Annotated in this window: 93 protein-coding genes and 2 pseudogenes (1 of these 95 only partly in view); 43 read left to right on the forward strand and 52 right to left on the reverse strand. The window is 62.5% G+C overall.

Features of this window, described 5'->3' with window-relative positions:
• Together ACIQ3Q_RS01095 and ACIQ3Q_RS01100 are read right to left on the reverse strand one after the other, a co-directional pair.
• Nucleotides 1-282 carry the 5' end (the start) of an ABC transporter ATP-binding protein gene (locus ACIQ3Q_RS01095; protein ID WP_396267103.1) on the reverse strand. The gene continues 660 nt to the left of window position 1, outside the view, so 282 of the gene's 942 nt are visible here — the first part of the coding sequence; it begins with the start codon at nt 280-282; its stop codon lies off the left edge, out of view.
• A 60-nt stretch (nt 283-342) separates the two neighbouring features.
• On the reverse strand, nt 343-927 hold the full coding sequence (locus ACIQ3Q_RS01100; RefSeq protein ID WP_396267104.1) for an outer membrane beta-barrel protein: 585 nt from the start codon (nt 925-927) through the stop codon (nt 343-345).
• 239 nt (nt 928-1166) lie between these two features.
• On the opposite strand from ACIQ3Q_RS01100, the gene ACIQ3Q_RS01105 reads away from it, so the two are divergent.
• The 4 genes from ACIQ3Q_RS01105 (at nt 1167) to ACIQ3Q_RS01120 (ending at nt 4701) form a co-directional block, all read left to right on the forward strand.
• Nucleotides 1167-1829, forward strand: coding sequence for a TetR/AcrR family transcriptional regulator (locus ACIQ3Q_RS01105; RefSeq protein ID WP_396267105.1), 663 nt, complete (start codon nt 1167-1169; stop codon nt 1827-1829).
• 54 nt (nt 1830-1883) lie between these two features.
• Complete coding sequence (locus ACIQ3Q_RS01110; RefSeq protein WP_396267106.1) at nt 1884-2657, forward strand: hypothetical protein; 774 nt, start codon at nt 1884-1886, stop codon at nt 2655-2657.
• Nucleotides 2657-2941, forward strand: coding sequence for a helix-hairpin-helix domain-containing protein (locus tag ACIQ3Q_RS01115; RefSeq protein ID WP_396267108.1), 285 nt, complete (start codon nt 2657-2659; stop codon nt 2939-2941). The genes ACIQ3Q_RS01110 and ACIQ3Q_RS01115 overlap by 1 nt, the downstream gene beginning before the upstream one ends.
• A gap of 584 nt (nt 2942-3525) precedes the next feature.
• Complete coding sequence (locus tag ACIQ3Q_RS01120) at nt 3526-4701, forward strand: ATP-binding protein (protein ID WP_396267109.1); 1176 nt, start codon at nt 3526-3528, stop codon at nt 4699-4701.
• Nucleotides 4702-4717: 16 nt separating this feature from the next.
• Here the strand turns inward: ACIQ3Q_RS01120 and ACIQ3Q_RS01125 are convergent, their stop codons facing one another.
• On the reverse strand, nt 4718-6721 hold the full coding sequence (locus tag ACIQ3Q_RS01125) for an SDR family oxidoreductase (protein ID WP_396267110.1): 2004 nt from the start codon (nt 6719-6721) through the stop codon (nt 4718-4720).
• 201 nt (nt 6722-6922) lie between these two features.
• Here ACIQ3Q_RS01125 and ACIQ3Q_RS01130 point away from each other — a divergent pair, with 201 nt between their 5' ends.
• Complete coding sequence (locus ACIQ3Q_RS01130; protein WP_396267111.1) at nt 6923-7564, forward strand: phasin family protein; 642 nt, start codon at nt 6923-6925, stop codon at nt 7562-7564.
• Nucleotides 7565-7635: 71 nt separating this feature from the next.
• Here the strand turns inward: ACIQ3Q_RS01130 and ACIQ3Q_RS01135 are convergent.
• Together ACIQ3Q_RS01135 and ACIQ3Q_RS01140 are read right to left on the reverse strand one after the other, a co-directional pair.
• Nucleotides 7636-9129 (reverse strand): annotated as a pseudogene (locus tag ACIQ3Q_RS01135) (carboxypeptidase M32).
• An 89-nt stretch (nt 9130-9218) separates the two neighbouring features.
• On the reverse strand, nt 9219-9719 hold the full coding sequence (locus ACIQ3Q_RS01140; protein ID WP_396267112.1) for a YqaA family protein: 501 nt from the start codon (nt 9717-9719) through the stop codon (nt 9219-9221).
• Nucleotides 9720-9813: 94 nt separating this feature from the next.
• Here ACIQ3Q_RS01140 and dusB point away from each other — a divergent pair, with 94 nt between their 5' ends.
• The 17 genes from dusB to ACIQ3Q_RS01225 all read left to right on the forward strand — a co-directional run bounded on the left by dusB (nt 9814) and on the right by ACIQ3Q_RS01225 (nt 27511).
• Nucleotides 9814-10851, forward strand: a complete 1038-nt coding sequence (gene dusB / locus ACIQ3Q_RS01145; RefSeq protein ID WP_396267113.1) for a tRNA dihydrouridine synthase DusB — start codon at nt 9814-9816, stop codon at nt 10849-10851.
• Nucleotides 10852-10894: 43 nt separating this feature from the next.
• Nucleotides 10895-11131, forward strand: coding sequence for a Fis family transcriptional regulator (locus ACIQ3Q_RS01150; RefSeq protein WP_396267114.1), 237 nt, complete (start codon nt 10895-10897; stop codon nt 11129-11131).
• A gap of 30 nt (nt 11132-11161) precedes the next feature.
• Entirely contained in the window at nt 11162-12742 is a 1581-nt protein-coding gene (gene purH, locus ACIQ3Q_RS01155; protein WP_396267115.1) for a bifunctional phosphoribosylaminoimidazolecarboxamide formyltransferase/IMP cyclohydrolase, read from the forward strand.
• A gap of 236 nt (nt 12743-12978) precedes the next feature.
• Nucleotides 12979-14820 carry an ATP-binding protein gene (locus ACIQ3Q_RS01160; RefSeq protein ID WP_396267117.1) on the forward strand — a complete coding sequence of 614 codons (1842 nt, stop codon included), beginning with the start codon at nt 12979-12981 and terminating at the stop codon, nt 14818-14820.
• Nucleotides 14817-15209, forward strand: coding sequence for a response regulator (locus ACIQ3Q_RS01165; RefSeq protein ID WP_396267118.1), 393 nt, complete (start codon nt 14817-14819; stop codon nt 15207-15209). The genes ACIQ3Q_RS01160 and ACIQ3Q_RS01165 overlap by 4 nt, the downstream gene beginning before the upstream one ends.
• A complete protein-coding gene (locus ACIQ3Q_RS01170) occupies nt 15202-16746 on the forward strand; it encodes an HD-GYP domain-containing protein (protein WP_396267119.1) in 1545 nt (514 codons plus the stop codon). Before ACIQ3Q_RS01165 ends, ACIQ3Q_RS01170 begins: the two co-directional genes overlap by 8 nt.
• Nucleotides 16739-18778, forward strand: coding sequence for an ATPase, T2SS/T4P/T4SS family (locus ACIQ3Q_RS01175; protein ID WP_396267120.1), 2040 nt, complete (start codon nt 16739-16741; stop codon nt 18776-18778). Before ACIQ3Q_RS01170 ends, ACIQ3Q_RS01175 begins: the two co-directional genes overlap by 8 nt.
• A 16-nt stretch (nt 18779-18794) precedes the next feature.
• Nucleotides 18795-19922, forward strand: coding sequence for a type II secretion system F family protein (locus tag ACIQ3Q_RS01180; RefSeq protein ID WP_396267122.1), 1128 nt, complete (start codon nt 18795-18797; stop codon nt 19920-19922).
• A 135-nt stretch (nt 19923-20057) separates the two neighbouring features.
• On the forward strand, nt 20058-20621 hold the full coding sequence (locus ACIQ3Q_RS01185) for a type II secretion system protein (RefSeq protein WP_396267123.1): 564 nt from the start codon (nt 20058-20060) through the stop codon (nt 20619-20621).
• 20 nt (nt 20622-20641) lie between these two features.
• A complete protein-coding gene (locus ACIQ3Q_RS01190; protein WP_396267124.1) occupies nt 20642-21178 on the forward strand; it encodes a Tfp pilus assembly protein FimT/FimU in 537 nt (178 codons plus the stop codon).
• On the forward strand, nt 21175-21594 hold the full coding sequence (locus ACIQ3Q_RS01195) for a hypothetical protein (protein ID WP_396267125.1): 420 nt from the start codon (nt 21175-21177) through the stop codon (nt 21592-21594). Before ACIQ3Q_RS01190 ends, ACIQ3Q_RS01195 begins: the two co-directional genes overlap by 4 nt.
• Complete coding sequence (locus ACIQ3Q_RS01200) at nt 21591-22097, forward strand: hypothetical protein (protein WP_396267126.1); 507 nt, start codon at nt 21591-21593, stop codon at nt 22095-22097. The genes ACIQ3Q_RS01195 and ACIQ3Q_RS01200 overlap by 4 nt, the downstream gene beginning before the upstream one ends.
• Nucleotides 22094-23566 carry a DNRLRE domain-containing protein gene (locus tag ACIQ3Q_RS01205; RefSeq protein WP_396267127.1) on the forward strand — a complete coding sequence of 491 codons (1473 nt, stop codon included), beginning with the start codon at nt 22094-22096 and terminating at the stop codon, nt 23564-23566. Before ACIQ3Q_RS01200 ends, ACIQ3Q_RS01205 begins: the two co-directional genes overlap by 4 nt.
• Before the next feature lie 97 nt (nt 23567-23663).
• Nucleotides 23664-24773, forward strand: a complete 1110-nt coding sequence (pilM, locus tag ACIQ3Q_RS01210; RefSeq protein ID WP_396267129.1) for a pilus assembly protein PilM — start codon at nt 23664-23666, stop codon at nt 24771-24773.
• Nucleotides 24766-25353, forward strand: a complete 588-nt coding sequence (locus ACIQ3Q_RS01215) for a hypothetical protein (protein WP_396267130.1) — start codon at nt 24766-24768, stop codon at nt 25351-25353. The genes pilM and ACIQ3Q_RS01215 overlap by 8 nt, the downstream gene beginning before the upstream one ends.
• Nucleotides 25350-26156, forward strand: a complete 807-nt coding sequence (locus ACIQ3Q_RS01220) for a hypothetical protein (protein ID WP_396267131.1) — start codon at nt 25350-25352, stop codon at nt 26154-26156. The genes ACIQ3Q_RS01215 and ACIQ3Q_RS01220 overlap by 4 nt, the downstream gene beginning before the upstream one ends.
• Entirely contained in the window at nt 26153-27511 is a 1359-nt protein-coding gene (locus tag ACIQ3Q_RS01225; RefSeq protein ID WP_396267132.1) for a type II secretion system protein GspD, read from the forward strand. The genes ACIQ3Q_RS01220 and ACIQ3Q_RS01225 overlap by 4 nt, the downstream gene beginning before the upstream one ends.
• Before the next feature lie 9 nt (nt 27512-27520).
• On the opposite strand, the gene ACIQ3Q_RS01230 is transcribed toward ACIQ3Q_RS01225, so the two are convergent.
• The 3 genes from ACIQ3Q_RS01230 to ACIQ3Q_RS01240 are packed head-to-tail and all read right to left on the reverse strand — an operon-like array spanning nt 27521 to nt 30370.
• On the reverse strand, nt 27521-28213 hold the full coding sequence (locus tag ACIQ3Q_RS01230; protein WP_396267133.1) for a dienelactone hydrolase family protein: 693 nt from the start codon (nt 28211-28213) through the stop codon (nt 27521-27523).
• Nucleotides 28214-28269: 56 nt separating this feature from the next.
• The gene (locus ACIQ3Q_RS01235; protein WP_396267134.1) at nt 28270-29445 is read right to left on the reverse strand and encodes a CaiB/BaiF CoA transferase family protein; all 1176 of its coding nucleotides are present in this window, start codon (nt 29443-29445) and stop codon (nt 28270-28272) included.
• On the reverse strand, nt 29438-30370 hold the full coding sequence (locus ACIQ3Q_RS01240) for a hydroxymethylglutaryl-CoA lyase (RefSeq protein WP_396267135.1): 933 nt from the start codon (nt 30368-30370) through the stop codon (nt 29438-29440). Before ACIQ3Q_RS01240 ends, ACIQ3Q_RS01235 begins: the two co-directional genes overlap by 8 nt.
• A 94-nt stretch (nt 30371-30464) precedes the next feature.
• On the opposite strand from ACIQ3Q_RS01240, the gene ACIQ3Q_RS01245 reads away from it, so the two are divergent.
• A complete protein-coding gene (locus ACIQ3Q_RS01245; RefSeq protein WP_396267136.1) occupies nt 30465-31196 on the forward strand; it encodes an IclR family transcriptional regulator in 732 nt (243 codons plus the stop codon).
• A gap of 5 nt (nt 31197-31201) precedes the next feature.
• Here the strand turns inward: ACIQ3Q_RS01245 and ACIQ3Q_RS01250 are convergent, their stop codons facing one another.
• Entirely contained in the window at nt 31202-32509 is a 1308-nt protein-coding gene (locus tag ACIQ3Q_RS01250) for a HipA domain-containing protein (RefSeq protein WP_396267137.1), read from the reverse strand.
• A 481-nt stretch (nt 32510-32990) separates the two neighbouring features.
• On the opposite strand from ACIQ3Q_RS01250, the gene ACIQ3Q_RS01255 reads away from it, so the two are divergent.
• Nucleotides 32991-33695: a hypothetical protein gene (locus ACIQ3Q_RS01255; protein ID WP_396267138.1), complete on the forward strand. Its 705-nt coding sequence runs from the start codon at nt 32991-32993 to the stop codon at nt 33693-33695.
• Nucleotides 33696-33702: 7 nt separating this feature from the next.
• Here ACIQ3Q_RS01255 and ACIQ3Q_RS01260 read toward each other — a convergent pair whose 3' ends face one another.
• From ACIQ3Q_RS01260 to ACIQ3Q_RS01275, 4 genes are all read right to left on the reverse strand, one after another.
• Nucleotides 33703-34419, reverse strand: a complete 717-nt coding sequence (locus ACIQ3Q_RS01260; RefSeq protein ID WP_396267139.1) for an ABC transporter ATP-binding protein — start codon at nt 34417-34419, stop codon at nt 33703-33705.
• Nucleotides 34412-35662 (reverse strand): ABC transporter permease, encoded by a 1251-nt coding sequence (locus ACIQ3Q_RS01265; protein WP_396267140.1) that lies wholly within the window; start codon nt 35660-35662, stop codon nt 34412-34414. Before ACIQ3Q_RS01265 ends, ACIQ3Q_RS01260 begins: the two co-directional genes overlap by 8 nt.
• Before the next feature lie 13 nt (nt 35663-35675).
• Entirely contained in the window at nt 35676-36935 is a 1260-nt protein-coding gene (locus tag ACIQ3Q_RS01270) for an efflux RND transporter periplasmic adaptor subunit (protein WP_396267141.1), read from the reverse strand.
• A gap of 87 nt (nt 36936-37022) precedes the next feature.
• Complete coding sequence (locus ACIQ3Q_RS01275) at nt 37023-38573, reverse strand: PLP-dependent aminotransferase family protein (protein WP_396267142.1); 1551 nt, start codon at nt 38571-38573, stop codon at nt 37023-37025.
• A gap of 117 nt (nt 38574-38690) precedes the next feature.
• On the opposite strand from ACIQ3Q_RS01275, the gene ACIQ3Q_RS01280 reads away from it, so the two are divergent.
• The 6 genes from ACIQ3Q_RS01280 to ACIQ3Q_RS01305 all read left to right on the forward strand — a co-directional run bounded on the left by ACIQ3Q_RS01280 (nt 38691) and on the right by ACIQ3Q_RS01305 (nt 43690).
• Nucleotides 38691-39287: a LysE family translocator gene (locus ACIQ3Q_RS01280; protein ID WP_396267203.1), complete on the forward strand. Its 597-nt coding sequence runs from the start codon at nt 38691-38693 to the stop codon at nt 39285-39287.
• The gene (locus ACIQ3Q_RS01285; protein WP_396267143.1) at nt 39284-40279 is read left to right on the forward strand and encodes a DMT family transporter; all 996 of its coding nucleotides are present in this window, start codon (nt 39284-39286) and stop codon (nt 40277-40279) included. The genes ACIQ3Q_RS01280 and ACIQ3Q_RS01285 overlap by 4 nt, the downstream gene beginning before the upstream one ends.
• On the forward strand, nt 40276-40983 hold the full coding sequence (locus ACIQ3Q_RS01290) for an aspartate/glutamate racemase family protein (RefSeq protein WP_396267144.1): 708 nt from the start codon (nt 40276-40278) through the stop codon (nt 40981-40983). The genes ACIQ3Q_RS01285 and ACIQ3Q_RS01290 overlap by 4 nt, the downstream gene beginning before the upstream one ends.
• Nucleotides 40980-42200 carry a PLP-dependent aminotransferase family protein gene (locus tag ACIQ3Q_RS01295; protein WP_396267145.1) on the forward strand — a complete coding sequence of 407 codons (1221 nt, stop codon included), beginning with the start codon at nt 40980-40982 and terminating at the stop codon, nt 42198-42200. Before ACIQ3Q_RS01290 ends, ACIQ3Q_RS01295 begins: the two co-directional genes overlap by 4 nt.
• An 18-nt stretch (nt 42201-42218) precedes the next feature.
• On the forward strand, nt 42219-43064 hold the full coding sequence (locus ACIQ3Q_RS01300) for a PhzF family phenazine biosynthesis protein (RefSeq protein WP_396267147.1): 846 nt from the start codon (nt 42219-42221) through the stop codon (nt 43062-43064).
• Between the two features lie 92 nt (nt 43065-43156).
• Nucleotides 43157-43690 carry a hypothetical protein gene (locus ACIQ3Q_RS01305; RefSeq protein WP_396267148.1) on the forward strand — a complete coding sequence of 178 codons (534 nt, stop codon included), beginning with the start codon at nt 43157-43159 and terminating at the stop codon, nt 43688-43690.
• Nucleotides 43691-43807: 117 nt separating this feature from the next.
• Here ACIQ3Q_RS01305 and ACIQ3Q_RS01310 read toward each other — a convergent pair whose 3' ends face one another.
• Nucleotides 43808-44260: a c-type cytochrome gene (locus tag ACIQ3Q_RS01310; RefSeq protein ID WP_396267149.1), complete on the reverse strand. Its 453-nt coding sequence runs from the start codon at nt 44258-44260 to the stop codon at nt 43808-43810.
• Between the two features lie 214 nt (nt 44261-44474).
• Between ACIQ3Q_RS01310 and ACIQ3Q_RS01315 the strand changes: the two genes are divergently transcribed.
• Together ACIQ3Q_RS01315 and ACIQ3Q_RS01320 are read left to right on the forward strand one after the other, a co-directional pair.
• Nucleotides 44475-45161: a cytochrome b/b6 domain-containing protein gene (locus tag ACIQ3Q_RS01315; protein WP_396267150.1), complete on the forward strand. Its 687-nt coding sequence runs from the start codon at nt 44475-44477 to the stop codon at nt 45159-45161.
• A 37-nt stretch (nt 45162-45198) separates the two neighbouring features.
• Nucleotides 45199-45690: a GNAT family N-acetyltransferase gene (locus ACIQ3Q_RS01320; RefSeq protein WP_396267151.1), complete on the forward strand. Its 492-nt coding sequence runs from the start codon at nt 45199-45201 to the stop codon at nt 45688-45690.
• On the opposite strand, the gene ACIQ3Q_RS01325 is transcribed toward ACIQ3Q_RS01320, so the two are convergent.
• The gene (locus tag ACIQ3Q_RS01325) at nt 45682-47115 is read right to left on the reverse strand and encodes a wax ester/triacylglycerol synthase family O-acyltransferase (RefSeq protein ID WP_396267152.1); all 1434 of its coding nucleotides are present in this window, start codon (nt 47113-47115) and stop codon (nt 45682-45684) included. The two genes, ACIQ3Q_RS01320 and ACIQ3Q_RS01325, sit on opposite strands and share 9 nt — an antisense overlap.
• A gap of 107 nt (nt 47116-47222) precedes the next feature.
• Between ACIQ3Q_RS01325 and ACIQ3Q_RS01330 the strand changes: the two genes are divergently transcribed.
• Nucleotides 47223-47477, forward strand: coding sequence for an acyl-CoA-binding protein (locus tag ACIQ3Q_RS01330; RefSeq protein WP_396267153.1), 255 nt, complete (start codon nt 47223-47225; stop codon nt 47475-47477).
• Between the two features lie 82 nt (nt 47478-47559).
• On the opposite strand, the gene ACIQ3Q_RS01335 is transcribed toward ACIQ3Q_RS01330, so the two are convergent.
• Genes ACIQ3Q_RS01335 through ACIQ3Q_RS01345 form a run of 3 tightly spaced genes read right to left on the reverse strand, consistent with a single transcriptional unit; the run spans nt 47560 to nt 51084 of the window.
• Nucleotides 47560-47874, reverse strand: coding sequence for a polyhydroxyalkanoic acid system family protein (locus tag ACIQ3Q_RS01335; RefSeq protein ID WP_396267154.1), 315 nt, complete (start codon nt 47872-47874; stop codon nt 47560-47562).
• A gap of 19 nt (nt 47875-47893) precedes the next feature.
• A complete protein-coding gene (locus ACIQ3Q_RS01340; protein WP_396267155.1) occupies nt 47894-49000 on the reverse strand; it encodes an aminopeptidase in 1107 nt (368 codons plus the stop codon).
• Between the two features lie 5 nt (nt 49001-49005).
• Nucleotides 49006-51084 carry a molybdopterin-dependent oxidoreductase gene (locus ACIQ3Q_RS01345; protein ID WP_396267156.1) on the reverse strand — a complete coding sequence of 693 codons (2079 nt, stop codon included), beginning with the start codon at nt 51082-51084 and terminating at the stop codon, nt 49006-49008.
• 170 nt (nt 51085-51254) lie between these two features.
• Between ACIQ3Q_RS01345 and ACIQ3Q_RS01350 the strand changes: the two genes are divergently transcribed.
• Nucleotides 51255-52397, forward strand: a complete 1143-nt coding sequence (locus ACIQ3Q_RS01350) for an ABC transporter substrate-binding protein (protein WP_396267159.1) — start codon at nt 51255-51257, stop codon at nt 52395-52397.
• Between the two features lie 107 nt (nt 52398-52504).
• Nucleotides 52505-53713, forward strand: coding sequence for a M20 aminoacylase family protein (locus tag ACIQ3Q_RS01355; protein ID WP_396267160.1), 1209 nt, complete (start codon nt 52505-52507; stop codon nt 53711-53713).
• 1331 nt (nt 53714-55044) lie between these two features.
• Here ACIQ3Q_RS01355 and ACIQ3Q_RS01360 read toward each other — a convergent pair.
• From ACIQ3Q_RS01360 to tal, 5 genes are all read right to left on the reverse strand, one after another.
• Nucleotides 55045-55206 carry a hypothetical protein gene (locus tag ACIQ3Q_RS01360; protein WP_396267161.1) on the reverse strand — a complete coding sequence of 54 codons (162 nt, stop codon included), beginning with the start codon at nt 55204-55206 and terminating at the stop codon, nt 55045-55047.
• Nucleotides 55207-55400: 194 nt separating this feature from the next.
• Nucleotides 55401-55829 carry an Hsp20/alpha crystallin family protein gene (locus ACIQ3Q_RS01365; protein ID WP_396267162.1) on the reverse strand — a complete coding sequence of 143 codons (429 nt, stop codon included), beginning with the start codon at nt 55827-55829 and terminating at the stop codon, nt 55401-55403.
• Between the two features lie 135 nt (nt 55830-55964).
• Complete coding sequence (locus ACIQ3Q_RS01370; RefSeq protein ID WP_396267163.1) at nt 55965-56624, reverse strand: HAD-IA family hydrolase; 660 nt, start codon at nt 56622-56624, stop codon at nt 55965-55967.
• Complete coding sequence (gene pgi, locus ACIQ3Q_RS01375; protein ID WP_396267164.1) at nt 56621-58330, reverse strand: glucose-6-phosphate isomerase; 1710 nt, start codon at nt 58328-58330, stop codon at nt 56621-56623. Before pgi ends, ACIQ3Q_RS01370 begins: the two co-directional genes overlap by 4 nt.
• Nucleotide 58331: 1 nt before the next feature.
• On the reverse strand, nt 58332-59282 hold the full coding sequence (tal, locus tag ACIQ3Q_RS01380; protein ID WP_396267165.1) for a transaldolase: 951 nt from the start codon (nt 59280-59282) through the stop codon (nt 58332-58334).
• 199 nt (nt 59283-59481) lie between these two features.
• On the opposite strand from tal, the gene zwf reads away from it, so the two are divergent.
• Nucleotides 59482-60927 (forward strand): glucose-6-phosphate dehydrogenase, encoded by a 1446-nt coding sequence (gene zwf / locus ACIQ3Q_RS01385; RefSeq protein WP_396267166.1) that lies wholly within the window; start codon nt 59482-59484, stop codon nt 60925-60927.
• Between the two features lie 47 nt (nt 60928-60974).
• Complete coding sequence (locus ACIQ3Q_RS01390) at nt 60975-61850, forward strand: MurR/RpiR family transcriptional regulator (RefSeq protein WP_396267167.1); 876 nt, start codon at nt 60975-60977, stop codon at nt 61848-61850.
• On the opposite strand, the gene ACIQ3Q_RS01395 is transcribed toward ACIQ3Q_RS01390, so the two are convergent.
• From ACIQ3Q_RS01395 to ACIQ3Q_RS01480, 18 genes are all read right to left on the reverse strand, one after another.
• On the reverse strand, nt 61844-62128 hold the full coding sequence (locus ACIQ3Q_RS01395; RefSeq protein WP_396267168.1) for a lipid asymmetry maintenance protein MlaB: 285 nt from the start codon (nt 62126-62128) through the stop codon (nt 61844-61846). The genes ACIQ3Q_RS01390 and ACIQ3Q_RS01395 overlap by 7 nt on opposite strands.
• A gap of 7 nt (nt 62129-62135) precedes the next feature.
• On the reverse strand, nt 62136-62771 hold the full coding sequence (locus tag ACIQ3Q_RS01400) for a phospholipid-binding protein MlaC (protein ID WP_396267169.1): 636 nt from the start codon (nt 62769-62771) through the stop codon (nt 62136-62138).
• A 126-nt stretch (nt 62772-62897) separates the two neighbouring features.
• The gene (locus ACIQ3Q_RS01405) at nt 62898-63638 is read right to left on the reverse strand and encodes a VacJ family lipoprotein (protein ID WP_396267170.1); all 741 of its coding nucleotides are present in this window, start codon (nt 63636-63638) and stop codon (nt 62898-62900) included.
• Nucleotides 63635-64117, reverse strand: coding sequence for an outer membrane lipid asymmetry maintenance protein MlaD (mlaD, locus tag ACIQ3Q_RS01410; RefSeq protein WP_396267171.1), 483 nt, complete (start codon nt 64115-64117; stop codon nt 63635-63637). Before mlaD ends, ACIQ3Q_RS01405 begins: the two co-directional genes overlap by 4 nt.
• A gap of 15 nt (nt 64118-64132) precedes the next feature.
• Nucleotides 64133-64924, reverse strand: a complete 792-nt coding sequence (mlaE, locus tag ACIQ3Q_RS01415) for a lipid asymmetry maintenance ABC transporter permease subunit MlaE (RefSeq protein WP_396267172.1) — start codon at nt 64922-64924, stop codon at nt 64133-64135.
• Entirely contained in the window at nt 64924-65730 is an 807-nt protein-coding gene (locus ACIQ3Q_RS01420; RefSeq protein ID WP_396267174.1) for an ABC transporter ATP-binding protein, read from the reverse strand. The genes mlaE and ACIQ3Q_RS01420 overlap by 1 nt, the downstream gene beginning before the upstream one ends.
• A gap of 161 nt (nt 65731-65891) precedes the next feature.
• Nucleotides 65892-67358: a glutamate synthase subunit beta gene (locus tag ACIQ3Q_RS01425; protein ID WP_396267175.1), complete on the reverse strand. Its 1467-nt coding sequence runs from the start codon at nt 67356-67358 to the stop codon at nt 65892-65894.
• A 29-nt stretch (nt 67359-67387) separates the two neighbouring features.
• Nucleotides 67388-72127, reverse strand: a complete 4740-nt coding sequence (locus tag ACIQ3Q_RS01430; protein WP_396267176.1) for a glutamate synthase-related protein — start codon at nt 72125-72127, stop codon at nt 67388-67390.
• A gap of 117 nt (nt 72128-72244) precedes the next feature.
• A complete protein-coding gene (locus ACIQ3Q_RS01435; protein ID WP_396267177.1) occupies nt 72245-72994 on the reverse strand; it encodes a transposase in 750 nt (249 codons plus the stop codon).
• A gap of 7 nt (nt 72995-73001) precedes the next feature.
• Nucleotides 73002-74171: a deoxyguanosinetriphosphate triphosphohydrolase gene (locus tag ACIQ3Q_RS01440; protein WP_396267178.1), complete on the reverse strand. Its 1170-nt coding sequence runs from the start codon at nt 74169-74171 to the stop codon at nt 73002-73004.
• Between the two features lie 13 nt (nt 74172-74184).
• Nucleotides 74185-75291 (reverse strand): 3-dehydroquinate synthase, encoded by a 1107-nt coding sequence (aroB, locus tag ACIQ3Q_RS01445; protein WP_396267179.1) that lies wholly within the window; start codon nt 75289-75291, stop codon nt 74185-74187.
• 37 nt (nt 75292-75328) lie between these two features.
• Complete coding sequence (locus tag ACIQ3Q_RS01450; RefSeq protein WP_396267180.1) at nt 75329-75904, reverse strand: shikimate kinase; 576 nt, start codon at nt 75902-75904, stop codon at nt 75329-75331.
• Complete coding sequence (locus tag ACIQ3Q_RS01455) at nt 75892-78921, reverse strand: Ig-like domain-containing protein (RefSeq protein ID WP_396267181.1); 3030 nt, start codon at nt 78919-78921, stop codon at nt 75892-75894. The genes ACIQ3Q_RS01450 and ACIQ3Q_RS01455 overlap by 13 nt, the downstream gene beginning before the upstream one ends.
• Before the next feature lie 25 nt (nt 78922-78946).
• The gene (pilQ, locus tag ACIQ3Q_RS01460; RefSeq protein WP_396267182.1) at nt 78947-81130 is read right to left on the reverse strand and encodes a type IV pilus secretin PilQ; all 2184 of its coding nucleotides are present in this window, start codon (nt 81128-81130) and stop codon (nt 78947-78949) included.
• The gene (locus tag ACIQ3Q_RS01465) at nt 81127-81657 is read right to left on the reverse strand and encodes a pilus assembly protein PilP (protein ID WP_396267183.1); all 531 of its coding nucleotides are present in this window, start codon (nt 81655-81657) and stop codon (nt 81127-81129) included. Before ACIQ3Q_RS01465 ends, pilQ begins: the two co-directional genes overlap by 4 nt.
• On the reverse strand, nt 81654-82337 hold the full coding sequence (locus ACIQ3Q_RS01470) for a type 4a pilus biogenesis protein PilO (RefSeq protein WP_396267184.1): 684 nt from the start codon (nt 82335-82337) through the stop codon (nt 81654-81656). The genes ACIQ3Q_RS01465 and ACIQ3Q_RS01470 overlap by 4 nt, the downstream gene beginning before the upstream one ends.
• 8 nt (nt 82338-82345) lie before the next feature.
• The gene (locus ACIQ3Q_RS01475; RefSeq protein ID WP_396267185.1) at nt 82346-82966 is read right to left on the reverse strand and encodes a PilN domain-containing protein; all 621 of its coding nucleotides are present in this window, start codon (nt 82964-82966) and stop codon (nt 82346-82348) included.
• Entirely contained in the window at nt 82963-84000 is a 1038-nt protein-coding gene (locus ACIQ3Q_RS01480; protein WP_396267186.1) for a pilus assembly protein PilM, read from the reverse strand. The genes ACIQ3Q_RS01475 and ACIQ3Q_RS01480 overlap by 4 nt, the downstream gene beginning before the upstream one ends.
• Nucleotides 84001-84314: 314 nt before the next feature.
• Between ACIQ3Q_RS01480 and ACIQ3Q_RS01485 the strand changes: the two genes are divergently transcribed.
• Entirely contained in the window at nt 84315-86684 is a 2370-nt protein-coding gene (locus ACIQ3Q_RS01485; RefSeq protein WP_396267187.1) for a penicillin-binding protein 1A, read from the forward strand.
• A 97-nt stretch (nt 86685-86781) separates the two neighbouring features.
• On the opposite strand, the gene cyaY is transcribed toward ACIQ3Q_RS01485, so the two are convergent.
• Entirely contained in the window at nt 86782-87129 is a 348-nt protein-coding gene (gene cyaY, locus ACIQ3Q_RS01490) for an iron donor protein CyaY (protein WP_396267188.1), read from the reverse strand.
• A 120-nt stretch (nt 87130-87249) separates the two neighbouring features.
• On the opposite strand from cyaY, the gene ACIQ3Q_RS01495 reads away from it, so the two are divergent.
• The gene (locus ACIQ3Q_RS01495) at nt 87250-87381 is read left to right on the forward strand and encodes a lipoprotein (RefSeq protein ID WP_396267204.1); all 132 of its coding nucleotides are present in this window, start codon (nt 87250-87252) and stop codon (nt 87379-87381) included.
• 93 nt (nt 87382-87474) lie between these two features.
• On the opposite strand, the gene ACIQ3Q_RS01500 is transcribed toward ACIQ3Q_RS01495, so the two are convergent.
• The 7 genes and pseudogenes from ACIQ3Q_RS01500 to ACIQ3Q_RS01530 form a co-directional block, all read right to left on the reverse strand.
• Nucleotides 87475-88467, reverse strand: coding sequence for an ABC transporter ATP-binding protein (locus tag ACIQ3Q_RS01500; protein WP_396267189.1), 993 nt, complete (start codon nt 88465-88467; stop codon nt 87475-87477).
• On the reverse strand, nt 88464-89444 hold the full coding sequence (locus tag ACIQ3Q_RS01505) for an ABC transporter ATP-binding protein (protein WP_396267190.1): 981 nt from the start codon (nt 89442-89444) through the stop codon (nt 88464-88466). The genes ACIQ3Q_RS01500 and ACIQ3Q_RS01505 overlap by 4 nt, the downstream gene beginning before the upstream one ends.
• A gap of 5 nt (nt 89445-89449) precedes the next feature.
• On the reverse strand, nt 89450-90391 hold the full coding sequence (locus ACIQ3Q_RS01510) for an ABC transporter permease (RefSeq protein WP_396267191.1): 942 nt from the start codon (nt 90389-90391) through the stop codon (nt 89450-89452).
• 66 nt (nt 90392-90457) lie between these two features.
• Nucleotides 90458-91444 (reverse strand): annotated as a pseudogene (locus ACIQ3Q_RS01515) (ABC transporter permease).
• A gap of 120 nt (nt 91445-91564) precedes the next feature.
• The gene (locus tag ACIQ3Q_RS01520; protein ID WP_396267192.1) at nt 91565-93139 is read right to left on the reverse strand and encodes an ABC transporter substrate-binding protein; all 1575 of its coding nucleotides are present in this window, start codon (nt 93137-93139) and stop codon (nt 91565-91567) included.
• Nucleotides 93140-93316: 177 nt separating this feature from the next.
• Complete coding sequence (locus tag ACIQ3Q_RS01525; RefSeq protein WP_396267193.1) at nt 93317-94057, reverse strand: DUF3047 domain-containing protein; 741 nt, start codon at nt 94055-94057, stop codon at nt 93317-93319.
• A 94-nt stretch (nt 94058-94151) separates the two neighbouring features.
• Entirely contained in the window at nt 94152-95096 is a 945-nt protein-coding gene (locus ACIQ3Q_RS01530; protein WP_396267194.1) for a porin, read from the reverse strand.
• Nucleotides 95097-95364: 268 nt separating this feature from the next.
• Here ACIQ3Q_RS01530 and coq7 point away from each other — a divergent pair, with 268 nt between their 5' ends.
• Nucleotides 95365-96003 (forward strand): 2-polyprenyl-3-methyl-6-methoxy-1,4-benzoquinone monooxygenase, encoded by a 639-nt coding sequence (gene coq7 / locus ACIQ3Q_RS01535; RefSeq protein WP_396267195.1) that lies wholly within the window; start codon nt 95365-95367, stop codon nt 96001-96003.
• A 39-nt stretch (nt 96004-96042) separates the two neighbouring features.
• Here the strand turns inward: coq7 and ACIQ3Q_RS01540 are convergent, their stop codons facing one another.
• Nucleotides 96043-96480, reverse strand: coding sequence for an OsmC family protein (locus ACIQ3Q_RS01540; protein ID WP_396267196.1), 438 nt, complete (start codon nt 96478-96480; stop codon nt 96043-96045).
• 329 nt (nt 96481-96809) lie between these two features.
• Here ACIQ3Q_RS01540 and ilvA point away from each other — a divergent pair, with 329 nt between their 5' ends.
• Together ilvA and pcaC are read left to right on the forward strand one after the other, a co-directional pair.
• Nucleotides 96810-98396, forward strand: coding sequence for a threonine ammonia-lyase, biosynthetic (gene ilvA, locus ACIQ3Q_RS01545; RefSeq protein WP_396267197.1), 1587 nt, complete (start codon nt 96810-96812; stop codon nt 98394-98396).
• A gap of 11 nt (nt 98397-98407) precedes the next feature.
• Entirely contained in the window at nt 98408-98788 is a 381-nt protein-coding gene (gene pcaC / locus ACIQ3Q_RS01550; protein ID WP_396267198.1) for a 4-carboxymuconolactone decarboxylase, read from the forward strand.
• 310 nt (nt 98789-99098) lie between these two features.
• Here pcaC and ACIQ3Q_RS01555 read toward each other — a convergent pair whose 3' ends face one another.
• The gene (locus ACIQ3Q_RS01555; protein WP_396267199.1) at nt 99099-102032 is read right to left on the reverse strand and encodes an adenosylcobalamin-dependent ribonucleoside-diphosphate reductase; all 2934 of its coding nucleotides are present in this window, start codon (nt 102030-102032) and stop codon (nt 99099-99101) included.
• Between the two features lie 256 nt (nt 102033-102288).
• Here ACIQ3Q_RS01555 and ACIQ3Q_RS01560 point away from each other — a divergent pair, with 256 nt between their 5' ends.
• Nucleotides 102289-102594 (forward strand): hypothetical protein, encoded by a 306-nt coding sequence (locus ACIQ3Q_RS01560; RefSeq protein ID WP_396267200.1) that lies wholly within the window; start codon nt 102289-102291, stop codon nt 102592-102594.
• Nucleotides 102595-102621: 27 nt separating this feature from the next.
• On the opposite strand, the gene ACIQ3Q_RS01565 is transcribed toward ACIQ3Q_RS01560, so the two are convergent.
• Nucleotides 102622-102893: YceI family protein (locus ACIQ3Q_RS01565; RefSeq protein WP_396267201.1), on the reverse strand; the 272-nt coding region annotated here is incomplete at its 5' end.

Raw genomic sequence — 102893 nt, forward strand, 5'->3', positions numbered from 1 at the left:
GAACGGGTCAAACACCAGTTCTTGCGGCACCAGCCCCAAGGCGCGGCGCGCGGCAGGGTAGTCGGCCACAACGTCATGGCCCATCACCGTGACACGGCCTTCGGTGGCCCGCCCCAAGCCAGCCAGCACGCTGATCAGTGTGGTCTTGCCTGCGCCATTGGGGCCTAGCAAACCAAAAAACTCGCCCTCGGCGATGTCAAACGACACCCCATCGAGCGCACGAAGCGTGCCGCGCGCGCCCTGGTAGGTCTTGGCGACGGCGTCGAACGAAACAGCAATCATCGGTAGATTGTAGGGAGGCAGGCGCCGCCATCGGCCCGCTGCCTCCGCAAGCTACGCTTCTCAGTTGAAGTAGTAGGTCCACATCACGCCAAAGTGGCTGCCATCCACCTCTTTGCCAGTCGACAGGGTGTAGCTGTCCTTGGCAACACGCGCCTTCAACCCACTGTTGGGGCTGAACAGATACTCCGCCTCCAACACCGGGCCTGTGCTGGCACCCAACTTCAGGTCGCGGCCACTCGCGACCCCACTGCCGTTGAGCTTGGCCTCAGAGATGCGGCGCACACCGCCGCCAATGCGCCATTGCGGGGTCAGCTTGTAATGGGCCAGCAGCTCCACTGGATAGCGCTCATACGACAAGCTACCGTTGGTGGCATTGGCTCGCTGAAAGTGGTACCCCACGTTGATTTGCGCCGTCATCAGCTCAAACCTGGCCTCAAAGCCCAGATAGATCTGAGCCAGACTGCCTGCCGTAATCTTGGCCGTGGTGCCGTCCGTGTAGCGGGCTTCGTCCACTTTATCGCCACCGACGGTCAGGCCCAAACCGATCAAGGGATGGTAGGTGACCTCTGATTGAGCGTGCGCCACACCGGTCATGCCCAACAACATCGCTGCCGCAGCAGCGCTTACAAGCTTTTTAGTCGACATAAAACAACGTCATCATGAAGTGCTAAGGGGGTCCCATTTTTGCAAACGCTTCGTCCGAAACGAGGAAGGGGACATGCGTCGGCAGACTCGCCTCCTTGGTTCATGGGAGGGACCGTGGTTGATTTCCGACACCGGCACCGTTGACGCTATGAGGGCAAGCCAGAACGACACCTAGGGAGTGCCACCCATCGACGACGCGAAAGATGGTGCTAGATTGCGTCTGAACACTGCGCCCCTCCATGACCACCAAAAAGCCCCGCCGTACCGCCGAGCGCATTCTTGAAGTGACGCTGGACCTGTTCAACCGCTTCGGTGAACCCAATGTCTCGACCACGCTGATCTCGGCGGAGTTGGGCATCAGCCCCGGCAACCTGTACTACCACTACCCCGCCAAAGACGAGCTGATCAACGCCCTGTTTGATCGCTACGAAAAGGGGCTCAACGAGCTGCTGCTGGCCGCAGAAGACGTGCGCAATGTGGAAGACGCTTGGCTCTTCTTCCACATGCTCTTTGAGCTGATCTGGGGTTACCGCTTCCTGTACCGCGACCTGAACGACCTGCTCAGTAAGAACCGGCGCCTAGAGACCCACTTCCAGTTCGTGCTCAAGCACAAGAGCCGCGCGGTGGAGAGCCTGCTCACAGGCCTGGCCCGCGGCAGCGCCATGCGGCTCGACAAGCTCGACGCCGCCGCCACCGCCACCGCCATGGTGGTGGTGCTCACCTATTGGCTGAGCTACGAATATGTGCGCGAGCCCCGCAAAGCCTTGGAGCCCGAACACGCCGCCGCCACCCTGGCGCGTGGTGCCGGCCATGTGTTGAGCCTGGTCAGCCCTTATCTGGAACCCGACGCCCGAGAGCACCTGCAAAAACTCAGCAACGCCTACCGACAACACACTGAGTAAGGCCCCCGCAGCACCACCCGCGTGCTGCCCTCAAATAAGAGATGGAGACACGACATGGCCAAATGGACCGCCTTCCCCTATGACGCCGCCGACTACACCTACAGTGCGGCCACCCTCAAGAAACACTGGGCACGCCTGCACATCGGTGATGCCGAGCCCTGGCCCAAAGACGAAGCCGTGCAGGCCGCCTGGGTGCTCTACCACTCCGGCCAATTCCAAAAGGCCGTTGAGGCGGGCTTAAAGGCAGGCGGTGCGGGCGTGAACGTCGCCAACCGCGCCCAAAGCATCTACGCCAACTATCTTGAGAAGAGCGAAAAGACCAAGCTCGCCCTGTTTGAAGAAGTCGCCGCCCGCGCCGAAGCCCAAGCCGCCGCCGAGCCCAAGAATGCCAATGCTTGGTACCAAATGGCCTATGCCCTGGGCCGCTACAGCCAAGGCATCAGCGTGGCCAAGGCCCTGGCCCAAGGCCTGGGCTCCAAGGTCAAGAACGCGCTGGAAACCACCATCAAGTTGGAGCCCAAGCATGCCGACGCCCACATCGGCCTGGGGGCCTTCCACGCCGAGGTGATCGACAAAGTCGGCAAGCTGCTGGGCAAAACCCAAGGCGCCGACGCCGCCACTGGCCTGAAGATGTACAAGCAGGCCCTCAAGCTCAACCCCGGCAGTGCCATCGCCATGGTCGAGTACGCCAATGGCTTGGTCATGCTCGAAGGCGACAAAAAAATGGCCGAAGCCGAGCAACTCTATGCCGATGCCGCCGCCTGCGAAGCCATGGACGCGATGGAGCGCCTGGACATTGAAATGGCCAAGGCAGAGTTGGAAGACTGATGCACCCAGGCAAGGTCGACCGAGCACGCCTGACGCGGCTCACCGACCTGCCCAACATCGGCCCGGCCGGTGCCAAGGATTTGCAGATCTTGGGTATTCAAGCTCCTGCCGATCTCATCGGGAAAGATGCCTTTGAGCTTCACCAGCGCCTCTGTGCGCTGACGGGTGTGCGGCATGACCCCTGCGTCATTGACGTCTTCCTGTCCGTCACCACGTTCATGGAGGGCGGCCCATCGCTGCCGTGGTGGGCTTTCACACAGCAACGCAAACGCACTTTGGCTTGACTAGATGAAGGTCTGCAAGTGCCACTGGCAGCCATTGAACCGCACTAGCCCTTGGAGATGTTTCGCTTTTATCTTCCTTCTATTCTGGATCTTCTATAACGATGCTCTTTAGGATCTGGATTTTGGGCGTCGCCTTGATTCTGACCAAGGATTTTTGGTCGTTCTTGGGCGTACCCAATTGGGCACTTATCGGAGTATTTCTATTCCTAGCTGCCCTTTTCCAAACAGGCGTCATCACAGAGTTCATGGAAGCGCGACAGGAAAGTGATCGAGACGAAGATTCCAGCCGAGCAGAGTCAACGTCTACCAAGAAGCCCGTTTGGAAGGCCTTTAGAAGGAAGTCTCCGAAGAGGCTGAAACATGCTGTCCCTGGGCGGAGATCAGCCAAGGCTGCCTCCACATCAACGCCGGGAGAGACGCTTGATCCCTCCTGAGCGCCACTTATCCTTTCTGCGAGTTCTTCGCTTCCCCTCAACTCTCACCATGGCACAGGCTTTGAGATCCTCAGTTTGCGCGCGCTGAAGCCTTGCCGATGCCATAATTTTAACCATGCAAAATAGGATTATGTTCCTTATAATGCATGGATGATTGATCGCCAATTGCTCTCCACTCTTGAGGTCGCGCTGGCAGACTACCCGGCTGTGGCCCTGCTAGGGGCGCGTCAAGTCGGCAAGACCACACTGGCCCGTCAAGTCGGGGATACGCGTTCAGCGGTGTATTTGGACATTGAGCGTCCCAGCGACCGCCAAAAGCTCACCGACCCAGAGGCCTATCTCACGCTGAATCGACAGCGGCTGGTGATACTGGATGAGGTGCAGCACATGCCAGAGCTGTTTCCCGTCCTGCGCAGCCTGATCGACGAAGGTCGCCGCCCTGGGCAGACTGGCGGCCGCTTTTTGCTGCTGGGCTCGGCCTCCGGTGAGTTGTTGCGGCAGTCTGGCGAAAGCTTGGCCGGGCGCGTGGCCTACTTGGAGTTGCCTCCTTTGCAGACGCTGGAATTGCCTCAGGCAGAACAAACAGCGCTATGGTTGCGCGGTGGCTTTCCGAACAGCCTGTTAGCCAGCAGCGACGCCAAAAGCCTGACCTGGCGACAGAACCTCATCAGCACTTACCTGGAACGCGAACTGCCCAGTTATGGAGCCCGCATACCGGCGCAAACCCTGCGCAGACTGTGGACCATGCTGGCCCATCTGCAGGGTGGCTTGCTGGACGCATCACAGCTCGCCAAGAGCCTGATGATCGACGCCAAAACCGTGCATCGATATCTGGACATGCTGACCGACTTAATGCTGATGCGCAAGCTGCCCCCCTGGCACAGCAACCTGGGCAAGCGCTTGGTCAAGTCGCCCAAAATCTATGTGCGCGACAGTGGCTTGCTGCACGCCTTGCTGGGGCTGCCAACACACGAAGCCTTGTTGGCCCACCCCGTGGTGGGCAACAGTTGGGAAGGCTTCGCCATCGAAACCTTGCTCAATGCCGCGCCACGCGAAGCGCAGTGCGGCTTCTATCGCAGCAGCAACGGTGCCGAAATCGACCTGCTGGTGGAGACCCCAAGCTTAGGTCTGATGGCCATTGAAGTGAAGCGCAGCACCCACGCCAAACCACGCAGAGGCTTTTACAGCGCCTGTGAAGACCTGCAACCAAGGCACCGATTTCTGGTTCACGGTGGCACTGACGACGAGCCCTACCCTGTGGGTGATGGTGTGACTGCAATCACTCTGCGAGGCCTGTCGCAGAGGCTGACACTAGGCAGTGCATAGTGCCAGCAACGCCGCATCAGAAGTGAATCCCCCGCATCATCTGCTGCAGCGCCATCGCTTCGGCAGACAGCTTGGGCTTCTCGCCCTTGGCCTTGTCGCCCTTGGCGGCGTCGGAGTCGGGGAACATGCGGAAGCTGGTGTTCATGACGATCTGGGCCACGCGGGGCACGGTCGCATGCAGCACTTGGCCAAAGATGCCCAAGCGGGTGGCAATGCGCACGGGCTTGTAGACACAGGCCTCGGCGATCATGTCGGCGGCTTCTTCGGGTGAGAGCGTGGGCACGTTGTTGTAGATCTTGGTCGGCGCAATCATGGGGGTGCGCACCAAGGGCATGTTGATGGTGGTGAAGCTGATGCCTTGGTCGGCAAACTCGCTGCTGGCGCAGCGGGTCCAGGCGTCTAGCGCCGACTTGGACGCCACATAGGCCGAGAAGCGCGGGGCGTTGGTCAGCACGCCGATGGAGCTGATGTTCACCACATGGCCTTTGCGCTTGGCCACCATGCCGGGCAGCAGGCCCATGGTGATGCGCAGGCAGCCAAAGTAATTGAGCTGCATGGTGCGCTCAAAGTCATGGAAGCGGTCGTAGCTGTTTTCAATCGCGCGGCGGATGGAGCGGCCAGCGTTGTTGATCAGGTAGTCCACCCCGCCATGCACTTCCTCCAGGGTCTTCACAAAGGCGGCGCAACCCACTTCGTCGGAGATGTCCACCGAGTAGCTGTGCACTTGGGCGTCCTTGCCCGCCTTGGCCTTGATCTCGGCCACGGCTTCGGCCAGTTTGTCCTCACCCCGTGCGCAAATGATGGTGATGGCACCGGCCTCGGCAAACTTGATGGCCGCCGCCAAGCCAATGCCGGATGAGCCGCCCGTCACCAACACCACTTTGCCGCCGACCGAGCCCTTGAGGCTGCGGTCGATGAAGAGGTCGGGGTCAAGGTTGCGCTCCCAGTAGTCCCACAGGCGCCACGCATAGTCGTTCAGCTTGGGGCACTCAATGCCGCTGCCCTTGAGCGCGGCGGCCGTCTGGCGGCAGTCAAAGCGCGTGGGGTAGTTGATGAAGGTGAACATGTCCTCGGGCAAGCCCAAGTCCTTCATCACGGCGTTATAGACGCGGCGTACCGGTGCCAACGCCATCAGGCCTTTCTTGACGCCCTTGGGAATGAAGCCCATCAGCGCCGCATTGACGAACACATTCATCTTGGGCGCATGGGCCGCCTTGGCAAAGATGTCCAGCACATCACCCACGCGGTAGCCCACCGGGTCCACCAAGTGGAAGCACTGGCTCTTCAGCTCATGCTTGCTGTGCGAGATGTGGTCCAGCGCATTGACCACAAAGTCCACTGGCACGATGTTGATGCGCCCGCCTTCCAGGCCCACGGTGGGCATCCAGGGCGGCAGCAGTTGGCGCATGCGCTGGATCAGCTTGAAGAAGTAGTAAGGGCCGTCGATCTTGTCGGCCTCGCCGGTGGTCGAATCGCCCACCACCAAGGCGGGGCGGTAGACCGTCCAGGGCAGCTTGCACTCGGTGCGCACGATCTTCTCGCTCTCGTGCTTGGTCATGAAGTACGGGTGGTCGAGGTTCTCGGCCTCGTTGAACATGTCCTCGCGGAACACGCCCTCATACAAGCCCGCCGCGGCAATGGAGGACACATGGTGCACATGGCCGGCGTCCACCGCCTTGGCAAACTCCACCAGGTTTCGGGTGCCTTCAATGTTGACCTGCACCTGGCTGTCTTCATCGGCGCCCAAGTCGTACACGGCGGCCAAGTGGTAGACCGCGTCGATCTGGCCCTTCAGGCTCTTGATCACGTCGGCGGCCACGCCCAGCTTGCGGCTGGTCAGGTCCCCCATCACCGGAATGGCGCGCTGCTTAGAGACACCCCAGAAGCTCAGCAGGTCGGGCACCTTGCCCTCGCTGCCCGGGCGCAGCAAGAAATGCACGGTCGCCCCTCTACGGGCCAGCAGCTTCTTCACCAAGCGCTTGCCAATGAAACCCGTTGCCCCAGTCACGAAATATTGCATGCCAGTCTCCAAACCCGTTGAATCAGTGGATGCAGCAGATTGTCAGCCTGCGCCCCGTGGCTTTTTGTGCGCGCTTACCCCAGATAGATGGCTCACTCTAGGGAATTAGGATGTAGTCCCCAGGCGCGCGCTCCTACACTGCATTCATTCGAGTTGCCATCAGGCATCTCCACCAGATCACCACTTGAGAGGAAAGTCATCATGGTCAAGAAGCTGAAGAAAATGGCTGAGCAAAAGGCTGCTGCCCCCGCAGGCATGTTGGATGGGCTGGACAGCCGTTTGGCAGGCGCCGTGAAGGCCTCGGCCCAGCAGATCTGGTTGGCCGGCATGGGCGCTTTTGCCAAGGCCCAGGAAGAAGGCGGCAAGGTCTTTGAAGCCCTGGTCAAAGAAGGTGTGAACCTGCAGCGCAAAACCCAGAGCGTGGCCGAAGACCGCTTGGGCGAAGTCACCGGCAAGATGAGCGCCATGGCCGGTGAAGTCACCCACAAGGCCGGTGCCTCTTGGGACAAGCTGGAAGGCATTTTTGAGAGCCGCACCGCTAAGGCCCTGGCCAAGTTGGGCGTGCCCAATGGCCAAGACCTGGCTGAGCTGCACGCCAAGGTCGACGCCCTGAGCGCGGCCGTGGCCAAGCTGGGTGGCAAGGTTGAAGCCCCCAAGAAGCCCGCCGCCAAGAAGGCTGCAGCGGCTAAGCCTGCTGCCAAGCCCGCTGCAAAGCCCGTGAAGGCCGCCGCCCCCGCCAAGAAGGCCGTGAAGCCTGCTGCTAAAGCAGCCGCAAAGCCTGTGGCCAAACGCGCACCGGCCAAGAAGGCGGCCGCTAGCGCCACTCCGGCTACTGCTGCCTGACGCTGAAGCGCAGCCACAAACACAAAAGGCCACCGCATGCGGTGGCCTTTTTGCTGGGCGGCTGGCGGAGATCAGCCCAGGTAGCGCGTCACCAAGTGGCGGCGGAAGTGGGCCGGGTTCAGCGTCTCACCGCTGGCGCGCAGGGCCAACTCATCGGTGGTCCAGCGGCTGCCCTGCAGCCAGATGTTCTGGCGCAACCAGTCAAACACCACGGTCAAATCGCCCGCCGCAATGCGGGTGTCAAGGTCGGGGTGGGCCTAGCGAATGGCGGCAAACCACTGAGCGGCGTACATGGCTCCCAGCGAATAGCAGGGGAAGTAGCCAAACATGCCCTCCGGCCAGTGCACGTCTTGCATGGGGCCGTTGCGGTAATCACCACGGGTGTCCAAGCCCAACAACTCTTGCATCAACGCATCCCACAGCGCGGGAATGTCTTCGGCCTCGGCCTCGCCGCTGATCAAGGCACGCTCGATCTCAAAGCGCAAGATCACATGGGCGGGATAAGTCACCTCGTCGGCATCCACCCGAATCAGGCCTGGCTGGACCCGCGTCATCAAACGATTCAAGTTGCCCGCCTCAAACGCGGGCTGGTCGCCAAAGGCCTGGGCCACCAAGGGCGCCAGCAAGCCGGCAAAGCCCGGATGGCTGCCCAACTGCATCTCAAACGACAAGCTTTGGCTCTCGTGCAAAGCCATAGAGCGCGCCCAAGACACCGGCTGGCCCAGCAGTTCACGCGGCAGGTTTTGCTCGTAGCGCCCATGGCCCGTCTCGTGGATGGTGGCCAGCAGGCTTTGCAGGAAGTCATCTTCCTTGAAGCGCGTGGTCATGCGCACGTCTTCCGGCACACCACCCGAGAAGGGGTGGGTGGAGACATCCAAGCGGCCGGCCTCAAAGTTGAACTGCAGCAAGCGCATCACCTGCTCACACAAGCCCTTTTGCGCTGCAATGGGGTAAGGGCCCTCAGGCTGAATCACCGTTTCCTGGGCTTGCCGGGCCATCACCTGCTGGATCAGCCCGGGCAGCCATTGGCGCACCTCGCCAAACACAGCCTCGACGGTGCTGGCGCGCATGCCAGGCTCGTACAGGTCCATCAGCGCGTCATAAGGGCCCAAGCCGCTGCGTTCAGACAACAGTTGCGCTTCTTCGCGGGCCACGGCCAGCACGGCCTTGAGGTTGGGCAAAAAGCCCGCCCAATCGTTGGCCGGACGCTGGCTGCGCCACGCATGTTCACATTTCGCTGTAGCCAGCGAGCGCTGCTCGACCAGGCGCTCAGGCAAGCTGTTGCTCATGGCCCAGTCGCGGCGGACCTCACGCAGGTTGGCGCGTTGAGTGTCGTCCAGCGCTTCTGCCTGGGCCTGCGCCAGGTGCTGCGCCAAGCTGGGGTCGGTGCGCAGCCTATGCAGCAAAGTGGCCATCTCGCTCATGGCTGCGGAACGGGCGCCATTGCCCTGGGGCGGCATGTTCACCGCCGTGTCCCAAGAGACGATGCTCTGCAAGTGCGAAAAGTGGTGAATCTGACGATAGGTGCGCGTCAGCGCGTCATAGGCGGGGGTGTGGGAAGACATCTACAACTTCTTCATGAGCTGACAAGTGGGCGCGACTATAGCGGCAATACACCCCAACGGCACGTACTTAAACAGTTAGCAAAAACATCTTAGGCCGCTGCGGACAAACCCGGAAACCACCACAAGAGCAGCGCCGTGTAAACCACAAAGCGAATGAACTTGCCAATGGCCATGTAGAGCACACAGGGCCAAAAATCCAGGCGCAGCCAACCGGCCACCGCGCACAAGGGGTCCCCCACAAGCGGCAGCCAGCTCAACAGGCAGGCTTTGGGGCCAAAGCGCTTCAGCCAAGCCATCGCACGCAGCTCATGGGGAGAGCGATGGCGCACTTTCTCATAAGCACGCTCGTACAACTGCTCGGCCCCACGGCCCATCCACCAACTGATGACCCCGCCCAAGGTGTTACCCACCGTGGCCACCGCAATAGTGGGCCAAAACAAGCTGGGGTCCAGTGTGACCATGGCCATCACCGCAGGCTCAGAGCCCATGGGCAAGAGCGTGGCCGACAGCAGCGAGATCACAAACACCGCCGGCAAGCCCACCGAGGGCAGTGCCAGGGTCTCCAACAAAGGCGTCAACCATGCGTCCATGGCCGACATTGTCGCCCCGATGACTCCAAGGCCAGCACCCCTGGGCGGCTATACTTCTGCCTCCTTTTTCAGCAGTTCTGCCCCCTACTCCACCATGCACATCGGCCCCTACGCACTGCCGAATCGGCTGTTCGTCGCCCCGATGGCCGGGGTCACGGACCGCCCGTTTCGGCAACTTTGTAAACGGCTGGGTGCGGGTTATGCGGTCAGCGAGATGGTGACCTCCCGCAAAGACCTGTGGAATTCGCTGAAAACCTCGCGCCGCGCCAACCATGAGGGCGAGCCTGGCCCCATTGCCGTGCAGATTGCCGGCACCGACGCCACCATGATGGCCGAGGCCGCCGCCTACAACATCGACCGCGGCGCGCAGATCATCGACATCAACATGGGCTGCCCCGCCAAAAAGGTGTGCAATAAATGGGCGGGCTCAGCCTTGATGCGCGACGAATTGGGCGCCCTGGCCATCATTGAAGCCGTGGTGGCGGCGTGCGCACCACGCCAAGTGCCTGTGACCCTGAAGATGCGCACCGGCTGGTGCGCGAGCGAGCGCAATGCCCTGCGCATTGCACTCGCGGCCGAGAGCGCCGGGGTGGCCATGGTCACCGTGCATGGCCGCACACGCGAGCAAGGCTACAAGGGGCACGCCGAGTACGACACCATCGCGGCCGTCAAAGCGGCGCTGCGCATCCCGGTGGTCGCCAATGGCGACATCGACTCGCCGCAGAAGGCCGCTCAGGTGCTTCAGTCCACCGGCGCGGATGCCGTGATGATCGGCCGCGCCGCCCAGGGCCAGCCTTGGATCTTTGGCGACATTGCGCACTATCTGGCCCATGGTGAGTTGCGCCCAGCGCCCCTGACCCGTGATGTGCATCACTGGCTGACCGAGCACTTGCTCGACCACTACAGCCTGTACGGTGAAGACGCTGGCGTGCGCAGTGCCCGTAAACACATCGGCTGGGCCGTCAAAGGCCTGCCGGGTGGCGAAGCCTTTCGGCAGACCATGAACCTTTTGGATGACAGCCAGCGTCAATGGCAGGCCGTCAGTGACTACTTTGCCCAACTGGCCGAGCAGCACACTCATCTTCCTGTCGCTGAAGCGGCCAATCACGATCTCCTTGAACAGCAGGCCTGAGTCGCATGCAGCCACTCACCCGCCGCCTGCCCCAAAGCACACCATGAGCAAGAAGAGCATTGAAGAATGCGTCCGCGAAACGCTGGACCAGTATTTCGCCGACCTGCACGGCTCCGAACCCCACTCCCTGCACGACATGGTGATCCTGACCGTGGAGAAGCCGCTGCTCGAAGTAGTGATGCGCCAAGCCGAAGGCAATCAAAGCAAGGCCGCTGAGTGGTTGGGCATCAACCGCAACACCCTGCGCCGCAAGCTGCTGGACCACAAGCTCATCAAGTAATTCGTTTTTCAATCCAACCCTAGGCCCCACATGGCTCAACTCACTGCCCTGATTTCGGTGTCAGACAAAACTGGCATCCTCGAATTCGCCCGCGAACTGCACAGCCTGAACGTTCGCCTTTTGTCCACCGGTGGCACCGCCAAGCTGCTGGCCGACGCGGGCCTGCCCGTCACCGAGGTGGCCGAGCACACCGGCTTCCCCGAGATGCTGGACGGCCGGGTCAAGACCCTGCACCCCACCATCCACGGCGGCCTGCTGGCCCGCCGCGACCTGCCCGAGCACATGGCCGCCATTGCCCAGCACGGCATTGCCACCATCGACATCCTGGCGGTCAACCTCTACCCCTTTGAAGCCACGGTGGCCAAGCCCGGCTGCACCTTGGAAGAGGCGATCGAGAACATCGACATCGGCGGCCCGGCCATGGTGCGCTCTGCCGCCAAGAACTGGAAAGACGTCACCGTGCTGACCGACGCCGGCCAATACGCCGGCGTGTTGGCCGAGCTGAAGGCCAGCGGCCACACCAGCACCGCCACCCGCTTTGCCTGCAGCGTGGCCGCGTTCAACCGCATTGCCCAGTACGACGCGGCCATCAGCAACTACCTGTCGGCCCGCCAAGACGACGGCGCCCTGGCCGAATATCCCGCCCAGATGAACAGCACCTTTGTGAAGGTGCAAGACCTGCGCTACGGCGAGAACAGCCACCAAACCGCCGCGCTCTACCGCGACCTCTTCCCCGCTCCCGGCGCGCTGGTCACCGGCAAGCAGCTGCAGGGCAAAGAGCTGTCCTACAACAACATCGCCGACGCCGACGCCGCCTGGGAATGCGTCAAGAGCTTTGAGGCCCCCGCCTGCGTCATCATCAAGCACGCCAACCCCTGCGGCGTGGCCGTGGGTGTGGACGCCGCCGAGGCCTACAGCAAGGCCTTCAAGACCGACCCGACCAGCGCCTTTGGCGGCATCATCGCCTTCAACCGCCCTGTGGACGCGGCCGCCGCCCAACTGGTGGCCAAGCAGTTCGTCGAAGTGCTGATGGCCCCCGCCTTCACCGACGAAGCCCGCGCCATCTTCGCGCCCAAGGCCAATGTGCGCCTGATGGAGATCGCCCTGCCCCCAGGCGGCGCCCGCCCCTGGGACCAAGGCCGCAATGCCCAAGATGTGAAGCGCGTGGGCTCAGGCATCCTGGTGCAAACCGCCGACAACCACTTCCTGAAGGCCAGCGACCTGAAGGTCGTCACCAAGCTGCAGCCCACGGCCCAGCAACTGCAAGACCTGATGTTCGCTTGGACGGTGGGCCAGTACGTCAAGAGCAATGCCATCGTCTTCTGCGCGGGCGGCATGACTTTGGGCGTGGGTGCGGGCCAGATGAGCCGCATCGACTCGGCCCGCATCGCCTCCATCAAGGCTGAGAACGCCGGCCTGACCCTGGTGAACTCGGCCGTCGCCAGCGACGCCTTCTTCCCCTTCCGCGACGGCCTGGACGTGGTGGTCGACGCCGGGGCGTCTTGCGTCATCCAGCCAGGTGGCTCCATGCGCGACGAAGAGGTGATTGCCGCCGCCGACGAGCGCGGCATTGCCATGGTCTTCACGGGCGTGCGGCACTTCCGCCACTGAATACCCTCGGCTCCTCAGGGGCATCCAGCATTCACGGCGCCTGCGGGCGCCGTTTTTCATGCGCTGAACTAGGCCAGCTTCGCCCCGCTTCACCCCCCACTGCGGCCCCCACTTTCCCTCTAGCCTAGAAGGGCTTCGTGCTGCGCGCTTCAAGCTTGGCGCGCACAAGCCGATGACGACACAGGGACTGGCGCCTCCATTCGGGGCCGCCAGACGGGTCAAGACTGGGCAAAGGGATGATGAAACTCGACCGTGCGGGCTTGTGGATGGTGGTGGCGACACTCTGCGCCATGGCCGCCGTTGGCCTGGGCTCAGCCCAGGCTGAGCTCCAAGAGCGCGCGCAAGCACAGCGCTCAGAAGGCCTGCTGCTGTCGCGCAGCCTGAGCGCCTTGACGCCTGACAAGCTCAGCGCCAGCCAAGGCCGCAATGCCTTTTTGGACGGCCTGCTCCGTGCCAACGCTGACGGCGACCTCGCCTATGTGCTGTGGGTCAGCCCGGAAGGGCAGCCCCAAGCCAGCGCCGCGCGGCCGGGCGTCACGCCGCCGCCGTCAGCGCTGGCCACCGAGCCCGCCCAATGGTTCTCTAGCCAGCGCCTCCAGGATGAACAGCATGGCAAAGAGTGGCTGGAGTTCCAGGCCCCGGTGCTGCGCCAAGAAGCCCTGGCGGGTTTTGTCCGCTTGGGCTATGCCCCCCCCACCTTGCGCTGGACGGCACTCACCTCCGGCACCCGCCTGGCCCTGACCCTGCCCATTGCGCTGCTGATGGGCGTGCTCTTGCTGCTGGCCCGGCGTGAGGCCAAGCCCCTGGTGCAGATGCAAACCGCCTTGCAGGCCTGGGCTGCGCGGCTGGATCTCAAAGGCCTGCCCATGCCCACGGGCTGGCAGGGCGCCCAGGCCTTTGCCCAACACTTTCAGCACAGCCTGCAAGTTTGCGAACAACACTTCAAAGGCCTGGAGGGCAAGAGCCTGGAAACCTTGGCCATGCACCGCTTGCTGGCCTACAAAAAGAACCGTGCCGAGGCGGTGATCCATCTCTTTCCCGATGGCGTGATCGTGCTGGATGGCGAAGGCCTGCCGGCCCTGGCCAATGCCAAGATCGAACCGCTGCTGGGCGTGAAGCCCAGCAACATCTACGGCCACGCCCCGCACGAATGGTGCGAGCAGCCTGAAGTGCTGGCCTTCATCCAAAGCCAGCGCTTGAGCCATAGCCGCCCGCAGATCCGCCCCGCCAAGGTAGAGATCGAGGTCACGGGCGACACCGCCCGCAGCCTGGAGTTGGCCGGCACACCCTTGGTGGCGCCTCACGATGCCAGCCAGGTCTATGGCACCTTGATCACCGTGCGCGACACCACCCGCCAGCGCATGGCCGTGGCGGCTGGCGCCGAGTTTGTGGCCAATGTCTCGCACGAGCTGAAGACACCGCTGAACAGCCTCAAGGCCTATAGCGAGCTGCTGCTGGACTCGGGCGGGGATGACGAGGCCCTGCGCATCGAAGCCGTGAACGTGATTGCAGCCGAGGTCGACCGCATGAGCAGCCTGATCAACAACCTGCTCAACATCTCCAAGCTGGAGACCGGTGCCATCAGCCTCAGCACGGCCCGCGTCAATGTGCATGACCTGCTGCACAGCTCTTTCGAGGCCCAACGCCAAAGCGCTATCGGCCAAGGCTTGGGCTTCACTATCGACGCGCCCCTGAACCTGGGCATGGCCTCGCTGGACAAAGACCTGCTGCGGATCGCGCTGAACAACTTGCTGTCCAACGCCATCAAGTACAACCGGCCCGGCGGTGAGGTGGTGCTCAGCGCAGTCGAGGTGGATGACGACAACTTGGAAATCCGCGTGCGCGACACCGGCGTGGGCATGTCGGCCGAACACCTGCCCCACATTTTTGACAAGCACTATCGCATCACCGGCGACAGCAGCCGCAGCGGCCATGGACTGGGCCTCTATCTGGCCCGCCAAATTGTGGAGCTACACCACGGCACGCTGCAGGTGCAAAGTCAGCCCGGCGTCGGGACGGAGTTCATCCTCCGCTTGCGCAAGATCCCAGCGCTCTACTTGGAAGGAGCGGCCGCATGAAGCATGTCCTCATCGTTGACGATGAGCCCTCGGTCGCGCGAGTCCTCAAGCTCACGCTGGAAAAGGCCGGCTGGCAAGTGACCTGGGCGCCCGATGGCCAGGTCGCCTTGGAGTGGCTGAGAAAGGCAACCGAGCCGCCCACTGCCGTGATCACCGACATCCAGATGCCACGCATGAATGGCCGAGAGCTGGTGGGGGCCATAGAAGCGGAATGGCCTGCCCGCGACTACCCCATCTACGTCATGACTTCCATGACCGAACGCGAAGAGCGCCACTGGGTGGGTGCCCTTCACCGGGTGCACTTTCTAGAGAAACCATTGAGCCCCCGCCTTTTGGTGGCCACCTTGGCACATGAAGCCGTGACTGGATTTGGAGACTTCCATGGCTGAACTCTTTTTGCGCGACCTCGACCTGCCGCGCTACCACCGTTGGTGGAAGCGGGCCAGCCCTTCGGCGCCATCGTTGGTGATCTGTGATGAGCACGGTATGCCCGTCTGGTCGGCAGACGACACGGTCTCTGCCCAGCTGGCGGCCGCCTTGCCCGAGCACCATGGCGGCACCCTGCGCTGGCGCTTTGACGGTGGCGGACTGGGGGTGGACACCCTGGCGGACGGGCAAGGCTTGGCCTACCGACCTGTGGATGCCTCAGGGCGCTTCATTAGGTGGCTGACCATTCCGTGGAGTCAGGACGACCATCCCAGTGACTTGGACGCCTTGGCCGAAGCATTGGACGACCTCTCCACGGCCATGGCCGATGAGCTGCAGCTCAAGACCGACCTCAATGGCATGACCGCCGAGCTGGCCGAACGCTATGACGAACTGCACCTGGTCTACGGCGTGGACGAGCAAGTGCGGCGCCATGGCTCGCAAGAGGTGGTGATCCAAAGCCTGCTGACCAGTTGCGCCAACCACCTGGATGTGGACGTGGTGGCCTTTGTGCGCCCCAACAAAAACCAGTGCATCTCGGCCATGGCCCTGAGCCAGCCCATCCACAACCTGGACCTGGTGCTGGTGGAGATGCGCGGCGACCTCTACCGCTTTGTGCAGGCCACGCGCGAGACCTTGGTGATGAATGACATGGCCGACGCACGCCGGGCCTACATCTTCACCGACATGCCCTACAAAATCCTCGCCTGTCCGGTGCGCTGCGAGAGCCATGTCGACGCCATGCTGGTGCTGTTGAACCACCGGCAGAAGCCCGACTTCAGCAACAGCGACCGGCGCCTGGCTGATGTGCTGGCCAGCCAACTCACCCGGCTGGTGCAAGCCATGTCCATGGTGCAGCAGCTCTCCGACTTCACCCGCCAAATGGCCGCCGCCTTGGTCGAGGCCGTGGAAGCCAAAGACCCCTACACCCGGGGTCACAGCGAGCGCGTGCACCACCTCTCCATGGAAATTGGCCGCGCCATGGACATCCGCGACAAAGACCTGGAGAACCTCTACTGGGGCTCGCTGCTGCACGACGTGGGCAAGATCGGCATCCCCGACGCCGTGTTGTGCAAGCCCGCGCGCCTGACCGCCGATGAGTACGCCTTCATCATGGTGCACCCCGAGCGCAGCTACGAGATTTTGCGCCACATCGACTACCTGGCCGATGCCGTACCCGGAGCCCGCCATCACCAAGAAAAGTGGGACGGCACGGGCTATCCGCATGGCTTGAAGGGCGAGCGGATTCCGCTGCATGCCCGCATCATTGCCGTGGCCGACACCTACGACTCCATCACCAGCTCGCGTGCCTATCGCGCCGGGCGCCCGCATGAAGACGCGATGCGCGAGATCGACCGTGTCACGGGCACCCAGCTCGACCCCACGGTGGTGGCCGTCTTTCGTCAGCTCTGTGAGACCGACCCGCCCCCCGAGTGGATGAGCCGCTTCAGCATCCGCCGCGCGCCCACCACGCCTGCCCCCACGACCACGAATGGATGACAGCATCGCCACGAGCCGCTTCGGCGCGATGACGTATCTGTCACCGCCGGGCTCGCTGATTCAAGATGCCGCGCTGCAAGCCCTGCAAGCAGCCTTGAGCGATTGCTTGGCTGCGCGCCACATCCAGCTCGTGCTGGACCTCTCTCGCACCCAGGCCCTGGGTGGCAGGGCCTTGGAGATCCTGCTGGACACCAGCGCGCAGGTCAGTGCCTTCGGCGGCAAGCTAGAGCTGGTGAATGCCCATGAGTTGGTCAAGCAAATCATCGTGCTCACGGGCTATGCCGAACAACTCTCCATGGCGGCGGCTGACAACCCCAGCGCGGCGCCACCGCAGGCTGAAACACCCTCCTCACTGGGCCGCCTTGGCGACATCCTGCTGCGCCGCCAACTCTTGACCCCCGAACGCATGGCCTTGGCCGTGCAGGCCCAGCAAGAAAGCGGGCGGCGGGTCGGCCAAATCTTGGTGGAGAAAGGCTGGATCAGTGAGCAAGACCTGCTCAGTGCCTTAGGTGAGCAACTGGGCTTGCCGACAGTGAGCCTGCGCACGGGTTTGTATGAGAAGTCTGCGGCAGGCCTGCTGTCTGAGGCCACCGCGCGTCGCCTGCAAGTGCTGCCGCTGTTCAAGGTGCACCAAACCTTGACCGTGGCCACGGCCGAGCCGCAGGCCATTCCAGTCTTCGACGAGATCACGGCCCTGACCGGCCTGACCGTGCGCGTGGTGCTGGCCCGACGCGAGGACATTGTTCGCCACCTGGCCGAGGCCTTTGACGGCACCGACTTCACGCCTGAATTGCTGGAAGCCCAGCAAGACGATCTGGAGCTGATCGAGAGCCAGATCCCCGACGACTACACCGAGATTGATCATCTGGCCGGCGGCAGCCCAGTGATCAACCTGGTGAACGGCCTGATCCAACGCGCCATTCGCGACAAGGCCAGTGACATCCACATCGAGATCACCCGCGGCCGCTCCCGCGTGCGCTTTCGGGTCGACGGTGTGCTCTACCAAGTGATGACGCCACGCGCCGAGTTGCACCCGGCCATTGTTTCGCGCCTGAAGGTGATGGCCAACCTCGACATTGCCGAGCGCCGCCTGCCCCAAGATGGCCGCATCCAAGTGGCCACCCAAGGCCGCACGGTCGACTTGCGTTTCTCGTCGCTGCCCGGCATTCACGGCGAGAAAGTCGTGCTGCGCGTGCTGGACAAAAACCAGTCCATCCTCGATGTCGGCAAGCTGGGCATGAGCGTGCACAACCTGGACACCTTCCGCCACTTGCTGACCCGCAGCCACGGCCTGATCTTGGCCACCGGCCCCACCGGCAGCGGCAAGACCACCACGCTCTACGCCGCCATCAACCACCTCAAGAGCATGGAGACGAACATCGTCACCATCGAAGACCCGGTGGAGTATCAGCTCGACATCATCAACCAGAACCAAGTCAACGAAGCCATTGGCCTGAACTTTGCCCGCATGCTCAAGCACGTGCTGCGGCAAGACCCAGACGTGGTGATGGTGGGTGAGATCCGCGACAAGCAAACCGCCGAGATCGCCGTGCAGGCCGCCTTGACCGGCCACTTGGTGCTCTCCACCCTGCACACCAATGATGCGCTGGGCGCCGTGTCCCGGCTCACCGACATGGGGGTGGAGCCCTACCTGCTGGCCTCGGCCCTGGTGGGCGTGGTTGGGCAGCGCTTGGTGCGCCAGGTGTGCCCCGCCTGCAAGACCTCATTCTTGGCCGCACCAGAGATCGTGGCGCGGCATGGTTGGAGCACCGAGCAGCCCATCCGCCTGGCCCGTGGCCGGGGCTGCGGCGAATGCTATGACTCCGGCTACAAAGGCCGCCTGGGTATTCACGAGTTGCTGGTGATGGACGAGGTGCTGCAAACCGAGGTCGCCAAGGGCGCCTCGCGCGAACGCCTGAGCCAGGTGGTCAAAGCCCAGGGCTTGAAGACGCTGTATGACGACGGCGTGCAGCGCGCCCTGGAAGGCCGCACCACGCTGGAAGAAGTGGCCCGGGTGATCCACGATGCCTGACGAAGTGCACTAAGCCATGGCCATCGACCTCCACAAGGGCACGCCCAGCACCCCACGGCCTGCGGTGGACAGCGCTCAGAAAGGGGCTGCTCAAGGCCTGCGCCTGCGCCGGCCGGGATTGGCCGAGCGCTTGCTATTCACCGAGCGACTCTTGCTTTTGCAAGACACGGGCGTCAGCCTGCACGAGGGCCTCAAAGAGCTGAGCGAGCAAGAGCGTGACCCCGAGATGGCCGAGATCTTGCAACGCTTGTTGACCGACGTACTGGAAGGGCAGCCGCTGTCCCAGGCCATGGCCCAGCATCCGAGCTTCTTCCCGGCCACCTATGTTGCTCTGGTCGCGGCGGGTGAGCGTGGTGGCTTCTTGCCCCAGGTCTTGCGGCAACTGTTGGACTTGGATGAAAAGAGCGAGCGGCTGCGCAGCTTGTTGACCTCGGCCCTGTCCTACCCGGCCTTTTTGACATTGTTCTCCGCTGGCACCATCGTGTTTGTGCTGGTGGGGGTGTTCCCAAAATTCGCGGTGTTGTTCGAGCAGATTCATGACCAACTGCCCTGGACGACACGCTTTTTGATGCAGCTCTCCGATCTGCTGCTGCACCGCTGGCCATGGTTGTTGCTTGGCCTCGCCACCTTGGGCTTGTTGGGGGCCTTGCTGTGGCGGCAAGACGAAACTCGGCTGCGCATCGACCGCTTGAAACTCAGCTTCCCTGGCCTGCGCCAAATCTATGTGCAGGTCTACCTGAGCCAAACCTTGCGGGTCTTGGGCATGTCGCTCAGCCACGGCGTACCGCTGGTGGAAGCACTCCGAGCCTGCCAGGACCTGGTGGGTAACCGCGTCTTTCGCGGCTTTCTGCTGGACTTGCGGCAACAAGTCACCGAAGGTTCAGGTCTGGCCCAGGGCTTTGAGCGCAGCGACTTGATGCCACCCATGGTGCAGCAGATGATCCACACGGGCGAGCGCACCGGCAACCTGGCCACGGTGATGACACGGATCGCCGAGCACTACGAGCGTGAACTGGCCAAGCGCCTGGCCCTGGTCTCACGCCTAGCGGAGCCGGTGATGCTGCTGGTGATGGGCGCCTTGATCGGCCTGATCGTGGCCTCGCTGATCCTGCCCATCTTCAAGCTCAGCCGAGCCATTCGCTAAGGAGACACCCATGCGGGCTTGTGCGACCTTTTCCCTACTCAGGCCGAGTTTTGACTCAAGCCTTGCGCCTTGTCCGCCGATAGCCCCTGTGAGGCATCTTGCGCCCCATGCCCCAAGAATTGCGGAGCCCTAGAAATGAAAAACACTGTCCTGCACGCACTGCGACGTGGTTTCACCTTGGTGGAACTGTTGATCGTGGTCATCATTTTGGCTGTCCTGGCGGCCATCGTGATCCCGCAGTTCAACAGCGCCACCACCGACACTCAAGAAGCCGCTTTGGATGCCAACTTGGCGGCCATGCGCAATGCAATCGAGTTGTACAAGGCGCAACATGCTAGCTACCCTGGCGACAAGGCCAGCACTGGCGCGACTTGTACGGCCGGAACGGCTGGCACTGGTGCTGCGGACACGGCTCAGGCCTTCGTCGATCAGCTCACGCTCTACACCAATGCTGCTGGCCAAGCCTGTACACAGGGTGGCGGCGCCTTCAAGTATGGCCCCTATGTACGCAGAGGCATCCCCAACGAGCCGATCAATCAGCGCGGCAGCACCGTTGCCCAAATCACGGTCACCTCGACCGGGGCAGTGATCGCACCCTCGTCAGCCACGGGCGGCTGGGCCTATGACTCTGTCTCCGGCCAGTTCGTGATGAACAGCAACGCCCTCGGCAGCGACGGTCGAGCTTATTCGACTCGCTGATGGCCCACTGAGCAACGCTCATGCGCACCCAGGGCTTTACCCTGGCCGAACTGCTGGTGGTGATCTTGCTGATGGCGGCACTGGCCGCCACGGCCATACCGCAGCTCTCCTCCACCGAGGCGGACCGACTCGACACAGCCACGGCAGAGGTCAAATCGGCCTTGCGCTTTGCCCGCAACGAAGCCTTGCAAAGAGCCACCCCGGTACTCGTAGACATGGAGACGCAGGCCCACACCCTGAAGATCATGCTGGGCACCTGCACGAGCCCGGGTAGCCCACTGGTTGACCCCCGCACTGGTCGCCCCTTTGTGCTGGACTTGACGCAACGGTCGCAAACGCAACAGGTGGGGCTCAATGCCCAAGTGCTGACCAGCAACGGCCGCAGCTACCAGGGCTTGGTCTTCGACGCCTCCGGCGCCATCAGTGAGGCTTGCGACGTGGCCGCCACCAAGGACAAAGGCGTTCCGCAGCGCGGTAGCCAAGTTGTACTGAACATGGGAGAGCAAGCGCAAAGCCTGACCCTCTGGCCCGTCACCGGCCGGGTGAGTGGCCCATGAGCGCGAACCGCAGCCACCGTGGTTTGGCTTACATAGAAGCCGTGCTGGCCACGGTGATGGTGGCCGTCTTGCTGGCGCCGTCCCTGCAAGCCCTCAGCAGCGGTCTGATGGGCCAACAGGTCGCCAACGATCAAAGCACCCAAGCGCTGTCCCTGCAAAGCAAACTGGACGAGGTGCTGGCCAAACCCTACAGTGTGCTGTTCGCCCAGACCCAGGCTTCAGGCGGCAACACGGCAAGCTCTATCAGTCTTGCCCTGTCCGATCCTCCGGGTTCATCCAGGAGGCTGGTCACCATCTACCGCACCAACGGCAGCGGCGCCATGGCCGCCGACACCGGACTGCTGCGCATCCGGGTAGCCTGGGAAGGCGCCCCCAGCGAAAGCGGACTGGTGGCCTTGCGGTCTAAATGGCTATGAGTCGTGACCACCGGCTGCGTCCACCAGCACACGGCTTCACGCTGATTGAGCTGTGCTTGGCGACCGCCATGGGGGCATTGCTACTGGCAGCCCTGGCCCATGTCGCCCGCTTGGCCACTGAGAGCAAGGTCGAACTCAGCGGCACCAACGAGCAAAGGATTCAGACCGAGTTTGTGATGCAGCGCCTGCAAGCGGCAGCGCGTGCCGCCACGGTGGGCAGCTTGCTGCCTGACGCCACGGGCGACACCGGTCTGTGGTTGGCGCCCAAGCGCTTCTGCATCAATGACGCCAAAGCCTTGGTAGAGACCACCACCAGCGCCAGCGGGTGCAGCGGCGGCGAGGTCATCGCCGACCGTGTCAGCCACCTGGGCATCAGCATCCCGGAAACGCAGTCTGCTTTGGACACCCCGATGGCCCAGCTCTCCGTGGCGCTCACCCTGGCCGATGGCTCGGAAGGCCCCATCCTGTCGCAATCCATCCGTCTCAAGGGGCTGTTGGAATGAAATCGCGGCAACACGGTTTCTTGCTGCTGCCGGTGTTGCTATTGCTGTCCATGGTGGCTGGCGCGGCTTATCTGACGCTCCGCGAAGGTCACCTCAACGTCGCGAGCGAAACGCGGCAAGGAGATGCGGACAAGGCCCGCGCCGCCGCTGAGGCCGGCCTGCACCGCGTGGTTCATGAGGCCCACCTCCGAGGCTGCGGTGGCGACTATCCGCACAAAAACAATCCTGTCGAAGACAGGGCCTTTGACGGCGCCAGCTACAGCGCCTATGCATCGGAAAAGAGCGGCAGCCCGATGGACATCAGCGCCCAAGGCCGCTTTGGCGAGGCCCGCGTGATGTTGACCCGCAGCAAGGTCGTGATGCATCGCGCCACCGCCCAAACCTTGGTGCTGCAACCCGGCCCGGCCGGGCAAGACACCAGCTTGAGGGCAGGCACATCCAGCCCCGAGCCCGACGCCACCACCTTGACGCTTCGACCCAACGGCACCGATGCGCTGATGGCCTTTGACCTGAGCAGCATTCCTGAGGGCAGCCACATCAGTGCCGCACAACTGAGCATGCGCATCACCGACCTGCAAGGTAGCGGCACGGTCAGCGCGCATCGCATTCAAAGTGACTGGCTCGAAAGCGCCACCGTGAGCAGCCGCAACGGCACAGCGCCCTGGGTACGCAGCCCGGGCGATGCGCACCCTAGCGCCATCGTCTCGACGGATACACAAGGGCAAGGGTGGATGAGTTGGAACCTCACCGACCTGGTGGACGGGTGGGTGAAGGGCCGCTGGCCCAACCAGGGGCTGTTGCTGCGGGCGGTCAAGCTGCAGTCCTTAAACCTGGCCAGCAGCGACTATCAGACGCCCGCGCTGCGGCCCCGCTTAACGGTGAGCTTTCACCCACCGTGCGGCTGGACCTTGCCGAAACAAAAGCTGACCCTGGTGCCGGTGGCTGATGCCACCTTGTCTGAAGCTTCCCCCAGTTTGAATGACGGTGTCTCCAACACCCTCAGGGTGCTCAACAGCGCCAGAGAGTTGCGCATGGTGATGTTGTTCGACACGGGCAGCATTGCCGCCGGAAAGACCATCAAGTCAGCCACGCTGCGCCTCACCTTTGCAGGCCTGGCGGGCGATGCCCCCACCCCACGGGCCGTTGATCTCTATGCCCGCCGCAACGAGAACGCCTGGGAGGAAAGCAGCGTCAGCTGGACGAGGCGGACGGCCTCGGAGAACTGGTTCATCCCTGGCGCTGGTGTATACACGGCCCTGCAGCCCCGCACGATCACCTTGCCCAAGGACTCCAAGGCCAACACGGTGGTGGAGTTCGAGGCCAAAGACTGGGTGGCAGCCTGGGTTGCCAACAGTGACAACAACTACGGTGTGTTGATACGCCTCCCCAATACCGAGGCCAACACGCTCGTGTTTGGCAGCCGCGAATCCCTGACGGCGCCCCCGGAGCTGACCATCGAGTATGAGTAGCGTCAAGTCTGCCGCCCAGCGGCCGAAATGACGGGGAGCGGCTTGGCAGCTTCGGTGTGGCCAGGCTGCCCGCCGCATCCACCCGCCACTCGCGCTCATGAACCTCCCCACTCTCACCCTCCCCGCCTGGGCACATGCCAAGCATTGGCGTGCCGCCCCCATGGGCCTGGAGCTGGGTCAAGATGGGGTGCGCTTGGTGCAGTTCGAGCAAGGCTTGAAAGGGCCGCGCCTGGTGGCGGCCGCCCACTTACCCTACCCTGGCCACCGTGACGAGCTGCTGAGCCGCAAGGCCGCGTGGCGTCAGTGGCTGCAAGCAGGCTTGCAGCAGCATGGCTTCTCCGGGCGGCAGGTGGTGAGTTGCTTGCCTGCCGATGAGGTGCGCATCTTTCCGGTGGCCGTTGGCCCCAGCCCCGAAGACATGGACGCCGCCGTCACCCAAGCCGTGCTCACACGGCTGCAGGGCGAGGCCCCGCAGATGGTGATGGACTATGTGCCCATCCGCAGCCACGCGGCCGACAGCCAGCGCGAAGCGCTGGTGGCCGTGGCTAAGCCGGCGGCTGTCGACGCCCACTTGGCCCACCTGGAGGCCGCCGGCCTAGAGCCTGTCGCGTTGGAAGTCGGCCCGGTGGCCCTGGCCCGCCTGACGGGTTACTCCAACCAAGGCGGCGGGCCTGACCGATATCCCCATGCGCTGCTGATCAACTTTGGCCGCCAGCGCAGCCATGTCAGCGTGGTCTGGGGCCGCCGCCTGGTGCTAGACCGAGAGATTGCTTTTGCCGAGTCCGTGCTGCTGGCCCGCCTGACCCGCGCGCTGGAACTGGACCCCGACACCGCCCAGCGGCTGCTGCTGAAGATGGGCTTGGTGGAAGACCATGCGAATGACGACGAGTTCACCCAAGCCTTGATCGAAGTGCTGCAACCCGAGTTGGGGCTCTTGGTCAGCGAGATCAACCGCACCTTGGTCTACACCGCTTCGCGCAGCCGCGGCCAGGGCATCGATCAGGTGTACTTATGCGGCAGCGTCAGCCGCTACCCAGGGGTCGATCAGTTGCTGCAAAAGCGCCTCTCGCTACCGGTCAAGGTGATGGACCCTTTCACCACCTTTGAGTCCGCCTTGAGCCCGCTGGAGCGCGAGGCTTTGGAGCCGATTGCCAGCGTGGCCGTGGCCACTGGTTTGGCCTTGCGGGGTTGGAGCAGCCATGCATGAGATGGACCTGATCCCAAACGCCTACCGGGCGCTTCGAGCGCAGCGCCGACGCCAGCGCAGCTGGGCCTTGGGGGTGGCGCTGTTGGTGCTGTCCGCTCTAGGCGCGCGGCTGTGGATAGAGCGCGGCCTGGCCCAAGAGCGTGCCTGGAAAGCCCAATGGCAGCCGCTGCAAGACAAGGCCCGAGCCGAGCGCACGGAACTGACCGAGCTGCAGGCCTCGATCGCGCAGGCGAGTGCACCCTCAGCGTCCTCACCGACGAGCGCCCCAGTCGCGCCCGTGGGCTTGCTGCCCTCTGTGCTGGCCGCCTTGCCAGCCACCGGCCTGCGCCTAACCGACGCGACGCTGGAGGCCACCTCGGGCGAGGCTGCAGGGTTGAACTTGCAAGGCCAAACCGTTGACGAAGCCACGCTGGGCCAAGCCGTGGCGTTGCTGCGGAGCCATCCACAGGTCACGCAGGTGCAACTCCTGGGCGTCAAGCCTGAAGGCGCACCTGGCGCCACCAGCCAGCGCTTTGAGCTGCTGGTGCGGGTGGTCACCCGCCCAGCAGCGCCTGCCGCTTCATCAGGAGAACGACCTTGATGGAGCAACTCAGCCAACGCTTTAGCAGCCTCGACCCCAAAGCCCGTTGGGCCTTGCTCACGGCCCTGCTGCTGTTTGCACTGCTAGAGGTTTGGCTGCTGGGACTGCGTGGCCCGTGGCAGCAGTGGCGCAAGGCCCAGGCAGAGCGCCTGACTCAAAGCCAGATGGTGGCACCGGACCTCAGCGCCGATATCGCAGAGGCCCGTCATGCCTTGGCCCTTCTGCAAGACAGCGAGCAGGCCATGAAGTCCGCCCACCAGCCCGAACGCTTGGGGGCATGGCGCAGCCAGTTGCAGCGCACGGCCGACCAACACCACGTCACCTTGGGCGCGCTCACGGCCACCGAGGTAGCGGACAGCCTGCCTCGCATCAGCTTGACCTTAAAGGGCCGCTACGCCGACGTACTGGCCGTGCAGCACAGCCTGGCCAGCCTGGACATGCCCTTGCAGCCGACACGCTGGGCAGCCCAGGTGGAGCCCGACAACAGCTTGAGCGTGCGCCTGGAGGCCGTGCCCAGCTCCAGCCCGCCCGCCAGTCTGCCGCTGCCCACTCGGCCCAGCCACGACCCCTTCGGCAGCGTTCGCGCGGCCACGCCAGCCGCCGACAGTGTGGCGGACACCCCACCGAAGCTGCGCGCTCTGGTGGCTGCAGGCCCGCGCTCCATGGTGGTGGGCGAGCAAGTGGTGGAAATAGGCGGTCTGGTCCAGGGATATCGACTGATAGCGGTGCATGAAGACCGGGCACTCTTCGTCAAGCAAGGCCGTCATGTCACGGCCGTGTTGGACACGCCCGCCGCACCATGATCTTCACGCGTATTTCTCAGCCCCCGCACCACCCCGCTTGGCGATGGGCGGTGGCCGCTGCACTGTGGCTGGCCCTGGCGGTGCAACAGGCTGAAGCCCGCAACAAGGCACGCAGCAAGGGCGCGGCCGAGAGCGCAGCCCCCGCAAAGACGGGCGTCGTGACGCTCAAGCTGCAAGACATGGCGCTGCGCGAAGTCTTTGACATGCTCTCGCGCCAAGAGCGGCTCAACATCGTGCTGAGCAAAGGCGTCGAAGGCCAGGTCTCCATCAACCTCTACGACATGGCCATTCCACAGGCCATTCAGTCGGTGGCCGAGGCGGCGGGCTATGCCGCCGAGTATCGCCACGGCACTTACTTCATCGTTGACCGCAAAGACCTGGGTGCGATCAGCGTGGCCGGAGGCACCGTGGTGCGGTCCTTCAAGGTGCAGTACTCCAACCCCAAGCAGGTGGCCGAGTTGCTGGCCAAGCACCTGTCGCGCAACGGCAAGATCACGCCGTTGATTGAGCGCAATCTCTTGCTGGTGGAGGATCAGCCCGAGTTCATGAGTCGCGTTGAGGCCTTGCTCAAAGAAGTCGACGCCGAGCCTAAGCAGATCCTGATTGAAGCGCGGATCTTGGAGATCACGCTGGACAAAAACGAGACCTTCGGCGTGGATTGGTCGCGCGTCTTTGGCAGCAGCGGCTTATCGAAGCTGGGCACGCAAGGCCTGGCCAACAAGGGTTCTGCAGGCTTGTTCTTCAACCTGGTCAATGACAACCTGAATGCCTACTTGTCGGCCTTGTCGGCGAACGGCCGGGTGCAGACTTTGTCCACGCCAAGGCTTTTGGCCCTAGAGAACCAGCAGGCCTCGGCCGTCATCGGCGACCGCATCGGCCACAAGGTCACCACCACCACCAACCAAGTCACCAGCGAGAGCATTCAGTTCTTGGACACGGGTGTGATCCTCAAGGTCACGCCTTCGGTGGACCAGCAAGGCCGTGTCTTGATGCAGATTCACCCCGAGGTCAGCTCGGCGACCATCACCCTGGGCATTCCTTCGAAGAAGAGCACCGAGGTGACGACCCAACTGCTGTGTGAAGACGGCCAGAGCATCTTCATTGGTGGCCTGATCAAGCGCAATGTGACCCGCCGCAACAGCGGTGTGCCGCTGCTGCGCGAGGTGCCTGGGGTGGGCAAGTTCTTCTCGTCCACCGAAGACGTGAGCAGTGTCACCGAGACGGTGGTCATCATCAGCCCCCGCATTGTGCGCAACGCCGCCGAAGCCTTGGCTGCAGCCCCGTCAGAAACGCTAGAGGCCGATGCACCCTTGATGCAGCCCGGCGGGCTGCGCATGGACTTAACGGCCAAGTAAGCGGTGTGGTCAGCCTAAGTGCTGACCCAAGAAGCGCAGCGTGCGGTCCCATGCCACTTGTGCCCAGGCCGCGTCGTATTGGGTTTGCGGCAAGCGCGTAGCCCCCGTCGCTGTCTCGTTGGCAAAGGCATGGTGAGCCAGGTAGTGATGGAACTCGTGCACCACACCCGCCTCCTTAAAGGCCTGGCCCAGTGCCGTCACCCCCTCGGGCGCAAAAAAGGCGTCTTGCTCGGCCCAGTGGGCCAGCACCGGCGCTTTGATGGCGCCCGCGTTCACGTATTCCAACGGCGGGTAGCCATACCAGACCACACCGGCATCGGCCTCGGGTGTGGCGCCCAGCGCCAGCACCGTCAGCGCGCCGCCCATGCAAAAGCCGGTGATGCCGACCTTGGCCGAAGCTTGCTTCAGGTACTGCACCGCACCGCGAATGTCTTGGCTGGCCGCGTCGCCAAAGTTCAGGCCGTTCATCAGGTGGTGGGCCTCTTCAGCCTCCACGGTGGCTTGGCCGCGGTAGAGGTCGGGCACCAGGGCACGGTAGCCCGCACGAGCCAGCCGATCAGCCACGCCCCGGATCTGGTCATTCAAGCCCCACCACTCTTGGATCACGACGATGGCGGGGGCGTTGGCCGCATTCGCCGGTTCGGCCAGATAGCCTTGCACGGTGTGGCCGTCGGGGCGGGTGAAGCTGATGGTCTGTCCCATGGGGTCTCCTGATGCGGTTGATGACTCGGCCAAGCATAGCGCCAGCGGCCAACTTGCTACCCCACCACCCCGGCGCGCTGCAGGTCTTGCAGCTCACCGTCGCTGTAGCCCAGGCTGTGCAGCAACTCAACCGTGTGTTCACCCAAGGCGGGCGGGTTCAAGCGCACGGGCGGACGCTGGCCGTCCAAGGTCAGGGGCAGCAGCGGTGTGCGGGTGGAGCGGCCGTCGGGCAAGCTCAGGGGGACCAAGCCGCCCGACGCCAACAGGTGCGGGTCGTCCAACAGCTCATGCGGCTTGGTGATGGGCGCATAGGGCAGGCCCTCGCGCTCAAAGACCTGGGCCAGCTCATCAGCAGGGGTGTCGCGCAGGCGCTCGCGCAGCAGGGGCATCAGCCAGTCGCGGGCTTGCACGCGCAGGTTGTTGCTGGCCAGGCGCGGGTCCGACCTCAGGTCGTCAAAGCCAAAGGCCTCGCAGAAGAGGGCCCATTGCTTGTCGCTGACCACGGCCAAGAAAATCTGCGCACCGTCCTTGACAGTGAACACGTCATACACCGCCCAGGCGCTGATGCGCGCGGGCATGGGGTTGGCGGCTTGGCCCGTCACCGCAAACTGCATCATGTGCTGGGCCACCAACAGCACATTGTTTTCAAACAGCGCGCTCTGCACCAGTTGACCTTGGCCCGTGGTTTCGCGGCTCTTGAGCGCCGCCATCGCGCCCATGGCGCCAAAAATGCCGCCCATGATGTCGTTGACGCTGCTGCCAGCCCTTACCGGCTGGCCCGGCGGGCCTGTCATATAGGCCAGGCCGCCCATCATCTGCACCACCTCGTCCAGCGCCGTGCGGTGCTCATAAGGCCCCGGCAAAAAGCCCTTGTGGGTGACGTAGATGAGGCGCGGGTTCAGCGCCTTGAGCGCCTCATACCCCAGGCCCAGCTTGTCCATGGTGCCGCTGCGAAAGTTCTCACTGAACACATCGGCGGTGGCGGCCAGCTTGCGCACCACGGCCAGCCCGCGCGGGTCTTTGACATTGATGGCCAGGCTCTTCTTGTTGCGGTTGAACATGGAGAAGAAACCCGCGCCTGAGCCCAGCAGCTCGCGCGTGCTGTCTCCCTCCAGCGGTTCCACCTTGATGACCTCGGCACCCAGGTCGCCCAACACCATGCCGCAGGCCGGGCCCATCACCATGTGGGTGAACTCCACCACCCGAATATCGCTGTAAGGCATGTCAGCCATGCAGGCCTCCTTGTGAACCTGTGAAGCCCTTGGGCAAGCCGGCATCGGCCACCATACCGTAGAGCGGCTCGCCCGGCAGGCCCGCCCGCAGGGCCTCGCGGGCCGCGAGCAAGCGCTTGATGTCAATACCTGTCGCCACCCCCATGGCCTCGAACATGAAGACCAAGTCTTCGGTGACCACATTGCCCGAGGCCCCCGGCGCATAGGGGCAGCCGCCCAGGCCACCCTGGCTCGCGTCAAAGGTGCGCACACCGGCCTCATACGCGGCCAAGCAATTGGCCAAGCCCAAGCCACGGGTGTTGTGCAAATGAGCAGCACCAGCACGCTCACCCAGGGCCGCGCGCAAGCGCGTGAACAAGCGCCGCACCTGCGCCGGGTTGGCCATGCCCGAGGTGTCCGACAAGCCCACCTCATCCACCCCGGCGGCCACCAGTTGCTCGGCCAGGATGATGACCTGGTCTTCACTCACCGAGCCCTGCAGCGTGCAGCCAAAAGCCGTGGACATGCCCACCTCCAAGCCCATGTGCGGCGCATGCTCGGCCCGCCACGCCGCCACGTTGCGCACCTCTTCCAGCATCTGAGCGCGGGTCTTGCGAACATTCGCCAAAGAATGCGCCTCGCTGGCCGAGACCGGCACACTGACCTTGTGCGCCCCGGCCTGGGCCGCTGCTTGCGCCCCACGCAGATTGGGCACGAGGGCCAACACCCGCAAGCCTTGGTGGCGGCAGGCGTGGGCCACCACCTCGACCACATCGGCCATTTGCGGCAGCAGACGCGCGGGCACAAAAGAGCCGACCTCGATCTCGCTGACGCCTGCCGCCACCAGCGCATCTACCCAAGCCAACTTGTGCGCGGTCGGCATGATGGCCTTCACGCTCTGCAAGCCATCGCGCGGCCCGACTTCACTGATTTGTACCTTGCTCATGCCCAGAATGCATCCATCAAATTGTTCTATCTATTAGAACAATGTTCTATCTTTTGATATTATCGCGCCAAGCTCCTCCTGCGGTCAAACCACCATGCCTCGCCTTGCCGCCACCCCGTCTTTGGCCGACCAGCACGCCGCCCCCGGCGGGGTCGCTGCTGTTGACCGTGCGCTCTCGCTGCTGCTGGCCTTTGAGCAGGGCGAGCCTGAGCTGAGCCTCAGCACCCTGGCCCAGCGCACGGGGCTGTACAAGAGCACCGCCCTGCGCCTCATCGCCTCACTGGAGCATGCCGGCCTGCTGCACAAAGGCGCTCAGGGCTATCGCCTGGGCGCCACCGTGGCGCGCCTGCACCGCCACTACACCGCCAGCTTCTCGCTGCAAGACCAGGTCATGCCGGTGCTGAACGACTTGGTCGCTCGCACCCAAGAGAGCGCCGCCTTCCATGTGCGCCAGGGCGACCAGCGCCTCTGCCTCTACCGTGTCGACTCGCCCCATCCGCTGCGCGACCACGTCCGCGCGGGCGACCTGCTGCCCCTGGACAAAGGCGCAGGCGGCCGCGTGCTGCTGGCCTTCAGCGGCCAGCGCGGCAAGCTCTATGCCGACATTCGTGCCGCAGGAATCGTCACCTTGCATGGGGACCGCAGCGAAGGGCTGACCGGCATCTCAGCGCCGGTGTTTGGGGCAGGCGCTGAGTTGCTGGGGGCGCTGACGCTGACCTTGCCGACCTCGCGGATGAAGGCCAGGTTGGACGAGGCGATCAAGTCTGCTGCAGCGACACTTTCCCAAACCTTGGGTGGCGCGCACAGGGGCCCAAGTGCCCTATGAGGCCATCAGCCTGCTCGTAACTGCTGCGCCATCTCCGCAGCCACTTGGCGTAAGCCAGGGCTCACGGCGGTCAGCGCAGCCAAGCGTTGCCAATAGTCTTGTGCCGGTGCCCGTGCGCCAGAGGCCAGGCTGGCGGGGTCCAGCTCGAAGGCCGCATAGTCGGGCGCACCGCCCAGCTCGGCCTGGGGCCGCCAGCGCATGGGCAGCATGTCATAGACCGGGGCCAGTTGAAAGCGACCTTTAGCCAGGTCTGGCAAGCCGACGATCAAAGACAGGTTGCCTGCGTGCATATCGCTGTTGCCGATGAGGCGGCCAAAGGCCAGCAGCGCAGCGGCACGCTGTGCGTCCAGTGCACTCAGGCGCCCCTGGCGGGCCAGCATTCGGGTGGTGGTGGCCCAGTTCACATAGCGGTCCGCCACAAAGGCGGTATGTACATCGCCCACCGCCACCATGTGGCGGCGACCATGCTCGCCCACCCGGTCAAAACGCTGACTGAGCAGGTAGCTGCGGTGGTCTGTGGCCACCAAGCGGGTCTGGGCGACTTCTACGCCATGCGCAGCCAAGACTTGATGAGCCAGGTGCTCGGCGTGCAGCAGGTCATGCCAGCGCTCACCGAATGGTGTGCCCCTGGGGGGACTGAACTTGACCAAGAGGTGTTGCCCTAGGTCGGTGCAGGCCAAGAACTTGGGCTGTTCGCCCCCGGCCGATGAGCCTGCAGGCAAGGTTTTGGCGACATCATCCGCCAGTGCATCCAAGGCGGGGGCCAGGCCAGCGCCGGTTGACGGCACACGCGGCAATGCTGTGGCGCTTGTAGGCCCGGCCCCCAAGGAGACGGCGCCAGGCACATCGTGCAGGTGCAAAGCCGCAAACAGCAGGTCTTGCAGGGGCCATCGGTCCGGGTCACCGCTCAGGCCTGCCAACTGCAGGCGCTGAGCATGCAAGCGGCCCAAAAACCCTTGAACCCGCAGCGGTGCCAAGTACCAAGGCAGTGCGCGAGATGCACCAGAGGGCGCGAAGGCTGACTCCACATGCACCTGATCGCTCCGCAAAAAACTGAGCGTGCCCAGGGCTTGAACGCTGCCGTCGGGGTGGGTCCACCATAGCTCTTGCTGGGCGGGCAGGCCACGAATGGCCTGTGGCAAGGCATAGCGCGTGGCGCGCGCACGCCCTAAGGTCAGCACCTGGCTGGACAGCTCGGCCAAGGCCCTGGAAGTAGTGGCCTGGCTCACGCCGAGGGCGGACTGAAGATCGTCAGATGAAACGATCCCACGACGGGTCAAGACACCCAGAATCTCCTCTTGAACGGATGCCAATGTGGACCTCCTTGGTGAATAGATTCTGAATAGATTTTAGGACTAGGGTCTGTTGACATATGAATCCTACCCGCGTGAGCCCTACAGGCCATGCCAGTCTAGGCGCGCTGCGCCGCCCGCACTTCTGTGCGGGCAAGCGGCGCAACAACGAATGGCGTGGCCTGTAGGACTCACCCTTAGGGCAGGGCGTCCAAGGGCGCTGGTGGGCGTTGCTCTCCTTGCCCGGGCACCAGCCCGGGCTGCGGATCGCGCCTACTCCAGCGCCCTTGGACACTCCTGCGCGGGCAGGATTTATATGTCAACAGACCCTAGACCATGATTGTCGGCGGAGTTCAAGCTCGGCTTTGTCTGCCCAAACCAGCTTAGACCCACCTCACCCGCCTATCCCCTTCAGCACCAAGGTGGTGGCAACGACGCTTCACGCTCCAGCAACCCGCCCGAAGCACAATAGACGCCTCCGACCGCCTTCTCAAATTTTTGTATGACCCCCTCCCGCTGGTGCTGGGCCCGACGTGCTGCGTGGCCGGTCCTCTTGCTGTCTTTGGCCGCGTGCACCACGCCGATGGTTGATGGGCTGCAGCCCATGGCGGTGAAGCGCGACTTCAAGGCGCTGCCCAAGCCAGGAGTGAGCTTTGGGGCGTACACCGTGCAAGGCCTGCGCTATGAGCCGGAGGTGACGCTGGGCGACAAGGTGGTCATCCGCCAGCAAGGGGGCCAGTTTGAGCTGCACTTAGGCGGAAAAGCCCAAGCCAAGGTGCACTTGCTGGGCCGCACGCAATACAGCATCAATGACCCGCTGCACTGGCTGGACGATGTGCCGGCGGCAGGCAGTCGCCGACTCAAGGTGTTTCGCAGTGTGTTCAGGCAGGTCTCTGAGCCCGAGTGGTTCTTCAGGGCCGAAGTCTTTCCGACCGACGGGTCAGGCCCCTGGAAGATGGTGTGGCGGCCTGCGGTGGAGAGCGATCCGAGCGAGCAGCTCTTGGGCATGATCACCGGTCCACAAGGCGAGCTGTGGCCCCTGAAGAAGCGCCGTGGCCAGTTCGAGGTGGCTGACACCGACCGTGTGGTGGCGAGCCTCTCGCCGCCGCCACAGCAAGAGGTATGGCTGGCCGATGGGCTGCCCGCCACTCAGCAGCATGTGCTGGCCGCTTGGGCGTCGGCGCTGATGCTGCCGCCTCTGCACTGAAAACGGCTCATGGCGGCGCAGGATGAGCCCCTGTGACCTGACCATCCACCACCTCAATGGTGCGGTCACAGCGCTGGGCCAGCGCGGCGTTGTGGGTCACAAAGAGCACAGTGGTGCCGTGCTCGGCGTTCATGCTGCGCAGCAGGCTGAACACGGCTTCGGCGCTTTGGGTGTCGAGGTTTCCGGTAGGTTCGTCGGCCAATAGCAGGGCCGGGTTCATGACCAAGGCACGGGCCACTGAGACGCGCTGCTGCTGGCCGCCACTGAGCTTGCCCGCCAGATGGTCTTGCCAAGGCGTGAGGCCCACACTGGCCATCAGCGCCTCCGCCCGGATGCGCATGCTGTCGTCGGCACGGCCAGCGGCACCCAGCAGGGGCATCATCACGTTCTCCAACGCGGTAAAAGCGGTGATGAGGTGGTGGTACTGAAAGACGAAACCAATGCTGTGGCCGCGCAGCCGGGTCAGTGCTGCGTCACCCAACAGCGTGGTGGGTTCACCGCAGACTTCCACGGTGCCGCTGGTGGGCCGGTCCAGCAGGCCCACGATATTGAGCAAGGTGCTTTTGCCGGAACCTGACGGGCCGACCACGGCGCAGAACTCACCGCGCCGCACGGTGAGGTCGATGCCGTGCAGCACCTCGGACTCAAAGTCGGTGCCCACGTTATAGGCCTTGCGGACGCCCTGCAGTTGCACCACAGCAGGGGCGAGATCGGACTCAGCCACGGATGGCCACCACGGGGTCGAGGCGCGCGGCGCTGCGTGCCGGGGCGAAGGCCGCCAGCAAGCCCGTCACCGTGGCCAGCAGCAGCGCGCTGGCAAACAGCATGGGGTCCATCACCAAGGGGAAGAGCGCGCTGCCATCTGCGTTTTTGGCCATGCGCTGCCATAAGGCCAGGCCCGCCGCGCCCAGGCCGCTGCCCAGCACAGCGCCGCCCAGCGCCAGCACGCCCCCTTGCAGCAAGAACAGCCGCAAGATCTGCCCGCGCGAGATGCCCATGGCCCGCAAGATGCCGATCTCGCGCGACTTTTGCACCACCACCACCGCCAGCACGCTGGCAATGCCAAAGGCCACCGACAAGCCCACAAAAAAGCGGATGGCGGTGTTGGCCGTGGTCTGGGCGCTGACAGCGGTGAAGAACTGCGCGTTGGTGGTGATCCAACTGTTGGCCTCGACGCCCGTGGCTGCGGTGATGGCCTGCGCCACGGTCTCGGCGGCATAGACATCGCGCACCGTCATCTCCAGGCTGCTGACGCCACCGGGCAGGCCCAGCAAGAACTGCGCGGTGCGCAACGCCACAAAGCCACCGCGCAGGTTGGCGCCCTTGTTGCCCAGGTCCACAATGCCGCAGATCGTCAAGGTGCTGGTGGCCACGCTGGCCCCCGTCCCAGCGGTGAGGCGCAGCTTGTCGCCCACGTCCACGCCCAGCTCGGCGGCCAGCTCGGTGCCTATCAAGATATCGCCACCGTTCAAGCGGGTGCTGCCGCGCACCAGCTTGTCGCTCAGGTTGACGATGCGAAAGTAGGACGCAGGCACGATGCCCGTGAGCGACAGCGCACGCGTGGCGCTGCCCCGCACCACCAGGGCCGAACCCGCCGCCACCGGCGCCACCACCAACACCTGGGGCATGGCCTGCACCTGGGCGGCCACGGCTTGCCATTGGTCGATGGATCTGACGCGCTGCATGGGCGCTTGCACGATGCTGGCCACCTGCACGCCTGAGGCGGCCTGCGCACCCGCTTGCAGCGGGCGGGAGACCTGCTGTGGCGGCAGCAGCTCGATGTGGGCCGAGGTGGACAGCACACGCTGGATGAAGTTGGACTGCAAGCCCGCCATCAGCGCCGACATGAAGACGATGACGGCCACGCCAATCGCCACGCCGGTGATGATGAACAGGGTTTGCAGCCGCCCTTCGCGCAAGAAGCGCAGGGCCACAATCCATTCAAAGGGGAGGCGCTGGGGGAACATGGTGCCGCCCTGCTCAGCCCGGCGCGGCCGGGGCTTCAGCGCGCACACGCACGCGCGCCCCAGGCGCCAAGGTGGCGGGGGCTGCGGCCACTTGGTCGCCCTCGGCCAGGCCCTCGGTTACCTCGGCCACGCCGCCACTGCGCAGGCCCAAGCGCACCGGCCTTCGCACTAGGTGCTGGCCGTCGACCCGCAAGACCCAGGGCGCGGCGCTGTCCGCATCACGCACAGCGGCCAGGGGCAGCGTTAGGATCTGGGGGCGCCTCGCCACTTCAAGGTCCACTGAGACGGTCATGTCTTGCAGCAATGTGGGCGGCGGCTTGGGCACAGTGAGCTTGACCTCGACCGCCCCCGTGCTGGGGTTGATGCCGGGGTTGATATAGACCAGCGTGGCCGCAAAGCGTTGGCTGGCATAGGCGTCTGCAGAGGCCAAGGCCAGCTGGCCCAGCACCAGCAGGGCGAGGTTCTTTTCGTCGACCTGCACCACCAATTGCGTCAGGCCCTGTGGCGACAGCGTCATCAGCGTCTTGCCGGGCTGCACCACATCGCCCACCTCCACGGCGCGCGCAATCAAGAGGCCTTGCACCGGCGCATGCAGCGCGGCATAGCCCACGCGCACCTGGGCGGCCTGGGCATTGGCCTGCGCACCCGCCACATCTGCCAGGGCCAGCGCCCGGGCACTGCCCGAGGGGCTGGTGGCCTCCAGTTGCTGGTGGCTGGCTTGCAGTTGCGCGTCAGCCAGCTCGCTGGCTTTGCGGGCGTCGTCCAGGGCCGCTTGGCCGATAAAGCCTTGCTGGAACAGGGCTTGGCTGCGCAGCAACGCCGCGCGGGCGGCGTCGCGCGTGGCTTGCGCCTGCCGCATCGCTTGGAGGGCCACCGGGCGCTGCACCTCTTGCAAGGCTCGAAGCCTCGCCTGCGCTTGGCCCAAGGCGGCTTGGCTTTGCTGGGCTGCAGCGCGCAACTCGGCAGACTCCAGCTCCACCAGCAGCGCGCCAGCCTCCACAGCCTGCCCCTCGCTGACCGGCACGCGCCGCACGGTGCCGGTCATCTGCGCCGCCACCGCCAAGCGGTGCGGCGCTTCCACATGCCCGCTGGCCACGATGGTCTGCACCAGATCGCGGCGCACAACCGTCTCAGTCAGCACCAGCGGGCCGCGCCACGCACTCAGGCCCCAGGCGCCCAGCGCAACCAGCACGGTCAGCACAAGCACCACGCCAATGCGGTGCGCATGCAAGCGAGCCCCCCACGGGCTCTCGCTGAGCGGCTTGGGCGCCATGGCGACCTCCTGAAAAGGTGCAGCCTAGCCGCTCGCCGCGCACGGGGCTGTGCGACAGCGAACACTCAGGTCACGGCTTGTTCGGCGTCAGGCCTTTCGGGCGGCACCCAAGCGCTGTCTAGCGGCCACAAAGGCCCGCCAAAAGCTGGCGTCTTGGCAGGTCGCAAAGTTGATGCGCATCAGCGTGCTGGGCTGGCGGCTGGACATGAAGAGATGGCCGGGCGCCAAGAGCCAGCCGTCGTCCACCATGAGTTGGGCCAGGGCGTCGGTGTCGCAGTGGGTGTCGAGCCAACCAAACAGGCCTTGCGGCGGGGTCACAAAGTCGCAGCCGTGGGCTTGGGCCAGGCGCACGGTACGCTGGCGGGCGGCGTCCAGGCGGGCGGTCACGCGCTCGGCATGGCGGCGCAGGCTGCCTTGGGTCAGGCACAGGGCAATGGCCTGCTCCAGCACGGCGGGGGTGGTGAGGGTCGACAGCAGCTTCACGTCCACCAGGCGCTCCACCAAGGCCATGGGTGCGGCCACAAAACCCACGCGCCAACTGGGCGTCAAGATCTTGGAAAAGCCCGACACGTAAAGCGTGCGCTGCAGGCCGTCCAGCGCCGCCATGCGCGGCAGGTGGGCCGGGGCCAGGTGGGCATAGGTGTCGTCTTCGACGATGTAGAAGTCGTGCTGCTGCGCCAGGGTCAAGATCTGGTGCGCGGCACGCGGCGTCAGCGAGTTGCCCGTGGGGTTGTGCAGCACCGGCACCGTCACATAAAAGCGCGGCTGGTGCTCGCGGGCCAAGGTGGCCATCACGTCCAGATCCGGCCCTTCAGCCCCGCGCGGCACGGGCAAGAGGCGCATTCCCAGTTGGGTGAGGCGCGCATATTCCACCGCCCAGGCGGGCTCGTCCACCAGCACCGCATCGCCGGGGCGCAGCAGGGTGCGCGAGATGATGTCCAGCGCATGGGTGGCGCCGGTGGCGGTGACGATCTGCTGCGGCGAGGCGCGCACGCCAAAGTCTTGCAGGCGCTGGGCCAGTGCTTCGCGCAGCCGGGTATCGCCCGAAGGGTGGCCGTATTGCAAGACGATGTCCGGGTCGCCCTGGGCCAGCACTTTGCGCAAGGCGCTGTTGAGCAGGGGCAGGTCCAGCCAATCGGGCGGCAAGGTGCCCAGGCCGGGCGCGGGCTTGCCACCTATGCCGTGGAACATGCCCCGGATCAGCGCGGTGGCGTCCAGCGGCGCGGCCATCGCCACGACGCTTGGGTGGCGGCCTTCGGCCCCCGCAGAGAAGGGGCGCACCTCACCTGTCGCGGAAAAGGGGCGGGCTGCGCCCGCGTGCATGCTGGGCTCGCGCACAAAAAAGCCGCGCTTCAGGCGCGCCTCGATCAAGCCTTGCGCCAAAAGTTGGTCGTAGGCGGCCACCACGGTGTGGGGGCTCACGCCATGGCGCTTGGCACATTCGCGCACCGAAGGCAGGCGCGTGCCCGGCGGCATCAAGCGCTGGCGGATGCGCTGGGTGAAGCGCTGGGCCAACTGCTCGGTCAGCGTGGCGGCGCTGCTGCGTGAGAGAGCCGGGGCGGCCTCCAGGGGCTCGACCCACAGGGCGCCGGGCGCGGCCAAGCCGCTCTGGGGGCTGTCAATCTCGCGTGCGACCATGAGGCAAGCCTTTCTTCTGTGCTGATGCGCCAAGCAATACAGATCCCGCATTTGCACGGTCAATCTGTATTGCCACTGTACCGGTTCTCTGCCTACACTGTCCAGATGTTCCCCTTCATGCCTTTGTCCGACCTGCTGGCGCTTTTGGCGCTGGCCACGGCCATGGCCTTCACCCCCGGGCCGAACACCACGCTGTCTGCCGCATTGGCGGCCAACCGGGGGCTGAAAGCGGCCCTGCCCTTTTGCTTGGCGGTGCCGGTGGGCTGGGTGATGCTGGTGTTGGCCTGCAGCGCGGGCGTGGGCACGCTGCTACAGGCCGCCCCGGCCTTGCGCACGGGGCTGACCCTGGCGGGCGTGGCCTATTTGCTGTGGATGGCCTGGAGGCTGAGTCAAACCGCCGCCTTGAGCGAAGTGCAGGCCGAGCGCTTGAAGGTCGGCTTTGCCCAAGGGGTGGCCCTGCAGTTTGTGAACATCAAGGCGTGGATGGCGGCCCTGCTGGTGGTGCAAGGCTGGGTCACGCCGGGGCCGGTGGCCGAGCGGCTGGCCGTGGTGCTACCGCTGATGGCGGCCTACGCCTTTGCCAGCAATTTCAGCTATGCGCTGCTGGGTGCGGCGCTGCGGCCTTGGTTGCAGCACGGCCAGCGGCTGGTGTGGTTCAACCGATGCATGGCGCTGGTCTTGGCGCTGACTGCGGTGTGGATGTTGCTGCGATGAATGAATCTCCGAAGAAAACGCCGGGCCGCCCCAAGTTTTCTGACGCCCCCTCGGGGGGCCGGGACGGGCAAAGCCCGACCCTTGGGGGCGCTGAGAATCAAACACGTGGCCTGTGGCTCGGCGCCTTGGGCGTGCTGATCTTTGCGCTGACCCTGCCCATGACACGGCTGGCGGTGGGGCCGCTGGAGGCACCGCAACTGCCGCCGCTGTTCGTCACCGCAGGCCGGGCGGCGGGCGCGGGGCTGTTAAGCCTGGCCTATCTCTGGCTCACCCATGCGCGCCGCCCGCAGCGGGCCGAGTGGCCGCTGTTTGGCATCAGCGCCCTGGGCACGGTGCTGGGCTTTCCGCTGTTCTTGGCGCTGGCCTTGCGTGAGGTGCCTTCCATGCACGCAGCCGTGGTCACCGGCATCTTGCCCTTGGGCACAGCGGCTGTGGCGGCTTGGGCCTTGGGCCAGCGCGCCAGCCTGGGCTTCTGGGCCTGCGCGGTGCTGGGCTGCGGCCTGGTGCTGGCTTTTGCGCTACACGAGGGCGGTGGGCAGATGGTGCGGGCCGATGGCTGGCTGCTGCTGGCCATCTTGAGTGCGTCCATCGGCTATGTGGCGGGCGCCAAGCTCTCGGCCACCTGGCCGGCTGAACATGTGATCTGCTGGGTGCTGGTACTGAGCCTGCCGCTGACCCTGCCGGCAGCGCTCTGGACTTGGCCAAGCGCCCCCGCGTCGGCCGCGGCCTGGGGCGGCTTTGCCTATGTCACGGTGTTCTCCATGTGGCTGGGCTTTTTTGCCTGGTACCGGGGCCTGGCCCTGGGCGGCACGCTGCGCGTCAGCCAGGTGCAGTTGATCCAACCTTTTGCGGCCTTGCTGCTGGCCGTGCCGGTGCTGGGCGAGCCCTTGCAGGCCAGCACGGTGGCGTTTTCGCTGGCCATCATTGGCGTGGTGCTGGTGGGCAAGCGCATGCCGGTGGGCACGCCGTCGACATCAAGGAATGCCTCATGAACATGCTGGGCTTGTTGGGTGGCATGAGCTGGGAATCCACCAGCGTCTACTACCGCCTGATCAACCAGGGCGTGGCACAGCGCCTGGGCGGCTTGGCCAGTGCGCCGCTGCTGCTGCACAGCGTCAATTTCGACACCGTGGCGCAACTTCAGCGTGAGGCCCGTTGGGACGACGCGGGCGCGCTGTTGGGCCACGCCGCCGCAGGCCTAGAGCGCGCTGGGGCCCAAGGCTTATTGATCGCCACGAACACCATGCACAAGGTGGCCCCGTTGATCCAGCAGCACAGCCGCTTGCCCTTGCTGCACATTGGCGACGCCACAGGCCGGGCTTTGCACGCTGCGGGGCGGCGACGGGTGGGCCTGCTCGGCACCCGCTTCACCATGGAAGACGCCTTCTTGCGCCAGCACCTGCAGCAGCACTTTGACCTGCGCTGCGAGGTGCCCGAAGCAGCGGACCGCGACGAGGTCCACCGCATCATTTTTGAAGAACTTTGCCAAGGCCGCTTGGTGGAGGGCTCGCGTCAGCGCTATCGTCAGGTCATCAGCCAACTGGCTGACCGTGGCTGTGATGCGGTGGTGCTGGCCTGCACCGAGATTTCTTTGCTCATTGACCCGGCTTCAGGCCCCTGGCCTGTGCCCTTGTTTGACACTACTGCCCTGCACGCTCAGGCTGCGGTGGACTGGATTACTGGAGACACCCGATGAAGACAACACCCCCCCTGTGGACCCAAGCGCACCGTGCGGCGCGCATGAACCCGTCCATCATCCGCGAGATCCTGAAGGTGACCGAACAGCCGGGCATCCGCTCGCTGGCCGGTGGCCTGCCCTCGCCCGACACCTTCCCCATCGACGCCATGCGCGAGGCCACCGCCAAGGTGCTCACCGACAGCCCGCGCGAGGCCCTGCAATACGCCGCCAGCGAGGGCTTTGGCCCGCTGCGCGAGTGGGTGGCCAATATGCTGCGTGGCCAAGGCCAGACGGTGGATGCCAACCAAGTGCTGATCACCACCGGCTCCCAACAAGGGCTCGATTTGGTGGGCAAGCTGCTGATTGACGCCAGCGCCCCCGTGGCCGTGGAGGCCCCCACCTACCTCGGTGCCCTGCAAGCCTTCGCACCCTATGAGCCGCATTTTGTGAGCGTGGACAGCGACGCCCATGGCCCACGCCCTGAGGCCATCGAGGCCCTGCCCCGCGTGGCCCCCGGCACCCGCTTTTTGTATGTGTTGCCCAACTTCCAAAACCCCAGCAGCCGGGTGATGCCCGAAGCCCGCCGCCAGGCCGTGGTGGCTGCGGCCCAAGCTGCCAACGTGCCGCTGCTGGAAGACAACCCTTATGGTGACCTGTGGTTTGACCAGCCGCCGCCCGCCTCGCTGGCCTCGCGCTGGCCCGAGGGCACCATCTACCTGGGCTCTTTCTCCAAGGTGCTGGCGCCGGGCTTGCGCCTGGGCTTTGTGGTGGCGCCGCCCGCGCTGTGCCCCAAGCTGCTGCAAGCCAAGCAGGCCGCCGATTTGCACACGCCGGGCTTCAACCAGCGCGTGGTCTATGAGGTCATCCGCAACGGCTTCTTGGACCAGCACGTGCCCACTGTGCGCGCCCGCTACAAGGCCCAGCGCGACGCCATGGCTGCAGCCCTGAAGGTGCACCTGCCCGAGGGCAGCGAGTGGGTGGCGCCTGAAGGCGGCATGTTCTTCTGGATCCGCCTGCCTGCGGGCTGCCACGCCTATCACCTGCTGCCCGAAGCCGTGAAGGCCGGTGTGGCCTATGTGCCGGGCGAGGCCTTTTATGCCGACCATGCGGACACCCGCACGCTGCGCCTGTCGTTTGTGACGCTGCCGCCCGCCGAGATCGAAATCGCCGTGGCGCTGTTGGGCGGCGTGCTCAAACGTCACCTGAACGAGTCGCCTTCTGCGACCACCCCCTGATCGGCCCAAGAGAGGTTTGTGATGCTGCGTCGTTTCAGCCAGTTGGATGTCTTCACCACCACCCCGACCTTGGGCAATGCCTTGGCGGTGGTGCATGACGCTGACGGCCTCAGTGAGGCCGAGATGGCCGCCTTCGCACGCTGGACCAACCTCAGCGAAACCACCTTTCTGCTGCAACCCACTGATGAGCAAGCGGACTACCGCGTGCGCATCTTTACCCCCGGTGGTGAACTGCCTTTTGCGGGTCACCCCACCCTGGGCAGCTGCTATGCCTGGTTGGCGGCGGGTGGCCTGGCCAAAAAGCCTGGGCAGGTGGTGCAGCAGTGCGGCGTGGGCTTGGTGCGGGTCAAACGAGACGGCGCGCGGCTGGCGTTTGCAGCCCCTCCGCTGCGGCGTAGCGGCCCAGCAGACGCCAGCTTGCGCCCGCAGGTCAGCACCGTGCTGGGCTTACCTGACGCGGACTTGTTGGCCCTGGAATGGGTGGACAACGGCCCCGGCTGGCTGGCGGTGCAGCTCGCTTCGGCACAGGCCGTGTTGCAGATCACGCCCAACTTCGCGGCCTTGCAAGGGCTCAACTTGGGCGTTGTGGGGGCTTACGCCGCAGGGTCTGAGTGCCAGTTTGAAGTGCGCGCTTTTGTGCCGGAATTGGGTGTGCCCGAAGACCCGGTGACGGGCAGCTTGAATGCCGGTTTAGCGCAATGGCTGATCGGCAGCGGCCAAGCGCCAGAACAGTACCTGGTATCGCAAGGCACCTGCATGGGCCGACAGGGCCGGGTCTATGTGCAAGCCGAGGGGCCAGACATCTGGATCGGCGGCCACATTGCTGCCTGCATCAGTGGCACCGTCATTCTGGGAAACCACTAGCGCATCTTTGCAACTTCTCGTTCACGAGAGACTCAAGCTGCCCTACACTTCCGCCCCGGGGAGAGATTCATCAAGCAGTATCGAGGAGTCTCATGAGATTCAGAGAGGTCGTGATTTTCAGCGGCCAGCGTTTTCAAGTGCCTCAGGGCATTCAACGCATAGACCACCGCAGTACCCATGGTTGGCAGTTGCGCTATGCAGGGACCAAGCTTTTTTCAGACCACACCACCGATGGCAGTGGCGCTGAAAAGGCCTTGAACCTGGCGATGGATGAGCTTCAAAAGCGCATCCGCAACACACCTCCCGCGTCGCGCTTGCAGCGTGCGCCCAGCAAACACAAACGCAACGACTTGCCCGTGGGTATCTCCGGGCCGGTGGTGCGCTTGCGCAAGGGCGGCACGGTGCGTGATTGCAGTTTGTCGGTGCTTTTGCCCCGCTTTGGCCAAGCCTCGCAGCGCAAGAGCGTCTACATCGCCACCGAAAACACCTACACGGTTGAGAAGTTCCAGCAGGCGCTGGACAAGGCCGTGGCCCTGCGCGAGAAGGCAGAGCGGGTGTACCAAAAGGCCGAGCTGGCAGCTGCCAAGGCCGGGGCCTTGGACCTGAAGCGTCAGCTCAAACGCTGAGTGTGAGTGCGGGGCGGCCAAAACTGCCCCATGAAAAAGCCCACTGCAGCGCAAGCTGAACAGTGGACTTTTGTGCGCCATGCGCAGGCTGAAACCTGCGCGCAAGTGCAGGCTGGCTTATTCCTTGCGGAAGTCGTCGTGGCAGGCCTTGCAAGTCTTGGCTGCGCCGCCAAAGGCCGCCTTGATCTGGTCGAGGTTACCGGTCTTGGCCGCTGCATTGAGCTTCGCGACTTCTTCTTGCATCTTCATGGCGCTGGCCTTGTATTCGTCAGGCTTGCTCCAGACTTCAGGCTTGGCGCGAGTGTCGCCGCTGGCGGTGCCGTCAATGAACCCAGCCCATGGCAGCGCGGCCATGTTGTTGACGATCTCGGCATTGATCTGAGCCGCGCGGGCGTCAAAAGCCGCCCGGCCGTTGGCCATCGCGCCAATGCGCGCAAAGTGGTTGGCCATCACGGTGAAAGCAGCCTTGCGATACTTGATCGCATCTTCAGGCTTTTGGAACTGGGCGGCTGCGGGGAACGCTGCGGCCAGAGTCAGCACCGCCGTGGCGGCCAAGGTAAAACGCTTCATAAACATCCTCCGAAAAATGAGGGCCAGGGGCCTCGGGTCCATCCGTGCACGCCGCATGCCCCAAGGAGCACCCGCGTGAGTGGAGTGTACGCATTTGAAAAGGCGCAGAGAGTCGCTCAAGTTCTGACAAGCAGGGCGCCCCCCTAAGCGACACCCGTGAGTACCGGCTGGCTGCGTTATCGTTGCAAGCTGAATCCTCTTTTTCTGCATCGCCATGTCCACACCCCAAGCTTCTCTGGTTCCTACCCGTGTGTGGGACTTGCCCACGCGGCTCTTTCATTGGTTGCTGGTGATCTGCGTGGTCGGCTTGGTCATCACCGGCAATGTCGGTGGCAATGCCATGGTCTGGCATGCCCGCCTGGGTGTGGGTGTGGGCTGTTTGCTGGTGTTTCGGCTGCTTTGGGGCGTGTTCGGTGGGCGCTGGTCGCGCTTTGCCAGCTTTGTGCGCAGCCCGGCTGCACTGCTGCGTTATCTGCGTGGAACCAGCACGCCCGATGAGCATGCGCATGTCGGCCACAACCCGCTGGGGGCGCTGTCAGTGCTAGCGGTGTTGACCGTGCTGATGGTGCAGGTGGCCAGCGGCTTGGTGTCGGACGACGAGATTGCCTTCGCCGGGCCCTTGGTGGCCTATGTCAGTGGCGCCACGTCCAGCCTTGCCACCACCTGGCACAAAGGGTGGGGCAAGATCATCTTGATCGCACTGGTGGTGCTGCACGTGGCGGCCATTGTTTGGTACAAGCGCAAAGGCAAGAACCTCATCACGCCCATGATCACGGGCGATGCTGAGCACCCGGCAGACACCCCCGCCAGCGCCGATGGCCTGGCCCAACGCGGCTTGGCCCTGGTGCTGTTCTTGGCCTGTGCAGCGGGTGGTGCCTGGGTGTTAGCGCAAGGCGGCTGAAGTAGACTTGGCCGCATTGCCGCTACGCCCCTAGGCCATGCCTGCTCCCTTGATAGAACTGCTGCCCGCTGAGTCGCCCGAGGCGATGGAGGCGGTTCGAGAGATTTTCCGAGAGTACGCCAGCAGCTTGGCTGTGGACCTGTGCTTCCAGAACTTCGAGCAAGAGCTGGCGGCCTTGCCGGGCGACTATGCCGCCCCCGGCGGGTGCTTGCTCTTGGCCTGGGTGGACGGCGCGCTGGCGGGTTGCGGGGCGTTCAGGCCCCTGCCGGAGGCCGACTACGCCAACGCTTGCGAGATGAAACGGCTGTTTGTGCGCCGCGCCTTCCGGCGTTTTGGCTTGGGGCGCGCGCTGGCCCAGGCACTGATAGACCGGGCCAGCCAAGAGGGCTACTCGTGCATGCTGCTCGACACCCTCGACGACATGGAAGCCGCGCGAGAGCTCTACACCTCGCTGGGCTTTGAGGAGGTGGCGCCGTATTACTTCAACCCGATTCCAGGCGCCCACTACCTCAAGGTCGAATTACTCTGAACTGCCCCAGGGCAGCATCAGCGCCAACGTCAAGAGCTTCTCAAACTCGGGCCGGAAGCCGGCGATGATGGCGTCGGGCTCAGGGCAGAGTACATCGTCGGTGATCAGGCCGAACTGCACGCCACCGGCATAGCTGAGGATGCTCACCCCCATGCCGATGTCGCCACTTTGCGGCACCCAGAACATCACTTGTTTGACGGTGCGGCCGCAAAACTGAAGTGGGTCTTTCGGCCCCGGCACATTGGTCATCACCGCCGTCGCCTTTTTGGCAAACATGTTCAGCAGCGAGGCCTGCACCGGCTTGATCAGCAAGCCCGCCACGGCCAGCAGCGCAAAGGCCAGCACGGGCTGATAGCCACCCTTCAGCTCGTTCATGCGAGCACGCACCGCTTCGAGGCGCGCAACAGGGTTGGCAATGCCCACGGGCAGCACCAGGGGCACCAAGCCAAAGCGGTTGCCGAGCTTCCAGGCCTGCTCCAGCGGGCGCAGGTTGACAGGCACCATCGCGCGAATCTCTTTGCCTGAAGGGTCTTCACCGCGAGCGCGCAGATATTCACCAATGGCACCAGCCACACAGGTCAGCAGCACGTCGTTGATGGACGCGCCCAAGGCCTGGCCAACGGCCTTGACCTCATCCAGCGGCAGCGGCTCGCCCCAGGCCACGCGTTTGCCCGGCGTGGCCTTGCCTTTGAGGCTGGTGGGGGAGTCGTCGGGCATCAAGGCCAGTGAGGCCGCATCGTTGATGACCTGCATCCCGACCCGCGCGGCCTCCAGGCCCTCGACCATGGGCTGGCCCGGGTTGGCCATCAGCTCGACCGACTTGGCCATGCCACCCCCCGTCAGGCCAATGGCCTTGATGGTGAGGTCGGCCATGGGCTTGATCAGGGCTTCGCCCAGCCAGTCGTGCTCGGCTCCGTCACGTTCGCGGCGCTTGCGTTTGGGTGGGGCCTTGCCGCCGTCGGTGATGGAAAGCATCACCGAAATGAGCGCAATGCCATCGGCGATGCAGTGGTGCACGCGCACCACCAAGGCACTGCGGCCGTCTTCGAGGTTCTCGACCAAGTGGATCTGCCACAGCGGCCGACGCATATCGAGCGGTGTGGCCGAGAGATCGGCCACTCTGTCTTTGAGGGCGTCTAGCGGCGTTTGGCCGGCCTCGGGCTGCAAGGTTTCAGGCACGACATGGGCGTCGATGTCGAAGTGGGTGTCCTCCACCCACTGTGCGCCCACTGCGTCTTCCACCACTTTTTGGCGGAAGCGGTCGTATTGCAGCAAGCGCTCGGCCACGCGTTGGCGCGCCTCGGCCACCGACAAGCTGGGCTCAATCAGCCAGACCCCCACGATCATCATGAGGTTGGCAGGGGTGTCCATGCGCAGCCACGCGGTATCCACCCGCGACATACGTTCAATCAAAGGGCCAGCCATGGTGGAGTCATTCCTCTAACGCAAGTTCTTGTGACGTGGACGATGCTGGTTAAGATCAGCAGCGTCAAGCCAGACTTTCACCCATCTCATTCGATCAGGAGACACCCATGGCCGACTTGAAAGCCCAGTTCGAAACCGCCGTCGCTGAAAGCAAGCAGTTGCCCGAAAAACCGGACAACATGACCTTGCTGCAGATCTATGCGCTCTACAAGCAAGCCACGGCTGGCGATGTGGAAGGCAAGCGCCCTGGTTTCACCGACATGGTGGGCCGCGCCAAATATGACGCTTGGGACGGCCTGAAGGGCAAGAGCAGCGACGACGCCATGCAGGAATACATCGATCTGATCGAGTCCCTGAAGTAAGCCCCGGCTGCCTTGGCAGCCTTCAGCGCAGCACCCGGCCCTCTGTCGAACAGGCGGCCGGGTTTTTCATGGGGGCTGCGCTTCAGGCCTTCTTGATCTTGGCCTCGGCCTTGGCCACGGCCTCTTCCAGCTGCTTGCGGGTCTCGGCCTCAAACTGGCCGGCAAAGGCCTTGAACAAGAAGCCCAGCTTGGCAGTGATCTCGAAGTGGTCGCCGGTCACAATCATTTGGCCCGTCACGCCCGAGCGCTTGAATTCCAGCGTGTCGCTGGTTTCGCCTTCGAGCATGGTGCATTCCATGTCGAGTTTCTCCTCAGCATGCTCGGCCCACTTCATGGCCACTTTGCGGGCCTTGGCCAAGCCCAGGCAATGCTCTTTGCGTACGTTGATGTCTGACATCAGCTTAGGTCTTTCTGTCTCAAAAAGTTCCGGCAGGGCTCAGGGCTTTCAAGGCCGCTTCGCGCTCTGTGGGGGGCAGAGCCCCCAAGCGCGCCACCGCCGCATGAAAGCGCGCAAAATCGCGCCCCTCTTGTGCAAACAAGGCCTCGAAGGCAGGCACCCACTGAAGATAGGCCGCCTGCATGCCCAGCGTGGCGTTGTTGGCACGTGCAAAGAACGCATCGTACCCGGCAAACCCACCCCATCGCTCGCGCTTAAGTTGTTCAAACTCAGCCCGCATCTCGGCCATCAGCGCAGCCTTGCGTTCCCGCTTGGCGGCGTCGCTGTCCGGCCCACTGTAAAGCGCCTGCAGGCCCGCCCGGGTTTTGGCCGTCAGCGCCCGCATTTCGGCGCGGCGGGTGTCTGAAGTGGCATAGCGTTGCACCGCATCGGCCTGACCTTGACTGCGTAACCAACGCTCGCCACCCAAGCGCTCGACTGCGGTGGCATAGGACTCATTGAAGGTTGTGTCACCCTTGATGAACACCACTTGGTGCGACAGCTCATGAAAGATCAGGCGCGCCAAGTCGGCCTCGGGCCACTGGATGAAGGTGTTGAGCAGCGGATCGCCCCCCAACCAGTCACTCATGCCCAGCGTTGAATAGGCCGGCACCGGGTAGACACTGGCCTCCAAGCCCTGCTCGCGCAAGGCCGCCGCCTCGGCCTGGGCCGCAGCTTCGTCAAAGTAGCCGCGATAGCCCACGCAACCCACCACCGGGAAGCACCAGGTTTTGAGCGTCAGAGACAGTTCCGGCGCCGCCACCACATTCCACACCGCCGCATTGCGCTCCAGGTCGGCATAGCGGCGGTAGCTGTCGTTGTCGGGCAGTTTCAGCTCACTCACCGCAAAGGCCCGCATCTGCTGGCTTTGGGCCAGGCGTTGCTTGAGTGGGGCCGGAGTTTGTTCATCGGCCAGCCATTCGGGCACGGGCTTGGCTGCTCCCACCAAGGCCAAGTGGCCCGTGGCCGATTGGGCCAGATAACCCACGCTGCTGCAGCCGCTGGTCAGGCACAACGTAGCGGCCGCCAGCAAGGCCAGCACCACCCCGCCCAGGGGCAGCGCCAAAAGCCAACGTCTCAAACGCATGTCCGTCAGGCCCGCGCCAGGGCCTGGGACTGAGCGGCCCCCAGCGGCGCCACGTCAACCAAGCAGTCATAGAAGCTGGGCGCCTGCCCCAGGTCGGTCAGTTGCTGGTGCGTCACTTCATTGACATTGGTGCGGTTCAAGCCCAGCTTGCGCCACCAAATGCCCAGGCCGTTGACCACGCCCGGGCGTGCCCGTTGGTTGATGCGGGCCACGCAGTGGTAGTCGCCGCGCTCGTTGAAGACGCGCACGGTGTCGCCATCGGCAATGCCGCGCTGCGCCGCATCGTCGGCATGCATCTCCAGCACCGGCTCGGCTTCGATGTCACGCAGGCTCTTGACGTTGACAAAGGTCGAGTTGAGGAAGTTGCGGGCCGGCGGCGAGATCATGGCCAGTGGGAAGCGCTGGGCCAAGGCCGGGGCCGACACCACGCTTTCGTAGTTGGGCACATGGTCGGGCAGCGGCACGCCGGGGCCAGTGGCCCAGGCCTTGCCATTGGGGGTGGGGAAGCCGCCTTGGGCAAAGGGCGCATCGGGCAGCGGCAGCTTGACCCAGCCCTCGCGGCGCAAGGTTTCGAACGGCACCGCGTCGGTGAAGGCCTGCGCCGCCAGGGTCTCATCGCTGTCGGCAAAGCAAGGCTCGGTGAAACCCATGCGCGCGGCCAGCTGCCTGAAGATCTCGCAGTTGGAGCGCGCCTCTCCGCGCGGCCGCACCGCCGGCTCATTCACCAGGGCATAGGTGTGGCCGTAGCTGGTGTGGGCGTCCCAGTGCTCAAGCTGCATGGTGGCGGGCAGCACGATGTCGGCATGGTCGGCCGTGTCGGTCAGGAAGTGCTCCAACACCACGGTGAACAGGTCGTCCCGCGCAAAGCCCGCCACCACTTGACGCGACTGCGGTGCCACGGCCACCGGGTTGCTGTTGTAGACCACCAAGGCCTCGACCTTGGGGCCAAAGTCGGGCGAGGACTCGCGCAGCAGGTCTTGCCCGACCGTGCTCATGTTCAAGGTGCGGGGTTGGCGCCCGGCCAGCAGGTCGGGCCGCTGCAACCAGGCGTCGTTGCGCACGGGCTTGAACCAGCCTGACGCACTCATCAACATGCCCCCAGCCTTGTGGCGCCACGCCCCCACCAAGCACGGCAGCAGGGCGATCAGCCGCGTGGCATTGCCGCCGCCACGCACCCGCTGCATGCCGTAATTGAGCCGAATAGCGACGGGCGCCGTGGTGCCGTAGTCGCGGGCTAGGCCCCGCACTTCATCGGCGGTGATGCCGCAAACCTCAGCCACCCGCTCGGGCGGCCACGTCAAGGCGCGCTCGCGCAGCGCCGGCCAGCCCTCGACATGCTGCGCCAAGTAGTCGTGATCCAGCCAGTCGTTAACGATCAGCTCATGCATCAGCCCCAGGGCCAGCGCGCCGTCAGTGCCGGGCAGCAAGGCAATGTGCTGGTGGCACTTCTGCGCGGTTTCGGTGTGGCGGGGGTCAATGGCGATCAGCTTGGCCCCTGCCCGCTTAGCCGCTTGGGCAAAGGTCCAAAAGTGCAGATTGGAGGCGATGGAGTTGCTGCCCCAAATCAGGATCAGGCGGCTCTCTGTGAAGTGCTCGACATGCATGCCGACCTTGCCGCCGTAGGTCTGCTGCAAGCCCTCACCCCCCGCGGAGGCACAAATGGTGCGGTTCAGCAAAGAAGCGCCGAGCTTGTGGAAGAAGCGCGCCGCCATGCTTTCGCCCTGCACCAAGCCCATGGTGCCGGCATAGCTATAAGGCAGGATGGCCTCGGGGTTGCGCTGGGCGATGGCACCCAGCCGGGTGGCCACTTCGTGCAAGGCCTGGTCCCAGGAGATGGGCTCAAACTGCCCGGCACCTTTGGGGCCGACGCGGCGCAGCGGCGTGAGCACCCGCTCGGGGTGGTTCACCCGCTCGGCGTAACGGGAGACTTTGGTGCACAGCGCACCATGAGTCGGCGGATGGTCGGCGTCGCCCTGGATGCGAATGATCTGCTCGCCTTCGACCGTGACCTTCATGGCACAGGTGTCGGGGCAGTCATGCGGGCAGGCGGCCCTTACAAGCCGTTGAGAGGGGCTGGATGTCATGCCCCTCATGATGTCATAGGCTTGATGCACGCCAACACACTGTTGAAAACACTCTTTCCCTGGGGGCAGGTTTTTTGCAAGAATCAGGGCCTAGGCGCAGTCGGTGTTGTACCGCCTGATGTTGGGGCCACTGTGGCTTCCGCTTGGCATGACAAGAAAATAGCAGGACCATGAGCTGTAACGTTCCTCGCCGCGCTGCCTTGCAGCGCTTGGCCGCCCTCAGTGCTGCGGCCACCACCTCCTTGCCCAGTTTTGCACAACGCGACGGGCGCCTCATCCTCGGCCAATCGGCCGCGTTTTCTGGCCCCGCCGCCCAATTGGGCTTGCAATTGAACCGAGGCGCTCGCCTTTGCTTTGACCAAGTCAACGCCAGTGGTGGGGTCAATGGCGCCACCATTGAGCTGCGGACGTTGGACGACGGCTATGAACCGGGGCGCTGCAAGGCCAATACCGAAAAGTTCATCAACGACAACGTGTTTGCGTTGTTTGGCTATGTGGGCACCCCCACCGGCATGGCCGCACTGCCTCTGATCAACGATGCCCGCATTCCCTTTTTCGGGCCCTTCACCGGGGCCATGGGTCTGCGCGAGCCGTTTTCACGCAATGTGTTTCATCTGCGGGCCTCGTACGACGACGAGACGGGCCTGATCGTCAAGCAACTGACCGCCCTGGGCCTGAACAAGATCGCGGTGTTCCGACAGAACGACAGCTATGGCCAAGCCGGTTTAGACGGCGTGACCAAAGCCTTGAAGGCACAGCGTCTGGAGCCCGTGGCCATCGGCACGGTAGAGCGCAACAGTACCGACGTGGCAGCCGCTGTCAAAACCATTGTCCCCGCCAGGCCCGACGCAGTGGTGCAGATCTCGGCCTACAAGAGCTGCGCCGCTTTTGTGCGCGAGGCGCGCAAGGCAGGCTACGGCGGTACCTTTTTCAATGTGTCGTTTGTGGGCACTCAGGCTTTGGCTGACGAACTCGGCCGGGAAGCCCGAGGGGTGCTGGTCAGCCAGGTGGTGCCCTACCCTTACACACAGAGCATGCAGATCACCCGCGACTATCTCGACGCGGTGAAGGCCGCCGGGGCCGACGCCAAGCCCAACTATTCCAGCATGGAAGGTTATTTGGCCGCACGGGTGTTTGTAGAGGGCCTGCGCCGCTCGCGCACCCTGAGCCGAGACGGCTTGATTAGTGGCTTGGAGTCCATGACCAACGTCAACTTCGGCGGCTTCCAAGTTAACTTCAGCCGCACCAACCATGTGGCCTCGCGCTTTGTCGAGGTATCCATGCTGACGGAAGACGGCGGCGTGCGCCGCTAAGGCCCGTCCAACGCGAGCCCCAGCCCCCGGGGCAACCCCAATCCCTGCGGCTGGCAGGGCCGCATGCGCCGCACTAAGATGCGGCGCATGTACTTTGGGACTGCCTGATGAAACTCATTGACAACATCGTCGCTGCGGCGGCCGACATCGCCGCCATCCGACGCGACATCCACGCCCATCCGGAGCTGTGCTTTCAAGAGGTGCGCACCGCCGACGTGGTGGCCCAGCAGTTGCAAAGCTGGGGCATCGAGATCCACCGCGGCCTAGGCACCACCGGTGTGGTCGGCATCATCAAGGCCGGCACCAGTGCTCGGGCCGTGGGCCTGCGCGCCGATATCGACGCCCTGCCCATGACCGAGTTCAACACCTTTGCCCATGCCAGCAAGCACCCGGGCAAGATGCACGCTTGCGGGCACGACGGCCACACCGCCATGTTGCTGGCCGCGGCCAAGCACTTGGCAAAACACCGCGACTTTGACGGCACCGTGTACCTCGTGTTCCAGCCCGCCGAAGAAGGCGGCGGCGGCGCACGCGAGATGATCAAGGACGGCCTGTTCGAGCGCTTCCCCATGGACGCCATCTTCGGCATGCACAACTGGCCCGGCATGGCCGCCGGTGACTTTGCCGTCTGCCGCGGCCCGGCCATGGCGTCGAGCAATGAGTTCAAGATCACCATCACCGGCAAGGGCTCGCACGCCGCCCTGCCCCACAACGGCATCGACCCGGTGCCCGTGGCCTGCCAAATGGTTCAGGCCTTCCAGACCGTGGTCACCCGCAACAAAAAGCCGACGGACGCGGCCGTGATCTCGGTGACCATGATCCACACCGGGGAGGCCACCAATGTGGTGCCCGACACCTGTGAGATCCAAGGCACGGTACGCACCTTCACCGTGGAGGTGCTGGACATGGTCGAGCAGCGCATGCGCGACATCGCCCAGCACACCGCCGCCGCCTTTGGCGCCACGGTGAACTTTGAGTTCCACCGCAACTACCCGCCCACCATCAACCACCACGCCGAGGCCGACTTTGTGCGCAGCGTGATGCAAGACCTGGTCGGCCCCGCCCACACCCACGAGTTTGAGCCCACCATGGGCGCCGAGGACTTCAGCTACTTCTTGCAAGCCAAACCCGGCGCCTACTTTGTGATTGGCAACGGCGACGGCGCCCACCGCGCCGCCTACAGCCTGGGCCACGACGCCGCCCACCTCGGCCCCTGCAACCTGCACAACCCGCACTACGATTTCAACGACGAGTTGATTCCGCTGGGGGGGTCGCTGTGGGTGAAGTTGGTGGAGAAGTTTTTGGCGAAGGGGTGAGGTTCACCCTGAGGGGTCCTGTTGTGGACGGTACCTGCCCGCCCTAAGGGCTTTGCGAGCCTGTCGTTTGCGACTACGTCAGCACGAGGCGGACGCAGAAGCAAGCGCTTGGCCTAGCAGAACGCAGCAGAACAGATGTGGGGGATCCATGAGCTTTCAAAACGATCAATGAGTAGGCTGCTCTGGGGCCTGATGCTGAGAACGCCCCGGGGCGTGGGCAGTCTTGGTCTTTTTCATCAGCTATCTGCGCCTTTCGCGATCTAGCTTCTAGTGCTGGGATTGCGCCGCTGCTGGTTTGATTGATAGGCCGCCTGCTTTAGGCCACGCTGCCTGTGTGTCCTCAGGGCTGATCTATGCACCTTGTTGATTTGGAGTGACTGCGATGCACCGAACAGCACACACTGTTGAAGTGAAGCGCCACACATGCCCAAAGTGCGAGACTTCGAATGCGGCTGATGTCAGAGCGTGCACGCGCTGTGGGACAGAGCTCTGGTGTGATTGGTCACCACTTTTTTACGGACATGTACTCACCTTGGCCTCCATTGGGCGTTCACCATCGGCAAGGCTACTGGGTCATGTGGCGCTGGCATCGAGTTTGGCCTTTTGGCTCGTATCAGTCGCACCGAAGCTTGCGTCAGGCTATCTTGGCCCCAACGTGTTTTTCGGAACAATCGGTTTAGCGCTAGGAACGTACAACATCTGGGCCTTCACCCATGGGCGTACGGTCTCCCTTAGCAAGGTGTTCGAGTACCCGCCGGACCCTGACAAGACAAATTCTCGACTCCTGTGTGTAGCAGCCAATGCGATAGTCTTCGTTCTGACCGGGGTCACAATGATCTCTAGAGGATAGTGATGCAGCCGAATAGTTGGAGAGGTGTTCCCGTTGACAAGGCTCTAGCTTGGCGAGAAGCATTCAGAGGGGCCGGGGGCTTGAATGTCGCGGCTCCTTGCCCTGTGTGCGGAAACCAGTCTCTGCGTCAGTACTACTTGCTCGACAAGCTGGCTCCTCGCGAGATGCGGGGCGTGAGGTTCTCTGGACCAGGAAGTTATTGGGCTTGGTGTGTGACCTGCGGGGCATATGAGCATGCATCAAGCTTCGTTCCCGAAAGCTGGAAGGGCCCTGTTCTGCCAGTTCGGCATGAACTTCTTACGCCCATGCCAGCAGAACTTGAGGCGGCAGCGCAGCAGCTAGCCGACTCGAGACTCTCATAGGGCGCTGATCTGATATCAACGAAGTCGGTGTCAGGCCTCAAATCTACAGCCCCCCTGACAATCACTATTGCTCCACCGAATCGCCCGCTTTGCGGCCTATACCTCTTTTCCTAGGGGCATCACAAACCCAATAGGCCGCTCGGGTTGGTTGAGATGATGCGCCGCAAGGCCTCGGTCGGCTCGATAGTGGCGATGCCCCGATGCGAGCCTATGGGCAGCAGGTGTTTGCCGTCGCCGGTGACGATCAAGGTGGCTCTGGCGGCCACTGCGGCGGCGATCACATGATCGTCGTCGGGGGCAGCGCTTCCCGCACGCGGGCAACTGGTTGGCACCCCCAGGTTAGCGATTGCCGTGTAGTGCGCTACGAGCGCCCCTCTGCATGCGCTCGGCCACGATTGCCTCAGCGCGCTGAGACTGCCCTGCGCTGCGAATGCGGCAAGAAAAAACCGGCCTGCCGCATTCCACCATCTTCTGCTCAATTGATGGTGATGCGCTTGGACGACGTATCCGGCCGCTTCTTGGGCAGCGTCAGGGTGAGCACCCCGTTGTCATAACGAGCCTGAGCAGCGTCACGGTCGATGTCCACCGGCAGTTGCAAGCTGCGCGAGACAGTCCCCACATAGCGCTCTGCGCGCAGCACACGCCCTGCCTCGGTCTGTCGGTCGACTTGCTTAATCTCAGCCTTGAGGCTAACCACGGGGCCGTCGATGTCGACGTGGATGTCTTGCTTGTTCACACCGGGCAGCTCGGCGTGCAGGGTGTAGCCCTCCGCGTCTTCGCTGACATCGATCTTGATGGGAGCGGGCGGGGCCTCGCCGTGCAGCGGGCGCACAAAGAAAGCGGGGCCTGCGATGTCACGCAGGAACTCGTCCAACAAACCAGTGCGGGAAGAAATGACGTTCATGGCAACTCCTTGAAGCTTGCAGTGGCGAACGACCACGTGGGGTCGCATGACACTCAGATAGAGGTCGTGCCCGCAAACTTCAAGAGCTGACTTTCAGAGCGCTGCGTCTAAGTTTGACGCAGCGCAACTTCGCATTCAGACCGCGAAACCCAAACCCCGCAGGTCGCTGCGCAATGGCTCGGCGGTGGTGAAGCGCAGTGCAGGCAGGCCAGCCTGGATTGACGCCGCCACGTTGGCGGGGTGGTCGTCAATGAACAGGGCTTGGGCGGCTTGCTCAGCACTCCAGCCAAACTGCGCCAAGGTCAGCGCGAAGATGGCGGGGTCGGGTTTGATCAGGCCCACACGTCCTGAGAACACGCCGTCGCTCATCATCTCAAACACCTGAGGGTGGTGCTGCTCCAGGTGATCAGCCAGCGGGCTGGGCATGTTGGAGAGAAAGTAAATCGGGTGGCCCGCCGCGTGCAGCTCGCGCATCAGGGCAAACGTCTCGGGCATGGGCTGCAGCTCTTCGGCCACGCCCAGCACCACGGCATGCACGTCTTGCGGCGACAAGCCGGTGCGCGCGGCAATGCGCTGGCACAAGGGATCCACCTCGATCTGCCCCGCGTCAAACAAGGCCCAGTCGCCCTTGAAGTCTTGGAAGACTTCTTTCACCCAATGCTGGGCCGTCTCTGGGCTGGTGGCACGCATGGGCAGCACGCGCATCATCAAGTCGATAGGGCGCCAGCGGAAGACCACGGCACCAAAGTCGAACACCACGGGCCGCTGTGCGGCAGAAAGGTTTAACGACATCATGAGCGGAGCTTGGTGAGCAGGCCTGCGGTGGAGGCGTCGAGGCCACTCACGTCGCCAGAGCCCAGACGAGGCAGCAGTTGATTGCACAGGGCTTTGCCCAGTTCCACGCCCCATTGGTCAAAGCTGTTGATGCCCCAGATGACGCCGCTGGTGAAGACGCGGTGCTCGTGCAGGGCAATCAAGGCTCCCAGGGCACGCGGGGTGAGTGCCTCCAGCAGCAAGGTGGTGCTGGGCCGGTTGCCGGGAAAGCTGCGGTGGCGGGCCAGAACCTCAGGCGCCAGATCGGGTGAGGCGGTGGGGGCCTTTTCGCCCAGGGCTTCAGCGGCCGTCTTGCCTTGCATCAGCGCCTGGCTTTGGGCCAGGCAGTTGGCCAGCAGTTTGGTGTGTTGGTCGGCCAGTTGCGCGCGCACTGCATCGGGCAAGGGGTAGCGCGTGTGCGTGGGAGTTTTGACGGCGATGAAGTCCACCGGGATCACATCCGTGCCCTGGTGCAGCATCTGGAAGTAAGCGTGCTGGCCGTTGGTGCCGGCCTCACCCCAGACCACCGGGCTGGTGGCCACCGTCAGCGGCGCGCCGCCTTGGTCCACACATTTGCCGTTCGACTCCATCTCCAACTGCTGCAGATAGGCCGCAAAGCGGCGCAAGCCCTGGTGATAAGGCGCCACCGAGCGGCTGCCAAAGCCGTGGAAGTTGCGGTACCAAACGTCCAGCAGCCCCAGTTGCACGGGCAGGTTTTGGGCCAGGGGGGTGTGGCGGAAGTGCTCGTCCATGGCGTGGGCACCGGCCAAGAAGTCGCGGAAGGGCTCTGGGCCGATGGCAATGGCCAGGGGCAGGCCAATGGCGCTCCACAAGGAGTAGCGGCCGCCCACCCAATCCCAAAATCCAAAAGTCTGCGTGATGCCAAAGTCGGCCGCGGCCTTGAGGTTGGTGGTCACGCCCACAAAGTGGCGGGCGGTGTCCACCCCACCCTGGGCCAAGAACCACGCCCGCGCCGCCTGGGCGTTGGCCATGGTCTCTTGGGTGGTGAAGGTCTTGGAGGCGATGATGAACAGGGTCTTGCGGGCATCCAAACGGGCCAGCAAGGGCGCAATGTCGTGCCCGTCGACATTCGAGACAAAGTGCAGGTTCAGGCCTCGGTGCTGCCAAGGCTGCAAGGCGATGGTGGCCATGGCCGGGCCGAGGTCGGAGCCGCCAATGCCGATGTTCACCACATCGGTGATGCGGCCGGCGTCAGCTTCAGCGCGCACGCTGTCGGCATAGGCCAGCAGGGCGTCCAGCACGGCGTGCACATCGTCGCTGAAGGGTGCTGCACCGCGCGGCGCGCGCAAAGCGGTGTGCAGCACCGCACGCCCCTCGGTGCTGTTGAGGAGGCCCCCAAGGTCCGGGCTTTGCCCGTCCCGGCCCCCCAAGGGGGCGCCAGAAAGCTCGGGGCGGCCCAGCGCTTTCTGGATGGGCTGCCCCGTGAACAAGGCCTCGCGGTGGGCGGGCAGGTCGGCTTCTTGGGCCAGCTCCAGCAGCAGGCGGCGGGTGTGTTCGTCCCACAGGTTCTTGGACAGGTCGGCAAACACCTCGGGCGCTTGCAGGCTGAAGCGCTCGAAGCGTGCCGCGTCACTGGCAAAACGCTCTTGCAGCTTCAGATCACGCCCATGGGCTTGGTAATGCCCTGCCAGGGCCGTCCAGGCCACTCCCCCCACTGCCTTGCTCATGTCACTTGCTTTCTGTGATCAGTTTGTCGAGCTTGCCCGCGTCCACCGCGAACAGGCGAATGCCTTCGGCCAGCTTCTCGGTGGCCATGGCGTCTTCGTTCATGGCCCAGCGGAAGGCCTTTTCATCCAGGCTCAGAGCCGGGATGTTCATGGCCTGTGCAACCTGGGCGCTCAGCGCAGCCGCGAGAGGCGCCTCGCTGGCTTGCAGTTGGGCCAGCAGGTCGGGGCTGATGGTGAGGAGGTCGCAACCCGCCAAGGCCACGATCTGCCCGACATTGCGGAAGCTGGCCCCCATGACCTCGGTGGCAATACCGTGCTTCTTGTAGAAGTTATAGATGCTGGCGACGGACTTCACGCCGGGGTCGTTGGCGCCGGCCATGGCTGCCTCGTCCCACTGCGCACCGGCCTGCTTTTTGTACCAGTCGTAGATGCGGCCCACAAAGGGTGAGATGAGCTGAACTTTGGCGTCGCCACAGGCCACGGCCTGGGCAAAGGAGAACAGCAAGGTCAGGTTGCAGTGGATGCCTTCACGCTCCAGTTCGGCAGCAGCTTGGATGCCTTCCCAGGTGGAAGCGATCTTGATGAGCACGCGGTCGCGGCCGATGCCAGCGGCCTCATACAAGGCCATCAGGCAGCGGGCGCGGGCCACGGTGGCGGCGGTGTCAAATGAGAGGCGCGCATCGACTTCAGTAGAGACGCGGCCCGGCACGACCTTGAGGATCTCTAGGCCAAAACGCACCAGCACTTGGTCGACGATCTCGTCGAGCGCCGCGCTGCGGTGGGCGGCCACGGTGTCGGTCAGCAAGGGAGCGTAGTCCGGCTGCTGCACCGCCTTCAGGATCAGTGATGGGTTGGTGGTGGCGTCACGCGGCGCAAACTGCGCCATCTGCTTGAAGTTGCCGGTGTCGGCCACGACGATGGTGTGGGCCTTGAGTTGATCGAGTTGGTTCATGGGCTGGGCCTTGGTGGGGTGGACGGTCGTGCTGCTTAAGGCGAGCCTGGGGCAGCGAGCAAACCAGAATGATGCCAGCGCTGCCGACGCCCCCACCGCCTTCAGGGAAGGCTGGGGCCTGTTGACCGCCACAAGAAACTCATGCATCATCCAGCCCGTAATTTTATTACACATCTTCAACGGCAACACCATCACGACCATGGCTTTTGATCTGGTTTTCTTCGGCGGCACGGGCGACCTGACCTGGCGCAAGCTGATGCCTGCACTGTTTCAAGCCTTTCGCCACGGCAAGCTGCCGCCGGGCGGCCGCATCTTGGCGGTGGCGCGTGATGACCGGACGGATGAGCAATACCGCGCCTTCATCCAAGAGCGTTTCTCGGAAGTGGATTCGTCCAAGCGCCCCAGCGACGAGGAGTTTGCGCAGTTTGCCGCCCTGCTGCACTACCGTCGCATGGACCTCTCTCAGCCCACCGACTACCAAGGCCTGAAGGCTTGGTTGGACGAGCGTGGTGCTGAAACCGTGGTGCTTTATTTGGCCACCAGCCCGCACCTGTTCCCGGTGATTTGCGAGCAGTTAGGCGCCGCCGGGCTGAACGACAGCAAAGTGCGCGTAGTGCTGGAGAAGCCGCTGGGCCACGACCTGGCGAGTGCAAAGGAAATCAACCGCGTGGTGCGCTCGGTCTTCCGCGAAGAGCAGGCCTTCCGCATCGACCACTATCTGGGCAAGCCCTCGGTGCAGAACCTGATGGCGCTACGCTTTGGTAACGCCCTGTTTGAGCCGCTGTGGCGGCGCGAGAGCATTGCCAACATTCAGATCACCTTGGCCGAAGGCCTAGGCGTAGGTACCCGCGGTGACTTTTACGACCGCACCGGCGCGCTACGCGACATGATCCAAAACCATGCGCTGCAACTGCTGACCATGATCGCGATGGAGCCGCCGCCTTCTGCGGATGCCGACGCGATTCGCGATGAAAAGCTCAAGGTGTTGAAGTCGCTCAAGCCCTTCACGGCGGCCCACATCAGCCGCGATGTGGTGCGCGGTCAGTACCGCGCGGGCAACGTCGATGGCAAAGCGGTGCCGGGCTATCTGGATGAAGTCAAAGTGCCGACAGGCAGCGCCTGCGAAACCTTTGTGGCCATCCGCACCGAGGTGCAAAACTGGCGCTGGGCGGGCGTGCCGTTTTACCTGCGCACGGGCAAGCGCCTGGCCGCACGCGACGCGCAGATCGTGGTGAACTTCCGGCCCGTGCCGCATCCCATTTTTGCGGGCGGCTCACGCGCCAACAAACTGATCATCAAACTGCAGCCGGAGGACGGCCTAGAGTTGCAACTGCTGGCCGCAAAGGGCAACAGCCATGGCGAGTCGCTGACCACGGTGTCGCTGGACTTGGACTTCGACAAGGCCTTCCCTTCCGAGCGCGTGGGTGCTTATGAGCGCTTGCTCTTGGATGCGATTGCCGGGCGCCTGAACCTGTTTGTGCGCAGTGATGAGCAAGAGCAGGCTTGGCGCTGGGTGGAACCCATTCTGGACGCCTGGGCGCAAGACAGCGGCGACCTCAAGACCTATGCCGCCGGGAGCTGGGGGCCGCCTGCCGCCAGTGCGCTGGTGGCGCGCGATGGTTTTGCCTGGGCCGAGGAAGAGTAAGCTCTTTCACCTAAGCTCCCGCCACCCCGCACCTTCAAGACACCACCATGCTCGACCGTATCCGTGCCTCCATCCCCGCCCTGCCGCCTGCCGAGCAGCGTGTGGCCAAGCTGGTGCTGCTGGACCCTCGGGCCTTTGCCTCGCTGCCGGTGAGCGAGTTGTCCGAACGAGCGCATGTCAGCAAGCCCACGGTGGTGCGGTTTTGCCGCAGCGTGGGCTATGACGGCCTGGCCGACTTCAAGCTCAAGCTGGCGGGCACCGTCAACGAAGGTGTGCCCTTTGTGCACCGCTCGGTAGACGAGGACGACAAGCCCGGCGATTTGATCGTCAAGGTCATCGATAACGCGGTGTCCGCTCTGCTGAAGTACCGCAACGATGCGGCCGGGCATGCTTTTGAGCGGGCCTTGGTGGCGCTGACGGACGCCGGTGTGCACGGCAAGCGCATTGAGTTTTTTGGCGTGGGCAACTCAGGGATAGTGGCCCAAGACGCGCAGCACAAGTTCTTCCGCCTCGGCGTGCGCACCGCCGCTCACAGCGATGGGCATGTGCAGGTGATGGCGGCCACCATGCTGCAGCATGGGGATTGCGCCGTGGTCATCAGCAACTCCGGCCGCAGCAAAGACCTGATGGATGTGGCCGAGATTGCGCAGCGCAAAGGCGCCACGCTGATCATCATCACGGCCTCAGGCTCGCCGCTGGCGCAATTGGCGCAGAACCACAATCAGGTGCTGTTGGCGGCCGACCACCCCGAAGATTTTGACCGCTACAGCCCCATGGTGTCGCGCATGCTGCACCTGATGATCATCGACATTTTGACGACCGGTGTGGCCCTGCGCTTAGGGCCTTCGTTGCGCCCTGCGCTGCAGGAGATCAAGCGCAACTTGCGCAGCCGCCGCTACGCCTTGCCGCAAGACGATCAGTGAGGCGCGGCCGAGGACATGCCGAGCATGTCCTCTACGCCATAGAGCTTGGCCAGCTCTTGCAAGCGGCCGGGCACATTCACGACCACCAGCTCCCGCTGATGAGTCTGCGCATGGCGTTTGCACTCCAGCAGCACGGCCAGAGCGGCCGAGTCGATGTGGGTCAGCGCTGCCGCATCCACCGTGATGGTGGACTCGGCAGCCCCAGCAATTGACGGCAGCATGCTGCGCAAGACTGCATTCGCCTCACGCAGGGTCAAGTGGCTGGGCAGCGCGATCATGTCTGTCTCAACCCTTGGCGGCCGAAGCAGCCTTGTTGCGGTCAGCCAGCTTCTTGATCAGGCCATCGATGCCCGTGGCGCCGATCTCTTGGTTGAAGCTGCCCCTGTACTGCTCGACCAGCCAGACGCCCAAGACATTCACGTCGTAGATCTTCCAGCCGCCGTCGGTCTTTTCAAGACGGTAGTCGAGTTGGATGGGTTCGCCCTTGCCCTTGACCTCCGTGCGCACGACCACTTCGGTGTCTTCAGCGGCAGCGCGGTAGGGCTTGAGCTGAACGGTTTGGTCCTTCACCTGGGTCAGCGCGCCAGCATAGGTGCGCACCAACAAGACCTTGAACTCTTCTTGCAGGCGCTTTTGCTGCTCGGGCGTGGCGGTGCGCCAATGGCGGCCGACCGACAGCGAGGTCATGCGCTGAAAGTTGACGTGCGGCATCACCTTGGTGTCCACCAAGCTGATGATCTTGCCAATGTCACCGCCTTGAATGGCCTTGTCCGACTTGACCGTGTCGATCACTTCGGTGGAAATCTGCTTGATCAGCGCATCCGGGGCCACCACCTGCGCTTGGCTCACAGCGGGCACCACGTAAGCGGCCACGGCCACCGTGGTCACAGCCAAAGAGCGGTACAGGGATTGAGCGAACATGATGTTTCTTTCCTTGTGAGACATTGCCCACCGACACAATGCCGTGGGCATGAAGGACAACGTTGCGAGGCCGGCTTGAGTGCACCCGGCCATTCGGTAAAGATTTACGTCTTAGTCAGAGGGTGCTTACTGCGGAGCGCCAGCGGGCTCGTCTTCAGGCTCATCAGGCGGGTTGCCGTCATAGACCAAGCTGCGGCGGCGGGCCAAATAGGCATCGCGCAGAAAGCTGTATTTATCGAGCGCGACATCAGCCAAGACACGTTCGGCACTCAGCAGTCCCGCCCGGGTGCTGACGACACGCAGACCGGACAGGGTGACGACCGCATCTGTGTCGTTCACATAGCCCAGGGCGCCACCCTTGAAATCCACCGGCAGTGCGGCGGTATCTCGCAAGGTCGAAGGCCCCAAAAGCGGCAGCACCATATAGGGCCCGGGAGGTACACCCCAAAACCCCAGTGTTTGGCCAAAGTCTTCGGAATGCCGTTCTAGCCCGAACTCGGTGGCTGGGTCTAACACGCCGCCGAGCCCAAAAATGGTGTTGCTGGCCACCCGCAGCGTCATGCGCGCAGACTCCACTACTTTGCCCTGCAAGAGCAAGTTCACGGTGGACCACACATCACCCAAATTGCCGAAGAAGTTTTTGACGCCATCGCGGGCAGGATCTGGCACCACCTTTTGATAGCCAATGGCCACCGGCTTCAGCAGCGCAGCATCTATCGCGTCGTTGACGTTATAGACCGCGCGGTTGAATCCTTCCCAAGGGTCTTTGGGCGAGCTGGGGCGGCCGTCTTGTGCCCAGGCTGGTAGGGCGGCCAACACCAAAGCCAAACCGCAAAGGCCACGGCGAAACGGTGCGAGCCTTGTCATTTGCTGCCCTCTTGGGCACCCGCATCAGAGGCTTTACTGAACAAGAGTTGCCCGATCAGGTTTTCCAGCACGATGGCGGATTGAGTTTGCTTCACCACATCTCCCGCCACAAAGACTTTTTCATCGCCACCGGGCTCCATGCCCACGTATTGGTCCCCCAAGAGGCCTGAGGTCAAGATCTTGGCCGACGAATCCTTGGGGAACTGAATGCCCTTTTGGATTTCCATCACGACCAAGCCTTGATAGGTCTTGGGGTCCAGGGCAATGCTGGTCACGCGGCCCACCGTCACACCGGCTGAACGCACCGGCGCGCGGGCTTTCAAGCCGCCAATATTGTCGAACTTGGCTGTCAGGGTGTAGGTGTCCCCCGAGGACGCAAAAGCGCCCAAGTTGGCCGCCTTGAGGGCCAAGAACACCAAGGCCACCAAGCCCAAGAGCACAAACAGGCCCACCAAAACTTCAACGCGCTTTTTGTTCATCATTCCATCTCCCCATCAGGGTGTGGCGAACATCATGGCCGTCAGGACAAAGTCCATGGCCAAGACGCCCAAGGAGGCCGTCACCACCGTGCGGGTGGTGGCATGCGCCACGCCTTCCGGAGTAGCCTGTGTCTCGTAGCCTTGGTACAAGGCCACCACCGTACAGATCACCCCAAACACAAACGATTTGACAACGCCGTTGCCCACATCGCGCCAAACATCCACCCGCGACTGCATGATGGACCAGAAGTTGCCTGAATCGACCCCAATGAGCCAGACGGCAACCACATAGGCCCCCAGAATACCCACCGCCGAAAACAAGACGGCCAAGAGGGGCATGGAGATCACGCCACCAATGAAGCGCGGCGCCAGCACCCGGGCGCGCGGGTCAATGGCCATCAACTCCATCGCGGCCAATTGCTCACCGGCTTTCATCAGGCCAATCTCGGCCGTCAGTGATGTGCCCGCACGGCCTGCAAACAGCAAGGCGGTGACCACCGGCCCCAACTCGCGCACCAGGGCCAGGTTGACGATGAGGCCCAAAGACTCGGCCGCGCCATAGGTCACCAAGGCGTAATACATCTGCAGCGCCAGCACAAAACCGACGGCCAAGCCGGATGCTGCAATGATGAGCAAGGAGCGATTGCCGATCGCATGCACTTGGGCCACCACCAAGCCAAAGCGCTTGAGCGCCTGAGGGGTAAAGCGCAGCAAATCTCCGAAGAAGAAGGCTGCATGCCCCAAGGCCTGCAGCCAACGCAAGACGGCCGCCCCCAATGCGGCCAAGCTGTTTTCTAGCGTTGCCATCAAGTGCGCACTCCCAGGTCTTGCGCCATCGGAGGGGCTGGATAGTGAAAGCGCACGGGGCCATCAGGCTCACCGCGAATGAACTGCCGCACTTCAGGGTCGGTGGAAGCTGCCAATTGGTCGGGCGTGCCATGCGCCACCACCTTGCCACCAGACGACATCAGGTAGGCATAGTCGGCAATGGCAAAGCACTCTTGCACGTCGTGCGACACCATCAGCGAGGTCGCCCCCGTGGTGTCATTCAATTTGCGGATCAGGTTGGCGGTGATGCCCATAGAGATGGGGTCTAGGCCCGCAAAGGGCTCGTCGTACATGATGACTTCTGGGTCCATCACCGACGCTCGGGCCAGCGCAATGCGGCGCGCCATGCCACCAGACACCTGGCTGATGCGCAGCGGTGCGGCCCCCCGCAAACCCACCGCATTGAGCTTCATCAGCACAATGTCGCGGATCAAGGATTCGGGCAGGTCAGTGTGCTCGCGCAAGGGGAAGGCCACGTTCTCAAACACCGTGAGGTCGGTGAACAAGGCACCGAACTGGAACAGCATGCCCAGGCGGTGACGGAGGCGATAGAGCTGGGTTTTGTTGCGAGGGTCGATCACCTCGCCATCAAAAATCACACGACCTTGGTTGGCCGCGTAGACCCCACCGATGAGGCGCAGCAAGGTGGTCTTGCCGCAGCCAGAGCCCCCCAAAATAGCCGTCAACTGACCACGACGGAAGCTCAATGACACGTCGTTGAGGATCGTGCGGCTGGCGTCATAACCAAAGGTGACGTGGTCGAATTCGATGAGGGTCTGAGACATGAGCGATCAGGGCTAACCCTGGAATTGTCTCATGCAGCATGCGCGGATCGCCCCCCGTGTTCGAGTGAGACAAATCCACCACAAGCGGGTGTGACTTTTCCTTGAAGCATGGCCGAGAAATCTCCGGGCAACGTTGTCACGCGGCCCGGAGTGGCCTGGCCTCAACGTGGCAGCTTGCTGCTGCCCAGCAGGAACTCGTCGACCGCACGTGCCGCCTGACGGCCTTCACGGATGGCCCAGACCACCAAGGACTGGCCCCGGCGAACATCACCCGCCGCAAAGACCTTGTCGACATTGGTCTTGTAGCCGCCCACCAGATCGACACTGGCGCGCGCATTGCCGCGCGCGTCTTTGTCCACGCCAAAGGCGTCCAGCATGGTAGCCACCGGGTTCACAAAGCCCATGGCCAGCAGGGCCATGTCCGCTTTCAGCACTTGCTCGGAGCCCGGCACTTCGGTCATCTTGCCGCCCTGCCATTCCAGGCGGACGGTCTTGACGCCAGTGAGCTTGCCCTTCTCGCCCAAGAACTCCTTGGTGGCAATCGCGAACTCGCGCTGGCAGCCTTCTTCGTGGCTGGACGAAGTGCGCAGCTTGATCGGCCAGTAAGGCCAGGTCAGCGGGCGGTCTTCGACTTCCGGCGGCATGGGCATCAGCTCAAACTGCACCACACTGGCGGCGCCATGGCGGTTGCTGGTGCCCACGCAGTCGGAGCCGGTGTCGCCACCGCCGATGACGACCACATGCTTGCCATCCGCGCGCAACTGGCCCTTGAGCTTGTCGCCCGCATTGACCTTGTTCTGCTGGGGCAAGAACTCCATGGCGAAGTGCACGCCGTCCAAGTCGCGGCCCGGCACGGGCAAGTCGCGGCTTTGCTCTGAGCCACCGGCCAGCAGCACGGCGTCAAACTCAGCCTTGAGTTGCTCGGCGCTCACTGTTTCTTTGGCCCAGTTGGTGACCTTGGAGCCCTTGGGCATCTCACCCACCAGCACCGAGGTGCGGAAGACCACGCCTTCGGCTTCCATTTGCTTGACGCGGCGATCGATGTGCGACTTCTCCATCTTGAAGTCGGGAATGCCGTAACGCAGCAAACCACCGACACGGTCGTTCTTCTCGAACACCGTGACCGAGTGACCGGCCCGCGCCAATTGCTGCGCCGCCGCCATGCCCGCCGGGCCGGAACCCACGACGGCCACCGTCTTGCCCGTTTTGTGCGCGGCGATCTGCGGCTTGACCCAACCTTCGTCCCAAGCGCGGTCAATGATGGCGTGCTCAATCGACTTGATGCCCACGGCGTCAGCGTTCACGTTCAGCGTGCAGGCAGCTTCGCAAGGCGCCGGGCAAATGCGCCCGGTGAACTCGGGAAAGTTGTTGGTGCTGTGCAAAACCGTGATGGCGTTCTGCCAGTCACCGCGATAGACCAGGTCATTGAAGTCGGGGATGACGTTGTTGACCGGGCAGCCGCTATTGCAAAACGGTGTGCCGCAGTCCATGCAACGTGCAGCCTGGACCTTGGACTCCTCGGGCTTGAGCCCGATCACAAACTCTTTGTAGTTCTTCAGGCGCTTGGTCGTGGGCTCATAGCCTTCTTCCAGTCGCTCATATTCCATGAAGCCAGTGACTTTTCCCATGATGGCTCTACTTTCAATCTCTGAATGGGTTACTTCGCGGCAGCAGTAGCGCCACCCTTGGCCTTGGCCACCACAGTGCTGGCTTGCGCACGGGCGTGGATCTCGCCCAAGGCACGCTTGTACTCATGCGGGAAGACCTTGACGAACTTGGCGCGAGAGTCGGCCCAGTGGTCGAGGATGTCGCGCGCGCGCAGCGAGCCCGTCCAGCGGTGATGGTCTTCCACCAGCTTCTTCAGCATGGCTTCATCGGTTTGGCCCTTGTGCCATGTGGCGGGGTCGACCGAGGCCTCTTGCACATCACGCGGCAAGACCTTGTCCAGTGCCACTTGCGCGGTGTTGCAGCGCTTGGCAAACAGGCCGTCTTCGTCATAGACGTAGGCCACGCCACCGGACATGCCCGCCGCAAAGTTGCGCCCGGTCTTGCCCAGCACGACCACCGTGCCGCCGGTCATGTATTCACAGCCGTGGTCGCCCGTGCCTTCCACCACCGCCGTCGCGCCCGACATGCGGACACCAAAGCGCTCGCCGGCCACGCCACGGAAGAAGGCTTCGCCGCTGGTCGCACCGATCAGCGCGGTATTGCCCACGATGATGTTGCGGTTGGCGTCACCTCGGAACTCAATGCTGGGGCGCACGACCACGCGGCCACCCGACAAGCCCTTGCCAGTGTAGTCATTGGCTTCACCGATCAGGTAGAGCGTGATGCCCTGGGCCAAGAAGGAGGCAAAGCTCTGGCCGCCCGTGCCTTCCATTTGGATGAACAGCGTGTGGTCCGGCAGGCCTTCTGGGCGATGGCGGATCAACTCGCCCGACAGCATGGCGCCCACCGAGCGGTTGACGTTGCGAGCGTCGTCCATGAACTGGACCTTCTCGCCCTTTTCAATCGCGGCGCGGCTCTTCTCAATCAGCTTTTTGTCCAGCGCCTTGTCCAGACCGTGGTCTTGGCTTTCGGTGTGGAAGCGCGGCACATCGGCCGGCACTTGCGGCCGGTGGAACACGCGGCTGAAGTCCAGGCCCTTGGCCTTCCAGTGGCTGATGGCTTTGCGGGTGTCAAGCAGGTCGGCGCGGCCAATCAGCTCGTCGAACTTGCGGATACCCAGTTGCGCCATGATCTGGCGCGCTTCTTCAGCCACGAAGAAGAAGTAGTTCACCACATGCTCGGGCTTGCCCGAGAACTTCTGGCGCAGCGTCGGGTCTTGCGTGGCCACACCCACGGGGCAAGTGTTGAGGTGGCACTTGCGCATCATGATGCAGCCCTCCACCACCAGCGGCGCGGTGGCGAAGCCAAACTCGTCGGCGCCCAGCAGCGCACCGATGACCACGTCGCGGCCAGTCTTGATCTGGCCGTCGGTTTGCACGCGCACGCGGCCACGCAGGCGGTTGAGCACCAGGGTTTGCTGGGTCTCAGCCAAGCCCAATTCCCAGGGCGTGCCGCAATGCTTGATGGATGACCAGGGCGAGGCGCCGGTGCCGCCGTCATGGCCAGCGATCACGATGTGATCGGCCTTGCACTTGGCCACACCCGCAGCAATGGTGCCCACGCCCACTTCAGACACCAGCTTGACGCTGATATCGGAACGCGGGTTCACGTTCTTCAGGTCGTGGATGAGCTGAGCCAAGTCTTCGATGGAGTAGATGTCATGGTGCGGAGGCGGGCTGATCAAGCCCACACCCGGCACCGAGTGCCGCAGCTTGCCGATGTACTCGGAGACCTTGCCGCCAGGCAACTGGCCGCCTTCACCGGGCTTGGCGCCTTGGGCCATCTTGATCTGGATTTGATCGGCCGACACCAGGTACTCCGTGGTCACGCCAAAGCGACCGGAGGCCACCTGTTTGATCTTGGAGCGCAGGCTGTCGCCGTCCTGCATCTCGTAGTCGGCCTCGATGACCGCCTTGCCCACCACGTCAGACACCTTGGTGCCTTGGGTGATGGGGATGCCCTTCAACTCGTTGCGATAGCGCGCGGGGTCTTCACCACCCTCACCGGTGTTGCTCTTGCCGCCGATGCGGTTCATGGCCAAGGCCAGGGTGCTGTGCGCCTCGGTGGAGATGGAGCCCAAGGACATGGCGCCCGTGGCGAAGCGCTTCACGATCTCCTTGGCGGATTCCACCTCTTCCAGCGGAATCGCTTTGCTCGGGTCGATCTTGAACTCAAACAGGCCGCGCAGAGTCAGATGGCGCCTGCTCTGGTCGTTGATGATCTGAGCGTATTCTTTGTAGGTGTCGAACTTGCCCGAGCGCGTGCTGTGCTGCAGCTTGGCAATCGCGTCCGGCGTCCACATATGCTCTTCGCCACGGGCGCGCCAGGCGTATTCACCGCCGGTTTCCAGCATGCTTTCCAGCAAGGGGTCGTCGCCAAAGGCGGCGCGGTGGTTGCGCAGCGCTTCTTCAGCCACTTCAAACACGCCAATGCCTTCGACCTGCGTGGCGGTGCCACGGAAGTACTTGGACACCATGTCTTTGTTCAGGCCAATGGCCTCGAACAACTGCGCACCGCAGTAAGACATATAGGTGGACACGCCCATCTTGGACATGATCTTGGAGAGACCCTTGCCGATGGCTTTGATGTAGTTGTAGATCGCCTTCTCAGTGGACAGATCCGCGGGCAGGTCGGCGTGCAGATCGGCCAGGGTTTCCAGGGCGAGGTAGGGGTGCACGGCTTCGGCGCCATAGCCTGCCAGCACGGCGAAGTGATGAACCTCACGGGCCGAGCCTGTCTCGACCACCAAGCCTGCCGTGGTGCGCAAACCTTCACGCACCAAGTGGTGGTGAATGGCGGACAGGGCCAACAAGGCCGGGATGGCCACATTGGCGCGGTCCATCTGGCGGTCGCTGATGATGAGGATGTTGTGGCCGCTCTTCAGGGCGTCCACTGCTTCAGCACACAGCGAGGCCAGCTTGGCTTCCACACCGGCTTTGGCCCAGGCCAGCGGATAGGTGATGTTCAGCGTGTAGGACTTGAACTTGCCGTTGGTGTGCGCAGCGATGCCACGAATGCGCGCCATGTCGTTGAAGTCCAGCACGGGCTGGGTGACTTCCAAACGCATGGGCGGGTTAACGGCATTGATGTCCAGCAGATTGGGCTTGGGGCCAATGAAGCTGTTGAGCGACATCACAATGGCCTCGCGGATCGGGTCGATCGGCGGGTTGGTGACCTGAGCGAACAACTGCTTGAAGTAGTTATAGAGCGGCTTGTTCTTATCGGACAGCACGGCCAGCGGGCTGTCATTGCCCATGGAGCCAATGCCTTCTTCGCCGTTGATGGCCATCGGCGCCATCAAGAACTTGATGTCTTCTTGGGTGTAGCCGAACGCTTGTTGGCGGTCCAACAGGGTTTCGGTGGCGGCAGGCACTTCCGCTTCGGCGGCCTTGAGTTCATCCAGGCGCACGCGGACGTTGTCGATCCACTGGCGATAGGGACGGGCCGAAGCGTATTGGTTCTTCAGCTCCTCGTCGTCCACGATGCGGCCTTGTTCCAGGTCGATGAGGAACATCTTGCCGGGCTGCAGGCGCCACTTTTTGACGATCTTGTTCTCAGGGATGGGCAGCACGCCAGACTCCGAGGCCAGGACCACGAGGTCGTCGTCGGTGACGATGTAGCGGGCCGGGCGCAGGCCGTTGCGGTCCAGCGTGGCGCCGATCTGCTTACCGTCGGTGAAGACCATGGCGGCGGGGCCGTCCCAGGGCTCCATCATGGAGGCGTGATACTCATAGAAGGCGCGGCGGCGCTCGTCCATCATCTCGTGCTGTTCCCAGGCTTCCGGGATCATCATCATGGCGGCGTGGGCCAAGGGGTAGCCGCTCATGGTGAGCAGCTCCAAGGCATTGTCGAAGGTGGCAGTGTCGGATTGACCTTCAAAGCTGATGGGGTACAGCTTTTTCAGATCGTCCCCCAGCACCGGAGACTTCATCACGCCTTCGCGGGCGCGCATCCAGTTGAAGTTGCCCTTGACGGTGTTGATTTCGCCGTTGTGCGCCACCATGCGGTAAGGGTGAGCCAGCGGCCATTCTGGGAAGGTGTTGGTCGAGAAGCGCTGATGCACCAGCGCCAGGGCGGAGACCGTGCGCTCGTCTTGCAGGTCCTTGAAGTACTTGCCGACTTGGTCGGCCAGCAGCAAGCCCTTGTAGATGATGGTGCGGCAGCTCATGCTGGGCACGTAGTACTCGCGGCTGTGCGTCAGCTTCAGGGCCTGGATGGCGGCAGACGCCGTTTTGCGGATCACATAGAGCTTGCGCTCCAGCGCATCGGGCACGATGACATCAGCGCCACGGCCAATGAAGACCTGACGGATCACCGGCTCGGTGGTGCGCACGGTCGGGCTCATGGGCATGTCGCGGTCCACCGGCACATCACGCCAGCCCAGCAGCACCTGGCCTTCAGCCTTGATGGCGCGCTCCATCTCTTGTTCGCAAGCCAGCCGCGAAGCGTGCTCTTTGGGCAGGAAGATCATGCCCACGCCGTACTCGCCGGGGGGCGGCAAGGTGACACCTTGAGCGGCCATCTCGGCGCGGAAGTAGTCGTCGGGGATCTGGATCAAGATGCCCGCACCGTCGCCCATCAGGGCATCGGCGCCCACCGCACCGCGGTGGTCGAGGTTTTCCAGGATCTTCAGACCCTGCTCGACGATGGCATGGGCTTTTTGGCCTTTGATGTGCGCCACGAAGCCAACGCCGCAGGCGTCATGTTCGTTGGTGGGGTCGTACAAACCGCCCTGGGCCGAGAGTTCGAGTTCTTGACGGGTCGTGTGGCCCGATGCTGCCGTGCTCATGGCGCATTCCTTATCAAAGCTAGGGATGCGGCGAGGTTAGGCCAAACCCGGATTCACCTCAAGCACAACAAAATAGGGTCAGAGTCGATTTAATCGATAGACAACAAATTGGTTCGACTATATAGGGACAGAGTCATCCAAGCTGGTGCTCGTGCGCACCAATTCGGGGCTCGCCGCTTTTCGTGGCCGCCCTCTAGGCCGAGCCGTGACGGGGCGGGCCAGCTGCTGGGCGATGCGGCGCTCGAACTCCGGCCCACCCAGGGGCCGGCCTCCTTGGAGCGCAGCTTCGATGCGGAGCAGCTCTCGGTCACTGGGGCCTTGATCCCACCATTGCTTGTAGGCCGCCTCTCGTTCAAAGGGAGTGTTGCCCAGGGACCAAAAGGCGGCATGGGAGGTGATGGCCGGGTTGGATTGGCGCCCAAGATGATGGTCGAGGCTGCTCCAAAGCGGGCCGGCGGGCATGTGGGTGGCGTCGTGGTGCACCAGCAAACCGCCAGCGGCCTCGACAAAACGCAGGGCGCTGAGGACTTCGGCGGGCTGCTCAACCAAGGCTGAGCGAAAACGCCCTTCCCACGGCGTGCCACGGCGCTGATGGCGCTGGTTGTGCCAAGCCACGTAGCGTCGGCCCAGCGTTTGCATGGCGCGGCCCAGCGCTTGGTCGGAGGACGGAGTCATCAAGAGCAGCGCCTGCCCGGGCGTGAGCGCATAGGCATGCAAAACGACGTGATGTTGACGACAAGCTTCGCGCAGATCGGCGATATAGCGCGCGGCATCCTCATCATCATGAAAGACAGGCGCTAAGCCGTGGCCACGTTGCGCCACCAGATGCGGCTCTTGGCCGAGGCTGATGCGAGCTTGGCGCGCCATGGCTCGTTCAGGCACCGGGGAGCAGGTCGCGGCCTGTCAGCCGCCGATGCTCGCGGATGGCGAATCGGTCCGTCATGCCTGCGATGTAATCAGCCACACCGCGCTCAGTGGAATGGTGACGCTGGAACTCCTCAGGCATCAGAGTCGGATCGTTGGCATAGAGCGCAAACAACTCGGTCAAGGCTTGCTTGGCGGCCGCGGTTGTCTCCATGACTTTGGGGTGACGGTAGAGCGACTTGAACAGAAACCGCTTCAACTCGGTGTTGCGGGCCCGCATGGCCTCGCTGAAGGCGATCTGAGGCGTGAGCTGACGGGCAGCCCACGCATCCGCGGGTTGGCTGTCGGCCAAGCGCCGCTGTGTTTCAGCGATCAAGTCATAGATTTGCTCTGAGAGCACGCGGCGGATGATCTCGGCCAGCAAGCGGCGCGGTTGCTGCGCGCTCAGTCCAGGGTGGTCTCGCTCCACCTCGTCCCAGGTGCGCTGCAACAAGGGCACATCGCGAAGTTGCTGCAGATCCAGCAGGCCTGATCGCACACCGTCGTCCACGTAGTGGGCGTTGTAGGCCACTTCGTCGGCCAGATTGGTGAGCTGGGCCTCTAAGCTGGGCTGAGTGCCTTCAAGAAAGCGTTTGCCGACACCACCAAGTTCTTTGTGCTCGAGCTGCTGGGCCAAGGCGAGCGGGCAGCGCTTCAGAATGCCCTCACGGGTCTCAAAACACAGGTTGAGCCCGTCCCAGGTGGGATACCGCTTCTCCAAGCTATCGACCACGCGCAGGCTCTGTAGGTTGTGCTCAAACCCGCCGTGCTGGGCCATGCAGTCATTCAGCGCGTCTTGCCCGGCATGGCCAAAAGGAGTGTGGCCCAGATCGTGGGCCAGTGCGATGGCCTCGACCAGGTCTTCATTCAAGCCGAGGCAGCGCGCCACAGAGCGCCCGAGCTGAGCCACCTCGAGGGAATGTGTGAGGCGAGTCCGGAAGAGGTCACCCTCATGGTTCAAGAACACCTGCGTCTTGTAGACCAGGCGCCTGAAGGCCGAACTGTGGATGATGCGGTCACGATCCCGCTGAAACGCGTTGCGCGTTGGGGCCTCAGGCTCTGAGATGCGGCGCCCGCGCGAGGACTTGGGCGCTGAGGCATAGGCCGCCAAGGGTGCGGAGAGGTGGTCCAGCGGCAGCATAGCGCCTGCGCTATCAGTGGGTGGCACAGGTCCGTGCCAAGACCTGGGCAACGATTTCATCGTCTGCCGCCCCGACGACAGCTTTGCCCAAGCCCTGGAGCACGACGAAACGGATGGCGCCGTTCTCCGCCTTTTTGTCCACGCGCATGTGCTGCAGATAGTCGTCCGCCGGCCAAGCCGGCCCGGTGACCGGCAAGCCCGCGCGCTGAATCAAGGCGCGCAAACGGCGGACGTCGCTGTCTCCCAATCCACCTAAGGCACACGACAACTCAGCGGCCATGACCATGCCGGTGCCCACCGCTTCGCCATGCAGCCAGACACCGTAGCCCATGCCAGCTTCAATGGCATGGCCAAAGGTATGACCGAAATTGAGAATCGCCCGCAGCCCGGACTCGCGCTCGTCCTGGCCCACGACCTCTGCCTTGATCTGGCAGGAACGCACCACCGCGTGCCGCAGGGCCGAGAGATCACGCGCCACCAAGGCGTCCATGTGCTCGTCCAACCAGTTGAGGAACTCTGAGTCATAGATTGGACCGTACTTGATGACCTCTGCCAAGCCCGCCGCCACCTCGCGTTGCGGCAGTGAGGCCAGCAAGGACAGGTCGCACACCACACGCTCGGGCTGATAAAACGCGCCGATCATGTTCTTGCCCAAAGGGTGGTTCACGGCCGTTTTGCCGCCCACTGAGGAATCCACCTGAGACAGCAAGGTGGTGGGAACCTGCACAAAGGGCACCCCTCGCATGTAGCACGCTGCGGCGAAGCCAGTCATGTCGCCGATGACCCCGCCGCCCAAGGCGAACAACACGGTTTTGCGATCGCATTCTTCGCGCAGGAGTGCGTCAAAGATGAGCTGCAGAGTCTGCCAGTCTTTGTGGGCTTCTCCGTCCGGCAAGGTGACCACATGGATGGCAGCGTAGTGCGCACGGAGTTGCTCCACGAGGCGTTGTGCGTACAGGGGCCCCACCGTGGTATTGGTCACCACCACCGCGCTCTTGGCACGCGGCAGACCGAACCAGGTTTGCGGGTCATCCAAAAGCTGTGCGCCTACGCGCACGGTGTAGCTGCGGTCGCCCAGCTCTATGCGGACGTCTTCGAAAGGTGTATCGGCTTCAGACATGACGACAAGTGTATGTCGCCAACTTGGCGCATCGCTTTCAAGCTGCCTGCCCTGCGTTTGGGGAAGATTGCACCGGAGGAGTCGTGCGTGTGGCCCAACCTGCCATCTCCACTTGCATAGCGATCAGGTTGACCAAGGTCGCCAAGGAGTGTCGGCCGGTATCGATCACAAACTCTGCCGTCTCACGATAGAGAGGGTCGCGCTGGGCATAGAGATCCCGCAAACGCTTCAGCGGATCTGCCACCTGCAATAGCGGACGTTTGGCGTCGTGCCGCAAGCGGCGAATCAACTCTTCGGGTGTGCTGCGCAGGTAAATCACATGGTTGCCGCCAGCACGGAGCGCTTGGCGATTGGCCGCACGCAAGACTGCACCGCCGCCTGTGGCCAACATCAGGCCGTCACCAGCAGTTAGGCGGGCAATGACGCGCTCCTCTACAGGCCGAAAAGCTTCTTCGCCTTCACGGTCGAAGAAGCTTCGGATGCTTTCTCCAAGCTCAGACTCGATTTCCGAGTCTGAGTCCAGAAAGCGCAAGCCCAGCGCGCGTGCCAACTGTCTCCCGACGGTTGACTTGCCGCAGCCAGGCATGCCGACGAGGGAGATTACGGCACACACGCTGACGGTGCGGCGGCTCGCTGAACAGCCATGGTGTATGTTGTCGAAACCTCTTTTGGCGTGGTGGTTGTTATGGAAATTGCACCGACGTTTACACCAACACCAAATCCAATCTCAACGCTTATCGGTGTGGGGTATAACGTGCTCGGTACTGGTGATCCACCAAGTAGCTTACCTGACAAACCTTCGGTAAACCCAATCGATACTTTGGTACCTGCAGGCATGGGATTGAATCGTGTAAGGGTGTTATCCGCAACGATGAATCGCAAGGACTTACCGGGTGCGGCGATCACGCTGCCGTCAACTCCGAATGGGATAAGTTTGCGCTTCGCACCTTCGGCGGTGTCAACAATTTCAATGACCGGGCAAAGGCCTGCAACCGTTCCAAATTCACCTAGACCAGTAGCGGCACCAGTAAGAGAACTTTGATCGATATAAATGGCAGATGTTGAACCGGACAATACTGTCTCCACAGCCCTTCGAACAAAGTTTCGGCCGATCTTTCCATCACAGGTGTTGGCAATCGACGGAATTGGCACTCCAGGGCGTAGCAAGACCGGGTCTCCGTTGGGGGCGCAGGCTTGGCTACTCGGTTGAAAAGCAAAGTACTGATCCACTGCCGCGTTGTATCCAGTAATGCTGTACGAGCGGCTCAAGAATGGGTGACCAAGATCTTGGAAGAACTCTTCAGGATCCCAAACGTTATTGCCATTTTTGTCGAGGAAAGACTCTTCACCGACCGAGTAAGCCAAGACAGTCACCCGCATGTCGCGGGGACGAGGCTCTGAAGACTGATAACCACCGGAAGCACTGGACAATCCTTGCGTCAACTTGGTAAATGCTGTGCTGGCAATCTGGCCGCCTTCGGCTACAAAATTAACTGCGGTGTCATCTGGCACGGGGTTGCCCATACGATCAGACGCAATGATGGTGTAGCGATTTGGGGTACCGTCGTAATCTCGGCCTTCAATATTCTCAGTCTGCTGAGAAAGTGAATAGTTTTGCTGCGAAGGCAAACCAACTGCCAAGCTAAGCCCGCTGGACACCGTACTGATTGCACTGGCGCTGACCAATTCAGCTCGAATTCGAATTGGCGTTGGCACAGTGCCCGCCAGCACTCTCACTGAAATCTGTCCACTAGCATCGCTAGCCCGCTGGACTGTTCCAGACAAGTCAGCGCCTTCTAAGGCCAAGCCACCCGTACCATTCACGAGTGAAAGCAATACAGGAACGCCTGGTAAGGGATTATTGGAGCTGTCACGGACTTGGAAGACGACAGACGATGACTCTATGAAGCCAGAGCCCTTCAAAAAGATGGTTGGAGGAGTGGCCGAAACGTAGGCCAAGCTTGAGGCACCTGGTGCACTCACCCCGATATCCAGAGCCTTGGATGCATCGCTGCCGACGACGGAGAACGTAACCGTGTCCTTTAGGGCGTTAACGCCGCACTGGTTGTCCTTCAGCACAAAAGTCGCTTTGCCGTTAGAGGTCGTGACCAACGCAGGGGTCAGTGTCGCCTTTCCTGCTGCTGCGCATTGCGAAGTCGCCTGAATCGTGACCGGCACGCCTGGAACAGAGCCGGTTAACTCAAGACTGATGTTGGTTTGGCCGTATGCGCTCAGCGAAGGCGTGTCCGATTGCACTTTACTGATCTGCACCGCCGTAGGGACGATGTTAAACCCAGCCTCACTTGCCAAATCGGAACCGCTGTATTTAGCGCTGGCTTGCACATAGTCTGCACCGACGGTGGTGGGGGTGGCAGGGCTCAATTGCACTTGCGCCCTACCCTGGACGTCGGTCAGAGCGGAATTGGCGTTAAAGCGGCCCAAACCCTTTTGGCTTGAAAAAGAGACAACAGCATTCGGGATAGGGAGCCCCTTGGCGTCCAAAAGGACGGCTGTCACGGTAGCTGGTGAGAGATTTGAAACCGTGGCGTTGCTGAGCGACAAAGCAACAGAGGCAGTGCCACCCGAGAACCCATCCACAACAGTGACTCTGCCTGTACCCGTCTGACTACCACTGGTGGCAGTCAGTGTAATGACCCGAGGTGTGGTGTCGGCACCCATTCCCAAGGTAACAGTGACCGTACCGCCAACACTGGTGGTTGCCGATCCAGCAGTCACCACCCCACCTTGGTCCGCACGCACAACAATGGGCGCGCCTGAAACTGGCAGATTGTTCGCGCTAACGGCCTGAACCGTCACCTCCACCGGTGCAGGTGCCTTATTCGAGATGGTGGATGTAGACGCTATCACCCGCAGTTCTGCCACGGGAGCTGATGGGGAGCCTTGCACGACAGACACCACCACACTCTTCGCGACGGTTCCACTGATGGCGGTCACGGTCAAAGGTCGGACTGTCTTGTTGCTGCCGAGCTCCAACGTCCCCCCGACCACACCAGATCCGTCCGTTTTGCTGGCCAATGCAGTCATCAACGCACCCGCGTCAACACTGAGGGACACCGGTGCATTGGAAACCAGTTGATTCGACGCATTGACTGCTGTCACAGTCACTGCAACAGGGGCAGGTGCAGCAGCATCAATAGATGCACTGCTCACGGAAATGCGGAGATCACTTACCGGCGAAGAAGGACCGCCCTCAACAACGGCGACGGCAGCCTCCTTTGTGATGGTTCCGCTGACTGCAGTGATGGTCATCACCCGCACGGTTTTCTTGGAACCAGCATCCAAGATGGCCGTCAAGACACCAGCAGAATCCGTCTTGGTCGCATTGGCGAGGATGTTGCCGCCTTCATTGACGGAAACGCTCACTGGGGCATCCGCAACAGCTTGATTGGCAGCATTAACGGCCGTGATCGTGACAGTCACCGGCGAGGGAGATGTCAAGTCAATGGTGTTGGAGGACACGGCGATGCGCAACTCGGCCACTTTAGCGGTCGTGCCACCATTTCCCGAGCAGCCAATGACGCAATCACCAGCATCGCTTCCGCCGCCACCGCACGCGGAAAGCAGCATCACGAACAAACCGAGGACCAGGCCCCATAAGGAACGAATCATCACTCTTCTCCTGGAATTCTTTTAATCAGCGCGCCGACGAACGATCCGTGACGACTTTGGGGGTCAGGAAGACCAACAGTTCTTTGCGAATATCGCTTCGGATGGTACTTTTGAAGAGATTCCCGACATAAGGGATATCACCCAAGAGTGGAACCTTGGTGACCTCATTCTTTTCATCCTGGGTATAGATACCCCCGATGACCACGGTACCGCCATTCTCGACAAGCACTTGGGTCTTCACATGCTTGGTGTTAATGGCAGGGCCTGCTGCCGTTGAAACACCACGGCTATCCTTATTGATGTCAACATCGAGAATCACATTGCCCTCAGGGGTAATTTGAGGCGTGACTTCGAGCTTCAAACTGGCCTTCTTGAACTGAATCGAGGTCGCACCACTGGACGTAGCCACCTGATAGGGCAACTCTTCGCCCTGCTCAATCACGGCCTTCACTTGGTCAGCGGTGACGACCCTCGGGCTAGACACAATCTTGCCCTTGTTATCAGCCTCCAGTGCCGACAACTCCAGATTCAAGAACCGGTTGGCGGTAGCACTGAAAAGCGAAAGTGCAAAGGTTGCTGGAGATGCCGACGAATAGGCACTGCCCGACGCAGGCATATTAACGAACTGAGTGTCGTTGTAGAGGAAATCAGACGACTTGACCTGCAAGGTCTGGCCGCCGACGGCGTTGTAGTTGCCGCCGATGGTCACGTTATTGCCGCCACCCAAGTTGTAGCCTGGTACACCGCCACGCAGCCCCCGGAAGTCCGAGGAGCCTAACTTCACGCCCAATGACCGGCCAAAGGTATCGTCGGCTTCAACAATTCGGGCCTCGATCAGAACCTGCCGCACGGGCACGTCGATCTTGCTGACCATCATTGCGACCTCTTCCAACTTGGCCGGAATGTCAGACACGAACAGTTGATTGGTGCGAGCTTCAGCCAACACCGAACCGCGCGGAGACAGAATGCGTACGGCGGAGTTGCCGCCCCCTGCACCACCACCACTGGACTGGCCCATCAAAGCCCTGCCAACATCTTCAGCTTTGGAATAGTTGAGCTGGAAGGACTGGGTACGGACAGGCTCAAGGTCGGAAATCTTTTTCTTGGCTTCCAAGTCCACCTGCTCTTTGGTCGCCAGCTCTTCTTTGGGCGCAATCCAAAGCACATTGCCCGACTTGCGCATGCCAAGGCCCTTGGCCTGCAAGATGATGTCCAAGGCCTGATCCCAGGGCACATCCTTGAGGCGGAGCGTCACATTGCCCGTCACCGAGTCGCTGGTCACGACGTTGAAATTGGTGAAGTCCGCGATCACCTGGAGGAGCGATCGAACTTCGATGTTCTGGAAATTCAGCGACAGCTTTTCGCCCTGATAGCCAGCCCCTTGAGTGACCTTGTTGGGGTCCATGCGAACAGGGCGAACCTCCAACACAAACTGACTGTCTGTTTGGTAGGCGCTGTGTTCCCAGGCACCACGGGGCTCAACGATCATCCGGACGCGGTCACCGCTTTGAGTGGTGGAGACCGTTTGCACCGGCGAGCCGAAGTCGGAGACGTCCAGACGGCGACGCAATTTCTCCGGCAGATTGGAACGCTGGAACTCCACAACCAAGTTCTGTCCTTGCTGCTTCAGATCCACACCAACTTGCGAACTGCCCAACCCCACGATCACCCGCCCGGACCCATCTGGCCCGCGTCGGAAATCAATGTCCCGAATTGCCTGCTGATCCAGATTCTGGGCAGGTGCAAAGGTGGATGTCGAAGGGGCCATTGCGGCCACAGGTGCGGCTGATCCTGAGGAAGTGGCTTGATCAAGCATCACCACCAACATCTTGCCTTGAATCTCCGTGCGATAACCCGAGGCTTGGCGGAGGTTCAGCACCAGACGGGTACGCTCGCCCGCGCTGGCGACATTGACACTGCGGACGTTGCCTTGATTCAAGTCAATCGAGCCACGACCTAAGCCATTCACCACACCCGGCAGATCAATGGCCACACGAGGGGGCGATTGAACAGCGAAACCGGCCGGTACAGCCGTTAACGCCTCACTCATCTCGATGCGCACGACCTCGCCGCTGGATTGCTGAGCACCCGTGATCGACCGAATGGTGTTCTGGGCCATCACACACACTGGTGTGATCATGCCTAAGGTGAGGGCCAGAACGCCCGTTTGCCAACTCCGCATCTTGTGAAACTCCAACCCGTTATTCATCGCGCATTCTCCTGAAGTTGGAGGGTGCTTGTGCGCTCGATCCACTCGCCTGCCGAGTCCTGCACAATCTCTCGTAGCGTGAGATCGGTTTCCCCGATCTTCGTGACTCGGCCATAGTTTTGACCCAAATACTCACCCTGCTTCACGTAATAAAGCAGGTTTTCAACCTTAACCAAGGCATGGGGTCTGCCTTGCTTGACGACACTGCCAACCATGGTCATGCTGTCCAGCGGATAGGCCTCCAAAGGGTCCTTGCGGCGCCGCATCTCGCTCTCCAGCAGGCTGCTAGATTGACGCTGATCCAGCTTCGCCCCAGCACTCAGCTTTTGGTTGCTGAACGGGTCCAGTTCTCCTGCCACCATATAAGGTTCAGGCACGAACTTCTTGGGAGCGGCAATCGGCTGCACGCTGGGTTTGGACGAGGCTTTCTCTTGATCCAGCCATTGCTGCAGTTCTTGCTGTTCACCACTGCATGCCACCAAGGTGACGGCCAAAGAGATCAAACCTAACTTCAGGGCGCGCATCATGGCTTGGCCTTCACTGCATTGCGCTTGACCTCTGCCACTTCGGCAGGGTCGAGGTAACGATAAGTGCGCGCCATGGCCTCCATGGAGAGAGATCCACCTGCTGCGTCTTTGCTGGCCGGCACGACATTGAGATTGTGAAGGGTCACGATCCGTGAGAGGTTGGCAATATCGCCCGCGAAAGCACCCACATCGTGATACTTGCCAGTCACCTTGATCGCGATTGGCAGCTCGGCGTAGTAATCCTTGATGACCACTTGGCCCGGCTTAAAGGACTCAAACTGAAGGCCCCGACCCAAACCTGCCTGGTTAATGTCAGAGAGCAAGGCGTCCATTTCGGCCTTGCCGGGTAACTGGCGCTCCAGTTGGGTCACGTACTCTTGAACTTGCTGCTTTTGCTTGGTCAATTCATTCAGATTGATGGCTTGGGCCAGCTTGTTCTTGTAATCTGCTTTCAGGGCAGGCTCGCGGTCCAATTCGGCCTGCAATTCAGTATCTGCGTCACTCAGGACCAAGATCCAGCCCAGAAACACCACCACCAAAGCCGTTGCGATCCATGCAGCCACCTTGGGAATCAAGGGCCACTGACCGGGCTCGCGAGGATTCAACTCCCTGAATTGGGCAGACAGCCCATCCAGGGAAGCGCCCAAGTCGATGTTCAATTTTGAAGATTTTGTTGCCATGGCTCGCCTCACGCCCCCTTGACGGCAGCCGGACTCTTGGGCGAAGAAGCGCCACTGGCGGCCCCAAGGATCGATTGCGGGCGCTTGATCGACAAGCGCATGGAGAAGTCAAACAGCCGTCGCGGATCGCGACCCTGCGTGGGCGCCGCCTTGATCTCGATCAACTCCGGACGCTCGAGCCACGGCGAGTTATAAGCCGTGTTACGGAGCATCTCAGAGACCCGCTCATTGGTTTGCGACAGCCCAGTGATCGTCACGATGTTGTCTGCTTGCTTGATGGAGGTCAGATACACACCCTCAGGCGTTTGCTTGACCAATTCATTCATCAAATACACAGGCACATTGCGATCAGTCTGCAAGTCCTCTACGGCTTGCTGCCGCGCCTTCAAACCATCGATATCGCTCTTGAGAGAGGCGATGTCCTTGATCTGAGCATCCAAGGTTTGAATTTCGGCCGAAAGGAAACGGTTTCTGGCCTGTTGAGCAGAGGCAAGTTGCTGTATGACAGCATACCAAACCACCACCAGCGCCATACCCACTAAACCAGCCAACGCCAAAGCAGAAAAGAACGCACGCTTGCGTTCTTGGCGTTTAGCCTCTCGATGAGGCAGCAGGTTGATCAAAATCACTGCACAAATCTCCGCATGGCCAGTCCGCAAGCCGTCAGATAGGACGGAGCCTCACGGCGTAGCTTGGCTTCGCGAACAGACGAACCCAGCTTCATGTTTTCAAAAGGATTGACCACTTTGGAGGCAAAACCAGTGACCTCCTTCACTTTCTCTCGCAGGCCCGGCATGGACGCCGCTCCGCCAGCCAGCATCACATAATGAACCTTGTGGTGCGGTGTGCTGGTGAAAAAGTATTGCAACGCTCGACCAATTTCATGGGCCAAACTGTCCACAAATGGTGTCAGAAGGGTGATCTCATAGTCTTCAGGCAAATCCCCGCTGATTTTCTTTTGCTCAGCCTCTTCATAGGAAAAGCCGTACTGGCGAGATATCAACTGTGTTAACTGCGAACCGCCAAAAGACTGGTCGCGGTCGTAGAGCATCTCGTCTTCACGCAGCACCTTGAGGCTTGTCGTGTCTGCGCCGATCTCAAAAAGCGCCACGAGTGCATCTTTGCCTTGATCCGGCAGCGCAGAAATGATGCGCCCGATAGCGAGGCGAGAGGCGTGCGATTCGATATCCAACACGGTTGGCGTCAGGCCAGCTGCTTCAGCCAAGCCTTGTCTATCCTGCACGCGGTCTTTTCTAGAGGCTGCAATGAGGACATCCACATCGCCTGGCGACGTTGCATTGGGGCCGATTGCGCAAAAGTCCAAGCTGACTTCGTCCAGCGAGAAGGGAATGTACTGGTGGGCTTCCGACTCCACCTGCATCTCCATTTCTTCTTCACGCAGACCGTCTGGGAGGACGATTTTCTTGGTGATGACGGCCGATTGAGGCATCGCCATGACCACTTGCCGGGTACGCGTCCCGCTTCGACTGACGACGCGACGTACAGCGTCCGCAACCTCGTCGAACTTCTCAATTTGGCCGTCCACGATCCAACCCTTCTCGAAGGGTTCACTGGCCAAACGCTCAAGCACCATCTCCCCAGAGGCAGAACGGCTCAACTCCACTAGCTTGACGCTGGAGGAACTGATGTCCAGTCCGATCATCTGAGGATGTCCACGGCCTAGCAGGCGATCAAGAAAACCCACGCGACAAGGCTCCAAAGACGCCGCAAAGCGCGACGCAAGTTAAGAAATCACTTCAATCGTATCAGCAAGACCATTGAGCGACCACTGGAATACAGGGGTCCTTGCGGCGCTGTCGTTGTCATTCAAACACGCAATGGCTTGTGAAGTGCCTCAGGTTACAAGAGGTTGCACCAAGATCAGCAACAGGAGCGGGGACTTTGCGAAATGCATCACGGCCTCTCGGCTGAGTTGAATGGCGCTTCCTATAATCAAGGACACCTGCCGGTATCCCCATGAGCGAAAAAGAGTCAGCACAAGAAGCCACCACCCCACTCAAGCCCCGTTCGCAGCTCGGGCCGCTTGGACGTTTGGCACGATTTTTGGGTGGACTCATCGGGGTGGTGTTCGCGCTGCTGGCCATGGTACTCATTTGCGCTGGCTTGGCCTTGGCGGTGGCCTACCCCAACTTACCGGAGCTCAGCTCCGTGACCGACTACCAGCCGAAATTGCCGTTGCGTATCTACTCCGCAGACGGTTTGCTGCTGGGGGAGTACGGCGACGAACGCCGACGCTTTACCCCCATCAATGAAATCCCCAAAGTGATGCAAGAGGCGGTGCTCTCCATCGAGGACTCCCGCTTTTATGAACACAGCGGCGTGGATTACCTCGGCGTCATTAGAGCGGGCGTGGCGCAGTTTGGGTCGATGGGCAGCCAAGGGGCTTCGACAATCACCATGCAGGTGGCCCGTAACTTTTACCTCTCCACTGAAAAAACTGTCACCCGGAAGTTGTACGAAGTCCTGTTGGCTTTGAAGATTGAAAGCCAGCTGACCAAGCCACAGATTTTGGAGCTTTACATGAACCAGATTTTTCTGGGTCAGCGCGCTCATGGATTTGCCGCGGCCAGCGAAATCTACTTCGGTAAGCCACTCAAAGATATCTCTGTCGCAGAGGCTGCCATGTTGGCCGGCTTGCCCAAAGCGCCTTCAGCCTACAACCCCATCGCTAACCCGAAGCGCGCCACGCTGAGGCAGCAGTACATCATTGACCGGATGTTGGAGAACCGCTTCATCACCGCCGAGCAGCACGCTCAGGCCAAAGCGGAAGTGCTCAAGTACAAAGAGCCGACCAACGTCCCAGTGCATGCAGAGTATGTGGCCGAGGCCGCCCGTCAGCTGGTGTTCGGCCAGTACGGTGCAGAGACCTACACCCGCGGGCTGCAGGTGTACCTGACGGTCAACTCTGGGGACCAGATGGCCGCCTATCGGGCACTGCGCAAGGGCCTGATGGACTTTGAGCGCCGGCAGGCCTACCGCGGGCCCTCAGCCTACGCAGCCTTGCCCGCTGACAGCAAGGCCTTGGATCAACGCATTGCCGAAGTCTTGGCAGAACACCCCGACAACGATGAATTGAAGGCCGCGCTGGTTTTGGAGGCCTCTCCGCGCAAAGTCGTCGCGGCACTGCCATCAGGCGAGCAAGTCACCCTGACCGGTGATGGCCTCAAGCCCGCCGCCTCGGGATTGAGCGCCAACGCAGACCCCAAGATACAGATTCGGCGCGGCGCTGTCATCCGCGTCATCAAGAACGCAAAGGGTGATTGGTTCATCACCCAACAGCCCGAAGTCGAAGGAGCGTTTGTGGCGGTCGAGCCGCAAACCGGCGCCGTGCGCGCCATGGTCGGCGGGTTTGACTTTGCTAAGAACAAGTTCAATCACGTGACCCAAGCTTGGCGGCAGCCTGGGTCCAGCTTCAAGCCCTTTATCTACTCTGCCGCGTTGGAGAAGGGTTTCACACCGGCTACCGTGGTCAATGACGCCCCTTTGTTTTTTGATGCAGGAAGCACCGGCAGCCAACCGTGGGAGCCCAAAAACTATGACGGGCACTTTGACGGGCCGATGTCATTGCGACGTGCCTTGGCCAAATCCAAGAACATGGTCTCGATCCGTGTGCTGCAGGCCGTGGGCGTCAACCCAGCTCGCGATTGGATCACTCGCTTCGGGTTCGACCGTGACAAGCACGACCCTTACCTGACCATGGCACTGGGCGCGGGCTCGGTCACACCCATGCAAATGGCCACGGGTTATGCCGTGTTTGCCAATGGTGGCTACCGCGTGAACCCCGTGTTGATCGGTCGCATTACCGACAGCCGAGGCAGGTCCTTGCACGAAGCTAACTTCGCGCCGCCAGACGAAAGTCTGCGCGTGATCGATGCTCGCAACGCCTTTGTGATGAGCAGCCTCTTGCAAGAAGTCACCCGCTCAGGCACGGCCGCCCGAGCACAAGCCACGCTTAAGCGCAACGACATCTACGGCAAGACCGGCACCACCAATGACTCTATGGATGCTTGGTTTGGAGGCTACCACCCGTCTCTGGCTGCCGTTGTTTGGATAGGCTACGACAACCCGCGCAAGCTCGGCGACCGCGAAACCGGAGGAGGCCTGTCACTGCCGGTTTGGATCGACTTCATGAGCCACGCGCTCAAGAACACACCGATTGTGGAGATGACGCCCGCCGAGGGTTTGGTCAATGTTGGTGGCGAGTGGTATTACGAGGAGTTCAGTCCCGGACGAGGGGTCAGTAGCGTGGGACTTGAAGATGCAGCACCAGTGCCTCAAGCCCCTTCAGACGAGGAAAAGAAGAGCATCCTCGATCTCTTCCGCTGATCTTCGCACGGGGATTCTGAAGGAATCAGCAGGGCCGCGTGTCCTCCCTGACCTGGCAGCTTCGCCAGCGCCGCTGAGGCGCTTCGAGTTGTGACGCCTATACAAGGTCGAAACGCAAGGCCAAGCCCGCCTGCTGGCTGGCATGGTGTGACAAGCAGTCCATCAAGTTTTGCCCATCTCGGGTGTCTACCCACTGGCCACCAACCCAATGGAAGTGAAAGCCACCGCCGCGCGTTGCCAGCCACAGCTCCTTCAGGGGCGGTTGTGTGTTGAGGATGATCTTGCTGCCATTGGGAAATGCCAACTCCAGCAAGCCGCCGCTTCGGTGCGTGTCCACATCAATCACATCTTGATCCAGCCAAGCGTCGCATTGCTTTTCAACGGCAGACAGGGTGGCAAAGGCTAATCGCTGATAGTCGGCGTCGCTCAATTCGGGCGTGGTCATGGTCAGTAGAATCCGGCAATGCAAATCGATCAGAGCCGAAGTGTAGTGGCGAGCCCGCACACCCCCTTGCGAGACATGGGCTTGAATCGCTGGCGGCACCAGGCTCGCTTCTGGACGGGCATGGTGGCGGCAGGCTTGCTGGTCGGTCTCTTGCAGGCTTGCGGACAACGTGGGCCGCTGGTCTTACCGTCCCCTGCCAAAGCAGCTTCAGCCTCCACAGCCGCCGCGTCTGCGCCCGGCGCCCCCCGCTGAAGCACGCTCCACGGCCTCTGCGAGACGATGCCAGGATAGGGCATCAAGGCATAGCCATTGCCACGCCACTGTCGCCCCCCCCAAGCAATGGGTTCAGAGGCGCCCTTCTTCGACGGCGTGGCACGACACGCGAATGCCGCCTATGGTGCGCAGCTCTGGTCGCTCCGCTGAGCAACGCGCATTGGCGTGGGGGCAGCGCGGGTGAAACGCGCAACCCGTGGGCGGGTTGAGCGGGTTGGGCACCTCACCTTGCACTGGCGTGCGTGCCCGCCCAGTCATTTGAATGTCGGGAATGGCGTCCAACAACATGCGGGTGTACGGGTGGCGCGGCGCCTCAAATAACTGCCGCTTAGGGGCCTGCTCGACCAAGCGCCCCAGGTACATCACACCCACTTCATCCGCCACATGGCGCACCACAGCCAAGTTGTGGGAGATGAACAGATAGGTCAGGCCCCGCTCGCGCTGCAGGTCCTTCATGATGTTCAAGACTTGCGCTTGCACCGAGACATCGAGCGCTGACGTCGGCTCATCGCACACCAGGAACTCAGGCTGGGTGGCCAGCGCGCGCGCAATCGAAATGCGTTGACGTTGCCCACCGGAAAACTGATGCGGAAACTTCTGCACATCGGCGGCCGCCAAGCCCACCGACTGCAAGAGATCAGCAACCTTGTCCTCAATGCCGCCCGCTTCGCTGAGCAGCCCATGTTCACGCAGGGGCTCGCCCACGATGTCACGCACGCGCCAACGCGGGTTCAAGCTGGCGTAGGGATCCTGGAAGATCATTTGCATGCGCTTGCGCAAGGCCCTCGCTCGCGGTGACTTCAGCACCGTGGCTGTGTCCTCACCATCAAAGCGCACCTCGCCGGCGGTCGGCCCATACAAGCCCACCAGCAGACGGGCCACGGTGCTCTTTCCGCAACCGGATTCACCCACCAGGGCCAGTGTCTTGCCCCGTTCAATCTGAAAGCTCACGCCGTCTACGGCATGGACAAACTGACGGGGTTTGCCCTCCACCACGCGGTTTAACCAGGGCGCTGAAACGTCAAACACCTTGCTCAGGCCTTTGACCTCGACCAATGCTGTCATGACGCGACTCCCTGATCATTCTCGTTAAGCCAGCATGCAGCCTGGGTCGTTCCAGCGGACATGAGATTCGGCCGCTCTTCACGGCAACGCTGAAACACCTTGCCGCAACGCGGATTGAAAGCACAACCCGTGGGAATCGCATTAAGGCGCGGCATGGCGCCGTCGATCTGAAGCAAACGCTCGCGGTCGTCATCCATCGCGGGAATAGAGCCCATCAGCCCTTGAGTGTACGGATGCGCGGGGTGATGAATGACGGCCTGCACCGGCCCGACCTCGACCACCCGGCCGGCATACATCACCGCCACGCGGTCACAGGTTTCGGCGATCACGCCCATATCGTGCGTCACCAGCATCACGGCGGCGCCCTTGTCTTTGGCCAGACGGCGCAGCAGCGCAATGATTTGCGCCTGGATGGACACATCGAGCGCGGTGGTCGGCTCATCAGCCACGATGAGGCGCGGCTCGGCGGCCAGCGCCAGCGCGATCACCACCCGCTGGCGCATTCCGCCAGAGAACTGATGCGGGAATTGGTCCACGCGCGCTTCAGGGGCAGGAATACCGGTTTGGCGCAGCAAGTCGATGGCACGTTCGCGCGCCTCACTGGCAGACAACGGCAGATGCGTCTGAATGGTCTCTATCAACTGCCGCCCCACGGTATAGAGCGGGTTGAGCGAGGTCAGCGGGTCTTGAAAAATCGCCCCGATGTGACGCCCGCGAATCTTGCGCATCTCGTCATAGGGCAGGTTGTCGATACGACGACCATCCAGGCGAATCTCGCCGTCGGCAACCCGCCCAGGCGGCTCCAGCAGCCCAATGATGGCCGCCCCAGTCAAGGACTTGCCCGCGCCCGACTCGCCCACCACCCCCAGGATTTCGCCCGGTGCGATGTCGAAAGAGACATCGTCTAAAGCCAGCAAGGTGCCATGGCGTGTGGGGAACTCCACCCGCAAGTGCTTCACTTCCAATAACGCAGTCATGGCACTTACCTCAGGCGGGGGTTCAGGGCGTCACGCAACCAGTCACCCAGCAGGTTCACGCTCAAGGCAATCAACATCAACATGCCCCCAGGGAAGACGGTGATCCACCACTCGCCGGAGAACAAAAAGTCATTGCCAACGCGAATCAAGGTGCCCAGCGAGGGACTGGTGGGTGGGACGCCCACCCCCAGAAAGGACAGGGTCGCCTCGATGATGACCGCTGCGGCCACATCGATGGTGGCGAGCACCAGCACCGGCCCCAGCACGTTGGGCAAGACATGCCGCAGCATGATGCGGGCCGACGCCACGCCAATCACGCGCGCCGCCTGCACGTATTCTTTATTGCGCTCCACCATGGTCGAGCCACGCACCGTTCGCGCGTACTTCACCCAACCCGTCAACGCGATGGCCAGCACCAACACCGTAAAGGCCAGTGTGTCGTGTGCGTTGGGGAACATCGCCCGGCCCACGCCGTCGATGAGCAAGGCCACCAAGATCGCGGGGAAGGACAGCATCACGTCGCAGACGCGCATGATGAAGGCATCGGTCTTGCCGCCCACAAAGCCAGAGAGCAAGCCTAAGCACACCCCAATCGTCACCGACAGCGCCACAGCCGCCATGCCGACGAACAAGGAGATGCGAGCACCGTACATCAGGGCCGACAAAATGTCCCGCCCTTGGTCATCTGTGCCGAGCAGATATTTGGCCTTGCCATCGGCCTCCCAGGCGGGTGGCAGGCGGGCGTCCGCAAGGTCCAGCGTGGCCAGATCGAAGGGGTTGTGGGGCGCAATCCAAGGTGCGCCCAAGGCACAAACGATGCAAATGCCTGCGATCAGCGCCGACACAATCGCTACGGGAGAGCGGCAAAAGCTGTACCAAACATCGCCCGCGAAAAAGCGGGCCAGGGCACCGGGTGGAGCCACCTCAGTTGATGGGGTGATGGTCATGGCATGGATATGAAGTGAAGGCTGGACAACCTGAGGGCTATCCGAAAAGGTGTGAGGTGCAGATGCTCAATGGCCTGCCGTGGAGCGTTCCACGCGCAGCCGCGGATCGACCGCAAAATAGAGCAAATCAACCACCAAGTTGATCAGCACGAAGATCAAGGAGATGAGGCACAGGTAAGCCGCCATCACTGGGATGTCGGCAAACTGCACCGCCCGGATGAACAACAAGCCCATGCCCGGCCACTGGAACACGGTCTCGGTGATGATGGCAAAAGCAATCAAGCCACCCAACTGCAGGCCAGTGATGGTCATCACAGGCACCAGTGTGTTCTTCAAGGCATGGCCGAAGTAGACGACCCGGTTGCTCAAGCCACGCGCCCGGGCGAACTTGATGTAGTCCGCTCTCAGGACCTCCAGCATCTCCGCGCGCACCAGACGCATGATCAAAGCCAACTGATACACCGACAAAGTGATGGCGGGCAGCAAAAGATGCTTCCACCCATCTGCCGTCAGCAGACCCGTCGTCCAGTTGGCACTGAGGTTCACCACATCGCCACGTCCGAAGCTGGGCAGTCATGTCAGCCACACGGCAAACACCAAGATCAGCAAGATGCCGATGAGGAAGGTGGGCAGAGACACCCCCAACAGAGACAAGCCCATCAGCAATTGGGACAACCAGTTACCGCGCTTCAAGGCCGCATAGACCCCAAAAGGGATGCCGACCACCAAAGCGATAAGGGCCGCCGCCGCAGCCAACTCCAAGGTTGCCGGAAAGCGCTCTGCGATCAAGGTCGAGACTTTGCGGCCCTGGCGCAGGCTCAAGCCAAACTCGCCCTGCACGGCGTTGCTGACAAAGCTCGCGAACTGGACCACAAAGTGCTGATCCAAGCCCAGATCACGCCGAAGTTGCTCACGCTGCTCGGGCGTGGCGTCTTGACCTAACAGATTGGTGACCGGGTCGCCCACGTACTGAAACAGCATGAAGGCAATGAAGGCCACGGTGAGCATCACCAGCACTGCTTGAGCGAGGCGACGAAGTACAAATGCAAACATAGAGTCTTGGACCCTGTGGTGAGACTGGTGGCCTTGAGAGCCCTGGGCAGCAGGACGCTGAAGGCCTAATGCCAACAGGTGCGAGCCGCGCCAAGCGCCGCCCGCAGCGTGATGCCAGGATCAATTGACCATGACGGTGCGCATCTCAATGCGGTTGTCGGCACGGTGCGACATAGTCACATTGCGCTTCATGGCCCAAGGAATGACTTGATTGTGCAGTGGAATGTGCGAGACCTCTTCGTGGGACAGCAGCAGGGCCTTCTCGATCAAGTCATTGCGGGCCTTTTGATCCACTTCTTTCTTGATGCGCTCAATCAGCGCATCCATCTGCGGGTTGGAGTACCGGCCCACGTTGTAATTGCCATCCCCCTGAGCGCCCACAGAGCGAACCAGCGATTGCAAGGAATACAACGCGTCAAAGGTTGGCACCCCCCAGCCCAGCATGTAGATGCTCGCCTCATAGCGCTGGATCATGGGGAAATAGGTCACCAGGGGCAAGGTGCGCAACTTGGCCTTGACACCCACGCGCGCCCACATCGCAGTAATGGCCTGGCAGATTTCCTCGTCATTGATGTAGCGGTTGTTGGGGCAGGAGAAATCCACCTCAAACCCATTGGGATAGCCCGCCTCGGCGAGCAGCTTGCGTGCAGCGTCCTGACTAAAGGGGTGACGAGCATCCACCTTGCTGGACCATCCATTGACTTGCGGAGCGACCAGCGTGCCGGTGACCTGGGACATGCCGCGCATCGTCGTTTTATGGATGGCTTGAATGTCGATGGCCTGGTAAAGCGCCTTGCGCACTCGGCTGTCCTTCAAGGGGTTCTTGCCCTTGATGTTGGAGCCGGGCAACTCATCACGAAACTGATCCATGCCCAAGAAAATGGTGCGATTCTCGGCACCGTCCAAGACCTTGAGGTTGGCACTGGCCCGCAAGCGTGGCAGGTCGGCGGGTGATGGGTCTAACACCATGTCAACCTCACCAGACAGCAATGCCGCCACGCGCGTCGAGTCAGACTTGATCGGGGTGTAGACGATCTCGGTCACGTTGCCGCTCATCTTGCCCCACCAGCTCGGGGCACGCGTGAGGACCATCTTCACGTCAGGGTCCCAGCTCTTCAGCATGAAGGGGCCGGTGCCGTTGGCATGCCGATGCGCGTAATTCTCTTCTTTGGACTTGGCGTCCTTCGGGGTCACAGACCGGTTTTTCTCGGCCCAGTCTTTGTCGAGCATGCGCAACTCGGTGAGTTGCCGGATCAACACAGGGTTCGGCCCCTTGGTCAGGATATCCACCGTGAACTCGTCGATCTTCACGACCTTGTCGATGCCTTGTGTGTAGACCCCGTAGTTGGAAGCCTTGTCCATGGCACGGTTCAATGAGAACACCACGTCGTCAGCATCAAAAGCTGCGCCATCATGGAACTTCACGCCCTTGCGCAGGGAGATGCGCACCTGTGTGGGGCTCAACTGTTTGTAGCCTGTGGCCAGTTGGGGCTCTAGCTCTAACTTGCCGTTGTAATTGAACAGGGACTCATAAACCGATGCATGCACGCCATTACCTAGCGCATTGTTTTGGCTGTGAATGTCCCAAGTCGGAATATCGCTGGCACTGGCCCAGCGAAGAGGGGCAGCTTGGGCGGACACACCGGCCAACACAGCGGCGGCGGCCAATAAGGTCAGGTGAAGTTTCTTGATCATGGAGTCTCTCGCGTCGATGGACGGCTAATGGGCGACCTGCAGCACATCCTCTTGAGATCAGTGCCACAGGTTTTCATGCGCCCCGCATGATCGCGGATTTTGCAGCTTCTGTGCCAACGGGAAAGCCCCATGATGGAGCAAGCGGTGCGCAGCCTGAGTTCACCCCCACAAGCTGACTTAACGAGTGGGCGTCAAGTCCACATTGGCATACCAAGCCTGGGCGCGCCCGCCCGTATTGTCGGCATCGGTCATGATGCCCAAGGCAATGATCGGCCCCGGCTCTTCCCCAAACGCACGCCTAAAGTCGGCAATCACGTTTCTCTCGTACTCGCGCCATTGACCCAGGTGCGCAGGCCCGGCCTCCAAAACGATCTTGCGAATGCGATCCGTTCGAGGGCTGTTCACCACGGACTCGATCTCCGCTTTGTCATGACCCCACACATAGATCAGCGAGGCATACGGCGGCCGCTCTCCCGTTACCATCTCAGCCAAATCAAACAACATCTGGTTTTTGAGTGACATACCCTGGTGATCGCCATCAAAGGCCACGACCAAACTGGTGACCGCATCATCTTTGTCAACCACACCCACCACCGCCTCGGGGATCAAGGCATTGGTCTTCCAGGCAAACCGCAAAGTCGGCTCGATGCCTTTGGGCACATGCAGTCGCCGGCGCAGCATGCTGGCCGACCCTTGGGCGGAGGCTTGCCATCCGACAAAGCGACCTTGAACCATGGGATCGTAAGTCGTCACCCGCTTGCCGGGAAAGCGCACCTCCTCCCAGAGCGAGGCAGCAGCCGTCGGAGGGGGTGGCAGCGGGGCATGCGTACATGCCGAAAGCACCAGTGCAGAGGTGCCCGCCAGCACTAATTTCAGACGGCGTAGGGACGCTGAACACTTAGGCGATTGGAGATACATCGTTCATCTCACGCAATCCAAGAGCACAAGAAAAAGCCGCCCGAAGGCGGCTCTCGACTGTCCGTTTTGGCCCGCACATGGCGAGCCTAAACGATCAGAAGTTGTGCTGAAGACCGAAGTCGTAGCCGGTCTTCTCAGTCCGAGAAATGACGTCATTGACACGCGCCAAGTCAGCGAACAGATAGGTACGCTTGGACAAGTCGTGACGATAGCCGATGGACACCTTCTTCTGTGCATCAGCATCGCCCAACGTGCTTTGAGCGTAGCCGCCGCGAACAGCACCGGCACCAACCGGCACCGAAGCGGCCAGCAAGAAGCCCTTCGTGTCAGAGGTCTTGCCGTTGGCAGCCTTGTTGGTCGTGCCCTTATGGAAACCAGCCGAAGCCGTCATGAAGCCAAAGTTGTAGCGAGCACCAACGCTGAAGTGTTGGTCATCCAAGCCAGCCGGATTCTCCAAGCCTGCACCCACAAACAGAGGACCTGCAGCGTAGTTGGCAGCGATAGAGAAAGGACGCTTTGGGCCGCCATTCGGAGCAGCTTCAGCGATCTGCGCGCCCAAGTTAAAGCCAGACATACCAATATGATACTCAACCATATTGCTAGCACGAACTCTGGTCGTGCCGCCCTGACCACGCATGCCGATGTCACGCAAGGCAGCGACAGTATCACCACCGAACGGATCGATCTGGTTCTGGATCATCAAGAAGGCCGGGGTGTAGTCACGGCCCAGGCGAACCCAGCCAAAACCACCTTGCAAGCCAACGGTCGAGTAGCCATTCCAGAAGTTGGCATTTGCAGCGCCTGTCTGGGGAACAAAGCGATGCTCGATGCCGAAGGTGGCCTTCATGCCACCACCCAGGTCTTCAACGCCGCGGAAGCCCAGGCGGCTGCCTGCAACGTCCATCAGAGCCTTGTCAGCGGAGCCGGCAGCCTTGCCAACTTCGAGGTTCAGCTTGCCATAGATGGTCACGGACGATTGGGCCGAAGCAGCACCAGCGAACGCACCCAGCACGGCAAAAGCGAGAATAGATTTTTTCATTTCAACGATCTCCTAGGTTGAACAAGAGGTCCCGATCGGGGAAGAACCCGGATCACCTCAAAAGGTGGGGCTGATCAGGCCAACCTCCTCATCGGAAGTTGCCGCTATTGCACCAGACCCCCTAGGCTTCTGCCAAGGTTTGAGGCCGAAATGAGGGTTGTCTGTTGTCCGAGTACAACGAGAAAGGCAGTTTGGCCAGCGTCAAACCCACTCGACTTGTGCTTCAGTGCTTGGCGATGAGGGGTTTTCCCGATGTAAGCTCGGCCCCATGCACGCCCCTCACAACGCTCTTGATCACTGGTTGATCGCCGCCGACACCGCGCTGCGCACGCTCAGCGGAGGCCTGCAGGCAGGCCGACCCAACCCGGCAGCCGCCCTGCCACATGCCAAGCTAAGCGATTCAGAGAAACGGCTGGTAGGCGGACTGATGCGCGTCAATCACGTGGGAGAAGTCTGTGCGCAAGCCCTCTATGAGGCGCAAGCATTGACCGCTCACACCTCTGCCAATCGACTTCGCATGAAGCAAGCCGCCGTGGAAGAGGTTGATCATTTGGCCTGGACAGCCGATCGCTTACGGCAGTTGGGTGATAGACCCAGCATCTTGAACCCGCTGTGGTTTGCAGGGGCTTTTGGCATTGGCCTGCTGGCGGGCAAGGCGGGCGACGCAGTCTCATTGGGCTTTTTGAAAGAGACCGAACTGCAGGTCGAAGCCCATTTGGCCAGTCACTTAGAGCGCTTACCGGCCCAAGACCTGGGTTCACGCGCCATCGTGGAGCAGATGAAGCGCGATGAAGCCGCTCATGCCGACATGGCCGACCAAGCGGGTGCCAGCGATTTGCCCCAACCCGTCAAGACCGCTATGAAGCTTGCGGCCAAAGTCATGACGACGGTGGCATTTCGAGTCTGAACCGCGGTCGCGGGTACGGGCTCTTTGCCGCAAAAGCCCTTACGCTACCGCTGCGTCTGAGTCCTTGATCTCCACCGACGTAGAAATGGTGGCCGTACGGCCTAGCATGGCGGTCGCTGAACAATACTTCTCATGCGACAGGGCCACGGCGCGCTCCACAGCAGCAAGCGACAGGGCTTTGCCCGTCACCACAAAATGCAGGTTCAGGTGGGTAAACACCTTGGGGTCGGTCTCGGCCCGTTGCGCGCTCATCTTTACGGTGCACCCCGAGACCTGCTGCCGGCCCCGCTTGAGGATCAGCACCACGTCATAAGCGGTGCAGCCGCCCGCCCCAGCCAGCAGCGTCTCCATGGGCCTGGGCGCCAAATTGCGGCCACCACCTTCAGGCGCGCCGTCCATGCTCAACACGTGCCCGCTGCCGGTTTCGGCCAGCATCACCATGCCGGCGTCGGCGATCCAATGTACGGTGCAATCCATGGCCTAGCTTTCCTTTGATTGTGTCTGTCCCATTCAGCGCATCGTTTGGGGGCAACGGTCGCCAGTCCAAACGTGTTTGGATTCACATTATCCCGCGCTAGTGAGCGCCCTCTATCGAGAATATATTGCAGTGCAACACAAGTGAAGTTAGACTCGATCCATCGCAGTGAGCATTGAAGCCCTGCAAACAGTTGTCTCCTCCACCTCCTCTATTGGTGGATTCGGCCCGAAGCCTCACGGTTTCGGGCCGTTTTTTTGGGCTGGCTTATCATGCGGCGATGCAGCAAAGGCTGCATTCCCTTTTCCACCCCGACCCCAGGAGAGACGCCATGGCCGGCGCCCCCCGCTCCGTGCGCCCTGCTGCGCGCCCCACTGCGCAATCACGCACGACAGCCCCCGACCCCACCGACTACCTGCGTCGAATTCTGACCGCCAAGGTCTATGACGTGGCCATTGAGTCGCCGCTGGACCCGGCCAAGTCACTGAGCCGTCGGCTTGGCAGCCAGGTCTTGCTCAAGCGCGAAGACCTGCAACCTGTCTTCAGCTTCAAACTGCGCGGCGCCTACAACAAGATGGCGCATCTGAGCCCCGAGCAATTGCAGCGCGGGGTGATCTGCGCCTCGGCCGGCAACCACGCGCAAGGCGTGGCCTTGAGCGCCAAGCGCCTGGGCTGCAAAGCCATCATCGTGATGCCGGTGACCACACCCAAGGTCAAGGTCGATGCCGTGACCGCATTGGGCGGCGAAGTCGTGCTGTTCGGCGAAAGCTATACAGACGCTTATGGGCATGCCGTCGAGTTGGAAAAGCAAGGTGGCCTGACCTTTGTCCACCCCTTTGACGACCCCGATGTCATCGCTGGCCAAGGCACCATTGCCATGGAGATCCTGCGCCAGCACCAAGGCCCAATTGACGCCATTTTTGTGGCGATTGGCGGTGGCGGCTTGATCTCCGGTGTGGCGGCCTACATCAAAGCCATTCGGCCCGAGATCAAGATCATCGGGGTGCAGACCGTCGATTCAGACGCGATGGCTCGCTCCGTCGAAGCAGGCAAGCGCGTGACGCTCTCTGATGTCGGCCTGTTTGCCGACGGCACTGCCGTGAAGTTGGTGGGCGAAGAAACCTTCCGCCTGGCCCGGCATTGGGTGGACGAGTTCATCCGTGTGGACACCGACGCCGTGTGCGCCGCCATCAAGGACGTGTTTCAAGACACCCGCAGCATCGTCGAGCCCTCCGGCGCCATGGGCGTGGCCGCGATCAAGCAGTATGTCGAGGCCAACAAGCTCAAGGGTAAAGGCCAGACCTTCATCGCCGTGACCTGCGGCGCCAACATGAACTTTGATCGGCTGCGCTTTGTGGCTGAACGCTCGATGTTCGGTGAGCAACGCGAAGCGCTCTTCGCCATCACCATCCCTGAAGAGCGCGGCAGCTTCAAGCGCTTTTGCGAATTGGTGGGCCCGCGCAGCGTCACCGAGTTCAACTACCGCATCTCAGACGCCGCCCAGGCTCATGTGTTTGTGGGTCTGTCCATCACCAAGCGCGATGAAGCCGACAAGATCGAGCGCAACTTTATCAAGCATGGCTTTGACACCGTCAACCTGACCGATGACGAGCTTGCCAAAGAACACATCCGCCACATGGTGGGCGGTCGCAGTAGCTTGGCCGAAGATGAGCGCCTGTTCCGCTTCCAGTTCCCTGAGCGGCCCGGCGCGCTGATGCGCTTTTTGTCGGCCATGCACCCAAGTTGGAACATCAGCCTCTTTCACTACCGCAACCAAGGTGCTGACTACGGTCGCATCTTGGTAGGCTTGCAAGTGCCCAAGTCCGACAAGAAGGCGCTCAAGGCCTTCTTGGACGGCCTGGCCTACCCTTATGTGGATGAGACCGACAACCCGGTCTACCGGATGTTTTTGCGCTGAGAGGCCCGAGCATGAATAAGGATCTTTTTGACCAAGGCCTGCAAACCCGTCGTGAGGTGCTGGGGGCTGACTATGTGGACAACGCCATCAAGAATGCTGATGCCTTCAGCTTGCCCCTGCAGGAATTGGTGACGCAATACGCCTGGGGTGATGTCTGGAACCGGCCTGGCCTGCCGCGCCGTGACCGCAGCCTGTTGGTGCTGGCCATGTTGACCGCCCTGAACCGCCCGCACGAGTTGAAGCTGCATTTGCGCGGTGCGCTGAACAACGGCGTCACGCGCGACGAGATTCGCGAGGTCTTTTTGCAGGCCGCCATTTATTGCGGGGCGCCGGCGGCCATGGACAGCTTCCGGATTGCCAAGGAATTGTTCAAGGAACTGGACGGAGCTTGACTGTTTGTTAAAGCCGTTTGAGCGTTCGCTCACCTGAGAGCGGTGGGGATGGACTCCGCTCATGTCCCCCGCCCCGCCCTACGGGCAGGGCTCCTCCTTTACTTCGCTGCGCCCACCCCCACCACTCTCAGGTTCGGGATTGGTCGCCCCGACCGGCAGCGATAGTCAGCAAACCGCATCGAGCAAAGTCGGCGGGGGGACAGTCATAGCGAAGTAAAGGAGGAGACGGCGGCGCAGCCGACGTCGGGGGACATGAGCGGTGACTGTCCCCCTGCCGACTTTGCAGCACCGCCATTAAGGCACGTACCCGTCACCCACACTGCCCCACATACCCACAAGCCGTGCAGAAGTCGCAGCCATCTTTGTGGATCAAGGTGGCGTTACCGCACTCGGGGCAGGCCTTGCCGGCCATGGGCGTGATGGTGGTCGCCGCACCCACTTTCGGGCTGGGCGTTTCCAAAATACCCATCTCGCGAACCGGGAAGCCCTGCTCATCCAAAACCCCCAGCATGGCATAGCGGTGGATGATCAAGCGGGCCACATAGGCCACGGTGCTGGGCCAGATTTGCTGGCGCTTTTCACCGGGAACAGGCGCCATGAAGTGGCCCAAGGGCTCACCCACATTCAGCAGCTTGCGCAGCTTCATGCCAATCCAGGCGGGGTCGATCACCCGCATGTCCAGAGAGAGCAAACGTGCCAGGCCATCGAGTGCCCGGGGGTAATTGCCGGAGAAACCCAAGGCACAAGGCCGGGTCACATAGCCGGAAGGCGACTCGGGCGACGCCAGGGCTACTTCCTTGAGCGTGAGGGTGAAGCTCTCGCCCGTGGCCGGGTTGTCGACGTCGACGCCCCATGCCAAGGTGCCCGCCGTCGACGTGCGCGGCTCGTCGCGGCTGAACATGGCATCAATCACCGGCGACGGCCCGGCGTTCTGGAACGCACCAAGCGCCTCGCAGCGCCAGCGAATCACACTGGCTGTGGCCGCCACCACGCCGGGGAACAGACGCTGCTCGCCGCTGGGGGGGAAGGGCATCTCGAAGGAACGCTCTTCGGCCACTGTCGCCAGCGCATCCAACTTGAGCTTGAGCCACTGTGGGTCATTGACCCGCATGTCCATCGACAGGGTCTTGGCCAGTGCCCCCAAGCCGCGCGGCTGCTCAGCACCGTTGACCCAGACCTCGAAGGGCAGCGTGGCGCCGAACAGGCCCGTGCTGGGCCCGGCCTCGGCAGGCATCTCCCCCACAAACAGCGCAAAGTCGCCGTGCGGGTGCTGGATCATGTAGCTCCAGGCCGGGTTGCCGCCGCGCATCTCGGGCCGACCCGGCCAGCGCAGCGAGGTCAAGACCGGCTTGGGGAGCTTCTCCAACTTCAAACGTTGGTTGGCGCCATCGACGGCCAAGACCTTGGCAGGTGCGCTGACCGCCGCAGCTGAAGGCTCGACACTCAACACGGAGCCCAGCACCGCATTGGGCCGATAAGTGGCCAAGCCCTTCAGGCCGGATTGCCAAGCCGTCAGGTAGAGATCTTGGAAGTCTTCATACGGGTAGTCGGCCGGCACATTCACCGTCTTGCTGATCGAGGTGTCGATGCACGGTGCCACCGCCGCCACCATCGACGCATGGGCGTCCGCGCTCATCTCCAGCGCTGTCACAAAGGCGGGCGTCAGGGGCGCATCCGCACCCTTGAGGTGTCGATACAAGCGCCAGGCATGGTCTTCCACCGCATACTCTTTGAAGCTGCCATCGGGCATGCGCTTCTTGCGGGTGTAGGTCCAACTGAAGGCCGGCTCAATGCCATTGCTGGCGTTGTCGGCAAAGGCCAAGCTGATGGTGCCGGTGGGTGCAATCGACAAGAGGTGGGAGTTGCGCAGACCATGGCTGCGGATGCGGTCTTTGACGGCCTGCGGCAAGCGCGAGGCAAAGGTGCCCCGCGACAGGTACAGGTCGGCATTGAACAAGGGGAAGGCCCCGCGCTCCACCGCCAAATCCACGCTGGCGTTGTAGGCCGCGTCGCGCATCACCTCGCTGATGTGGCGAGCCATGTCGCGGGCCGCTTGGGTGTCATAGCGCAGGCCCAACATCACCAACGCATCGCCCAAGCCGGTAAAGCCCAGGCCCACGCGGCGCTTGTTGGCCGCCTCTTGGCGCTGGCGCTCCAGTGGCCACACCGTCACGTCCAAGACGTTGTCCAGCATGCGGGTCGCCACCGCCACCACCTCAGCAAAGGCAGCATCGTCAAAGGCTGCATCCAGTTCAAAGGGCTCGCGCACAAAGTGCGTCAAGTCGATGGAGCCCAGGCAGCAGCAACCATAGAGGGGCAGCGGCTGCTCCGCACAAGGATTGGTGGCGGAGATGTCTTCGCAGTAGCTGAGGTTGTTGTCTTGGTTGATGCGGTCCAAGAACAGCACGCCAGGCTCAGCATGGTCATAAGTGGAGCGCATGATCTGGTCCCACAGCGCCCGGGCGGGCAGCTTGCGATAGACCCACGCGCCATCCGCTCGCTGGTAGGCACCAGCCGCCTTTTGCTTGTCACCAGGCTCGGCCTTGTGGACCAACTCCACATCGGCAGCGGCCTGCACCGCACTCATGAAGGAGTCGGTCACGCCCACCGAGATGTTGAAGTTGCGCAAGTCGCCCTGGTCTTTGGCGTGGATGAAGGCCTCGATGTCGGGATGGTCACAGCGCAACACCCCCATTTGAGCGCCACGCCGCGCGCCGGCGGACTCCACCGTCTCGCAAGAGCGGTCAAACACCCGCATGTAGCTGACCGGCCCTGAGGCGCTGGACTGGGTCGAGCCGACCCAGGCGCCCTGCGGGCGGATCTTGGAGAAGTCATAGCCGACGCCACCGCCGCGCCGCATGGTCTCGGCGGCCTCGGTCAGGGCGGTGTAGATGCCCGGGGTGTCATCCTCCATCTGCGCGATGGAATCCCCCACCGGCTGTACAAAGCAGTTGATCAGGGTCGCGGTCAGGTCGGTGCCCGCCGCGGAGTTGATGCGCCCAGCCGGCACAAAGCCTCGGCGCTGCGCCTCCAAAAAGCGCGCCTCCCAATGGGCACGCTGCTCGGGCGCTTCATGGGCAGCAAGCGCCCTGGCCACCCGGGCACGCACATCTTCCAAGCTGCGCTCGTCCCCTTTGGCGTACTTCTCGATCAAGACCTCGCCGCTGATCGGCTGAGGCGGCAAGGTGGCGGCGTGTGTGTGGGCGCCGGCGGCGCGAGCGGTGCTACTGCGTGTCTTACTCATTGTGCTCCCCTGCATTCAAACCAAGCTCAATGATGACCCAAAACTAGGGGGTTTGGCATTCCATTTATGGCTTGAATCGGGTCTTTCGACGGCCGGGCTTGACATGCCACAAAGCTGTCCGCCGCGTCCATCAGAAGGCAACAGAGTGTCACAAGACGGTGGCGCAAATGGACCGACAATGAAGCGCATGCGATCCATAGCACTCCACGTCGAACCCGCCGCACCCGACTGCCCCGGCTGCTTACCCGGTGGGCAGATGAGTCCCTGTCAGGGCCGCCCGCTAGAGCGCTTAGGTCCACTCCAGTGCACTGGCCCGGCAGATGAAGTCCAGCGGGTACTGCAGTCCTTAGCGACCGCTCTCGGCCCGCTGACCACCGGCCTGTCCTCTGCGTTGGCCGTGGTGCATGCCCTTCATCTGGGGCCGGACGACGCGGAGCTGATACTGACCGTGCCACCGCATTGCGCTGGCGCCCGCCTCAGCGACGCCGCTTTTCACGCCCTTCGCTTCACCTTACCGGATAGAGACATCTACATCCGGCACCCTGTGCCTCAATCGGAGTGATCAAGCCCACGGGCGGTCCACTGGCTGTCAGGGCCGCACGGACAGCGCTTCGGCGTGAATCTTCAGTGTCACAGCCATGTCAAAACCCATGGCTTTACCGATGTCCACGCCAAACTCATCGCGGTGGAACACTCCGGTAGCGTTGGCCACACACCGCTCCCGTCGCCCTCCCTCGGCAGGAGCGCAGCGCACCTGCTGAAGGCTCAGACTCAGTGGTTTGGTAACCCCGTGCAGGGTCAATGCGCCGACCACCCGAGTGGGCATGCCCTCCACGGCATCCATCAACTGGCCCTCGAAAC

The sequence above is a fragment of the Ideonella sp. genome (genome assembly GCF_044358605.1).
GTDB lineage: Bacteria > Pseudomonadota > Gammaproteobacteria > Burkholderiales > Burkholderiaceae_C > Ideonella.

What these genes read in the sequence shown, in the direction of transcription:
- ACIQ3Q_RS01390 (WP_396267167.1), top strand. Translation starts at nt 60,975, where the DNA reads ATGCTCGACCGTATCCGTGCCTCCATCCCCGCCCTGCCGCCTGCCGAG.
- ilvA (WP_396267197.1), top strand. Translation starts at nt 96,810, where the DNA reads ATGGCCGGCGCCCCCCGCTCCGTGCGCCCTGCTGCGCGCCCCACTGCG.
- ACIQ3Q_RS01235 (WP_396267134.1), bottom strand. Translation starts at nt 29,445, where the DNA reads ATGGCTGACATGCCTTACAGCGATATTCGGGTGGTGGAGTTCACCCAC.
- ACIQ3Q_RS01140 (WP_396267112.1), bottom strand. Translation starts at nt 9,719, where the DNA reads ATGGACGCATGGTTGACGCCTTTGTTGGAGACCCTGGCACTGCCCTCG.
- ACIQ3Q_RS01215 (WP_396267130.1), top strand. Translation starts at nt 24,766, where the DNA reads ATGCATGAGATGGACCTGATCCCAAACGCCTACCGGGCGCTTCGAGCG.
- ACIQ3Q_RS01480 (WP_396267186.1), bottom strand. Translation starts at nt 84,000, where the DNA reads ATGATCGGACTGGACATCAGTTCCTCCAGCGTCAAGCTAGTGGAGTTG.
- pilM (WP_396267129.1), top strand. Translation starts at nt 23,664, where the DNA reads ATGAACCTCCCCACTCTCACCCTCCCCGCCTGGGCACATGCCAAGCAT.
- ACIQ3Q_RS01505 (WP_396267190.1), bottom strand. Translation starts at nt 89,444, where the DNA reads ATGACTGCGTTATTGGAAGTGAAGCACTTGCGGGTGGAGTTCCCCACA.
- ACIQ3Q_RS01530 (WP_396267194.1), bottom strand. Translation starts at nt 95,096, where the DNA reads ATGAAAAAATCTATTCTCGCTTTTGCCGTGCTGGGTGCGTTCGCTGGT.
- ACIQ3Q_RS01205 (WP_396267127.1), top strand. Translation starts at nt 22,094, where the DNA reads ATGAAATCGCGGCAACACGGTTTCTTGCTGCTGCCGGTGTTGCTATTG.
- ACIQ3Q_RS01425 (WP_396267175.1), bottom strand. Translation starts at nt 67,358, where the DNA reads ATGGGAAAAGTCACTGGCTTCATGGAATATGAGCGACTGGAAGAAGGC.
- ACIQ3Q_RS01365 (WP_396267162.1), bottom strand. Translation starts at nt 55,829, where the DNA reads ATGAACGTCATTTCTTCCCGCACTGGTTTGTTGGACGAGTTCCTGCGT.
- ACIQ3Q_RS01465 (WP_396267183.1), bottom strand. Translation starts at nt 81,657, where the DNA reads ATGATGCGCGCCCTGAAGTTAGGTTTGATCTCTTTGGCCGTCACCTTG.
- ACIQ3Q_RS01285 (WP_396267143.1), top strand. Translation starts at nt 39,284, where the DNA reads ATGAATGAATCTCCGAAGAAAACGCCGGGCCGCCCCAAGTTTTCTGAC.
- ACIQ3Q_RS01255 (WP_396267138.1), top strand. Translation starts at nt 32,991, where the DNA reads ATGACCCCCTCCCGCTGGTGCTGGGCCCGACGTGCTGCGTGGCCGGTC.
- mlaD (WP_396267171.1), bottom strand. Translation starts at nt 64,117, where the DNA reads ATGAACAAAAAGCGCGTTGAAGTTTTGGTGGGCCTGTTTGTGCTCTTG.
- ACIQ3Q_RS01405 (WP_396267170.1), bottom strand. Translation starts at nt 63,638, where the DNA reads ATGACAAGGCTCGCACCGTTTCGCCGTGGCCTTTGCGGTTTGGCTTTG.
- ACIQ3Q_RS01225 (WP_396267132.1), top strand. Translation starts at nt 26,153, where the DNA reads ATGATCTTCACGCGTATTTCTCAGCCCCCGCACCACCCCGCTTGGCGA.
- purH (WP_396267115.1), top strand. Translation starts at nt 11,162, where the DNA reads ATGGCTCAACTCACTGCCCTGATTTCGGTGTCAGACAAAACTGGCATC.
- ACIQ3Q_RS01520 (WP_396267192.1), bottom strand. Translation starts at nt 93,139, where the DNA reads ATGATCAAGAAACTTCACCTGACCTTATTGGCCGCCGCCGCTGTGTTG.
- ACIQ3Q_RS01200 (WP_396267126.1), top strand. Translation starts at nt 21,591, where the DNA reads ATGAGTCGTGACCACCGGCTGCGTCCACCAGCACACGGCTTCACGCTG.
- pgi (WP_396267164.1), bottom strand. Translation starts at nt 58,330, where the DNA reads ATGAGCAAGGCAGTGGGGGGAGTGGCCTGGACGGCCCTGGCAGGGCAT.
- ACIQ3Q_RS01265 (WP_396267140.1), bottom strand. Translation starts at nt 35,662, where the DNA reads ATGTTCCCCCAGCGCCTCCCCTTTGAATGGATTGTGGCCCTGCGCTTC.
- ACIQ3Q_RS01335 (WP_396267154.1), bottom strand. Translation starts at nt 47,874, where the DNA reads ATGTCAGACATCAACGTACGCAAAGAGCATTGCCTGGGCTTGGCCAAG.
- ACIQ3Q_RS01395 (WP_396267168.1), bottom strand. Translation starts at nt 62,128, where the DNA reads ATGATCGCGCTGCCCAGCCACTTGACCCTGCGTGAGGCGAATGCAGTC.
- ACIQ3Q_RS01435 (WP_396267177.1), bottom strand. Translation starts at nt 72,994, where the DNA reads ATGGCGCGCCAAGCTCGCATCAGCCTCGGCCAAGAGCCGCATCTGGTG.
- ACIQ3Q_RS01195 (WP_396267125.1), top strand. Translation starts at nt 21,175, where the DNA reads ATGAGCGCGAACCGCAGCCACCGTGGTTTGGCTTACATAGAAGCCGTG.
- ACIQ3Q_RS01185 (WP_396267123.1), top strand. Translation starts at nt 20,058, where the DNA reads ATGAAAAACACTGTCCTGCACGCACTGCGACGTGGTTTCACCTTGGTG.
- ACIQ3Q_RS01165 (WP_396267118.1), top strand. Translation starts at nt 14,817, where the DNA reads ATGAAGCATGTCCTCATCGTTGACGATGAGCCCTCGGTCGCGCGAGTC.
- dusB (WP_396267113.1), top strand. Translation starts at nt 9,814, where the DNA reads ATGCACATCGGCCCCTACGCACTGCCGAATCGGCTGTTCGTCGCCCCG.
- ACIQ3Q_RS01280 (WP_396267203.1), top strand. Translation starts at nt 38,691, where the DNA reads ATGCCTTTGTCCGACCTGCTGGCGCTTTTGGCGCTGGCCACGGCCATG.
- ACIQ3Q_RS01560 (WP_396267200.1), top strand. Translation starts at nt 102,289, where the DNA reads ATGAGTCCCTGTCAGGGCCGCCCGCTAGAGCGCTTAGGTCCACTCCAG.
- ACIQ3Q_RS01130 (WP_396267111.1), top strand. Translation starts at nt 6,923, where the DNA reads ATGGTCAAGAAGCTGAAGAAAATGGCTGAGCAAAAGGCTGCTGCCCCC.
- pilQ (WP_396267182.1), bottom strand. Translation starts at nt 81,130, where the DNA reads ATGAATAACGGGTTGGAGTTTCACAAGATGCGGAGTTGGCAAACGGGC.
- ACIQ3Q_RS01240 (WP_396267135.1), bottom strand. Translation starts at nt 30,370, where the DNA reads ATGAGCAAGGTACAAATCAGTGAAGTCGGGCCGCGCGATGGCTTGCAG.
- ACIQ3Q_RS01485 (WP_396267187.1), top strand. Translation starts at nt 84,315, where the DNA reads ATGAGCGAAAAAGAGTCAGCACAAGAAGCCACCACCCCACTCAAGCCC.
- ACIQ3Q_RS01355 (WP_396267160.1), top strand. Translation starts at nt 52,505, where the DNA reads ATGAAACTCATTGACAACATCGTCGCTGCGGCGGCCGACATCGCCGCC.
- tal (WP_396267165.1), bottom strand. Translation starts at nt 59,282, where the DNA reads ATGAACCAACTCGATCAACTCAAGGCCCACACCATCGTCGTGGCCGAC.
- ACIQ3Q_RS01510 (WP_396267191.1), bottom strand. Translation starts at nt 90,391, where the DNA reads ATGACCATCACCCCATCAACTGAGGTGGCTCCACCCGGTGCCCTGGCC.
- ACIQ3Q_RS01345 (WP_396267156.1), bottom strand. Translation starts at nt 51,084, where the DNA reads ATGACATCCAGCCCCTCTCAACGGCTTGTAAGGGCCGCCTGCCCGCAT.
- ACIQ3Q_RS01420 (WP_396267174.1), bottom strand. Translation starts at nt 65,730, where the DNA reads ATGTCTCAGACCCTCATCGAATTCGACCACGTCACCTTTGGTTATGAC.
- ACIQ3Q_RS01340 (WP_396267155.1), bottom strand. Translation starts at nt 49,000, where the DNA reads ATGCGTTTGAGACGTTGGCTTTTGGCGCTGCCCCTGGGCGGGGTGGTG.
- ACIQ3Q_RS01170 (WP_396267119.1), top strand. Translation starts at nt 15,202, where the DNA reads ATGGCTGAACTCTTTTTGCGCGACCTCGACCTGCCGCGCTACCACCGT.
- ACIQ3Q_RS01400 (WP_396267169.1), bottom strand. Translation starts at nt 62,771, where the DNA reads ATGTTCGCTCAATCCCTGTACCGCTCTTTGGCTGTGACCACGGTGGCC.
- ACIQ3Q_RS01125 (WP_396267110.1), bottom strand. Translation starts at nt 6,721, where the DNA reads ATGCAATATTTCGTGACTGGGGCAACGGGTTTCATTGGCAAGCGCTTG.
- ACIQ3Q_RS01115 (WP_396267108.1), top strand. Translation starts at nt 2,657, where the DNA reads ATGCACCCAGGCAAGGTCGACCGAGCACGCCTGACGCGGCTCACCGAC.
- ACIQ3Q_RS01150 (WP_396267114.1), top strand. Translation starts at nt 10,895, where the DNA reads ATGAGCAAGAAGAGCATTGAAGAATGCGTCCGCGAAACGCTGGACCAG.
- ACIQ3Q_RS01290 (WP_396267144.1), top strand. Translation starts at nt 40,276, where the DNA reads ATGAACATGCTGGGCTTGTTGGGTGGCATGAGCTGGGAATCCACCAGC.
- ACIQ3Q_RS01105 (WP_396267105.1), top strand. Translation starts at nt 1,167, where the DNA reads ATGACCACCAAAAAGCCCCGCCGTACCGCCGAGCGCATTCTTGAAGTG.
- ACIQ3Q_RS01295 (WP_396267145.1), top strand. Translation starts at nt 40,980, where the DNA reads ATGAAGACAACACCCCCCCTGTGGACCCAAGCGCACCGTGCGGCGCGC.
- ACIQ3Q_RS01305 (WP_396267148.1), top strand. Translation starts at nt 43,157, where the DNA reads ATGAGATTCAGAGAGGTCGTGATTTTCAGCGGCCAGCGTTTTCAAGTG.
- coq7 (WP_396267195.1), top strand. Translation starts at nt 95,365, where the DNA reads ATGCACGCCCCTCACAACGCTCTTGATCACTGGTTGATCGCCGCCGAC.
- ACIQ3Q_RS01315 (WP_396267150.1), top strand. Translation starts at nt 44,475, where the DNA reads ATGTCCACACCCCAAGCTTCTCTGGTTCCTACCCGTGTGTGGGACTTG.
- cyaY (WP_396267188.1), bottom strand. Translation starts at nt 87,129, where the DNA reads ATGACCACGCCCGAATTGAGCGACGCCGACTATCAGCGATTAGCCTTT.
- ACIQ3Q_RS01470 (WP_396267184.1), bottom strand. Translation starts at nt 82,337, where the DNA reads ATGGCAACAAAATCTTCAAAATTGAACATCGACTTGGGCGCTTCCCTG.
- mlaE (WP_396267172.1), bottom strand. Translation starts at nt 64,924, where the DNA reads ATGGCAACGCTAGAAAACAGCTTGGCCGCATTGGGGGCGGCCGTCTTG.
- ACIQ3Q_RS01110 (WP_396267106.1), top strand. Translation starts at nt 1,884, where the DNA reads ATGGCCAAATGGACCGCCTTCCCCTATGACGCCGCCGACTACACCTAC.
- ACIQ3Q_RS01190 (WP_396267124.1), top strand. Translation starts at nt 20,642, where the DNA reads ATGCGCACCCAGGGCTTTACCCTGGCCGAACTGCTGGTGGTGATCTTG.
- ACIQ3Q_RS01180 (WP_396267122.1), top strand. Translation starts at nt 18,795, where the DNA reads ATGGCCATCGACCTCCACAAGGGCACGCCCAGCACCCCACGGCCTGCG.
- ACIQ3Q_RS01500 (WP_396267189.1), bottom strand. Translation starts at nt 88,467, where the DNA reads ATGACAGCATTGGTCGAGGTCAAAGGCCTGAGCAAGGTGTTTGACGTT.
- ACIQ3Q_RS01275 (WP_396267142.1), bottom strand. Translation starts at nt 38,573, where the DNA reads ATGGTCGCACGCGAGATTGACAGCCCCCAGAGCGGCTTGGCCGCGCCC.
- ACIQ3Q_RS01555 (WP_396267199.1), bottom strand. Translation starts at nt 102,032, where the DNA reads ATGAGTAAGACACGCAGTAGCACCGCTCGCGCCGCCGGCGCCCACACA.
- ACIQ3Q_RS01440 (WP_396267178.1), bottom strand. Translation starts at nt 74,171, where the DNA reads ATGCTGCCGCTGGACCACCTCTCCGCACCCTTGGCGGCCTATGCCTCA.
- ACIQ3Q_RS01495 (WP_396267204.1), top strand. Translation starts at nt 87,250, where the DNA reads ATGGTGGCGGCAGGCTTGCTGGTCGGTCTCTTGCAGGCTTGCGGACAA.
- ACIQ3Q_RS01100 (WP_396267104.1), bottom strand. Translation starts at nt 927, where the DNA reads ATGTCGACTAAAAAGCTTGTAAGCGCTGCTGCGGCAGCGATGTTGTTG.
- zwf (WP_396267166.1), top strand. Translation starts at nt 59,482, where the DNA reads ATGGCTTTTGATCTGGTTTTCTTCGGCGGCACGGGCGACCTGACCTGG.
- ACIQ3Q_RS01270 (WP_396267141.1), bottom strand. Translation starts at nt 36,935, where the DNA reads ATGGCGCCCAAGCCGCTCAGCGAGAGCCCGTGGGGGGCTCGCTTGCAT.
- pcaC (WP_396267198.1), top strand. Translation starts at nt 98,408, where the DNA reads ATGAATAAGGATCTTTTTGACCAAGGCCTGCAAACCCGTCGTGAGGTG.
- ACIQ3Q_RS01325 (WP_396267152.1), bottom strand. Translation starts at nt 47,115, where the DNA reads ATGGCTGGCCCTTTGATTGAACGTATGTCGCGGGTGGATACCGCGTGG.
- ACIQ3Q_RS01120 (WP_396267109.1), top strand. Translation starts at nt 3,526, where the DNA reads ATGATTGATCGCCAATTGCTCTCCACTCTTGAGGTCGCGCTGGCAGAC.
- ACIQ3Q_RS01455 (WP_396267181.1), bottom strand. Translation starts at nt 78,921, where the DNA reads ATGATTCGTTCCTTATGGGGCCTGGTCCTCGGTTTGTTCGTGATGCTG.
- ACIQ3Q_RS01330 (WP_396267153.1), top strand. Translation starts at nt 47,223, where the DNA reads ATGGCCGACTTGAAAGCCCAGTTCGAAACCGCCGTCGCTGAAAGCAAG.
- ACIQ3Q_RS01350 (WP_396267159.1), top strand. Translation starts at nt 51,255, where the DNA reads ATGAGCTGTAACGTTCCTCGCCGCGCTGCCTTGCAGCGCTTGGCCGCC.
- ACIQ3Q_RS01525 (WP_396267193.1), bottom strand. Translation starts at nt 94,057, where the DNA reads ATGTATCTCCAATCGCCTAAGTGTTCAGCGTCCCTACGCCGTCTGAAA.
- ACIQ3Q_RS01320 (WP_396267151.1), top strand. Translation starts at nt 45,199, where the DNA reads ATGCCTGCTCCCTTGATAGAACTGCTGCCCGCTGAGTCGCCCGAGGCG.
- ACIQ3Q_RS01230 (WP_396267133.1), bottom strand. Translation starts at nt 28,213, where the DNA reads ATGGGACAGACCATCAGCTTCACCCGCCCCGACGGCCACACCGTGCAA.
- ACIQ3Q_RS01540 (WP_396267196.1), bottom strand. Translation starts at nt 96,480, where the DNA reads ATGGATTGCACCGTACATTGGATCGCCGACGCCGGCATGGTGATGCTG.
- ACIQ3Q_RS01175 (WP_396267120.1), top strand. Translation starts at nt 16,739, where the DNA reads ATGGATGACAGCATCGCCACGAGCCGCTTCGGCGCGATGACGTATCTG.
- ACIQ3Q_RS01370 (WP_396267163.1), bottom strand. Translation starts at nt 56,624, where the DNA reads ATGATGTCGTTAAACCTTTCTGCCGCACAGCGGCCCGTGGTGTTCGAC.
- ACIQ3Q_RS01310 (WP_396267149.1), bottom strand. Translation starts at nt 44,260, where the DNA reads ATGAAGCGTTTTACCTTGGCCGCCACGGCGGTGCTGACTCTGGCCGCA.
- ACIQ3Q_RS01430 (WP_396267176.1), bottom strand. Translation starts at nt 72,127, where the DNA reads ATGAGCACGGCAGCATCGGGCCACACGACCCGTCAAGAACTCGAACTC.
- aroB (WP_396267179.1), bottom strand. Translation starts at nt 75,291, where the DNA reads ATGTCTGAAGCCGATACACCTTTCGAAGACGTCCGCATAGAGCTGGGC.
- ACIQ3Q_RS01245 (WP_396267136.1), top strand. Translation starts at nt 30,465, where the DNA reads ATGCCTCGCCTTGCCGCCACCCCGTCTTTGGCCGACCAGCACGCCGCC.
- ACIQ3Q_RS01160 (WP_396267117.1), top strand. Translation starts at nt 12,979, where the DNA reads ATGATGAAACTCGACCGTGCGGGCTTGTGGATGGTGGTGGCGACACTC.